This is a genomic window from Bradyrhizobium sp. WSM2793 (assembly GCF_000379585.1).
Taxonomy (GTDB): Bacteria; Pseudomonadota; Alphaproteobacteria; order Rhizobiales; family Xanthobacteraceae; genus Bradyrhizobium.
Genome location: NZ_KB902790.1, coordinates 1 through 115,343 on the forward strand (window position 1 = coordinate 1; position 115,343 = coordinate 115,343).

The following is a 115,343-nucleotide window of genomic DNA, read 5'->3' on the forward strand; positions in this document are numbered from 1 at the left end:
GGTGGAGACGTAATAACTGTTGATATTGACCGAGACCACATAGGTCGTACCGGCCGCGATGGTGAGCGGCGTGGCGAGCGCCTGCTGCTGCCAGCCCGATGCGCCTTCGTTGGTGAACGTGACCGTCGCCAGCTCCTGGCCCGTTGCCGACCAGATGTGGCCGACATGGGTGCCGGTCTCGTTCGAGGCCTTGTAGTACCGGATCGCCTGAATCACGCCGGAATTATCGGCGGTGAAGCGCATCCCCAGCTCATAGTCCGCCCCTGTCCCGTCGGTGGCATTGGTATTGGACGGCGTCTGGGTGGTGAACAGGGTGGTGGTGGCACTCGCAGCTGCAACCGTCGCCGTGGCCGCGCTGGTTGCGTTCTCGCCGGCGCCGAGCAGATCGGTGTAGGTGGCATTCACCCGGATCCGCTTGCCGACGAGGCTGCTGTCGAGGGTGAGACTCGAGGTCGTGGCGGACAGATTCGTCCAGGTGGTGCCGTCGGGGCTGCTCTGCCAGCGATAGGTGATGCTCGCCGGGACGCCGTCGGGATCCGTGACGCTGGCCGTCAGGGTCTGGTTCTGGGTCGCCGTGCCGCTGATCGTGACAACGCCGACGTCGTTGACATTGGCCACCTTCGTNGCGGTCCCGGCGCTCACCGGGGTCTCGCTGCTGCCCAGCAGGTCCGTGTAGANGGCGGTGACACGTATGAAGCTTCCGACCTGGGCCTGCCCGAGCGTCAGCGTGCTCGCCGTCGCGCCGGCGATGTTGCTCCATGCGGTGCCGTTCGTGCTTTTCTGCCACTGATAGGTGACGGTGCCCGGCACTCCATCCGCATCGCTCACCGTCGCGGTCAAAATCTGATTTTGCGTCGGGGTTCCGCTGACGCTCACCGTACCGGGGTGATTGTTGGGTTTCTTCGAGCCCGCAGCGAACGCGACGTCGCGGAAGTAGTTTGTATTCTGATAGGTGGCGGTCGGGAAAACGCCCGCGCTGTAGTCGAAGACGCCGGCGCCGGCCGGAGCGTTCAGGCCACCATTGCTGATGCCCGAGGCGAAGCTCTGCGGGGTGGAGACGTAATAGCTGTTGATATTGACCGAGACCACGTAGGTCGTGTCGGCCGCGATGGTGAGCGGCATGGCGAGCGCCTGCTGCTGCCAGCCCGATGCGCCTTCGTTGGTGAACGTGACCGTCGCCAGCTCCTGACCCGTTGCCGACCAGATGTGGCCGATATGGGTGCCGGTCTCGTTCGAGGCCTTGTAGTACCGGATCGCCTGGATCACGCCGGACGTGCCGCTGGTGAAGCGCATCCCCAGCTCATAGTCGGCCCCTGTCCCGTCGGTGGCATTGGTGATGGACGGCGTCTGGGTGGTGAACAGAGTGGTGGTGGCCACTTTCTGTACTCCGGGCTAGTCAGCACAATGGTCTATGATTTGAAATTGCCGGCCGACTTATGTGTCGCCGGAGTAATCTGCCGCAGCGTTCGAATTTAAAACATTAAATATCACAAAATAAATTAAATCAAAACTGTTTTCGTTATCGGAAAAGCGACCCTCGTCAATTTCTCTTGAAGTTGAAAGAAGCAGGCGCGTGACCGACCCGTGCACCAGTTGCGCCCGCCATTCCGGGGGACAATCGCTGCAAATTCGGATGCAGGGGGCTGCGCACTTCCCCCGGCCTCGAACGCTCGCGACTCCAGTTCTTATGGCTCCATCCGTTTCGCGATCAGGTCGGCGAATTCACCCAGGTTCCGGGCCGCCTCGACTTCGCCAACGCGGAATCGCACGCGAAATTTCTGCTCGACAGCGATGACCAGCGAGATCTGCATGAGCGAGTCCCATTCTTCGACGTCGGCTGCCGAAAGTTCGGGCTTGGCCGCGACCTTCTCAAGGAAGATTCCGTCGAATACCTCCTGCAACTTCGTCAGTACTTCAGCTTGCTTCATAAGCCCTCCGGGTTATGCGGATCTTTGTCGAACACCTCTGATACTTCTCCACCTTGAGCTCGAACTCCTTTCGGGCGGCGGAATCTTCCGTACGCACGAAGCCAAACTCCTCGTAGATGCCGGCAACCATTCCGTTCTTGGCCGTCGGAAGATAAATGCCGCGCACCGTTGCGCAGCCGGCGGCCTCTGCAAGCCGAAAAATCTCATTCATGATCTCGTCCTCGACCTGGCGCTTGAGCACGCGGCAGCTCATCAGCCAGGTATCCAGAACGAGTACGCCGCCCTCGATCTTCGCAATGACCACAGAGATGAGCCCGGAATCACCGAAGCGATCCTCGAGCCGCATCGTGAAGCACCGGTAGTCCGGTCTTCCCAGGAGCCCCTGGATCTCGGTTTCGGATCGACGGACCGTCGTCAGGTTGAACTGGTTGCTGCGCGCGATCAGCTGGGCAATGCGAGGCAGGTCCAGCGGGTCGAATTCCTTGATCGTACCTCGCATCTCCAGCGAGGCGAGGTAGGCTGGCATGTCGGTTACGCTCGCCGCGAGCTCCGTACGTCGCCGTTCCTGCCTATACTGCGCCGTCCGTTCGAGATCCTCCTCGGTGACGTTCCGTGGCTCGAAATGACGCCCGGCCTGAAGGCGACTGATGAATTCGGCGGGATCCGCCCCGAGGAGCACGCCCTCGACCTGAGGCTGAAACTGACGCACGATCTCGATCTCCGCCGGATTGTCATCGGCGAAGACGAAGCTGTCCAGGCCGACGCGGAGTTCATCCGCGATCCGCTGCAGGTTGTCGGACTTCGGGTTCCAATTGGCTTGGAAGGCTGCAAAGTGCTCCAGCCGGAGAACCATCTCGGGATGCTTCTCGAATACCTCGCGGGCGCGCGCATCGTCGTTCTTGCTGCATACCGCAAGCAGGACGCCGCGCTCGGAAAGGGCAAGGAGGTAGTTCTGGAAAGCCTTGAAAGCTTCGCCGCGGGGAGACGTGTCGCCAAGTTCAATTCCCTCGACGCCGTCCTCCGCAATCACACCGCCCCATAGCGTGTTATCGAGATCGACCGCCAGAACCTTCTTGGGGCCTTGCTTGCGGGAGGCGATCAGGTGGCTTAGCTCTTGTGCGATGTCCACCAGGAAATCGGGTGAGCCGAGCTGCTTCGATTCGTACCACGCTCGCGAATCTTCCGCGGCCATGGTCCCTCGGCGTGCCGAGAGGAATTCGACGTCGCAGATTTGCACTCCGGCCGGGGCCCGGAGCCCGAGCTCAAGATTCACCGCCTTGCGGAAACTCCAATCGGCACCGAGCGTGCGTGAACGAAAAGAGCCGAGATCGAGGTCGCCGGGCAGCGCAAGATTGGCGAGAATCACCGCCGCGCCCGAGCGTTTGATGAAAGTCTGCGCGAGGTTGAGGAGATGCTCCGCGGCGCCGACAGCAGCTTCGCGCTGATGCTCCACGGCATCGAGCAGCGAGCCGGAAAACCGGTAGTGGCTCGCGTTCGGCAGAATGAAGGCGAGATCCGGCTTGAAGGCGTACAGTCGGCTCGAGGCGTCGAGGATTTCCGAGACGAAATTATCGTAGTCCCCGAGAAAGCGTTCGCATTCGACTCCACGAGTGACCAAGAGATGCGCAACCAGTTCGTGCAACGGATACAGGTTGTAGCCGCCGATCAAGGCGAGGCGGAGTTTCGGCTGGACACTTTCGTTCGCAGGTAGCTTGGCCTTTTTTCGAAGCGTCGACAGAAAAAACAGTTCTGAAAAGCTCGTCGCTTGCCGCGAGCGGGCGGCGAGGTGTCCCCAGAACGCCGCATCGCCGGATAGCGCCAAGGACTTGAGTTCGGCATCATCTACGTGCCGGTCGGGCAAGACGGGTACAGTAGCGAGAATGGCAAGCCTCCACCAAGGAAAGCATCATTTGATTTGCGCTCACAATAAATAATGCTATCCCTTGGGTCAATTAAATATATTTAAATGTTAAAATGGAGGTTGAATAAATACATGGCCGGCCACATTGAGTTAGAGCCGTCGGGCTCATGTACGCTTTCCGCCAAGGCTGAGAACCTCAAACGGCTCCCCGAGGGAAATAACCTGGTCCTCCGAGAGATCCAGCTGGAGGATTCCGCGCAAATCGTTGCTTGGCGGAACGATCCCGTTCTGGGCAAGTTCCTGACCCGAGAAAGGCTAACTTTGGCTCAGCAGGAAGCGTTTTTCCGAGGCTACCAGGCTAGGGCGGACGACTACTATTTCATTGCCGAATTCAAGCGCTCGAAGAAACCGGCTGGCAGCATCGCCCTCGCAAACCTGGATTTCGCGACAAAACGCGGCGATGTGGCACGGTTGATCGTCGATCCGGGTGCGCGCCTTTTTCTAGCCGAGATCTTCGATCTGCTTTTCTCGTTCGCGTTCGTGCAGCTAGGGCTCTCGGTCGTGTTTGCCAGCGTGCAAAGCAAGAACGTTGCCTCGAAGAACTTCCATATTCGCCTTGGTTTCCAAATCGAAAAGATTGCCCCGAAGGCTTGGTGGAACGGCGACGACGTCATTACATTTCGAATGACACGCGAAGATTATCCCCGGTTGAAACAGGCCTGGTCGGCGCTGCTCCTCGATGCGCGGGAAGATTGATCGTCCCCAAGTCAGGGAGAGCAGCGCATTGCGCTTCTGGAGGCGACCGATCTCACGATGAAGTTTGGGTGTTGTCTGGCGCAGGAGCCCTTCATGGCCACTCGTGGATCACGGACCCTGCGCGGCCCTCGACAGGATTCCCATCGTTGACTGTTGCCCCTGCGGTCGCATTCGACATCCGTCGCATGGTGTTTCTCGCCTAAGCTATGCTCCTGCTCATCGATCTCTATCGGTGAGGATCGGGCGTGAATTGGCGAAAGCTCGATCGGGGCTGAGCGACGATTTGCGCGACTCCGTCAGATGAAACTGGTCTACTGCGCCGCACCCACTCAGCAGCGCGGAGGCCGCCTGCCTGCAGTCTCACGATCGGTTCAGGGCCAATCTCCGACAGGAGGATGCCCATGTGCCCCGATGCCGGAGGCGCTGTTGGCCAAACGCCCAATCCATTTGCTGACAATACGGTCCGATCCATATCGCCCCAAAACTGCACGACAATGGCACCAGCGGGCACGCAAGCGGCGAGGTGCGTCGCTTCCGGCGAACCGATGCGGGGCTCAGCCGCTGGTCGCAGCGCGACGATGACTGCATCCCACTCGTCGCGATACATGGCCTGGGCGTCGTCGAAGGTGTCCACGCTCGCTCCAGAGTTCGCCAGACCAGCGCGGAGCGAGCCAACAAAATCATTGTCGCACAGCACAGCAATGCGATTCTTGTAAACGGATAAGCCGCAATCGTGGAGTTGCTTCACGCACAGCGGACCGAGAAACGAGAAGACATCGACTGACGGGTGGCGTTCGTTCACGCCGACGATGGGAATTCCGCGCCGCAAGCATGCTTCCATGTCGAGGTCCTCGGGGCGAAATTCCCAGGTCTCAAACATCAAGGCGATGACGGCGTCCCTCGGTAATTTATCAATGAGCGCAGCGGTGAGGGGCCGAAGATGGCCGCTGTTCGTTACAATATCGGTTTGCTGGAGGATATCCGGGGTGATCTGCTCCAAGACGTCGATGCGATCGGCCACGCCGACCGAATCTGCAAGCTCTAGCGTCTGTTGCCTGGCATCGGCTGCTGTGCCGTGCCGTGTAGCTTTCGTGAAGGCATAGACGTGCCTGGCTCCGGCCATGGCCGCAAGGACGGCTGTCACGGCGTAGGCCCCGGTCGCGGCCTCAGTGAGAACTGTTAGTTCAGAGAGGTCCAGGAGTGTTCCCGCAAGGGCTCGGCTCATCAGGCCACCGAGACGCGGCAATGAGAATCCTGGTCGCAAGGCCGTATCGAAGCCGGATCGCAATTGCCTGAACGCTGCTCCGGCCTCGGTTGCTGTCATGAACTGCCTTTCGCTTTGCCACCTTGGGAACAACGCGCGTAAATATATGGTCGAGTTTGGCTGAGCCCCTGCGCGCCGAACGGACTTTATGAGTGAACTTGATTGCAAGTTAAATAATATATTTATTATAATAATAAATCTATTTATTAATGTCAATAATGTGCAGCGGTGTCCTCAAGGACGCGACCGCAGCGCCTCAATCAGCACCTTAGCCATGGTAAAACGTGGTAGAGAACTCGGTAATTTGAAATTGTTGAATTAACAAATTTAATTTGCCGTAGATCCAATTTAGGTCTATTTTTGCTGACTGACGATTGCAGGATAACGCTGATGACCCACCTCGACCCCGCCAGTGAAGATCGTCGCGAGTTCTTGAAGAGCTGTGGAAAATTTGCAGCCGTCACACCTCCGACTATGACGCTGTTGCTGTCCACCTCGCTGACCTCCACCGCCATCGCCAGTTCCGGCGGTCGAATTGTGCAGGGCAACAATGGCTACGGCAACAACGGTGGCGATGGCAGTCCCAATGGGAAACCGGATGGCAACCGCTAAAGGCAAAGGAAGCCTCACCGTCCCGAGCGCACGTCCGAGAATCGGAGGCTCAGCCGCTCCGGCGGCGCCTTTGGGCCGACGAGCGGTCGATTAGGAGATCATTTAGCTTCTTACCGGCTCGAAGCTGCGCTTTCAGCCAGCGGGGCTGTTTGCCGCGACCGGACCAGGTCTCGGCCGGGTCCTTCGGGTTCTGGTATTTCGGCAACACCGGGGGGTAGGGGCGGCGCGGCCGTTCCCCGTTCGGGGACGAAACGGCGGTCCCCTCAATTTTGCGCAGCCGCTCTTCAAGCTTGGCCTTTTCCGCGGTCATCCTCCGACTGAGAACGGTCGTGACCTCATCGTAAAGCCGCCACAGCTCGGCCGTGGTCGAGTTGGCCCAGTCACTCTTCTCCATGGAAGCCGTCCCCAGCTACTTCCGAACCGAATCAAGAGCGGGCATTATCAGGACATAGCAGGGTTGGGCAAGCGCGATCCGGGCGCGTGGCGGCGCTCGTGTGCAGCGCAGTACCAGGTGCTAGCGGTTGAGACTGTATCTCCGACCGGGCGGTCGCTTCCTAAACGCCCTCCGTCCGTGGGCTCGTCGTTTGGGCGCGAGCAATCGCTCCTCTGCTTTCAATACGCGACTACGTAAGTTCTGCAATTCGGTGAATTGAACGACGAGGGCCTTATGTGTTTGACGCAAAACTGCCGAAGAATACATGTGAACACCTACTCATTGCTAACGACGCCCGTGCTAATCATTGAATTTGCTGAATTATCGAAATTTGGCTTCAAACGCAGTACTGGACTTCCAGCGGTACTACATGTGCCACGATCAACCGCGGCCTTGTTCTGTTACCAGCCATTGCTTTGATGAATAGTAATACTTTTCTCGCCTCCCTTCCCGGAGCGAGGGCGTTCACGAACGGCCTCGCTTCAATGAAACTTCGTCGAATGTTAGATTTGAATCGTGAATGTCCCTATATATCGTTCGTAATATTCGGCTCTAACTAAGTTAGTTGGATGTTGACCATAATAGCGACTCGCCCCCTTAGTACGCCGATGACATTCCTGGCGAGAATTTTCAGATTGAAACCATCAGAAATTGTAGTCGGAATGTCATTATCCTCGCAGAATTCGCGGTTTCGAATTTTGGGTCAAGCACCGCATTCTTACGGTGCTGCACGCATTCTCTGGGCGAGTTACGATAGTGTGGCCATCGAGCGTTGCCGTCAGGTGCTGTCTCCGATCTAAGACCTGCGACATTATTGACGGAGCTGGCTGGCTATAACCCGCGCGTCTCAAAAGGAGAGTGGGACTAAACGGCCGCAAGGGGGGTTGTTAGCAACAGGCAAGGGAAGCATGCGCCGCATCAGAATTGTTATCGCTGATCGACACCCGATCGTCTTGCAAGGAATTAGGAGCGTTCTTGCGGCGCAGCGTGATTTTGCGGTCGTTGCTTCCTGCGGCGATGGCGCAAGCTGTATCGAGGCAATTCGATTTCTTGCACCGGACGTGGCGCTTGTCGATGCTGCACTGCCCGACTTCAGTCGACAGCAGATCCTCGCTCGTCCAAACGCCGTCGGCGCACGCGCTCCGGTAATCTTCTTCACCGGTATCACGGGCGACAGTGAGTTAAAAAGGCTGACCTTGGACGGCGCCTGCATCGTCCTCTCGAAGGATTCGGATGTGGAGATGCTGGTCGCAACCCTGCGGAAAGCTGCCCAGGGCCAAGCTGCGGCCTCGCCGAGCACTGGGCACATCAGCGAGGACGACCTCGCCGGTGTGAAGCCCCTGACGCAACTAACGGACCGGGAGCGGCAGATCATGCGGCTCGTATCGGAGGGGCTATCGAACAAGGAGATTGGGCGTCGGTTGAATCTTGCCGACGGTACGATCAAGGTCCACCTTCATCATATCTTCCAGAAGCTGGAAATCAGCAATCGTACGGTTCTCGCAGCATTGGCGATCTCGCGAAGGGAGCTGCATGCAGCGCCAGATGAGCCGGATTCCCCTAATCTGTTGCGTCAGGATCCCGCCAGCGCGAATTGACGGGTACGTCTGGCGCGCGTTCGGGAGTTTGCGCGAGGGGCGGCCTATCGCGGTGCCAGATGCTCAATCATGTTGAGGCAGGCCCCTTCGGCCTCGGACAACGTTCGAAAGGGCGAGCCGCCAATCTTGATTGCGGCTTGGTTGATGTGGAGCGGACGCCAACTCGCCAGGTAGCCGAAGCGTCCGTGAAGCCCGGACCTCCCGGGCTTTCGAAACTGATCACGAACGAGAAGCCGTGGCTGCTCGCACTCCAGATCTCCATGTCCCGGACGGACCGATAGAATTGCAGTGGCATCGCAGTGATCCATTGTAACCGGGCCCCCGCCCGGCGGTTAATTAATTTAACTAAATTAAATGTCGGGAAGCAACTAAAATCGGTGCGTCGGGCAAGTGTGCTCGGAAAAATCGGGGGAAGCGCGGCAAATTGCCGAGTTTCGGTCCCGAGCATGCGCACGTTCAGCAACCTCTCGCCAGGTAAAGAAAATTCTTGGTTGAAAATCTATTTAATATATAATAATAATCTAAATACCGTTTTAAATCGAGGGGGCGCATCGTGACCCGGGACGGCAACGAGGATGACGACCGGCGGGAGTTTTTGAAGACCTGCGGAAGATTTGCAGCCGTGACGCCCCCTGCCATGACGCTGCTTCTGTCCACCTCCCTGACCTCAAAAGCCATTGCCCGTTCGGGCGGCCTGCACGGGCCGAGGCAAAGCGACAGCGGCCAGTCGTTCTTCGACAATGATCGGTCGTCCGCGGCCGCCCCGGGGGGCTCCAGCGGCGGATCATCAGGGGGTGGGGGAGCATCTGGTGGTAGCTCTGCTGGATCTTCTCGTGCCGGAGGGACATCCGGCGGCGGATCCGGCGGTAGCGGCGGGGCCGGTGCTGGCGGAGGCAATGCAAAAGGGCCCTTCGCAACCGGCGGCGGCTCTGGAATTCCAAGTGCAGATGGTGGGGTCGATTGCGCAGAAGAAGACGAGGAAAAGCGCAAGGCCGATTGCCCCGCAGCTAGTACTCAAATTTCCAGCGCAACCCAATCCAGCCGGTAAGACCTTCTCATCCCATGAATGAGCTCGACGGGCTGCCGTGCGGCCAAGCCGGGCCGGGGCCTTGTGCTCCGACAGGTCAAACGCGAGGCCGAAAGCATATCTGGCCAGCCGAGCGGCCTCCCGGGAGACTCGGTCAGGAGGCGTGTCATGAATACCCGCATTCGAGCGCAGAATCCTGCGGCCCTTCTTCGAGAGCGTCTCGAAGCGCTTGTCGCTCAGCTCGCAGAACTCGAGAAGCTCAGAGACCGGGTAGGTCGAGAAGAGAATCGTCAGCGCAAGCTGCGCAAGGGGGACAGTCCCCCATGTCGAGCTCGGACCGCGGGCAGTCGTTCCAGCTTCGCACAGGCGAAGCTCATGCCCGTGCTGCTTGGTTTCAATAAATCGCGGTGTTGTAGCGAGCGTCCCAAAGCAAATGGATGACCGAAGCGGTGCGTGCGGATGGCTCGGGAAAGCGAACCGGCCTACGAGCCTGTCCCGGCTATTCGGCTACCAGGTGAGCGGGGGTGCCGCGCTGGAGCCCCAGGGATGAGCCCGACCGCGCCGTGCGAGACTATCCGATCGATTCTGCGGCTCATGACCTTGTAGCACTCGCATGCCACGGCTTCGAGCCGCGGCCGATCAATCTCGAGCTGGCCGCGCCGACTGGATTTCAGCGCTCTTGACGCGCGCATTGTGCACACGACATGCGTGACGGTGGTGCGGCGAACGCCGAGCAACTCCGACAATGTTTCTTGCGTCAGCGGGAGCAGGTCACCTTCATTCGCACGATCGTGGATGTGGAGAAGCCAGCGCGCTAAGCGCGCTTCGACGGAATGCAGCGCATTGCAGGCCGCCACGTGCTGGAGCTGCGTCAACAACGACATCGTGAAGACCTGCACCATGGATGCGATTGCGGGGCTGCGATGCTGGGCTGCCAGGAATTGCGCAGGCGAGATCTGCAGCGCGGCCCCGGATAGGCGGACGACCGCAGTCGCGGGTGCGGCGGATGCGCCAAATGCTGACGTCAAACCCACAGCGCCCTCATGCCCGATTATCGCCGTGGCAACTGTCTGCCCGTTCGGCAGCTCCGTGATCGCGGCGATCGCGCCGCTGAGGGGGAAGAGAAGATGTTCGATCCGATCGCCCGATCGGATGAGCACGGAATTGCGTTCGATCACGACTTTCCGCAGATGAGGCGCTAGCAAAGCAAAATCCGCTGGCGGCAACGCTGCTAACAAACGATTACCAATTCTAGTCGCATGGTCCATCATGGGATTGGCTCCCGACGGATACTCGGCACTAGAACTCATGCCGATGTGTTGAGCCGCTCTGCGGAGTGCAGCTCAACAGCAAGCCAACCGACCACCACAGATATGGTTCCCATGATCGATGGCGCGCGCGGGCGGCCCGACAATCGCATGCCGCGACGTAGGAATATGGCCCACTGATATCCGCGTTGAAGACGCTGAAGGCGTATCTTCCTTCGACATGCCATCGCTAAGGAGTGGCACGCAACGGGCTCCCAACGACGCGTTCGTACGGGAACGCCGGCTTTGCACTGCAAGGCCAACACGTGACCCAACGCGGGCTTGGATCGCGCCGCGGGTCTAGTGGCTGGGACTGCAGTCCAGCTCCTTGATCCTCCCGGTAACGTCAAACGAGAAGAGCGCACTCATGACACCACTCTTGGTGACGTACGAGATAATGGTCCCGTCGTGCGAGGGATTGAGATCGTTCAATGTACCCGCCGGATATTCTCGGAGGCGATCAATCCAATAGGCACGAAGTGCCTCGTGGCCGGTAACGGTCTTGACGCCCCCGCAGCCGCAGCGAACCACGGCACCTTCGGCATACATTTCTAAGATCGCCTCGATGTCGCCCGCGCGGTAAGCGTCAAGCCAGTCAATCGCAATGGCCATTGGGTCAAATGATATATTTCTCACCTAAATACCATAAAAGCTTGCGATTTTGGGTCATTTTTAAGCCGTTGGGCCCTCTTTCCCTACTCTATTACCCTCTTTCCCTATTCTATTAATTGTATTTTAATAATCCCGCTTGGCCCCGGCCATATGCCGAAGTACATAGATGGCCGGGCCGAGGCAGAGTTCCAATGTTAGACGTGTCTGTGAAGCAGAGACGGATCCGGCTTCTGATCGTAGATCGACAACCGATCGTTCTACAGGGACTGAAGTCGGTATTCGGGGCACAGCAGGACTTCGACGTTGTCGCATCATGCAGCGATGGGACAAGGTGCCTCGAAGCAATTCGGAATTTGAGACCCGACGTCACGCTTGTTGCTGACAACCTGCCAGATCTGACGGTACCCGAGATCCTCGCGATTGCGAAAGCTGAGGATCTCTCCACGCGCTTGGTGTTGTTTACCGAATCCGAAGCAGATCACGATCTGGCCGCAGCTATTGCTGCTGGCGCCTCCAGCGCAATCTCGAAGCATGCTTCCTCGGCCACTATGCTGCGATTACTGCGGCTGATGACAGAGCGCAGCGTGTCGCCCGAGCAATCCGATCTCTTTCCAGCCGGCGAGGGAACTGACGGCGGCGGCAAAATTGAAACGATGCTGGAGCTGTTGACGCACCGGGAACGTCAAATTGTACAGCTAGTCTCAGAAGGAATGTCGAATAAGGAGATCGCGCGCCAGCTAAACGTTTCCCCAGGGACAGTCAAAGTACACCTGTACAACATATTTCAGAAGCTTGAAATTTCCAACAGAACTGTGCTCGCTACCCTCGCGTTGTTGCAGCGCCCGTCCGGTTTCGGCCTGCCTGCGCTGGCGTTTCTGGCGTTCGCAATTGCGGACGAACTCAAGGCGTCGGAAGCGAACGATGTGGATCCGGATGACGATAGCGCCGGTCGCGCTGGAGAGCATGTCGAATATGAGCCCTGGAAAAGAGCTATTCTCCGACACCTCGTGCTCTGGGACTCCGGCGAGACGCCCACCGAGAGGGACCTCTTCGCCAAGGCGAGCCTGGTCACGAACCCGACGGCGGCAATGGAAGGGCTGCGCCCGGCTGAGCAATCCGTAGGCTCCAAACCATGGAAGGATTACGGCCCAGTTGGATCGAGCACGCCCAATCTTCCTACGCCATTACTGCGGGGAGCCAGCGACACACAGATCGTTGGTGACCCGACTGCGGAACATCAATTCCCGCGGCTTGCGTCAACGCCGACGTTGACTCACGGAGGGTATGGCACCTTCGCCACTCTGACCGGTGCGTTGATCTACGCACTGAACGACCCCCATCTTGCCGTGCAATCGCATGACCCGGGCAAGGCGCCGATCGACAGCTTCGTGGTGGTCACCGGCGAGAATGCGAACACAAAACTGGCCGCAATAACCGATGCTGATACCAATGATGGAGACGGCTCGCCTCCGGCTTTCCCTTTGCACGATTTGCGCCTGCCTGCCGCGCTTGTGACCACCGGCGACGAACGCGTCGCTGGAGAAGGCACTTCGAGCCAAATGAGCCATGGCGCTGCGGATGACAACCTGCAGGAACCTCTTGGCTCACTGGGCTCTGGTCGCGATGCCGGTATTGGCGGAGATGGCCGCGATCAACTGATGGGCGGCAACGTTGGCGAAAACGTTGTTTTTCGCTCCCCGATCGATTCCCATTCGACCTCTTCCCACTCCGGCTTCGATTTCGCATCTGGATCGAGCAGGATCAATCTTGCCGCTTTCGGAGCGCTTGCCTGGCTCCATATGACAGCAGCAAGCAAGTCTATACCGCCGCATACCCTCGCTTGGATCTACAATCCCGCAACCAACGAAACGATCGTCTACGTGAATCCGACCGATCGGACTCTTGATGTCGGGGACCGGGGCCTGCTGGAAATCCATCTGCAGGGGATCGTCTCCATTGCAGAGGCGGATTTCGCCGGCCAGCCGGAAGGCACGTTTGTCGCGATCACCTTGGAGCAGCTCGAAGAAGCGCTGACATCGGCGACCGCAACCGAAGCTGTTCTGGATGCGGACAGTACCCACATAATTATCGGGACGAGCGAGAGCACACTCGGAGCCGCTGCAGTCTGGAACACTCTTGCCGATGACGGCCTGAGGTTCGAATTCGGGCAGGCTCGGACCGGCTTAGGGGGAGCGACCAGGTTCAGAACCTTCACTAGCGATTCCGTGAATACAACGGATGAGAACGATGATGGGTCCGCCCCGTCGGCTCATGTATCACCGATCGTGCTTGCTCATAGCGCGACGGTGACGGCAGTTGAAAATCTCACATCGAAGAATGAGCCGATCAACGGGGGCTCTAGCACCGAAGCGGGCGGTAGTTCACAGCACGCTTCGGAGCCAAGGTCTGCAAAGGCGGCAGCGGAGTTGTCTGAAGCTGGCATCATACGGGGAAATGGCGTCGGCAATGACAACGAACATCATCCCCCCGCTTCGGACGCTTCGCGAGGGTCAGCGAAGACGGCAGAAGCCGATGGTGTGGAGCACGGCAATTCGGGGCAGTCAGCCTCTGCAAAGCCACCGGAAGCAGCCGACCCTGGTGAGCCAGGCCTTGCTAGCCCGGGCCGCGGCAATTCCCAGCACGCTTCGAAGCCACCGGAGTTGACTGAAGCTGGCTTCATACGGGGAAATGGCGTCGGCAATGACAAACAGCATCATCCCCCCGCTTCGGACGCTTCGCGAGGGGCAGCGAAGACGGCAGAAGCAGATGGTGTGGAGCACGGCAATTCGGGGCACTCAAGCTCTGCAAACGCGCCGGAAGCAGCCGACCCTGGTGAGCCAGGCCTTGGTAGCCCGGGCCGCGGTAACTCCCAGCACGCTTCGAAGCTACCGGAGTTGACTGAAGCTGGCTTCATACGGGGAAATGGCGTCGGCAATGACAACGAGCATCATCCCCCCGCTTCGGACGCTTCGCGAGGGGCAGCGAAGACGGCAGAAGCAGATGGCGTGGAGCACGGCAATTCGGGGCAGTCAGCCTCTGCAAAACCACCGGAAGCAGCCGACCCTGGTGAGCCAGGCCTTGGTAGCCCGGGCCGCGGTAACTCCCAGCACGCTTCGAAGCCAGCGGAGTTGACGGAAGCTGGCTTCATACGGGGAAATGGCGTCGGCAATGACAACGAGCATCATCCCCCCGCTTCGGACGCTTCGCGAGGGTCAGCGAAGACGGCAGAAGCAGATGGTGTGGAGCACGGCAATTCGGGGCAGTCAGCCTCTGCAAACGCGCCGGAAGCAGCCGACCCCGATGAGCCAGGCCCCGGTAGCCTGGGCCGCGGTAACTCACAGCACAATTCGGAGCCAGGGTCTGCAAAGGCGGCAGTCACGGAGTTAGCCGAAGCTGGTTCTATGCCAGGGCACAATTTCGGCAACGACAACGAGCGTCATTTCCCGGCTTCGGAAGCTTCACCAGGTTCAGCGAAGACGGCTGAAGCAGATGGCGTGGAACGCGGCAATTCAAGGCACTCAAATTTTTCAGACGCACCTGAAGCAGCCGAGATGGTCGAACCAAGCGTCGCAAATGGCAGTAACGCCGGAAACTGGCCGCAGGCTGCGCAACCTGCTGCAACCGCGTTGGAACCCGTACAGCCGGCTAAAGTTGCCTCCGAGATTGGCGGCGCGGAATTGGCGTTTCGCTTCGATAGCTATGCGACTCCTCCCACATTCGGCGCGGTAGTCGAGCTTGGTGGCTCGCTCGGTCCGCACGTTTCGCCCGGTCAGGAAGAGGACCTCCACGTCATCGGCAAATCGATTCCTAACGCAATGGACGAACACGCGGTCGCCCACGTTCATAACGTTCCGCATCACGCCGCGCCTCATGACTTCCTGATTTGAAGCGCTCCATCGTTATTGATCGATGCAATCTTCGTGATTCACGCAACCGACCTTCTTTGAAAGCTCAGACCATTGCTCGAGAGCGGGCGCCGCCCCGTTGCGTGCTTCCGGCTCGGAAAGTGATCAGTGACATATCCTTGTCAAGAAACGTTCGTATATTGAGAACTTCTTGTGGCATCCAGGCAAGGGTTCGGGACGATCGTCATTCGCCTCTCGCGGTGCTGATGGCTTGCCGGAGCAATTGATCGGTGTCACGTCGCGTGCCGTATCTGGCTGTGTGTTTGATGTTTGCGGCCGTTGCAGCCGAAGCGGAGCCAAACGGTGCAACAATCGGGTCGCCGCGCGCGAGCTCGGAAATGTCCGCGCCTATGTCGTTCGACATTCCGGCCCAGCAGCTTGCCTCCGCACTCGAGCGATACGGCGATGCGACCGGTCGCGAAGTCCTCTACAGTCCGGCGCTTGCGCAGGGCCGCACCTCAGAAGCCGTCAAGGGCAGCTTTGAACCGGAGACGGCGCTGCAGCTGCTGCTTGCGGGCACCGGCCTTGCCGCCCGCTTCCTGAAAGACGGCTCGTTCGTTCTAGCCCCGGCGCCCGAAGCCGCCGGACCGCCGGAAGGCAGTGCTGCTGCTCTCGCGCGCCAATACTATGGTGTCGTTCAGGCGCGGCTGCGCGATGCTCTGTGCCGGACCAACGGGGCGCGGCCGGGAAGCTATCGCATCGCGGCCCTGGTCTGGATCGCGCCGTCAGGGGCCGTAGCCAGGTTCGAACGACTTGGATCGGCCGGCACGGCCGAGCTGGACCGCGGCATCGACAGCGCGCTTCGACAGTTCAGTGTGGGTGCCCCGGTGCCCCCCGGCTTTGCACAGCCGGTATTGATCGTGGTCCTGCCGCAGGCCTCGGGCGTCACAATGAGTTGTGGTGCGACGGTGTTGCCGCAGGCGGCCGGAGGCGTGCGGTGACTGAAGCCTCCGTGGCGATGCTGCGCCGGCTGCTGCTCGACCGATATGACGATCTCAAGCGGGGCTTGACCCGCCGCCTGGGTTCGTCCGAGATGGCGGGTGACGTCCTGCACGACACTTGGCTGCGCCTCGCCCGCACGGATACGACGATTGGCACCTTGCACAATCCGGTCAGCTATCTGCTGCGCATACTCTTCAACGTCGCACATGACCATCGTCGCGCTGAAAAGCGCCGTTTGACGAAGATCGACATCGAGCATCTGCTCGAGGTCGCCGACGAGACGCCTGGTCCCGCCGAAGTCGCGGAGGCGCGGTCGGATCTGGATGCGATGGCCGCCATACTCGCTGAGCTGCCGCCGCGCCGTCGCACCATCCTGCTCGCGGCCAGGGTGGACAACATGGCGCGGCAGGAGATCGCGGATCGGCTTGGCGTATCCTTGCGCCTTGTCTCAAAGGAGCTGCAACTCGCCCATGAGTATTGTCTGGCGCGGCAAAGGCAAATGGGTGACGCGGATTGCGCACCGGACCCGCGAAATTCGTCATTGAATCGAGACCTGTCGCCGCCGCGCGGTGATCGCGACCATGACCAGGCTGAATGACTCCATGATTCAGGGACAGACGCAAAGGCTCGACCTGCTGCAACGCGAGGCGATCGCGTGGGTCCAGCGCATCGATTCCGGCCATGCGACGTCTGCTGATGCCGAGACCTTGCAACGATGGTGTGCCGCGAGCCCGGAGCATGCGGCTGCCTTCGCTGCGGCGAGCGGTGTATGGCGCGACATCCGCCGGGCCGGCGCGAGAATTCCGCGCAACCAAATCGAGGCGTTGCCGGTCCACCAGACGCCACGTCCGGTGCTCGATCGCCGGCTTTTTCTCGGTGGCGGGCTGGCTGCCGCCGCAGCCGCCTATGTCGCTGTTACCAACCCGCCGCTGGGCCTGTGGCCGTCCCTCCGTGAACTGAATGCCGACTACAGAACGGCCGTTGGCGAGCAGCGGCAAGTCAGGCCGGCGGAGAACGTCGCGGTCCGGTTGAATACGCAGACCAGGATTGCGGTCCACCCCGCTGGCGGGGAGGGCGATCGCCTGGAGCTGCTTGCAGGGCAGGCGCTCTTCGAGTCGGTCGAGAGCGTACGTCCGCTCGTCGTGTTGGCGGCGGATGGGCGTTCGATCGGCCGCCATGCACGCTTTGACGTGCGTTGCATGAACGGCCCGGCCGGCACGGTGGTGAGCGTCGCCTGCTTCGACGGACAGGTGCGCATCGAGCGCAACGGCAGTTCTGCCGTCATCGGCCCGGCGCAGAGCTTGCGTTACGACGCCAGCGGGCTCGGTCGGGTTGCCGCGATTGACGCAGAGGCGGAATCCGCCTGGCAGCGCGGAATCGTCCTGTTCCGAGCTACCCCGCTCGCGGATGTGGTGGACGAGGTCAATCGTTATCGCGCCGGCCGAATTCTCCTTGTCAATCCAGGCCTCGCGCAGAGGCCGGTCAGTGGCCGCTTCCGCATCGATCAGATGGATGAAATCCTCGTGCGCCTCGAACAGGCCTTCGATGTCAAGGCCCGAAAGCTGCCGGGCGGCCTGGTTCTGCTGGGCTGACGCCCCGCTGACAAGAAACTTTCACACAGAAACCGTGCGCGTTCGCCTACAGGCTTCCGTCTTAGAGCTAGATCGTCATCGCTCGGAATGACGAGGCACGACCCTTCATCGGGTTTAGCCGTGCTGCCAGAAGGAATGCCGTCTTGTCCCACCGCACCGTCCGTTTTCGCTCGTCCCGGTCCGTCAGACACGCGATGTTTCTCAGCGGTGCCAGTGTGGCTGCATTGCTGGTGGGGTCGGCTGCGGCCGATGCGCGCAACCTCGGCAGCGGCAGCGCGAGCCCGGTGGCAAACGTCGCCGTGACGACCAACACGGCGGGGCAGGCGGCATCGATCGCATCAGCGCAGGCGATGAGCCGGATCAACGCGTCGCTCCGTGCGATGCGCGACGTGCAGGCGGCGGCGAGAGCCGGCGCATTGATCGGTCCGAATAATCTCGGCCTGAACAAAAATCATCCCGGAAATCTGCTTCCGAATGTGCCGAATGGTTTGGCTCCCGGAGGTCTCAATTCGACCAGCAATCCCACCGCGGTGATCGACGGCCAACCGGCCTGGACCGGCGCCGCTCAGCCGACCCAATCGACAGGCTCGAATGGGCGGGTCCAGGTTGAGGTCGTGCAGAACCAGCAGAAGGCGATCCTGACCTGGAACAAGTTCAATGTCGGACGCGAGACCGACTTATACTTCAACCAGTCCGCCGGAGGCGGTGGCGCCGCCAACTGGATCGCGCTCAACCGTGTCCTCGACCCGAGCCTCGTTCCCAGCCAGATTCTCGGCACCATCAGGAGCGAGGGGCAGGTTTATATCATCAACAGGAACGGGATCATCTTCGGTGGCTCCAGCCAGGTGGATGTCGGCACCCTCGTGGCCACATCTCTCGCCTTGTCGAACGCGCAGTTCCTGGCTGGGATCAACACCTCCATAGTGCTCACCAACGACATTCACCTGCCGACCTTCGGCGAATACAATCCGCGGCTGGCCAATTCGCAAAAGCCGGCCACCGATCCGAGCCAGCCTGCGCGCTTCACGCCGGATGGCGTGCCGGGTGACGTCACCATCCAGGCTGGAGCTCAAATCAGCGCGAAGACCGGCGGCAAGGCAATGCTGTTCGCGCCGATCGTTTCCAATGCCGGCCAAATCAGCGTCCCCGACGGCCAGATCATCATGGCTGCCGGCGAACAGGTCTATCTGAGAACCAATCCGAGCGACGTACGCGGCGTGGACGTCGCCGTGACGGCCCCGATGCCCTGGCTGTTCAACTACAACCATTTGATGGGTGCGATCGCCGGCTGGGATCTCTTCACGGAGAAACCCTGGGGCGAAAGCGTTCGCGACATCCTGCTGCCCGAGATGTACGCGCGCGCGGCATCGGTCGGCTACAAGGTCGTGAACACCGGCGTCGTGCAATCCGATCGCGGCAACATCACCGTGATGGGGCGCGAGATCTTCCAGGGCGGCGTGATGCTGGCGGCAACCGCGCTCAACAACCGCGAAGGATCGATCCGGCTGGATGCCTACAGCAACGGCATGATGGCCTCGAGCGGCAGCCTCGACGCCCAGCTCGTGTATTGGAAGACGGGTGACCTGCATCTTTCGCCGGGCAGCGTCACCGCCGTTCTGCCTGATGCCACCGACACGAGTGAGATCGAGGAGACGGCGAAGGCCACGCGCTACAAGCCGGGGCGCGTCGAATTACGCGCTAACCTGATCGATATCGGGGCGCAGGCGAACATTCTGGTTCCCGCCGGCACCATCAGCATCGTGGCCAGCACCGTGCCCGCGCCCACCGAGGAGCCCATCAACGGCGAGACGCCGGTCCGCGACGGTAGCCGGATCTATATCGGCGAGGATGCCTATGTCAGCGCCGCCGGCGTGCAGGACGTCCTGATCCCGATGTCGCGGAGATTTGTGCAGGCCGAATTGCGCATCAACGAGCTGCGTGATTCACCGCTGCTGCGGAATTCGTGGCTGCGGGGCCAGAAGATCACGGTCGATCGCAGCGCCAGCGGCGTCTTCGCCGATGGCGCTATGGCCGGCGTGAACTGGGGAGGGGCCGCGGGCGAATGGATCGGGACGCCGCTGGGCGACGTCTCGGCCTGGATCGGCAACAGCAAGACAAATCTCGCCGAGCTGTCGACCATTGGCGGCAACATCACCCTCAAATCGGCCGGCTCGATCATCACCCGTCAGGGCTCGTTGCTCGATGTCTCGGGCGGGTCGTTCCGCTATCAGGACGGAATGGTCAACTCGACGAAGTTGCTCGGCGCCGATGGAAAAATCTACGACATCGCCTCGGCGACGCCGGACAGGATCTACGTCGGTTTCGCCGGCGGGTTCAATCGCACGCACAACAATTGGGGTAAATCGGAGTCCTGGAGCACGCCCTGGTCGACGAGCCACTTCGAACGTGGCTTCACCGAGGGACGCGACGCCGGCGCCATCCAGTTCTATGCCACCGAAGGTGTTGCGCTGGAGGGCGGCTACTGGGGCGGCGTGATCGTCGGCGAGCGTCAAGCCGTAAGCGGCAAGACCGCCAAGGCTGGCTCGCTGACGTTCGGCGGCGACGGCGACGAAGATCGGCTCTGGCTGCTCGGAAAGCTCGTGATCTCCAAGGATCCCACACAGCTGCCGACGAATTTCACGGCCACGTCGCAGCTTCCGTCCACCTGGTATTCGGGCGCTCCCGGCAACCAGGACTCGTTCCGGTTGCGAACGACCTATCTCGACTCGGATGCGCTTGCAGATGCCGGACTGGGGAAGATCGAGCTCTACGTCTCCAATAACGTCACGATCGAGAAGGGCACGACGCTCGAACTGACGCCGGGCAGCACGTTTTCGATCAAGGCCAATTCCACCGTGGCATATAGCCAGGATTTCAAGATCGACGGGGTGATTCACGCACCCGGCGGCAATGTCACCCTCTTGGGCGCGGAGAACGTATCATTCGGAGCCGGTGCGGCCATCGACGTCAGCGGCCAATGGGTCAACCAGGTGAAAGGCGGCGCTGCCTCCGCTCTGCCGCCGGTCGTCAATGGCGGCAGCATCACGCTCGACCAGGCCCACTATCAGCCGGGCGTCGTGCTCGACGTATCCGGCGGTGGCTGGTACAGGCTGCGCGGCGGCAAGCCGCAAGTGAAATTCGGCGATGCCGGCAAGATTACGCTGAACACGACCGAAGTGGCGGAATTGGCGAACGCCGATATACGGGCCTATGCGGCTGGCTCCGGCGGCAGTCTGGCCATGAATCTGACTACGGAGTCGCTGCAGATCGGAGGCGGTACGCCGACGTCCCCCAACACCGTTCGCCTGTCGGAAACCCTGTTCTCGGAGCGTGGTTTCCGTTCGCTCCAGATCTCCACGGGCGGCGATATCACGATCGCCGAAGGAGCAAGCGTCACGCAGCTCCCATACAACGTTGATCTCAGGGGCATCGACGTCTCGGGCTTCAGCACGGGCACGTCGATCGGCGAGATGGGCCCGCTCGCCGTGTTGTCGCCGTCGCAGCGCCTGGCGCTCAAGCCGACGTCGCTCTCGCTCAGCGGCAGGTCCGTGACGGTCGGCGCGGGAGCGACGGTGCGGACGGACACCGGCGGCACGATCGCGCTGTCCCTGCTCGGTTCTTCGACCGGTACACTGTCTGTTGCCGGCAGGGTGGAGGCCCTGGCTGGCACGATCAATCTTGCTGCAAGCACGGGATCGATCGTTGTGGCAAATACTGGCGCGATCGTCGCGCGCGGTACGGCAGTCGGCGAAATCGACGTCAAGGGACGCCGCAGCGGCGTCGTACGCAATGGCGGCTCGGTTGCGTTTGAGGCGGCCACGGTCGCACTCGAAGCCGGCTCGCTGGTCGACGTCGCGGGTGTCAGTGGCGAATTCGACATCGAGTCGAATGACCACCAGTTCGCGCCAGTCACCCTCGCCAGCAATGGCGGTTCGATCAGTGTCAAAGCCCAGCAGGGCTTGGTGCAGGGAGCCTGGCGCGGCCAGAGCGGGGGCAGTGGCGCACGTGGCGGCAAGGTGACGTTGGCGTCTGCGCTGTCGACCGTAATCCTGTCCGAAACGGCGGCTTCCCAGTCCGGTCTGGTCGTGCGCAGCTCGAGCCTGCAGGGGGCTGGCTTCGCCGATCTCGTTCTCCCGTCGACGACACGGCTGGATGGTGTCGACCTCGCCTTCAGCGGCTCGATTTCGATCACGGGATCCCTGATCAACGGCAACGGCGCCAGCTCGCGGTTCTTTGCGCCTTACATCTCGTTGTTCAGCCTGGCGCCGAGCAATCCGGTGCGCGCAGGCACGCTGACGCTGGCCGGGTCCGTGATCGACATCGTGCAGGCAAACATCCGCGGCTTCGAACGAACGGTGCTCGAGGCGAGTGACATCCGGCTGACGCACAGTAATGTCAGCCAGTCCGCGTTCCTGGACGTCGACGGCACGCTGATCGTAAAGGCCGGTCAGATCTATCCCACCTCGCAGATCAACGCGACGATCAGGGCCAGCGACAAACTCATCGTGCAGCAGAACGGAACTCCCGGTCTGGCGCTGTCGGCCGGCGGGACACTGACGCTCGAAGCGCCGACGATCGAGCAGAACGGCACCCTGCGCGCGCCGTTCGGCCAGATCACGCTCAAGGCCAGCCAGCGCCTCACCCTCGGCGCCGGCAGCGTCACCTCGGTGACCGGCGACGGCCTCGTGCTGCCTTACGGTGCTCTCAGCAACAACGAAAACTGGACGGTGACGACCGGGCCGTTGCCGACAACCATTGCCAGCCTGCCGGAAAAGCGCGTGACGCTCGAGGCGCCGACGGTCGAGCTCGCCCCCGGATCGGTGGTGAACATCAAGGGTGGCGGCGACTTGATGGCATGGGAGCACGTGCCGGGACCGGGCGGCTCACACGACATGCTGGCGCTTCAGGGCCTGTTCGCGGTCATGCCGGCTTTCGCGGGTGCGACAGCGCCCAGCTCGGCGTCGATCCGCAGCGGAGATCGCATCTGGCTCGACGCCGGCAGCGGATTGCCGGCAGGCTGGTACACGCTGCTGCCCGCCTCCTACGCGATGCTTCCGGGCGCTTATGCGATCCAGGCAGTCGCCGGTTCGACAGGCCGGGCGACGACGTCCGCGGTAATGGCCGACGGCACGGCGGTCGTGTCCGGCTATCGCGCCAATGCGCTCGACGGCAGCCGCGACCAGCAGTCGTCCGCGTGGCGCGTGATGTCGGGCTCTGTGCTAAGGCAATACAGCGAGTACAATGAAGCCTTCGCCAACACCTTCTTCGCCTCCGATGCGTTCAAGCTGACGCAGTATCGGCTCACGGGTCAGCAGATCGTCACGCCGCGTCTGCCGGTCGACGGCGGCTCGGTTGTGTTCAAGGCGACGCAGGACCTGATCTTGAAGGGCGAGTTGCATTCTCAGGCCGCAGCGGGTGCCCGCGGCGGCCTGGTCGATATCGCCGCCAACAAGATCGCAATCCTGGGTGCCGACCAGAGCGCCGGCACTTTGCGGGCCGATGGTTATCTGGTCATCGATGCCGCTGCTCTGTCCGGCTTCGGCGCCGGCAGCCTGCTGGTCGGTGGTTTCCGCAGCGGCGACGTCGGCGGTCTGCGTGTTGATGTGCAGGCTCACGACATCGTCGTGCGCAACAGTGCAAATTCGGCGTTGACGGGACCGGAGATCATCCTGGCCGCAAGCGACACGATCGATGTCTCCGCAGGCAGCGTCATCGTCGCGCGCGGCGAGGCGCCGACCGGCGCCGGCGATCTCGTGATGGCCCCGCAGGCGTCCGATCGCGACTGGGGTGCTTTGATCCGCCTGTCCAACGGCGACGCGGTGCGGGTCCGCCGCAAGAACGTCGATACGACTGTTGGCGGCCGGGTGACGATCGGTGCCGGTGCCACCTTCGACGGCGGCAAGAGTCTTCTGATCGACGCGACGGGGAACGCGCTCGTCACCCAGGCGAGCCTGACGGGCGCAGCGCTGTCCCTGGCTTCGGGCCGGATTGGCTTCGGCGGCGGCAGCGGGCTGGTGCTCGATGCCGCGGCACTGGCCGCGCTCAACAACACCCAGCACCTGACCTTGCGCAGCTATTCAACCATCGATTTCCACAGCGCAGTGGACCTGTCGGGCCTCAAGGCCGTGACGCTCGATGCCGCAGGGCTGGTGGGCCGTGGCAACAGCGAGATCGCGGTGAACGGCAATCGGGTTGTGCTGGAAAATACGGCGAGCACGTTCAGCGAGCCGGTTGGCGCCGGTCATGGCAGTTTGAAGCTCACGGCAACCGAGCTGACCCTGGGTGAGGGCGCCAAGGCACTGCGTGGTTTCGACACCATCGTGCTGACGGGAACGACACGCATTACCGGCGAAGGCAAGGGCTCGCTCGATGTCGCCGGCGCGGCGGTGACTCTGTCAGCGCCGGTCATGACCGGCCGGGGCGGCAGCCAGCAGTCGGTCACCACGACCGGAATCCTCACGGTTGCCGCTTACGGGACGGCTAGCCCTGCGCGCGACCAGGACAGCCTCGGCTCCCGCTGGACGCTCACCGGCCGCGCCGTCGATTTCGCCGGACGCATTGACGCGCTTGGCGGAACGGTCAAGCTGAACGCCACCAATGGCAACGTCAATCTCGCGGCGGGTTCGCGGATCGACGTCGGGGGCTTCGAGAAGAAGTTCTTCGACGTGTCCGAATATGCCGATGCCGGAACCATCTCGCTGGGGGCCCGCGGCGGCTCGGTGCTGCTCGCGTCCGGCGCGACCCTCGACCTCGGCTCGGCCCGCGACTCCGAAGGACGTCCCATCGGTGGCGGTGCGGGCACGCTCGCGATCGAACAGGACAGCAGCCAGGTCACGCTGGAAGGCACGATCAATGCCAGGGCCGCCTCGGGCAAACGCGGCGGCTCCTTCTCGCTCGACATCGCCGCGTTGTCGGATTTCGGCGGGCTCAACCAGCGCCTGAATGGTGCCGGCTTCACCAAATCGCGCAGCTTCCGGATTCGTTCCGGCGACGTCACGCTCGACGGTGCGACCACGGCCGAGGAATTCGCGCTGGCTGCCGATCAGGGAACGGTGACCGTCGCAGGCTCGATCGACGCGCGTGCGACCTATGGCGGCTCGATCTCGATCTATGGCGGCCAGGGTCTCACCGTGACGAATGCGGCGCTGCTGCGGGCAGGTGCGACCGACACGGTGGACGGGCTCGGCTCCGGCCGGGTCACACTCGGAATCTCGAACGGCGTGCTGCGGGTATTGGGCGGCGTGATCGACGTGGCGGGCGGCGAAGGCGGCAAGGTCACCCTGCGTGCGCCTGTCATCGAGCAGCCAGGGGCCGACAAGGTGAATGTCAGCTTTGCCGGCACGATCAACGGCGCGCGCGAGATCGTGCTGGAGGGCTACAAACGCTTCGACCTTGCGACGCTTGCATCCGATCCGCGCTTCGTCGGCGTCACCGTCAATAGCGGCGGCCAGGCCGAACTCGATCTCACGAAGGCCGCGGCGGGCAAGTTCAATGTGCTGGCAGATTACGGCGCCGGCACGCTGGTCGAATTCGTGCGCGACTTCGACGTCAGTGCCGGCTATGCGGATCTTGGCTCACTGACGAGCCAGTCGAACTTCCACGCGCGCGCGGGCATGGAGCTCAATTTTTCCGGCGACATCGTGCTCAAGAGTAACTGGAATCTCGGCGCAGGCGTGGTCAATCAGGCCTCGGCGCTCGCGGCTGGCGTGATGGCGATCGAGCCGGTACTGGGCAAGGCCTATGTGGTTGCCGGCAAGGAAAGCGCTTTGCTCCGTGACCATACGACCATGGCTTATCGCACCGGCGGCAGCATTCTCGGAGAGCCGGGCGTCCTGACTATGCGCGCCGGGGGCAATATCGATCTGAAGGGCAGCGTGACGGACGGCTTCTTCCAGTTCGCCAACCCGCTGGATTCGACATACGTCGCCGCCAAAGGCACCATCTCGACGAACCTGAGCATGGTGTTCAACGTCGGCCGCACCAGTACCACGTCCAATCTCTCGCCCTACGACAGCGCGAGCACAACCAACCCTTCAGTCTATGCCGGTATCACCTTTGCGACGGTCGGCACGAGGAAGACCGAAACCGTGACGGCGCCGCCCACGCTGGTCGGTGTTCCCTATAGCGCAGAGGCCAACTCGCCGGGCGCAAGTGCGCCGAATGCGCTCGCTTATTCGGTCCTGTTCCCCTCCATCACCGAGCCGGACGGCTCGAGGGTGGCGGTGCCGTCCTGGAGCTTGGGGCTCGTCGCGGGCGCCACGCCGATGGGCGAAAGCGCCGACCCGACGCGCCTCGCCAGCGGCGCGACGGGCAAGATCACGCTCAGCGAGCAGGCGGGTTACACCTATGTCAGCGGCCTGAATTCCGTCGCCGCGACCGCTCTTGTCGACTCGGTTGCCAGCTTTGGCGCGGGCAGTGCGCCTGGTTCGACGACGATGAATCCCGCCGATTGGCCTGCGAGCCTGGAGTCCACCTCTGGCACCCGTCTCAACAGCAATTCCAGCGCGCAGATTTCTTTCGGTCTGCCGACGGATCCAGCCTACGGCTACGTGCTCGACCTCTGGAACAACTATGCCGCCGCGAAGGGCCTGAACACCAATCCGGCGCAACCACAGGCCGACTTCAGATGGACCAGCACGGCCGCCAGCGGCGGTAGCCGCCTCAACGTCATCACGAAGTACTCGACCTTCAAGGACTTCTACCTGACGAAGATCGTCCCCAATCTTGCGACCATCACTTCGCTCTATGCGACGACCAAGCCCGGGCCGACCACGACCACCGTCAATCCGATCACCATGGTTCGCACCGGCACCGGCGACGTCAGCATCGCGGCGCGTGGCGATCTGCAGCTCAAGGGCGGCGCCTCGATCTATACCGCCGGCCGGCGCGATCTTGCCGCGTTCAACGATTTCACCACCGCGCCGGCGAACGCGACCTACGGGGTGGGCGGCGGCCATCTCGCCGTTGCGGTCGGCGGCAATATCGACGTGGCCCTGCCGGCAGACCGCTCGCAGATGCAGCACTATTCGGAGTGGCTAAACCGGCAGGGAGCGACGGATAACGCCTACGTCTTCGGTCCCTGGGCTCATTCCGCCTACGGCCAGATGCCGGCTCAACAAAGCTCCTGGTGGATTGACTACGCCAACTTCCTGCGCGGGGTCGGCGCGCTCGGCGGCGGCAATGTCGAGGTCCGCGCCGATGGCGATCTCAACAATCTGACGGTCGCGCTGCCGACCAATGGCCGTGTGCGGGGCGGGCGCTCCACGACGGAGGCAAAGCTCCTGGAACTGCGCAACGGCGGCGCGATGACCGTTGAGGCGGGCGGCGCTGTTCGCGCCGGCTATTACTACATCGGGCGCGGAGCCGGAACGATTACCGCTGGCGAATTTGCGGTCGGGCGCGATGTCAAGGCGCTGGTAGGGACGCAAATCGTCACCTATCCGATCGCCCCGATCCTGTCGCTCGGTGACGCAACCCTGGACGTGCGAACCGCAGGCGACCTGCGGCTGCAAACGGTCCTCGATCCACTTCTGGTCGGCAAGGGGATGTCCCACGAACTGACGTTCATGAGCAGTCAAAGCGAGCGCACCGCGCTCAACCTGACATCGACGGGCGGAGACGTGATCCTGGTCGGGCAGTCGACATATCTGTCCAAGGACATAACGACGCCGGCCTTGCAGGTGTTTGCGAATGTGAACTCGTTGGCCGCAAATATCTATCCGTCGAAAACGCGCGTCACGGCGCTGAACGGCTCCGTGCTGAACAGCACGCTGTACACGATGCCGAGCAGAAATCCGGAGCTGCGGCTTCTCGCCGCAAACGACGTCCTCGTCGGCGAAATCGTCATGTCCCGCGCTGCGCTTGAGATGATTCCGTCACCGTTCGAGCCTGTGGGAGGCACCGTTTCCTCTCCGGTCAACCTCGGCGGTTCCTCGCCGGACACCCTGAGCGGGCTCCACAACGTCCTGGTCAATCCCTTCTCCGCGCCGGCCAGCAATATCGCCGGCCACACGCTGCATCTGTACAACCTTCGCAATCCCGACCATCTGCCGAACGAGGCAGACTACGAGCCGAGCCGTGTCTATGCCTTGAACGGATCGATCGTTGGAACGCTAATAACCCAGAGCGGCTCGATCCTCACGGCCGGCGTCATGGCCAACGAGCAGACCTGGTTCCGTGCCGGCACGGATATCCGCAACATCAACTACTCACTGCGCAACGTTCATCCGACCGACGTGTCGTTACTCGAGGCCGGCAACGACATCATCGGCGGCCCGGTGCGAGGCTCGATCTTTGTCCAGGGACCGGGCGCAATGCAGGTGAGCGCGGGCCGTGACGTATACGCGCCGGAATTGGCGATCTTCAGCACAGGCAATCAGGAATATGATTCCAACAACCGGCCAAAGGATTTCACGCAGATCCTCGGCCTGCCTCAGCAGAGCGCGGCGATCACCGTGATGGCGGGCCTCAAGGGCAAGCAACCATCCTATGATGCGTTCCTGGCGGTCTATCTCGATCCGGCAAACATCGGGAAGATGCCCGATTATCTCAAGACCACGTTGGCGGACGGCACGGTGGTACCGCTCTATCTGACCGACGCATTCGAGCAACGTTCCTCCGGGCCGCACAGGACCCGCACCGGCATCGTCTCCTTCGTGGAGGACGTGACCGGCGAGAAGCTGTCTCCGCTTGATGCCTGGACCAAATTCCAGACCCTGCCGATGCTGGTGCGCGAACGCTTCGTTCGGCAGGTCTACATGCAGGAGCTACGGGCCGCAGGCGATGACCAGAACACACCCGACACGAGCGGTAAGCCACGCAATGGCGGTTATAATCGCGGTTATGCCGCGATCGAGACGCTGTTCCCGGGCAGCGACTGGGCGGGCGACGTCAGGACCGGAAATGCCAAGTTCCGCACCATGTCGGGCGGCAGCATCGAGGTCTTGACCCCCGGTGGCGGCCTGCAAGTTGCTGCGCTCGGCAAGCCGGCGCCGGTGGAGTTCGGCCTCGTCACACTGGGACCGGGCGACATCGACCTCTTTGCGCGCGACAGCGTCACCGTGAACCGCTCGCGTATCCTGACCTTTGCCGGCGGCAACGAGATCATCTGGTCGACGCAGGGCGACATCGACGCCGGCCGCGGCGCCAAGACCGCACGCGTGCCGTCGGCACCGGAGATCCAGACCGATCTCGATGCCGTCACGCGCGTGCTCGAGAAGGCCGATATCTCCGGAAGCGGCATCGGAACGATCATCGGCTTCACCGGGGTGACGGAAGGTGACGTCAACCTGATCGCTCCCCAGGGTACCGTGAATGCCGGCGACGCCGGCATCCGCGTCAGCGGCGACATCCTCATTGCGGCGCGCTTCGTCGTCAACGTGGACAACATCCAGGTGTCGGGCCAGAGCAAAGGAGTGCCGAAGGCGGAGGTCAAAACTGCGCCGATCGCGATCGATACCAAGGACAAGGCTGCAAATGACGCCGTGAAGGACGTGACCAAGCAGGGATCTTCGGATCGGCCGTCGGTGATCATCGTCGAAGTTCTCGGGTACGGTGGTGGCGGCGGCGGTCAGTCTCCTCAGCCCGACGCCGGCGACGATGAGAAGCGGCGGGCGCCCGACAAGCAGAGCTACGATCCGAACGGCATGTTCCGCGTGCTCGGCAATGGCGAGTTCACGGCCGAGCAGTTGAAGAACCTGACGGAGGACGAGCGAGCCGTGCTGTTGCAGCGGCTGGGGCGCAAGGAGTCGCTCTAAGGCAGGGCCCGGGCAGGCATCCGGGTCCGACGTCCGGTCGTGCCGGTTCGTATCGATCGGCCGGGTGGGGCCCCACCCGGCCGGATGCACCGGTTAGATCACTGTCATGCAAACGATATAGAGGAGGCATCGCCCGCGCTTCAACGATCCAAACAGCCGAAGTGCGGTTTCTGGTCGACGAGAGCAGCACGATGAAAGCAGTTACATTGCATGGCGTCGCGGCGTCGGATGCCGACGGTCCTCGAGGCGGTCGCCGCGCCGCGTTCCGCTTGCTGGTGCTATTGCCCGCCTGGCTGATGACGGTCATCCTCGGCGCCAATGCCGCGGAAGAAGACCGGGTGGCGCGTGCGGAAAGGCCGATCGCATTCCGCATTCCGGCACAGTCCCTGGCTGGCGCGCTGCAAGCCTATGGACAGATCACCGGCATTCAAGTGCTCTATGAAAGCAACTCCGCGGTCGGTCGAACGTCGGTCGCGGTTGAAGGAACGTATGCCGCCGATGAAGCGCTGAACCTGCTGCTCGCGGGCACGGAGCTGAAGGTGCGCTATATTCGTCCCGACGCCATCACGCTTGCTCTTCCCAGCGCAGAAGGTGTCGGCTATGCACCTCCGGCGGCTCCGCTCGCAACATCGGACCTGTTCCTGGGAAGATTGCGCGTGCGTCAGACCGGCGATGCCGACGACGCCGCCAGATTGCAGGATTATAGCCAAAGAGTGCAGATGGACATTCAGAATGCACTTCGAAAGAACGCAAGGACGCGCGATGGCAATTATCGCGCGGTGCTGGATATCTGGATCGATCCCGCGCGCACGATCGAACGCACCGAGTTATTCCGCTCGACCGGGGACCATGAACGGGATCTTGCGGTGTCGGCGGCGCTTCGGGGCCTGACGATCAGCAGGCCGGCGCCAGCGAATACGCCACAGCCGGTCCGCGTCGTCATCATGGTGAAGTCCCTGCAATGAGCGACAGCGATGTCCGCCCCGGAAACGAGAAGGGACGAGCGGCGGTCTTTGGATCCTATCGAGACGACGACCTGGATGCCGCCTCGCCATCGGGAGAGTTCTATCGCCTGCTGGGTATTCCCGCCCTGGCGGCCGTTCTTTTCGTGGGCGGCGTTTACTGGATCAGGATGCAAGTGCCAGCCGGCTCTCCGGGACAACAGTCGGCTGCGATCGTGCAGGTTCAGCTGCTTCCGCGGCCCGATGCCGTTCCGATAGCAGTCGCTTCGGATTCTCAACCGGAAACGGCAAATGTCGCCAGCAGCGCCGATACGCCATTGAAGGATCCAAATCCGACGCCATCCGACGATCCCGTTCCGGTCCCGAAAGCGAGAAGCTTCACGCCCGGAGACGCTCCGCCCTCAAATGTCATGTCGACGCCGTCGGCCGTGAGCGGACCTGCCAGCAGCGCCGCCATCAAATTTCAGCAGTCGCTGCTTCGGCACGTTTCGCGCTATCAGCGCTATCCCAACGCGGCGCGCGCGATGCACCTTGAAGGAACGGTCGTCACGCAGTTCGCCATGGCCAGGGATGGTACGCTACTCGGCGTCTGGGTTCGGACGAGCTCGGGTCAATTGCTGCTCGACAAGGAGGCGATCGAGACCATCCGGCGAGCCCAGCCGCTGCCGCCGATTCCGCCCGAGCTGCCGGATCGGCTCAATATTCATCTGGAGCTCGAGTTTTGACCCGTCATGAAGTCCGTGCTTGGGCGATGGACAGGCATTCGTGCAGTGGCGGGCCGGACGCGATGTCGTCGCTCGCGCCTTGTGTCATAAATGTGTAGCCCGGCAACGCTACGACCTTCCGAACCTTTTGCAGTAGTTGCGTAGGCAATGTTTGCGCCGGAAATACCAGAGTATGTTGGGCACGTGAAACGTGGCTGATAGCAATCGAATACGGCTGCGGGGGCAGTTGGTCGAGAACTATGAAGGCCTGATCCGGAAGCTTACGCGCCGGTTAGGATCGGCCGATTTCGCCCACGAAGCCTTGCACGAAACGTTTCTGCGTCTCGACCGAGTCACGGATGCCGAGCCCGTACGCAGTCCTGCCGATTACATCTTTCGTACCGCCATCAATATCGCGAAGGATCGCCAGAAAGCGCAGAACTATCGTGTCAGCGCGTCGGAGATAGATGCGCTTCTCGATATACGTGATGACGAACCCGATCCGGCCAGAGTGGTCGAGGCGCGTTCGGAAATCGAGGCATTCAAGCGCGCGCTTGCCGAGTTGCCGCCACGGCCCCGCGAGGTTCTTCGGAGTATTTCGATCGAGGGGCAACCAGCGCACCAGGTCGCAGCACGCCTCAATGTCAGCATCCGGACCGTCGAGAGCGATCTGAAGCTGGCGCTTGGCCATTGTGCCGACAGCCTCGAACATACATTGCGACGCCGTCTCGGCGGCCCGCGTCCGCGATCCTGAGCGCGTCGATATTGCAACCCGGCGCATCGGAGGGCTTTTTTCGCCTGGCGCAGGCAGAAGGTTTGATCGATAGGCTATCCTTGCACGGTTTTTCTTCGGGATAGCCGGGCGCCATTCGTCTATCGAATAGATGCACCGGCAGGCGTCTCAGGCCGCGAGCTAAACAGAGGACTTCCGGGGGGGAATGACGCAGGTGACGGCAGTGACAGCGATTGCAAGGTGGGCTAAGCCGGCAGTCGCGGCCGCTCGCTTCCCCGACCGCGGATGTGTCTTGCAGTTGATTGCCGGGGCGTTGCGGCCGATGTCCCGGTCCGGAGGGTGCTGTTCGAAATTGAGGGGAATCGATAACATATCGCCTCTGACCGTCTTTGGCCCGGTGTGGGTACCGGTCTGGCGAGTGCGATAGATGGGCTAGGGATCTTGACCGCGACCAACGAAACAACTGAGCCGGATGCGCTTCTGCACGAAGCCCTGGACTTCGTCGTTCGCCTCAAGACGGGTGAACCGACCAGGGCAGACGTCGAGGCGCTGCAAGCGTGGCGTCAGCAAAGCGGCGCGCACGAAGCCGCCTTCAGGAACGCGGCTCGGGTCTTTCGTCATGCGGGCGTCGCTGCGCAGGAGTTGGCGGATCGGCCGGGGACAGGAGACGTCGCACGGCTGACACGAAGACCGGTGTCCCGGCCCATTGGACGGCGCGCCTTTCTGGGAGGTGCGGGCGCCGCGGCAGCGGCCGCGGTGGGGTACGCAATCGTTCGTCCGCCGCTTGGCCTTTGGCCGTCGCTCGGAGAACTCTCCGCCGATTACCGGACCGGAAAGGGCGAGTTGCGCAAAATCGCGGTCGCGCCGAACGTGTCTCTGGAGCTGAATACGCAGACCAGCATCGCGCTGCGTTCGGCGTCAAACGAAACCCGGATTGAACTGATATCGGGCGAAGCCTCTGTAGCGGCGACGTCCGCCGCCACCCCCTTTGTGCTGCTGGCGGCGAATGGTCAGATCTCCGCGGTGGAAGCGGATTTCAACGCGCGTTGCCTCGATGGCGCCGTGTCGGTGACCTGCCTGAGCGGCAGCGTTGATGTTGCGCAAGGCGAGAGAACGGTGCGACTTGGCAGGGCACAGCAGGTGTCCTATGCGCCGGGCGGCATCGAAGCCTCGGTGCAGGTCGACACGGGGCAGGTGACAGCCTGGCAATCAGGGCTCCTGATCTTCCGCGATCGGCCGCTTGCGGACGTCGTGGAAGAGGTCAATCGTTATCGTTCCGGCAAGATCATCATCACCAATGCGGATCTCAAACGCCGCATGGTCAACGGCACGTTTCAGATCGACAAGCTCGGGGATTTCGTGCCCCAGGTTCAGCAGCTGTTCGGAGCCCAGGCGCGGTCGCTGCCGGGCGGAGTTGTGCTGCTCGGTTGAGCCTCATCCGGCCGGGTTCGAATATGCGCAGACTCGTTGCCGCGCCCATTCTCGTTACTGCGCGCGAATCGATGCCGGCACGTCACGCCAGATTCTGCTCCTAAAATAATCGCTAACGTTTCCCGATCTTGCAAAAAAGTTTTGCGGGTTGGGCGCGGCCCAATCGTCTTTAGAGCGAGGGGACGTGATCACGGTGTCCGGCCGTGACCTCGTTTAGCTGGTTCGGGAGTCGGGCGGGGCATCTGTGAAAAGTGGAATTGATTGCGAGCACCGCCGGCATGCGTCGGCGGGCACGGCGTTGCTTTGTCTGACGGCGGGCATGTTGGCCGGCGGCCTCGTTGCCGCGCTTCCGGCCCATGCGGCCAAGGTCTCCGCAGCCGGAGCGCCGAAGACTAACAACCCGTCCGCTCCCCCGGCAAGTGAAGCTGCTGCCGCGCAAAAGCCGGCCGCCGCCGTGCAGCGGTTCGACATCGACGATTTCGCGATCCAGGGCGCCGAGACGCTCCCGCAGATCGACATCGAAGAGGCGGTGTATCCATATCTCGGGCCGAACAAGAGTGCCGACGACGTCGAAAAGGCGCGAACGGCACTCGAGAAGGCATATCACGACAGGGGTTATCAGACCGTCAGCGTCTCCGTTCCGCAGCAGAATGCGCAGGCCAGGATGATCACCCTCAAGGTGACGGAGCTGAAGGTCGGCCGTCTGCGGGTCAAGAACGCGCGCTATTTCCGGCTCGACAAGATCGCCGAGGGCGCGGGCTCTCTCAAGGAGGGGACGGTCCCGAACTTCAACGAAGTTACCAAGGATATCGTCGCGCTCAACCAATGGCCCGATCGACGCGTAACTCCCGCCCTGCGCGCCGGTGTGACGCCGGGCACGGTCGACGTCGACCTGAATGTCGAGGACAAGGTCCCGATACATGCCAACGTCGAAGTGAATAACCGCAAGTCCCCCAATACGACGGCGCTGCGCGTCAGCAGCACGGTGCACTACGACAATCTCTGGCAGCTCGGCCACTCCGTCAATTTCAGCTATCAGGTCGCGCCGGAGCGTCCGGGCGACGCGGAAGTGTTTTCCGGCTCCTATCTGGCGCGGGTGCAGAACGTCGATTGGCTGAGCGTCCTGTTCTACGGCGTGAAATCGAGTAGCGATGTCGCGACCGTGGGCGGCACGAACGTGATCGGGCCCGGAGAGATCATCGGCAGTCGCGCGGTGATGACGCTGCCGACGCGGGAAAACCTGTTCCATACGCTTTCGGCCGGGGTCGACTACAAGCATTTCGATCAGACCGTAAAGCTCGGCGGTGTCGGCTTCTCATCTCCGGTCACCTATTATCCGTTTGTCGCAAGTTATGGCGCGACATTCCAGGACGAGGGGTTCACGACCCAGTTCAATGCTGCCGTCACCTACAATCTGCGGCCGCTGGGCGATGGCGTGGTGCCGTTCGACAACAAGCGCTACGCGGCTTCCCCCAGTTTCACCCATTTCAACGTCGATGTCGCGCATACCCAGGAATTGCCGGAAGGCTTCCAGCTCTACGGCAAGGTGCAGGGACAGGTCGCGGACGGACCGCTGGTCTCGAGCGAGCAGTTCAGCGTCGGCGGCCTCGACACCGTGCGCGGCTATCTCGAGTCGGAGACGCTCGGCGACAACGGCGTTGTCGGCAATCTCGAGCTGCGCAGCCCCAATGTGGGCGAGATGCTGCAAAGCCGGATGAAGGACGAGACCGGGCAGGGCAAGGCGCGCTTCACGATCTTCAACGAATGGCGGGCGTTCGCATTTGCGGACGCCGGCATGGCGACCATGCTGAACGCACTTCCCGACCAGCAATCGCAATTCAATCTGTGGAGTTACGGCGTCGGCAGCCGTTTCAAGATGTTCGACTACCTGAACGGCACGCTGGTTTATTCGGTGCCGATGGTCAGTCAGACCTACTCGAGCGCGAGGAGTCCGCGCGTCAATTTCCGAATCTGGGGTGAATTCTGATGACTGCGGGATGGGATCATATGGCTGGCGTGTGCCGATCGGCGCTTCGGCGAGCTCTGACAGGACTGGTGCCGGCGTTGGTTGCGGCCGCAATGTTGTGTCCGTCGCCTGCCAGGGCGTGGTGGAACGACGAGTGGCAGCTCCGCAAGAAGATCACGATCGACGCCAGCGCATCGGGTGCCGGCATTACCGATCCGATCGGTACTGCGCCGGTCCTGGTTCGGCTGCATGTCGGAAATTTCCGCTTTGCATCCGCCAAGGATGACGGCAGCGACCTGCGCTTCGTGGCCGGCGACGACAAGACACCGCTGAAGCACCACATCGAGAAGTACGACTCGCTGCTCGGCGAGGCGCTGCTCTGGGTGGCCGTGCCCAACCTTCAGCCCGGCGCCAAGACCGACATCTGGCTCTATTCGGGCAACAAGAAGGCGGTCGCGACCAGCGATCCGAAGGGGACTTACGATCCGGATACGCTACTGGTCTATCACTTCAACGAACGGGGCACGCCGGCGCTGGACGCGTCGGTCTGGGCCAACAATGCGCAAAGCGTCGGCCAGCCCGCAGACGGCTCGCTGATCGGCACCGGCTTGCGCCTCGACGGTCGCGGCGTGCTGACTCTGCCGGCTGCATCGTCGCTCGCCTTGAGCGACAACGCTGCATTCACATGGTCTGCCTGGATCAAGCCAGGAGCGATGCAGCCCAACGCAGCCCTGTATAGCCGCCGCGACGGCGCCAACGGTCTCGTTATCGGGCTGGATAATGGCGTGCCGTTCGTGGAGGTCACGAACGCGGGGTCCGCGCAACGCAGCGGCGCCGCTGCGCCGCTGGCGCCGAATGGCTGGCATCATGTCGCCGTCGTCGCGAACGGCGGCCAGGTCGTGCTCTATCTTGATGGTTCACCCTATGCGTCGCTCGCGGCAACGCTGCCGGCGCTTAGCACGAATGCCACGGTCGGGGGCGATGCAGCGCCTGCGTCACCCGTGGCCAGTGCCGCGGCGGCACAGCCATCGTCTGCAGCGGACGGTGCGGCAGCTCCGGATGCGTCAGCCCCGGCACCGGAGGCCGCAACTGTTGCCGCCGCGGCCATGGCCGGCTTCGTCGGCGACATCGACGAACTGCAGTTCGCAAAGGTTGCGCGGTCGCCGGGTTTCATCAAGTTCGTCGCCACCGGGCAGGGACCGAACCAGGCCAAGCTCGTGACTTTCAGCGTCGACGAGGAGACCGCGAGCTGGCTGTCGGGTTACTTCGCAGTGATCCTGAAATCGGTGACGCTCGACGGCTGGATCGTGATCGGCATCCTGTTGATCCTCGCGGTCGTCAGCTGGGTCGTGATGTACGACAGGGCTTCCTACCTGAACAAGCAAGCCAAGGCCAACGCGCGCTTCATGAAGAGCTTCCGCGAGCTCGCGGCTGATCTCACCATGCTCGATCGCGGCGACGCCGACGAGATCTGGACCCTGGGTGGCCGTATCGACGAAGTCGATGCAAAGATGATGCAGGCGTCGTCGCTCTATCGCATCTACCATATCGGGGCCTCGGAGATCCGCCATCGCTTCGCCGGGAAGGGCGAGCGTATGCCGGTGCTCTCGGCCGCGTCGATTGCCGCCATCCGCGCCGCGCTGGACGGCGGCTCGGTGAAGGAGACGCAACGGCTTAACCGGCTCATGGTGGTGCTGACCATCGCGATCTCGGGCGGACCGTTCCTCGGCCTGCTCGGCACCGTGGTGGGCGTCATGATCACCTTCGCCGCCATCGCAGCCAGCGGAGACGTCAACGTCAATGCGATCGCCCCGGGCATCGCCGCCGCGTTGGTCGCGACGGTCGCCGGCCTGGGCGTCGCGATCCCGGCGCTGTTCGGCTACAACTACCTGATCTCCCGCATCAAGGATCTGACCACCGACATCCAGGTCTTCGTCGACGAGTTCGTGACGAAAATGGCGGAGTTCTACTCCGCCGACCAGATCGAACGCAGCATCGCCGCGGAGTAACGACGATGCAGGTCCAGAACGACTCCAAGCCGTATGACGACATCAACATCACGCCGATGCTGGATCTCGCCTACGTGCTGCTGGTGATTTTCATCATCATGACGACGGCGACTGTGCAGGGCCAGAAGGTCAATCTGCCGAAAGCGTCAGCTGCGCCGAGCCTCGCTACCCAGACCACCAAGGCGATCACGGTCGCCAACGACGGCAAGATCTTTCTCGATACGATCCCGGTGACGCTGCCGGAGCTCGAGCAGCGCCTGGTGCAGCAGAAGGCTTTGACGCCGGAATTCCCCGTGGTGCTGCGCGGCGATGCGCAAGCCCAATATCAGAGCGTGATGGACGTGCTCGACCTGCTTGGCCGTGTCGGCCTGACGCAGGTCGGGCTCGCGACCAAGCCGCTTGTGAAGTGACGGAACGAATGGGCACCTCCATGGTTATGCGCGCCGATCCGCGAAGGGGAGCCAGGGCCTTGTGGGCATGGCTTCGCGGGATATCGTCCGGTGCGGACCGGGCCGCCGTCGAGGTGCCATCGACCCTCGTAAGCGCGCATTCGCTCGAGCCGCGGGCACCGACTGCTGGAATGCGGGAGGTCGAGCAAGCCGGCGTCGGACGAAGCGCGCCCGATATCGGCACGGTGCTTCATTTCCCGATCCGCGGTGAAGCCCTGCTGGTCAAGCTTGCGGACCTGCTGCGCAAGCAAGTCGCGAGCCGCGCCCCCGAACGCGATCCGTTGCTGCTGACGATGTCGCGCTGCCCAGGCTCGCGCCTGTCGATCGATCGCGTTGCCTATGTCGACTTCCTGGCCGATCAGTCCACCTATCACGTCGTCATCGAGGCGGCTCCCGATGCCACGATCACGCTGGATACGACCGACTTCGATACGGTCGTGAATTTCGTCGTGCAGTACGTCACCGGCAGGAATTCCGAACCGGTAGCGCTCGAGGCGGTGTCATGACGACAGCGAATGAGCAGGGCGGTCCGCGGCCGCCAACCTTGCCGCGAGCGAAATCATGGCTGCGTTACGGTGCTGCCCTGGCCGTCATTGGCGTCATGATATTCCTGCTCGTCGGCCACGACGATATGCCGCCGCCGCGCCAGGTGCGCGAGCTGACCGTCGTCACGATCACGCCGCCGCCGCCTCCGCCGCCACCTCCACCGCCGCCCGAGCAGAAGATGGTCGAGCAGCCGAAGATGGCGGAGCCCGAATTCAAGGAAGACAAGCCGGTCGAGAAGCCGAAGGACGAGCCGATCAAGGACGCCAAGAACGAAGAGCCGCCGGGGCCGCTGGCGCTCGATGCCAAGGCCGTCGGGCCCGGCGACCTGTTCAATCTCGGCAGCAAGGTGGGCGGCAGCCCCTATGGCGGCGGAGGAGGCGGCGGCAGTCGTTGGGGCTGGTATGCCTCCATCGTGCAGTCGCAGATCGAGGCGGCGCTGCGCGCCAACGGCAAGACGCGCAATGCGACGATGCAGGTGCAAATCCGGCTGTGGGCCGATGCGACCGGCCGCGTCAGTCGCATTCAGCTCGTCTCGTCGACCGGCGACGCCGAGCTCGACGCCGCTATCCGCAACGACGTGCTTGGCAGTCTCGTGTTGCGGGAGCCGCCACCCAGGGACATGCCGATGCCGATGGTGACGCGCGTCACGGCGCGCCGGCCAAGCTGATCCGCCGCAACCAATTCGTTCGAGTCGAGTGACTAGCAGAGGACTGGGGACTTATGTTCAAGAAGAAACGCGACGTACGCCGCCTGACGTCGTCGACCGCCATATCGCTGTGTGCGCTTGCCGTCGCGGCGCCCGCTTTTGGCCAGGCCGCACCGGATCAGAGCCCGATGGCGGCGAAGAAGTCCGAACCCAAGCGTCCCACCGTGTCCGACGCAAAGCCGCTGTCGTCGAACACGACGATCAACCTGGTCAACTTGCTGGTGAAGCAAGGCGTGATCAAGGAGGAGCAGGCCCAGGCGCTGATCAAGCAGGCCGACGACGAAGCCTACGTGTCGCGCCAGGCCACGAAGGACGTTGCCGCCAAGGCCGATGAAGCGGCAAAGGCCGCAACCGCAGCAACTGCGGCTGCCTCGCCGCCCGGCACCCGGCACGTCACGTACGTGCCGGAGGTGGTCAAACGGCAGCTGCGCGAGGAGATCAAGAAGGAAGTGATGGCCAAGGCGCAAAAGGAAAACTGGGCTTCGCCCGGCGCCTATCCGGAGTGGGCGCAGCGGATCCGATTCACGGGCGATATACGCTCGCGCTATCAAGGCAGCTTCTTTCCGGAGGGCAACGATCAGCTTCACGCTTATAACTTCAACGCGATCAACACGGGCTCCCCGTACGATCTCAATAGCAACAGCTTCGCGCCGACCTACAACGCCACGCAGGACCGGCACCAGGCCCGGCTTCGCGCCCGCCTGGGCATGGAGGCCGACATCTTCAATGGGTTTACCGCGGGCATACGCATCGCGACGGGAGAGAACAGTTCGCCCGTCTCCACCAATCAGTCGCTTGGCGCGAACGGCGGCAACTTCTCGAAATACGCGCTGTGGCTCGATCGGGGCTATCTCAAGCATCAATCCTGGGATGGAAACCTGTCGGTGTCCGTCGGCCGCTTCGACAATCCGTTCTGGTCGCCGACCGATCTCGTCTGGCACAAGGATCTCGGCTTCGACGGCCTCGCCGTGCAAGGAAAGTATGAGATCGCCAAGGACGTCACGCCGTTCGCGGTAGCCGGTGCGTTCCCGATCTACAATACCGACTTCAACCTCGGTACCAATTTCGATGCGAACACCGGCGGGGTCACGAAGTTCGCCAGCCATGACAAATGGCTGTTCGGCGGCCAGGCGGGCGTGGCGGCGCGCCTCAGCTCCGAAACGTCGATGCGCGTCGCCGCCGCCTATTACGATTTCTCCAATGTCCAGGGACACTTCTCCAGCCCCTGTCTGGTGCAGTCATCGTCGGATCTGTGCGACAGCGATGTGACCCGGCCCTCGTTCGCCCAGAAGGGCAACACCTATACGACGCTGCGCAATATCGTCTCCGACCCGGCGGTGGCCGTGCCGCCGCTCTTTCAATATTTTGGTCTGGTCGGGCAGTATCGGCCTGTCGTCGGCAGCGTGCAGTTCGATCTCGGCCATTTCCACCCGGTGCATATCGTGCTCGACGGCGAGTACGTCTGGAACAGCGCGTTCGACCGCAATCTGATGAATCGATATGCCGTCAACAACCGCGGGCCCGATGTCGCGGCCGGTGTGCCAGGTGCCTTCAACGGCGGAAATCAGGGATGGCTCGGCCGCGTCACCGTCGGCCATAGGCAGATCAAGCATCTCTGGGATTGGAACGTGCATGCGGGTTACAAATATCTGCAATCCGACGCGACCATCGACGCGTTCGTCGATTCCGATTTCGGGCTCGGCGGCACCAATCTCAAGGGCTACTTCGTCGGTGGCAATGTCGGACTCAGCGATGACGTGTGGGCCAGCGTCCGCTGGCTGAGCGCGAACAACATCGCGGGCGTGCCTTACGCCGTCGATGTCCTGCAAGTCGATCTGAACGCGAGGTTCTGATCATGCTTTCCCGGATTCCTGGTCTCGTGGCGGCCGCAATCGCGACCGCGATGTTCTGTGGCGAGGTTCATGCCGAAAGCGAGACCGACCGCTTGCGCGAGGCTCTGCGCAGCGCCATCGCACAGGCGCGGCAGATGGAGGACCAGCGCACGGCGCTGCAGGCGAAGATCGCGGACGCTGACCGCGAGAAGGCGGCCTTGAAGGCGCAGATCGATGCGGCCAAGGCGGAAGCGAAGCAGCTTCAGAAGCAGCATCGCGAAGCAGTCGATGAATTCAATCAGCGTCTGGAGGAGCGCAACCAGACGCTGGAGAAGTGGAAGGTCGCTTACGAGGAGGCCGCCACCGTCGCCCGCACCAAGGACGCAGAGCGTGCCAAGTTCGAAGGCGAGGCGGCGGCCTTCAAGGCCAGCACCAAGAGCTGCCAGGCCAAGAACGTGCAACTCGTCAATGTCGGCCGCGACATTCTCAATCGATATCGCAGCCTGACACTGGGCGACGCCGCAGTCGCAAGCGAGCCGCTGACGGGTCTAGGCCGCGTCGGCGCGCAGAATTTCGTCCAGGAAAGTGTCGACAAGCTGCTTGACCAGAAGGCAACACCATGAACCGTCCCAACGTTATCCGATCGTCGAGATCGACCCTTGTTGTCGGAGCTGCCGTGGCGATCTTGGGCCTGTCGGTGGAGACGGCATTTGCCCAGACCGCGCCGGCGCCTCAACGTCCGGCTCAACCCGCGGTGAAGCCGAAGCCGGCGGCTCCTGCCGCAACAGCGCCGACGTCGGCGACCCCCGCACCGTCGACCCAGGGGCTTGCTTCCGCCAGGACGACCGGCGGCGATGATGTCATCGCCCGGGTCGGCGAGGCCAATATTTCGGCGGAGGAGCTCCGCGCTTATGTCGGCGCGCTGGGACCGCGCGAGCAGGCGGCGCTCGCAAAAGACCCGGCGCTGCTGAGTCAGGCGGTTCGCATGCTGCTCGCCAACCGGCTGGTCTTGCAGGAGGTGATCGCCAAGAAGTGGGATCAGCAGCCCAAAGTCGCGGCGCAGCTCGATCGCGTGCGCGAGAACGCCGTGGTCGAGATCTATCTGCAATCGGTCTCGACGCCTCCAGAGAGCTTCCCGAGCGAGGACGAGGTCCAAAAGGTCTACGACGCCAACCGCGGCGCCTTGCTGGTGCCTCGTCAGTTCCACCTCGCGCAGATTTTCGTCGCAGCGGCCGAGGGCGACAAGGCAGCTGACGACAAAGCGAAGAAGGCGATCGAGGCAATCCAGGCGAAGCTGAAGGCGCCAGGCGCCGATTTCGGCACGATTGCACAGGCGGATAGCGATTCAAAAGGCGGCGGCGATCTCGGCTGGGTGGCCGAAAACCAGATACGGCCGGAGATCAAGGCGCAGGTGCAGGGACTGGCCAGGAATACGATCTCGGAGCCCGTCCGGCTCGACGATGGCTGGCACATCATCAAGCTGATCGACACGAAGGCGGCGTACACCCGGACCTTGCCCGAAGTGCGCGATCAGCTGGTGCAGCAGATGCGCAGCGAGCGGGCCACCGCGCTGCGGCGGGCCTATCTCGCTGAATTGCTCAAGCAGAACCCGCCCATTCTCAACGAGCTTGCCCTTTCGGGTTTGCTCGACAATTCCCGGAAATGAGTCGCAGTGGAGTTAGCAATGTCCAATACAATTATCGTCAAGCTCACGCTCAATGATCTGCGTTCAGCACTGCAACAGGTCGGCTACCGCGTGGAGGAACTCACCGATCCCGTGGTCAATCTGACCTATCTCCGCTCGGCAACTGGCGGTCTGACCTTCGACATTCGTCCGGGGAATTGGCTCGCGGACGCGGAGAGTTTGGTCGATGCAGCCCTTACTGCGGTGCTCCAGGTTCAGGGCGAGCTTCCACTCGATCTGGTCAATCGCTGGAACGCGACGCGCCGGTTTGCGCGTCTTCAACTCAGCCAGCAGTTCCTCGTGCTTTCCCTGGATGTCTCGGTCGCGGGCGGCGTGACCGCGGACCATCTGCGCGCGCAGATCGACATCTGGGATCGCCTGGTCCAGGAGCTGATCGTTTATTTGCGCGATGAACTCCGCGAGCTGTCGGCGAGGAAGGGAACGACTGCGCCGGTCGAACAGGCAGCCGGATACGAGAACGCCGACGTCAGCGGCCAGGCGGCCGCTCTTCAGTAGCTCGTTGCGATGTCCCCGAGGCTTCGGAAAGAGTTCGCGCGCAAGTCCAGCGAGACATGTTGACGATGGCCGACCGTGAATCCCGCGCAACGTGGTGGAATAGAATCGCCGGCTCGCTGGCTGCGGCGGCCGGTTTGCTTGCCGCCGGAGCTGGCGTCGACGCATCGCCCGTTGCCGCGGACAGGAGCGACTACCGTGCGGCCGATGCAGCTCCGCCGGCTTGGCAGGCTTTCGCAGGGCGATTGAAGGAGAAGATCGAGCAGCGACTGGCGTCCGACGACGTAAGGGCACGACATTTCCAGGAGTACCTGGACCGCCGCGTCGCAGGCGGCGATGCGGCGCCTGTGACATTCGTTCTGCGAGCTTGGGTATCGTCGGACGGTCGGCTGCATCGCGTCGGGTTTGACGGACTCGATGACCCCAAGGCTTCCGTCGAGCTTCGGGCCTTGCTGACCGGAGGAAATGTTGGTGTGCCACCGCCCGAGATGCTGCAACCGCTGCACTTGCGGTTCTCGCTGCGGGCGACGGATCGATTGCAGCAGGAGAAATAGAAAATGTCGGCCCGCAACGGGAGCGCTGGCTTGGCGCGGTCAATGATGTCGTTGCCGTCGACGGCTTTGGTCCCGGGATTGCTTCTGCTCGCCCAATTGTTGCCGGCAGGCGCTCGCGCCGAGACGACCTCGGCACCGAAAACGGTCGACGCTCGTCACGCTGCGGTCGAAGCGCTGCCACCGCGAGCCCCCGATGCGGGTTCGCGTTATCGCGCCCTGATTGAAAAGGAGGCCGCGCAGGCCGGTCTCGCGCCCGAGATCGCCGAGGCAGTGATGGCTGTGGAGAGCGGGTATAATCCCCGGGCCGTCGGCGGGGTCGGCGAAGTCGGCTTGATGCAAATCCTGCCCTCGACGGCACGCATGCTCGGTTTCTCCGGCACGCTGGCCGATCTGGCCGTGCCCGAGATCAACATCCATTACGGTGTCGTCTATCTTGCGAAGGCCTGGCGCCTCGCCGGTGGCGACCTCTGTACCGCCGCGATGAAATATCGCGCCGGCCATGGCGAAACGCGCTTCTCATTCCTTTCGGTGAACTACTGCATGGCGGTGCGTTCCAAGCTCACCGCTCGCGGCTTTCGCGTGACTGGCAGTGTTCCCGTGCCGACGTTTGGCGAGCCGGCTCCATCGGGCCGCGGCTGCGGGCGGAAATGTCTGGGCCTGTCGCGAACGGGCACGGTGAATATTGTTGCGCTCAACACCCAGCTCAGCGCGCTCGTTGCGCAGGCGCGGGCAGGGCGATAGGGGCCGTGCGCACGAACGGATTGTCCGGGGTGAGCCAGTTCGCGCCCACTCTTTGGAAGAGGAGATCGCGATGCGGCTGGTAGCGCCTTCGTTCGTTCTGACAGCCTGTCTCCTGTCACAAGCCGTGGCCGAAGAGCAGGTCAACGTTCTTCCGCCGATCGTAATCGGAAACAGCGCCCCCAAAATCGCTCCTGATGGCCGCATGTCGGCCTCGCCCACCGGCAGCCGCGCGCCGGCCTTGCCCGACAGATGCGTAGAGGTGGAAATCGGTTCCAGCCGATCGATGGACTGTCTCAACCAGAAGCTCAGGAGGGAGGTCGATCGAGTCAATCCGAGCATCAATCTGCCGCCCATCGATGCCAGATCGCCTGATCCCAAGCTCGGGGTCGTCAACATCCCCGGTGTTCAGCAGCAATATGGCCGGAACTTCGGAGTTTCCGTCACTCCCTACCGGCCGCCGCCGCCGGTGTTCTCCTCGCCGATCGGGCATCGATGAAGGGATCCAAGGCCTGTTAGCGGAATCGTGCTCCGAGAGCGTCTCAGCTCTCGCGACGGTTTGCTGACGAAGCAATCAGATTCCCACGGCGGAGCTGCTTTGGATGCTTCGCGAAGCTGTCACCGGGGCCCGGCGCAGTCATGAAATCTGCTATTCCCGGGGTGGACTTGAACGACTATAGGGTCCGCATGTTATCTCACCGCTTTTCCGTGGCCCCCATGATGCGATCCACCATTGACGTGGATCAATCGCGACGCTTGCCGGCGGCGCCCAGCTACGCATGGCCGAGCAGCTGACCTGATGCAGCTGTGGCGACGCAGTCGTTTCGGAACTCGGTGATCGAAGACCAGGACCAGCCAGTTGCAATGCGGTGGGCGCTATGATGCTTCAGTTTCTCGTCGGCACGCTTGTTAGCCTGGTCGGTATCGGGCTGCACGCACTGGTGACCGTCGTCGCGGTCGGTATAGCCCGCAGCGCAGGTTTGCGTCACACGACGCGGCCGGGATCGCACTTGATGGGCGTGATGATGGCCACCGCCGTGGTGCTGATGGTCGCGCACACACTCGAAGTCCTCGTGTGGGCTGCGACTTACGGCATTGTCGGCGCGGCAAGTGTCGAAAACGGACTGCTCTATTTTGCCTTCGTCAATTATACAACTCTCGGCTACGGTGATGTCACGCCCGTTCGCGAGTGGCGGCTCATTGGCCCACTGACAGCTATGAACGGGGTGCTGCTGTTTGGATGGTCGGCGGCCGTGCTGTTCGAGGTCCTGCGCAAGACGCTCGACCATCTCGAAGCCGTCAAGGCATCTGGACCGGTTCGGGGGTAATCCGAGCGCCGCAACGGAGCGGCGTGGATGATGTGACGGGATCGGGACTCATCGCCGATTTCCTGTTCGGCTTGGGCGATCTGTTCGTGATCATCAACCCGTACGGGCTCGCTTTCATGGCGCGGCTGTTCGGCGAGGAAGCACCGGTGACGAAACTGTCAGCATTCCTGCTGCTTTGCATGGGCGTTCAAATCATCGTCACCGGCGTATTGGAGGTCGCGCGATCTCTATCGACGACGCGTCACGCGCCGTCTAGTAGACGCTGATCCGGGTGCAAGTCGAACCAAGATCAAGGCTGCAGATCGAGGCTGGCGAGCTGGTTCCGGTCGAGCAACACGATCTGCCGTTGGGTGTTGCCGATGAAGCCGAGGATGCCGAGTTCGTGCAGGCGCGACAGAGCGCGTGAGACGGTCTCCAGCGTCAGGCCGAGATAATCGGCAATATCGCGTCGCGACATCGGGAGCGCGATGACGCCCGCGGCCGTCAGCCGCTTGTCCATTTCGAGCAGGAACGCCGCGACCCGCTCCAGCGAGGTCTTGCGGCCGAGCAACAGCATGTGGTCTTCCGCATGCTGGAGGTTGTTCGTGGTCATGCTGAGCAGGTTTCTGGCTACCATGGCATCGCTCTCGGCCACCGTTTCAAGACTTTGCCGCTTGATCAGGCGCACCGTGGTGTCGATGACCGCTTCCGTCGTGAATCGATGCTCCCCACCGTTCTCGAGCCCAAAGATGTCGCCGATGAGGTGGAATGCGCCGATCTGGCGGCGACCATCGGACAACAGCTTGTAGCTTCGCACCGCGCCTGCCTTGACCTGATAGACATATTCGGCGGGCTCTTTCTCACCGTAAATCTCGGTGCCTTTTCTGTACGAAAATTCGCTTAAACTGACGAGCGCATTTGAATCGCTGGTCATGCCGAGGTCACGGAGGGAATTGGGACGCAGTGCGGAATCGGTTGTGATGCGAACAAACATAGGCCAAGTCCTCAGCTCATCGCCGAATTTGGTCCGTTCGACGAGAATTTTCGCTGCTGGGAATGCGCCGCGCTGTCCCGCTCCCGCCGGGTTGATTTACGCCCAAGGCAGTATTTCAATCCATTGTCCCTAGGTTCATTGTACCAAGGGACAGCTTCTGGCGCTTGGTGCGCAGAATGAGAAAGCGCTGCCGCTGCGGGGATTTGGCTCATTGCAAGCAGATATTTCGGTTCTCAAACTGTTGAAGCTGACTTTGTCGAGCGAGAGGACGTCAATGGTCCTCGCTGGAACTGGGCGAGAGGTTGAAGGTGCCGGGTCTCGTTCACGTGGTTGATGACGACGAGTCCTTTCGGACCGCGATCGCACGGCGTCTGAAGCTCGCGGGCTATGAGGTCGCGACCTATGCGTCGGCGCTGGAGTTGGAGGAGTCTGCGCTGGATCCCGAGCAGGCCGGATGCATTCTGCTCGACGTGCGCATACCAGGATTGAGCGGCCCCGATTTGCAGGCGCGATTGATCGCGTCCGGCTCGACGCTGCCGATCATCTTCCTGACGGGGCATGCAGACACGCCGACTACCGTGCGGGCGATCAAGGCAGGTGCGGAAGACTTTCTGACCAAGCCGATATCCTCCGAGCAGTTGATCGATGCGATCGAGCGCGCTCTGGCGGGCCAGCGGACGGCGCGCGCCCAGCGCAGCAAGCTGGAGACGTTTCGGACTCATCTGGCCACGCTGACGCAACGCGAGGGACAGGTGTTCAATCTGATCGTGCGCGGCCGGATCAACAAGCAGATTGCGCATGAACTCGGGACGACCGAACGCACCGTGAAAGCTCACCGCCATCAGGTGATGGAGAAGATGCAGGTTCATTCGCTTGCGGAACTCGTTTCGATCGCGGAACGGCTCGGAATGCTCGGTACGAACGAGCATTAGCTGCTTCGTCACCGCAAGCCCGGTTCCCACGGTGTGATTGCCCTAAAGGACAATATCGAGGCGTGTTGACAGTGCACGGCGAGGCGTGCGCAATGATGCACAGGCGCCGGGTCGGCAACGCAAAGCAAGCGTGTGCAGTATCCCACCGCCGTCACAGCGCTCGCAGTTCGTTCATCTCCCGAAAGGCAGATCGCCTTGCCGCTATGCCCGTCCGTTTTTGTCGTCGATGACGATCAGTCCATGCGGACCAGCCTGAGCAGGTTGCTGCGTGGGCACGGTTTCGACGCCACGCTGTTCGACTCCGCGAGGGCCTTGCTCCAGCACGGCAAATTCTACACCGCGATCTGCATCGTCCTCGACATCAATCTTGGTGGAAAATCCGGCATCGACGTACGGCGAAGACTGGCTGGAGCAGGGCGTCGCCGCACCGGTTATCTACATTACCGGCAACGACAGCCCCGCGAACCGCGCTGCGGCGCTTGGGTCCGGCTGCATCGCCTATCTGATCAAGCCCTTTACGGGCGAGTCACTGATCGAGTCCGTCGAACGCGCCGGCATCTCGTAAGATCGACACCGGCCGCTATTCGTCGATATGCTGCTCGAGCGTCCTGGCTGGCGTTCCCCTGTGAGCGGAGGCGAATTGCGCCAGCGGAATGGAAGTCGTCATGGCCAGGAGGTTCGAATCGACGAGTTCGAGCGTCAGGGTTTTGCCGGACTCCATCTCCCTGATGATCTTCGGCGCCGCCACATCGGCAGCGATGCACAGATTGGTGAGACACCAGGTATAGGGCAGGCGGAAGGGCGCGCCCTGGTCGACGCTCAACCTCGGTGAGTGTTGCAGGTACATGCCGACAGGCACGAACAGTTGCAGCCGGGCCGTGGCGGCGTCTTCGCGTTCGATCAGATCGACGCGCACGGCCGTCTGTCCGGTCGCGAATTGGCCGGTGATCGAGGTCCGGCACAGCGTGGGCGCGCCGCCGGCCTTGAAGCAGAGCTTCTGCCAACCGCCGTAGCTGATGTCCTTTGCTTCACGCTGACCACGTGTGGCGACTTCGGCCGCCGGCTTCTCGCCCTGGGCGCCCTTCGGTGCGGCATGGCCGGGCGCTGCCGTGGCGCCGGCGATGGTGATAAGCAGAAGAATGGCAAGGCAGTCGCGGGCATTGGGCATGATTTCACCTACGGATCTGGCATCTATTTCAGCGCGTCGAGGAACGTCGTTACCAGTGGCGACCAGAGCGGGATGGCATCCCTCGAGCCGATGAAGAAATGGCCCTCATTGCCGAACGGCGGCATCAGGTGATACTCGGCCCGGCCGCCGGCGGCGGTGAAAGCCGTATGCATGCGCTTCGACAGTTCGGGGCCGAAGAAAGTGTCGTTCTCGATATAGATCCACAGCATCGGCACACGCGATGTGCGGCCGAAATCCGCGGTGGCCTCAACCAGCCTGTCGGGGCCGCAGTTGTTGTTCGGCTTGCCGCCGACGCGTCCACCACGACCCGCAGCGAAGGTGATGATGGCTTTCACCTGCGGCGGGTTCATGCTCGACAAGGCGATCGAGGCCCAGCCACCGGCGGACTGCCCGATCACGATCACGTCCTTGGGGATGATGCGCTTCTCGGCGGCCAGATAGTCGATGATATCGAGGTCGACCTTGGCGACCGCGAGCCCGGCGTCATGGAAATTGGGATTGCTGCACTTGCCGATCTTGGAGAAGAACGGTCCGTAGATCGCGCGCTCCGGAATGTCGATGGCGGCTGCGCCATAGCCGGAGCCGACCGGCGCCACCACGAGGTAGCCACGCCGTGCGAACCATTGGGCGGCGTCGCGGAATTCGACCAGCGGAAAGAAGCTGCGGTCGGTCGGGTTGAGCGAGACGCCGTGATTCATGATCACGAGCGGGAAGGGGCCGTCGCCGACAGGACGCACCAGATAGGCGAACATCGGAAGCGGTAGTGGCAGCGCCCATATCTCTTCCTGGATGCGGACGTCATCCGCCGCGCGCGCGGCCGCGGCGAAGGCGACCCACGCGAACAATACGGTCGCGAAACATCCCAGCACCGATCTGGCCGGTCGCCGCATCACGGATCTCCGTCATCCGCTGTAGGTTGCCGCTACGATGATCGGCCCGAGCACCGTGAGCACCACGTTTCCGACCGCATAGGGCACGGCGACGCCGAGGACCGGGGTCTGGCTTTCGGCCACCTCGCACGCGCCGGTCACCGCGGCATCGACGGTCATGGCGCCCGCCAGTGCGCCGCAGGTCACGACCGGGTTCATGCGCAGCACATAGAATGCAAACAGCGTCGCGACGATCAGCGGCACGAGCGTGATGACGAGACCCATGCCGACCAGAAGCAGCCCGTGGGCCTGGATCGCGGCCCAGGCCGCAGCGCCATTGCCGAGCCCGATCGCCGCGATGAAGCCGCCGAGTCCGAGATCGCTCAGGGTCTGTTGCGCCGCCGGCGGCAATGCGCCCATGGTCGGCTTGCGCGACCGTAGCCAGCCGCAGACGAGGCCCGCGATCAGCGCGCCGCCGCCACCGCCAAGCGTGAGCGCGACGCCGCCGATCCTGAAGCTGACGAGCCCCGCGAGCAGGCCGGCGGCGATGCCGGCGGCAAGAAAGGCGATGTCGGCGCGATCACCCGACCGCAGGATCTGGCCGATGGCCTTTGCTGCACGTTCGATATTGCGCGTGCTGCCGACCAGCGTCATGACGTCGCCGACATAGATCCGAGTGTCCGCGCTCAAGGGAACCTCGCGGCCCATACGGGTGAGGGCGCGTAGAAAAACGCCCCGGGCGTCGGTGCCGACACGCGCCGCGATCTCCTGGATCGAGCGGCCGTGGAGATGGCGATTGTCCACGAGCACCTCCAGCACGTTGCCCGGGACGGCCTTCAAGATTTCGTCGGCGTCGATCTCGGTGCCGATGATCGGCTTGGCGGCGACGATGACCGCGGTCCGGCCGGCGATGACGATGTCGTCGCCGGCCTCGAGCACGGTCTCCAAACGTGGCTCGATGTCCGCGCCTTGGCGGACGATGCGCTCGACGACCGTGCGGCTGCCAAGTTCCTCCTCGATCGACTTGACGGTGCGCCCGGCGCCCGCGGTCACGCGATAGGCGCGGGCCTGGAACTTGCGATAAGAGAGATTTTCGGTTTTCGGCGGTTCGCCGCCGGCAAGCTCCGCCTCGAGCTTCTTTGCCTCAGCCTTCAGGTCGATCCGCATCAATTTCGGCGCGACGAAGGGGACGAACAGCAGCGTCAGGATATAGCCGAGCACGTAGGTCACGGCGTAGCCCGCCGCGATGTTCGCCTCCTGCTGGCTCAGCACATCCTTGGGCAGGCCGAGCTGGGCCAATGCGCCTGAGGCGGTGCCGATGACCGACGATTGCGTCAAGGCTCCGGCCGCGATCCCGGAGGCGGTGCCGGGATCGAGCCGGAAGCCGTGGGCAAACAACAGGACGACGACCAGTCCGGTGCCGCCCAGCACCAGCGCCATGGCGACCTGCGCGAGCGTGCGGACGCTCAAGGAGGCGAAGAACTCGGGCCCGGACCGGTAGCCGATGGTGAACACGAACAGGCTGAACAGGATGACGCGGAGCAGCGGCGGGAACGCAAAACTGCCGAGCTGTCCGAGCAGCACGGAAACGATCAGGATGCAGGCTGTGGTCCCGACGGCAAAGCCGCGGATCCGGACTCGGCCGAGGATCGTGCCGATGGCGACGGCCAGCAGCAGAAAGATTTCGGGAGCGGTGGAGATGATCCACCTGACGGTATCCATGTCGCATCTCCCCCGGCGCTTTGCCGAGATCTCAGTCGGGAAATCGCGGGCATTGCTTGATCCAGATCAAGCCCTGCGAGCGGCAAGGCACCGCCTATCGGATGATGCGGAATTCGCGACAGCCGGCATCATCAACATGAGCGCTCTCGACCTCGCGGCCGGCGCCATCCGCCGCGACGAAACCGTGGAGATCGTCCTGCTGCTCGCCTTCGTCGGCGGCTATATCGACGCCTATACCTGGATCGTCCACGGCGTCATGGCGAATGCCCAGACGGCTAACCTGATCTTCCTCTGGGTTTATGCGACGGCCGGCGACTGGACGAAGGCGTTTCACTTCGTGCCGCCGCTTCTCGCCTTTGCCGCCGGTATCGCGATTGCCGCATGGCTGCGCCGCGCTGCGGGCGAGCGGGCCAGCGCAATCAGCACCCTGCTCGAGATATTGCTGCTGATCGCGATCAGCATCCTGCACAACAGGCTGCCGGATCTGGCTGGAACGCTCGGCATCTCGTTCGTCGCCGCGATGCAGACCGCGATCTTCACCAGGGTCGAGGGCGTTGTTTGCAGCACGGTGATGATCACGGGCAACATGCGCCAGGCGATCGAGGCTGTCTTTTTGGCCGCCGCCGGAGGCGCGCCGCTGGGGACGCTGCGTCGGTCGGGCATCTTCTTCGCCTTGTGCGCCGTGTTCGGCTTGGGCGCCGCGCTGGGCGCCTTCGCCACCAAGGCTATTCCGGACCTCGCGCTCGGCATTCCCGTGGTCGCGCTGTTGGTCGTCTTGCTGCGCTGCGAAGCGTCGCATCAGAGGGCGGTCCAATGAGTGCGCCGTCCGAACCTGGATGGATACGGTTCTTCCCGCCGGCCGGCTGGCTTGGCGCCTACCGGCGAGAGTGGTTTTCCTCCGACGCCGTCGCTGGTGTCACGCTGGCTGCTTACGCCATCCCGGTCTCGCTCGCCTATGCCGCGCTGGCCGGCCTGCCGCCTCAGATCGGCGTCTACGGCTATATGCTCGGCGGCCTCGGCTACGCGCTGTTGGGGGCGTCGCGGCAACTTGCGATCGGGCCGACCTCGGCGATCTCCCTGATGATCGCGGGCACCGCCGGCGCGCTGGCCGGAGGCGATGCGATCCGCTATGCGCAGATCGCGAGCCTTACGGCCTTTGCAGTGGCGGTGCTGTGCTTCATCGCGTGGTTGTTCAAGCTGAGCGTGCTGGTCCGCCTCGTCAGCGACAGCATCCTGGTCGGCTTCAAGGCCGGTGCCGGGCTCACGATCATCATGAGTCAGCTGCCGAGCCTGCTCGGCGTTGCCGGCGGCGGCCACAATTTCTTCGATCGGGCCATCAAGCTGGTCGGGCAGCTCGGGACCGTCAACCTGCTCGTGCTCGCGGTTGGCGCTGTCGCGCTCTTGCTGCTCCTGTTTGGCGAGCGGCTCCTTCCGGGAAAGCCGGTCGGCATCACCATCGTCGCGCTCGCGATCGGGACGGCGACGCTGATCGGCCTGCCGGCGCTCGGCGTGCCCGTCACCGGGAAGATACCGGAAGGGCTGCCGGCCCTCGGCGTTCCGACGCTCGGCCTGCTGGACTTCGACGATCTCTTCCCGCTCGCCGCAGGGTGTATCCTGCTGGCCTATATCGAGGGCGTTTCGGCCGCGCGCAGCTTCGCCGCCAAGCACGGCTATTCCCTCGATGTTCGGCAGGAGTTCCTGGGGCTGGGCGCCGCGAACCTCGTCGTCGCCTTCGGCCATGGCTATCCGGTTGCCGGCGGGCTGTCGCAATCAGCCGTCAATGACAGCGCCGGCGCACAGACGCCGCTCGCTTTGGTGATCTGCTCGGTGACGCTCGGGCTGTGCCTTCTGTTCTTCACGGCACTGTTGACCAACCTGCCCAAGGCCGTGCTTGCAGCCATCGTCTTTGCCGCCGTCTACAAGCTCGTCGACGTTCGCGCGCTGGTGCGGATGTGGCAGGTCAGCCGGATCGACTTCTACGCCGCAACAATTGCGCTGGTCTCCGTGCTATTGCTCGGAATCCTGCAAGGCGTGCTGCTGGCGTCGATCGCTTCGATCCTTTTGCTGCTGGCCCGTGCCTCGCGGCCAAACGTCGCGTTTCTCGGCCGCTTGCCCGGCAGCGGCCGTTATTCGGACAGTTCAAGGCACGCGGACGTCGAGCCCTTGATCGGCGTCATCGCGTTCCGGCCCGAAGCCTCGCTGCTCTACATCAACGCCGAGACGATCCTCGAAACCGTCCTGATCGCGCTTCGGCGCTCGCCCGAGATCCGGCTGGTGGTCTGCGACCTCTCGGCCTCGCCCTATATCGACCTCGCCGGCGCGGGCATGCTGCACGACCTCTACGACGAGCTCGCCGCGCGAAAGGTCATTTTCTCCATCGTCGGCGCGCACGCGCAGCTCCGCGACCTCTTGCGGGCGGAAGGGCTGGCGGAGAGGACGAATAGCACCCAGTGGCTACGATCGCTCGACAGCGTTCTCGGCGACGAGCAGGCCGTGACGGCGCAGCGGACGGCCTGAGCGGGCGTGTTGCAATGCGAATGACCGCTGCGGCCGACGGTCTCGCCAGAATGCGTCCGACCGTTGACTTGGATCAATGGAGCCAGCGGCGCCGAACTCACGATCACGCTCAGCTTCGCCCCAACTGGCATCAAATGACCATCGAGTGACCATCAAGGCACCGCCGAGGATCGGGAGAGACACATGTCCAAGGACACCAAGCCGGCGCAAAAGCGGATCGATCAGTTCTTTTCCGGGCCCGGCGCGCGGGCCGATGACTGGCGCGACCTCGTGGAGGCCGCGAAGGCGTGGGCTCGCGTCGGCAATCGGGCGGTCTACGATGCGGCACTGGCCGATCTCTCGGTGACGGAGGAGTTCTACGGCTATCCCGGGCTGCAGCTGATGGCGGCACTGCGGGAAGCGGCCTCCGCAGGCGATGGGGCAACGACGCTCGCCCTTGCGACGCGGATTACCCAGGCCCTGACGACACGATCCTTCCGCCAGCATGCCGGCGACTGGAGCGCGAAGGATGATGGTAATGGCGACGCGCCCGAGCTGGTGCCACCGACGTTCGGTGCGCATACGGCACGCCGGCCCTATTTCGAAACCCTGATCGTGACTGGCGTATCATCAAGTCAGTGGCCGGCGCTCGCCGCCGAATGGCGCAAGTTGCGGCGCCCAATCGATGGCTTCATCTATGAGCCTGTCATCGTCGGCAGCCTGGAAGATGCATTCTGCGCGACCATGCTCAATCCCAATATCGCGGCCGTCATCATCAACGAAGGCTTCGGGCTGCGCTCGCGCCACAATGCACCCGTGCTGCGCTCGATCACGGCTTCGGCCGGCCTCAACGACGAGTCCGACGCCTCTGCGCTCCGGCTCGCCCAGATCATCAAGCGCGTCCGTCCCGAGCTCGACCTCTACATGATCTCGAACCGCGACGTCGAGGAGTTGGCTGGAAACCCTGAAGCCAACGTCGTTCGTCGCATCTTCTACTCCGTCGAGGAGCTTCTCGAGCTGCATCTGTCCATCCTCGAAGGCATTCAGGATCGCTACGACACCCCGTTCTTCGACAATCTGAAGAAATATGCGCAGCGTCCGATCGGCACGTTCCATGCGTTGCCGATCGCCCGCGGAAAGTCGATCTTCAAGTCCGACTGGATCCGCGACATGGGCGAATTCTACGGGCCGAACCTGTTCCTGGCCGAGAGCAGCGCCACCACGGGCGGCCTCGACAGCATGCTGGAGCCGACCGGCAACATCAAGAAGGCGCAGGAGAAAGCGGCGAGGGCGCTCGGCGCTGACCGCGTCTTCTTCGTCACCAACGGCACGTCGACATCGAACAAGATGGCGGTGCAGGCGCTGCTCGCGCCGGGCGACATCGCGATCGTCGATCGCAACTGCCACAAGTCGCACCACTATGGAATGGTTCTGGCGGGTGCGCAGCCGCTCTATGTCGAAGCCTTCCCGATGACGGAATACTCGATGTACGGCGCCGTGCCGTTGAAGACGATCAAACAGGCGCTGCTCGGCGCCAGGGCCGACGGCCGGCTCGACCGCGTCAAGATGATCGACCTCACCAACTGCACCTTCGACGGCCACATCTACAACACCCGCCGGGTGATGGAGGAATGTCTCGCTATCAAGCCGGACCTGATCTTCCTCTGGGACGAGGCCTGGTTCGGCTTCGCGCGTTTCTCGCCGTTCCTGCGCCGCCGCACCGCCATGGGGGCGGCCAACGAGATCGAGGCGTGGATGCACGACCCGAAGTCGGTCGCGGCCTATGAGAAGCAGCAGGCCGAGCTCGGCAAGAACCCGTCGGACGAGATGCTGCTCAAGACCCGGCTGATTCCCGATCCCAGGCAGATCCGCCTGCGCGTCTACCAGACCAACTCGACCCACAAGTCGATGTCGGCGATCCGGCAGGGCTCCATGCTCTCGGTCAAGGACGTCGAATTCCACACGGTCGAGCAGCAGTTCAAGGAGGCCGTGTTCACCCACGCTTCCACCAGCCCGAACCAGCAACTCATCGCCAGCCTCGATATCTCCAGGCGGCAGATGGAGCTGGAAGGTTACGGCCTCGTGGCCAATGCGATGGAGATCGCGCTTGCCATTCGCCAGGCGGTCAACAACAACCCGCTGATCTCGAAATATTTCCGCATCCTCGGCGCCGACGCCATGGTGCCAGCCCAGTATCGCCAGAGCGGCTTTACCGATTATCTCGCCGCGGGCGTGAATTGGGTCAACACCCTCAACAGCCTGGATGAGGACGAGTTCTGCCTCGATCCGACCCGTATGACATTGGTGTGCGGCATGGCCGGTTATGACGGCACCCAGTTCAAGGGTATCCTCGCCAATGAGTATAACATCCAGGTCAACAAGACCTCGCGCAACTCGGTCCTGGTCCAGTCCAACATCAACAACACCCGCAGCGACGTCGCGCATCTCATCCGCGTCCTCGCCGAGATCGCGGGCGAGGTCGATCGCGGGTTGGCGCAGGGCGGCGTCAATGCGAAGAAGACCTTCGAGGCACGGGTCAAGAGCCTGATGACCGACGTACCTGATCTGCCCAACTTCTCGCATTTCCACCCGAGCTTCCGCGGCGATGCCGGCAGCAAGACCAATGAAGGCGACATTCGCAGCGGCTTTTACGCGGCCTACGACGTGGCGGGTTGCGAGCACATCCGCCTCAACGATCCCGAGATCGATCGCCGGCTCAAGTCGGGACCAGAGCTCGTCTCGGCCAATTTCGTGATCCCGTATCCGCCGGGCTTCCCGATCATGGTGCCCGGTCAGGTCATCACGCAGGAGACCATCGACTTCATGCGCAAGCTCGATGTGAAGGAGATCCACGGCTACGACGCCAAGGAAGGGCTGAAGCTCGTGCGCTCCGAAGCCTTGGCGAAGATCGGCAAGCCCAGGCCCGCCGCGACGCCGAAGTTGAAAGCGGCATCTTAGAGGGGATCGAACATGCAGGGCTTTTTCACGTTCCTGCAGCAGAATCCGTACCTGCTGCTGTTCTTCGTCGTCGGCCTCGCCGTCTATATCGGCCGGGCCAGCATCAAGGGGTATGGCCTCGGCATGGTTGCCGGCGCCATCGTGGTCGGCGCCGGCGTTTCGGTGTGGTCGTCGACCTACGGCGTGAAGCTCGAGCTGAACAATTTCGCCAAGAGCCTGTTCTACTATCTCTTCATGTATGGCGTCGGCTTGCGTGTCGGGCCGTCCTTCATCAACAGCCTGAAGGGCGACGGCTTGAAGTTCTGCATCCTGGCCGTGGTATCGAGCGTGATCGGATTGGCGCTGGTGGTGATCGGCGCAAAACTGTTCTCGCTTCCGCCAGGCGCAGCCGGTGGCATGCTGGCGGGATCGCAAACCATGTCGGCGGCGATCGGCTCGGCCGAGCAGGCCGTCACGTCGGGCGTCGTCAAGCTGTCCGAGGGAATGAAGCCTGAGGATGCCTCAGGCATGATCGCGCTGTCCTACGGTATCACCTACATCTGGGGCACCGTCGGCATCATCCTGATCTGCAAATACCTGCCGCGCTGGTGGGGCGTCGACGCCAGGGCCGCCGCGAAGCAGTACGAGCGGGAATTCGGCGTCAAGGATCTCGAAGGCGGCGGCCTGACCGGCTATCGTCAGTTCGGTCTGCGGGCCTACCGGCTGGAGAACCCGGCGACGGTCGGCATGAGCATCGCAAAGTTCCGCGCGATAAATCCGGAATACCGGATCGTCAATGTCGGGCGGAACGGCGAGCCGCAAGGCGCGGATGCCGACCTCGTGCTGCAGAAGGGCGACATCGTCGCCCTCGGCGGCTCGACCGAGCACCTCACCGAGAAGATGGGCCTCATCGGTCCGGAGGTCTCGGATGCCAAGACGCTCGGCATTCCCATGGACCAGGCGGACATCCTCATCACCAACAAGGAGATGGTGGGGCGCACCTTCGAGTCCTTCCGTGACACCGCGATCGCCGGCCAGCTGCAGGTCACCAAGGTCGAACGCGGCGGTGTGCAGATTCCGGCCGGTCTCAAGACCAAGCTGGAGCGGATGGACATCGTTTCCGTGGTCGGCTTGAAGTCTGCCGTCAACGAGCTCGGCGAGATGTGGGGCCGCATCGCCAGGTCCAACACCTCGACCGATCTGCTGACGCTGGCTGTCGGCATGATCATCGGCTTCCTGATCGGCAAGATCGAATTCCCGGCATTCGGCGCCAAGGTCGGCCTCGGCAACGCCGGCGGTCTGCTGCTATCGGGTGTGATCGTATCGTCGATCGTGTCGCGTCTGCGATTCTTCGGCAATACGCCGAACGCGGCGCGCAACGTGCTGGAGGATCTCGGCCTCGTGGTCTTCGTGGCCATCGTCGGCGTCAATGCCGGCGCGGGACTGCTGTCGCAGCTCACGGGTGCAGTCGCCTTGAAGATATTCCTGGTCGGCTTCATTGCGTGCACGATCCCGCCGTTCATCGTCTGGGCGATCGGCTACCACGTCTTCAAGATCAACCCGGCCGTGCTGATGGGCGGCGTTGCCGGCGCGCGGTCGCACTCCGGCCCCGCCCGCGAGGCTGCGGTCGAGATCCAGAGCTCCGTGCCCTGGATCGGCTTCCCGGTCGGTTATGCCGTCTCGGGCATCCTGCTCACCGTGTTCGGCTACTTCGCAATGATCCTTGCGCAATGATCAAGAGGGGGAAGAAAGTCATGAAGAAACTTGCCGTTGGCGTCGCCCTGGTTGCCTCGATTGCGGCCCTGACCGGTCTCAGCACGCCGTCGCGTGCCGAGACCGGCGAGGTCGCCGTCGTCTTCACCAAGGGCGGCTTCATCGTCGGTGTCGGGGGCGGCGAGGGCGTTCTGCTCCTCAGGGGCAAGAAATATCCCTTCACCGTCTCCGGCATGAGCGTCGGCCTCACCGTCGGGGCCTCGACCACGAAGTTCGTCGGTCGGGCGCTCAATCTGAAGGGGCCAGCATCCATCGAAGGCTCCTATGCGGTGGGAGGAGCGGGCGGAGCCGTGGCCGCAGGCGCTGGCGCCGTTCAGCTGCAGAACGCCAATGGCGTGATCCTTCAGCTCAGCGGTCCGAGGGTTGGCGCGGAAGTGTCGGCTGCCGTCGGCGGTGTCACGATCCGCCTGAAGTGATCCTGAGGGCAATCAGGGCAATCGGGCTGCCTCACCGACAGCCCTTTTCGCGTCTCAATACCGCTCGGCAACGAAGTTCATCCCCTTCAGGCCGGCCTGGTCGTTGTAGCGGCCCTTCTCGGAGCGCTTCGGCAGCTTGATTTTGTCCTTCTTGATGCGCTTGTAGGGAATTGCGCCAAGGAGATGTGCGATGCAGTTCAGCCGCGCCTTGCGCTTGTCATCGGAGCGGATGATGTACCACGGCGCTTCCTTCGTACTGGTCTGCTTGAGCATCAGATCGCGCGCTCGCGAATAGTCGTACCAGCGCCGGTAGGACTCCAGGTCCATCGGGCTTAGCTTCCATTGCCGCACGGGATCATCGATCCGGGCGTGGAAGCGACGCTCCTGCTCGTCCATTCCGACCTCGAGCCAGATCTTGATCAGGATGATACCGCCGTCGATGACGTATCTCTCCATCTGCGGGCAGAGGGAGAGGAAGCGCTGGTGCTCGGCGGGCGTAGCAAAGCCCATGACATATTCGACGCCGGCGCGGTTGTACCAGCTCCGGTCGAAGATCACGATCTCGCCGCCCGCCGGAAACTGCTCCATGTAGCGCTGGAAGAAGAGCTGTGTCTTTTCGCGGTCCGACGGCGCCGGCAGCGCCACGACGCGGAACACGCGCGGGCTGACCTTCTCGGTGATCGCCTTGATCGTGCCGCCTTTGCCGGCAGCGTCACGGCCTTCGAACACGATGATCACCCGGAGCTTGTTCGCCCGCACGTAGTCCTGGAGGTGACAGAGCTCGACCTGGAGCTTTTCCAGCTCCTTCTCATAGTCCTTCCGCTTCATTCGCTCCGCGGGCGCATCCTTGGCCATGCCGGTCCTCTCGCTGCTGAGCTTGTCAATCGCCCCAGAACTAATCGTCCCAGGAGATGGTCACGCCGATATCGCCGGGCACGCCGCCCGGGAATTCGATGATCTGGTAGGCGATGCGATAGCCGCGCGGTTTCAGATAATCGGTCCAGAGCTGGAAGATCTCCTTGGGGATGCCGGTCAGCGTGGTCTCCCAACCCTTTTCCATCTGGTTGATGGCGCGCCCCCTGTCGGTGCAAAGCGAGTTGGGGAAGCGATAGACCAGCACCTCCGTCAGGCCGTTTCGCACCGCACGCTGGATGATAGTCGAGGCGAGTTTGATCTTCTCCTCTTCGCTCTTGCCGGAGGGTTTGCTGAGCCGCTCGATCAGCGCGCGCTTCTCGGCTTCGACCGCGGCGGCGAGGCGGACATACTCCTCGGCTTTCTCGGCCTCCTTGAGGGCGGCTTCCTTCCGAATCTGGGCGGCGTTGGGGATGAGATCGTCGAGGCCGGGCATGGCTTGCGGCTCCTGATGGTTATCCAATCAGCATCCAGGAAACGCTAGGGTCGGGCGGAGGGTGTTCCCTTGATTCAAATCAAGCAAACCGCGGCCTGCCGAACACAATATCGCACATGCGCATTTGATCGGGAGAGACGCTTTGAGCGACCAGCTTCATCCGATGGCTCCGCACCATTTGCCGTTTTATCTGGCGCCGGGGAGCGGGACCGATACGCTGATGGTTGTGATGGGGCTGTTCCTGATCGGCACCGTGCTCTGGGTCGGTACGCTCTATTGGAAGCTGCACAGCCTGCCCGAGCGGATGGCGCACAAATCACAAAAATTGCAGTTCGAGCTCGTCGCGGTGCTCGGCCTGATCTCGTTGTTCACGCACATGCATATTTTCTGGGTCGCCGGCCTCCTGCTCGCGTTGATCGATCTTCCCGATTTCGGCACCCCGCTGCGTAGCATCGCCGGGTCGGTCGAGAAGATTGCAGAGGCAGCGCCTGCCGCCGGTGGCGAAGAGATCCGGACGGAGGCCGCGACGCCTCCCGCACAGAAGCCGGAAGCCGCAAAGAAGGAGCACAGCCATGTTTGAGCTGATGTTCTGCTCGCTGCTGACGATCCTGCCGGACTATCTCTATCGCCGCTACGCCCAGGGCAAGCGTTTCGGCAAGGAGATCACCTTCTTCTCGGTCTGGTACGAGCTGCGCTGGGGCATCACCGGCTGCCTGATGCTTACGGTGTCGCTGATCACCATGATCTTCTACTTCCATCCTTCGACGTCATCGGCGACGCTCTATTTTCGCACCGTGCCGATCCTGCCCGAAGGCTCCGGCCGCGTTGCCGAGGTCAAGGTTGGCTTCAGCGAGCCGGTGAAGAAGGGCGACGTGCTGTTCACGCTCGACGCCTCGAAGCAGCAGGCCGCGCTCGAAACCGCCAGGCGGAAGGTCGCGGAGGTCGATGCCGCCATGCAGACGGCGCAGGCCGACGTGGTCAAGGCCGAGGCGCAGATCGGGGAGGCGAAGGCGAACTATCAGCAGGCCAAGGACGAGCTCGAGGTCAAGACCGAGCTCCAGCGCCGCAATCCCGGCATCGTTCCGCAGCGTGATATCGACAAGCTCCAGGTTTTGGTCGATCAACGTCAGTCCGGGATCGATGCCGCGAATGCGGCGAAGCAATCCGTATCGATGCAGGTCTCCATCCTGCTGCCGGCGCAGAAGGCCAGCGCGGAGGCCGCGCTCGACCAGGCCCAGGTGGATATCGACAAAACCTTGGTCCGCGCCGGTGTCGATGGGCGCGTCGAGCAATTCCTGATCCGTCCCGGCGACGTCGTCAATCAACTCATGCGGCCCGCAGGCGTTCTCATCCCGGAGGGGGCCGGCCGCAAGATGCTGCAGGCCGGGTTCGGCCAGATCGAGGCACAGGTGATGAAAGAGGGCATGGTGGCGGAAGCGACCTGCATCTCGAGGCCATGGGTGATCATCCCCATGGTGATCACGACAGTCCAGGACTACATCGCGGCCGGACAATTCCGATCCGGGGAGCAATTGGTCGATCCGCAGAACGCCGTCCGCCCCGGCACCATCCTGGTGTTCCTGGAGCCGCTTTACAAGGGTGGCCTCGAAGGCGTGACGCCGGGCAGCAGCTGCGTCGTCAATGCCTATACCAGCAACCACGAGGAGATCTCGGCCAAGGGGACTTCGACCAGCCGCAAGATCGCCTTGCACGTGGTCGACGGTGTCGGCCTGGTGCACGCGCTGCTGCTGCGCATCCAGGCGCTGCTGCTGCCGATCCAGACGCTGGTGCTGAGCGGGCATTGAGCTGTGAAGCCGCCCCCGGGGCCTGTCGCAGCGGTGCAATTCCCGCTAGAATTTCCGCGACAGCAGTTGCTGGAGCTGCAAGGATGGAGCATGAGCGGGCGCACGTCCATCTCCAAGGTCAGGCCAGGGGCCGTGACGGCGCTATACTGTCTCGCGCTGCTTTTCGCCGTGTGCCTGTCCGCCGGGCGAGTTGGTGCAGTCGAGCGGAGTCTCCGCGGCGAGCTGAAGCGCGTCCTGGTATTGCATTCATTCGGCCGTGATTTTCGGCCGTGGAGCGAGTATGCGCGCGACATCAAGGCCAAGCTCGAACGGCAATCGCCCTGGCCACTCGATATACAGGAGCACGCGCTGCTCACCGCGCGCTTCAACAATCCCGGTCCTGAGGCACCTTTCGTCGACTATCTGCAATCGCTGTACCAGGGAGCGATGCCCGACATCGTATTGAGCATCGGCGCGCCTGCGGCCCGGTTTGCGCAGAAATACCGCGGAAGATTATTCCCTGATGTGCCATTGATTCTCTCCGCGGTCGAGCATCGGCTGATCAATCGCGCCGATCTCAGCGACAACGACGTCGTCGTGGCGATCCGCAACGATTTCATGGCGGCGTTCCGCAACGTTCTCCAGATTTTGCCTGACACAAAGTCGATTGTGGTCGTGATCGGTGCCTCGCCGCTCGAGAAGTTCTGGGTGGAGGAGGTCAAGCGGGAACTGCAACCCTTGGGCGAGGAGGTCGAGCTGGTCTGGTACTCGGACTTGTCATTCGACGAAATCCTGAAGCGCGCTTCAAAGCTGCCGCCGCACACCGCGCTGTTCTGGGGGCTGATGTCGGTCGATGCGGCTGGGGTCGTCCACGAGAGCGACATCGCCTTACGCAGCCTGTACGCGGCCGCGAATGCCCCGATCTTCTCCTACCAGGAGCCGTTCTTCGGTGACGGCACTGTCGGGGGACCGATGCATATGATCGCGGAAACGAGTTCCAGGACCGTCAGTGCGGCGATTGGCATTCTCGGCGGCGCGAAACCAGCGAGCATCAGTTACGAGCCGATCGGATTCGCCGCGCCGAGATATGATTGGCGCCAATTGCAGCATTGGGGCATCAGCGAGAGCCGTTTGCCTCCCGGCAGCGAAATCATGTTTCGCGAACAGAGCATCTGGGAGCGCTATCGTTGGCAGATGCTGCTGATCGCGTCCGTCATTCTGGTGCAGGCCGGCCTGATCAGCGGGATGCTGCATGAGCGCCGTCGGCGCCAGATCGCCGAAGTCGAGTCACGCCAGCGTCTGGCCGAGCTCGCTCACGCCAACCGCTATTCGGCCGTTGGCGAGTTGACCACGTCGATCGCCCATGAACTGAACCAGCCGCTCGGCTCCATCCTGACCAACGCCGAGACTGCGGAGCTGATGCTGAAGGCCGCTTCGCCCGACATCGACGAGATCCGGCAGATCCTCGCGGACATCAGGCGCGACGATCAGCGGGCCAGCGAAGTCATTCGCAGGCTACGCAGTATTCTGAAAAAGACGCCGTTCGAGGTCAAGGACATCGAGCTCAACGATATGGTCCGCGAAGCGATCGGCCTTGTGCGGGCCGTCGCCGATGGACGCCGGATCACATTGATCTACACGCCTGTCCTGGCCGACCTGCATGTCAGAGGCGATCCGATCCAGCTTCAGCAGGTCGTTCTCAACCTGATCATCAATGCGATGGATGCGATCTTCGACGCAGATCCCGGAAAACGCCAGGTCAGCGTCTCGACCCTGCGCGTCGGCAACGAAGCGGAGATCCGGGTCTCCGATACTGGTCCCGGGATTGCCGCTTCCGACCTTGCGAACGTGTTCAATCCGTTCTTCACGACCAAGCCCCAGGGTATGGGCATGGGGCTCGCGATCGCCAAAACCATCATCGAGGCCCATCACGGCACGATCTCTGCCGAAAACCAGGCCGCGGGCGGCGCGCTCTTCACGATCCGTCTTCCGATCCTTCACTGATCGCCGGTGTCTTGATTTTGATCAAGCTCACGGGATCGGCGAAGCCGTTTCCTTCTCGCAATTGCGCGATGACCGGGATGGGTGCGCATGTGGGGAGTGTCGGTGGCCATGAGACGCCGTGAGTTCATGTCGCTGGTTGGTGCCGCGGCGGCGTTCCCGGTCTTGGTCCGGGCCCAGGACAGAGCGCCGTTCGTCGGCGTGCTGACCGGCAATGTCGCCGGCGATCCCGGCGCGCAGATGCGTGTCGATGCCTTTCAGCAGGGGCTCACCGATCGTGGCTGGATCGCCAACCAGAACTATCGCCTCGAGGTGCGCTGGCCGGGTCCCAGTCCGGCACGCCAGCAATTGGAGGCGCTCGAGCTCATTGCCGCCGGGCCGGACGTACTGCTTTCGACCAGCACGGGCACGACCCGGACGCTGCGCGATGCCACGCAGCGAATTCCGATCGTCTTCGTCGGGCTCTCCGATCCCGTCGGGACCGGCCTCGTCGCCAATCTGGCGCGGCCGACCGGCAATCTCACCGGCTTCTCGCTCTATGAGCACTCGATGAGCGGGAAATGGCTCGGTCTGCTGAAGGATATGGTGCCGGGGATGAGCCACGCGGCGCTGCTGTTCAATCCGGAATCGTCGCCCTATGCGCCGTTCTATCTTCAGGCGGCGCACCAGATGGAAAACCGGCTCGGTCTCAAGGTCACCGGTGCCAGTGTCCGGAGTGGGGCCGAGATCGCGGCGGCCATCGAGACCGCGACACGCGACGGCGGCGGCCTCGTCGTGCTCCCTGATGGCGGCTTCTTCGGGACCCAGAGCGCGATGACGATCGCACTGCTGGCGCAGCGCCGCGTGCCCGCGATCTTCGCGGTCCGCTTCTACGCGGTGAACGGTGGGCTGATGTCCTATGGCGCCGATCTCACCCAGCAATTTCGCGACGGCGCCGGCTACGTCGATCGCGTCCTGCGCGGCGCCGAGATTCGGTCGCTTCCGGTGCAGTTCGCCACCAGGTTCGAGCTCGTCATCAACATGAAGACGGCCGATGCCCTCGGCCTGACGGTGCCGGGCCGGCTTCTGATGGACGCCGAACTGATCGAATGACGCATGGCTCTCGCGCTGCAGCAGCCACGAGGGCCTCGTTTCGTTGATCTCGATCAACAAACGTCTGCGTCCCGGCCCGATCGTCCCACCCTGGAAGTGCAAGGGAGGATGCAATGTTTCGCTGCGGCAAGACCCTGATGGTGCTTGCGGTCGTCATGGCGACATCGTTCGCCGCAACGGCGCAAACCAACACGACGCCTGCGGCCCCGACTCCGCAAGCGCAGCCGGCTCCTCCGCCTGCGCCGACGGCCGAGCTTCTGAAGCCGGAGCAGCTCGAGGCCTTGGTGGCGCCGATCGCACTGTATCCAGACGAGCTCCTTGCCAATGTGCTTGCCGCCTCAACCTATCCGTTGGAGGTGGTGCAGGCCGACCGCTGGCTAAAGGAGCGCAAGACCCTGAAGGGCGATGCGCTGAAGACGGAGGTCGAGAAGCAGGCCTGGGACGACAGCATCAAGGCGCTGGCCAGCACTGCCGATGTCCTGACCATGATGAGCGATCAGCTCGACTGGACCAAGAAGCTCGGCGATGCCTTTCTCGCCCAGCAGCCTGACGTGATGGATGCGATCCAGCGCTTGCGCAACAAGGCCTATGACAACAAGAAGCTGGTCACGACCAAGCAGCAGAAGGTCAGTGTCCAGTCGCAGGAAGGCAAGCAGGTCGTTGTGATCCAGCAGGCCAATCCCGCGGAGATGTACGTGCCGTATTACGATCCGGCGACGGTCTATGGCAGCTGGCCCTATGCGGAGTATCCGCCGTATTATTGGGGCTACCCGTCCTACATCGGCGCCGGCGTGGTTGCGGCGGGCCTCGCTTTCGGCACGGCTTGGGCGATCGGGCGCTGGGGCAATTACTGGGGCGGCGGCTGCAATTGGGGCAACCGCAATGTCTACGTCAATCATCGCACCACCAACATCGGTAACGGCTGGCAGCATAATCCGGCGCATCGCGGTGGCGTGCGCTACAACAACAGCAACGTTCAGCAGCGTTTCGGCAACAACAACCTGAAGGCCGGCGTGTCGGACCGGATGGATTTCCGCGGCCGTGACGGCAACCAGGTGCTGCGTCCCAACCAAGGTGCTGGAGACCGGGCCGGCGATCGCGCCGGTGACCGTGCTGGTGATCGTGGTGGTCCCGGTGATCGGGCGGGAGATCGTGCGGGTGATCGTGCCGGCAACCGCGGCGATCGGCCCGGCGGTGGCGATCGCGCTGGAGCTGCCGATCGTGCCAAGGGCGGCGGCGACCGTGCCAAGGCCGCCAACCGCGCCGGCGGCGGCGCGGCAGCCAACCGTGGTGGCGGCAATCGCGGCGGTGCGATGAACGTCTCCTCCGGCCGCTCGGCCGCGGCGGCGTCCGCGCGCGGACGATCCAGCATGGCAAGCATGCCGCGCGGTGGCGGCGGCGGACCGAGCATGGCCGGCCGCGGCGGCGGTGGCGGAATGGCAATGCGGGGCGGTGGCGGTGGCGGATTCCGCGGAGGCGGCGGTGGCGGCTTCCGTGGCGGTGGCGGCGGTGGCCGGCGCTCCGATATCGCGTTGAAGCATGACATCGTCCTGCTCGGTCATCTCGCGAACGGCCTCGGCTATTATCGCTTCAGCTACATCGGCGGCGACAAGGCCTATGTCGGCGTCATGGCGCAGGAGGTCGAGCAGGTGATGCCTGCCGCCGTGACCCGCGGCAGCGATGGATATCTGCGGGTTCGCTACGAAAAACTCGGACTGACATTCCGCAGCTATGGCGACTGGCTCGCCGGCGGCGCGAAGATCCCTGCGGAGGTGACGCCATGACCGGCTCGAAATCATTCCGTCGCGCGATGTTGCCGGGACTCGTGGCGCTGGCGCTGCTCGGCTCAGCATCGCAGGCGCAGCAATCCTTCAAGACGCCGGAAGATGCAGCGGCCGCGCTTGCCGCCGCGGTCAAGATCGGACCAGACGATATCCTGAAAGTGCTGGGCCGCGCCGCAGACGACATCGTCTCGTCCGGCGACGAGATCGCCGACAACGACATCCGCCAGCGCTTCACGTCGATGTATGACGCCAAGCACGGCATCAAGGCGGAGGGCAACAAGACGGCGACCCTGATGCTGGGGCCCGATGACTTCCCGTTCCCGATTCCGCTGGTCAATACCAAGGCCGGCTGGGAGTTCGACACCGACGAGGGACGCATCGAGGTGCTGCGCCGTCGCATCGGCCGTAACGAGCTCGACGCGATCCAGACCGCGCTCGCCTTTGTCGACGCGCAGAACGAATACGCCGACAGGGACCGCGGTGAGGGCGCCGGCGTCTATGCGCAGCGCATCGTCTCATCGCCCGGCAAGAAGGACGGCTTGTTCTGGCGCGACGACAGCGACCCGAGCCCGCTTGGCGCGCTGGCGGCCGAGGCCTCGAAGGAGGGCTATCGCGCGGGCGACGTCGGACCTGCGCCCTATCACGGCTACTATTTCCGCATCCTCAAGGGGCAGGGCCGCGATGCGCCCGGCGGCGCGCTCGACTATGTGGTCAAGGGCAAGATGATTGGTGGTTTCGCCCTGATCGCGTGGCCCGCGGAGTACGGCAATTCGGGCATCATGACCTTCCTGGTCAATCACGCTGGCACCGTCTACCAGAAGGATCTTGGCAAGCGCACGGCGTTTGTCGCCGAGCGCACCACGCTGTTCGATCCCGATGAGACTTGGAAGAAGGTCGATGCCGCAAAACCCTGAATGGCGCATGTCCATGCGCCGGCGCCGGCTCGGCCTGATAGCGTTCCTCCTGTTGGCAATCGGACTGACCATGCCGGCGACCCCGGCCTTGGCGCAGGCGTCCGGTCACGTCAGGGCCAAGATCGTCAAGGCCGGCCTTCTGGTCGGCGGCGGCGCCGGGAATGGCGTGCTGACCTATCGTGGCAAGTCCTATCCGTTCAGGATCAGCGGCCTGAGTTTCGGCATCACGGTCGGCGCGACAGTCGGCCGGCTCGATGGCTGGGCCTCCGGGATCCGCGAGGTCGGCGACTTTGCCGGCACCTACAGTTCGGTCGGCGGCGGCTTTGCTCTGGTCGGCGGCGTCAGCGGCGCCCACCTCCGCAACGAAAAGGGCGTGACGATCGTGCTGCAAGGCCCCAAGGCGGGACTCGAACTGGCGGCCAATATCAGTCAGATCACGATCTCTCTGCGATAGGACGACAATCGAGGAAACCGGTCCTGCCGCAGCAACATCGTGGTAGCGGCAGCTCACAATCTGTTGAGAATGGGACCATGTTCTCTGATGCTTGATCGTCCTTGGTCTTCCTCGATGACCAGTGACCGGGCGCACGTTGTGGCGCCAGGTGGCAGCTCTACGGCGCAGGTGGCGCCTGTGCTTAGATATGAATCGCATGTCCTAGCGACTTCAGCGCAGCTTCGTGAAAGGCTTCGCTTTGGGTTGGATGCGCATGGATGGTCATGGCGATATCCTCCAGCCGCGCGCCCATCTCCAGCGCAAGAGTGAAGGCTGCCGAAAGCTCGGCGATGCCGGCGCCGACGCCCTGGATACCCAACAGGAGGTGATTGTCGGCTCGCACGACCGTCCGGATGAAGCCGTCTTCCCGATCCAGCGTCAATGCGCGGCCGTTGGCCTTGAACGGGAAGAGGTCCGTCTTGATATCGAATCCCCTGCTGCTCGCCTCGTTGGGTGACAGGCCGACCGTGACGAGCTCGGGGTCAGTGAAGCAGATCGCCGGGATCGAAACCCGGTCCCAGGCGCGACGGCGGCCGGCAACGATCTCGGCTACCATCTCGCCTTGCGCCATGGCGCGATGCGCCAGCATCGGCTCTCCCGTGACGTCTCCGATCGCGCAGATGCCGTGCATCGAGGTGCGACATCGGTCGTCAATTCGAATGAAAGGTCCGTCCATATCGAGATCGAGCTGCTCGAGGCCAAAGCCGCTCGTCACGGGTCTGCGGCCGACCGTAACAAGGATATTGTCGACTGCGAGCGAAGCCTGCTCACCATTGGCGGTCTCGATCGCCAGCGCCGTGCCATTGGCTTCGAGTGCTTTCACCCTTGCGTCGGTCAGAACCGTGACCCCGAGCGCGGTTAACCGTTTTACGACGGGCTCACTCAAATCGCGATCATATTGCGGGAGAATGCGTGGCGCGGCCTCGACGACCGTGACGGCCGTGCCGATTTTCGCGAATGCAGTACCGAGCTCGAGACCGATGTACCCGCCGCCGACCACGACAAGCTCCTTCGGGATTTCGGTGAGCGCTAATGCCTCGGTCGAAGAGATCACCCGCCCGCCGAAGGGGAGAAACGGCAGGGCGACCGGCTCGGAGCCTGTCGCAATCACCACCGTTTCGGCATGGATCACCTGCCGGCCGGATTGCGTTTCGACCTCGAAGGTCTTGCCGTCGCGGAAGCGAGCGTAGCCGGCCACGAGCCTGACACCGGCCCTTCTCAAGAGACCAGCCACACCGCCGTTCAGACGTCGGACGATATTGTCCTTCCAGGCGATGGTCTTGGCGAAGTCGAGAGACGGCTTCGCCGTGGTGATGCCCAGTGCGCTCTCGCCCGCCGCGGCGCGCGCAATGGTTTCATACTCACCGGCCGCATGGATTAAGGCCTTGGAAGGAATGCAGCCGACATTGAGGCAGGTTCCACCCGGCTTCTCGGCCTCGACGATGATCGTATCGATGCCGAGCTGGCCGGCACGGATCGCGCAGGTGTAGCCGCCAGGGCCCGCGCCGATGACAAGGAGCTTGCACGTGATTTCGGTCATCATCCTACCCGTCAATGAAGATCATGGCGGGTGTCTCCAACTGTGTCTTGATCCGCTGCACGAACTGGGCTGCATCGAACCCATCGATGACCCGGTGGTCGAAGCTGGACGACAGGTTCATCATCTGACGCGGCACGAAGGCGGCGCCATCCCAATGCGGACGGATCGCGATGCGGTTGACGCCGACGATCGCGACCTCCGGATGATTGATGATGGGCGTCGTCGCGAGCCCGCCCAGCGCGCCGAGCGATGTGATGGTGATGGTCGAGCCGGTGAGCTCGTCGCGGGTGGCGCTGCCGTTCCGAGCCGCTTCCGCGAGCCGTGCCACCTCGGCGGCGCAACTCCAGAGGTCGCGCGCTTCCGCATGCCGGACGACGGGGACCACGAGGCCGGGCGGCGTTTGCGTGGCGATCCCGATATGAACGCCTGCGTGCTGGTGTACGATCCCGGCCTCGTCGTCGAAATGGGCATTGAGATGCTGCTGCTCGGCGATCGCGCGCACCATGGCGCGCATCAGGAACGGCAACATTGTCAGTTTGGGTCTACCCGGCTGCTTCTGGCTGTTGAGCTTCGCGCGCAAATCCTCGAGCGCGGTGACGTCGACCTCTTCGACATAAGTGATGTGCGGAATGCGCGAGCTCGCAACGGACATCTTCTCGGCGATCTTGCGTCGCAAGCCGACGATCTTGATGTCGGTGACCGCGGTTTGCGTTGGATACGGCGTCGCCGTCGTTCCGGTGCGGCCGCGCGCGAGATGGGCGTCGAGATCATCATGGGTGATCCGCCCGGCGGGACCCGTGCCGCGGATCTGACGCAAGTCGACGCCTGCCTCCCGCGCGCGGAGCCGAACCGCGGGGGCGGCGAGAGGCCGATCGCCTGCGTGGTGGGGTGGCGCCGCAGAGGGCTGCGACTTCAGCATGTTGGGCGGCTCGCGCGCCATGCGCGGGGCGCTTGCGGCAACGTCAGGCTTTTTGGCCAAAGTGCTTGCCGTGGACGAGGCCGACTTCACTGCCTCCGCCGCTGGCGCGCTTTTGCCGTCTACCTCAAGCCGAACAAAGTCCGAGCCGATGGCGAGAACGTCGCCCACACTGCCGGCGAGCCAGATGACCCGTCCGTCCGTCGGCGAGGGAATTTCCACCGTCGCCTTGTCGGTCATGACGGCACCGAGCACGGCGTCTTCGCGCACGACATCGCCGACCTTCACGTGCCATTCTACGAGCTCTGCTTCCGCAATGCCTTCGCCGACGTCGGGCAGCCTGACCACGCGCTCGGCCATCTCAAGCCTCCAGCGTTTCGATCAATGCGCGGCCGACACGCGCAGGGCCCGGAAAGTAGTCCCATTCCTGCGCATGCGGGTAGGGCGTGTCCCATCCGGCGACACGCACGATCGGGGCTTCCAGATGATAGAAGCATCGTGTCTGGACCAATGCGCAGAGTTCAGCACCGAAGCCAGAGGTCAGCGTCGCCTCGTGCACGATGACGCAGCGTCCGGTCTTCTTGACCGAGGCTTCGATGGTGTCGAGATCGAGAGGCAGCAGCGAGCGAAGATCGATGATCTCGGCATCAATGCCGGATTCGGTCGCGGCGGTCTCGGCGACGTGCACCATCGTCCCGTAGGCGAGGATGGTGACGGCCTCACCCGGCCTGCGAATAGCGGCGCTGCCGAGCGGAATTGCAAAATGTCCGTCGTCGACTTCGCCGAGATCATGCTTCGACCACGGCGTTACCGGCCGGTCGTGATGACCGTCGAATGGACCGTTATAGAGCCGCTTCGGTTCGAGGAAGATCACGGGATCGGGATCCTCGATCGCAGAGATCAACAGGCCCTTGGCGTCCCGTGGATTCGACGGCACGACCGTCTTGATACCGCAGACATGCGTGAACAGAGCTTCCGGGCTCTGGCTGTGTGTCTGGCCGCCAAAAATGCCGCCGCCGGTCGGCATGCGCACCACGAGCGGGCAGGTGAATTGACCGTTGGAGCGATAGCGCAACCGCGCGGCCTCGGAGACGATCTGGTCGTAAGCCGGATACATGTAGTCGGCGAACTGTATTTCGACACAGGGTTTCAGGCCGTAAGCCGCCATGCCCACTGCGATGCCGACGATACCGAGCTCGCTGATCGGGGTATCGAAGCAACGGCTCGTTCCGTATTTCGCTTGCAGGCCCTGGCTGGCGCGAAACACGCCCCCGAAATAGCCGACGTCCTCGCCGAACACGACGACGTCGTCATCGCGCGACATCATCACATCCATGGCCTCGCGAATCGCCTCGATCATGGTTTTGCGCGGCATCGCTCAGACTCCCGCTTCCTGGCGTTGCCGTCGCAGGTGCGGCGGCATCTCCGAGAACACGCCTTCGAACATGTCACGCGCCGAGGCATGCTGAGGTGAATGCAGCGTGCCGTAGCCCTCGGCCTCCTTCTGCGCCGCGATCACTGTGTCCATGATCTCCGCCTCGGCCTGCTTGTGCCGTTCCTCCGACCAGGCGCCGCGCACGATTAAATGATTCTTCAGCCTGATCACGGGATCTCCGAGGGGCCACGCTTCGGACTCCGTCTTCGGCCGATAGCCCGCGGGATCGTCCGAGGTGGAGTGCGCGCCGACGCGATAGGTCACGTGCTCGATCAGGGTGGGGCCAAGATTGCGGCGTGCACGCTCGCACGCCCATTTCGCGACGGCGTGGACGGCGAGGTAGTCGTTGCCGTCGACGCGTAGGGCCGGAATGCCGAAGCCGAGGCCGCGCGCCGCGAACGTGCCGGAGCCACCTCGCGCGATGCCCTGGAAGGTCGAGATGGCCCATTGATTGTTGACGATGTTGAGTACGACCGGCGCGCGATAGGTCGAAGCGAACACGAGGGCCGCGTGGAAGTCGGATTCAGCGGTTGCGCCATCGCCGATCCAGGCGACCGCGATCTTCGTGTCGTTCTTGATTGCCGAGGCCATCGCCCAGCCGACCGCCTGAATGTATTGGGTGGCAAGATTTCCCGAGATCGTGAAGAAGCCGTGCTCCCTTGAGGAATACATCACGGGCAGCTGGCGCCCCTTCAGGGGATCGTTTGTGTTGGAATAGATCTGGCAGGCCATCTCGACCAGGGAGTAGCCGCCGGCGATCAAAAGTCCGGCCTGGCGATAGGTTGGAAAATTCATGTCTCCCGGATTGAGCGCCTTGCGGAAGGCGCAGCTCACGGCCTCTTCGCCCATGTGCTGCATATAGAACGAGGTCTTGCCCTGACGCTGCGCCATCTGCATGCGCGCATCGAACGCACGCAGCGTCATCATGTGACGCAGGCCCTCAAGCAGTTCGTTGTCGGAGAGCGCACCTGCCCAGGGACCGACGGCCTCGCCGTCGCGATTGAGCACGCGGATAACCGAGAAGGCGAGATCACGAATCGTCTCGGCATCCACGTCGACGTCGGGACGATTGACCTGGCCTGCGCGCGGAATGCGGATGTTGGAGAAATCGGGCGTGCCACCCGGGCGAACCGCGGGCTCCGGCACGTGCAGCCTCAGTGGCGGATGCTCGGCGGATGGAGCCGCCCCGTCTTGCGGGATCATGTCACGGATGAGGTTGGGGTCGGGCATTGGCTTTCACCTCTCACCTCGATTGCATCGACGCAGAATAACGCACCAACGCGCCGAACGAGCCGGTCGATGACGTCGCGGTCATTGATGTCTATGGAAGCCGAGATGCGGCAGGCATCCGCATCCGCCCGCGCACTGAGAGCAGCAAGCGGCAGCCCTGCGACACGCGTCTGGTCGAGCAGGCGGCCGAGTGCGGCGTGCATATTGCTGGTCTGCAGTTCGAGAACAAACACCGCATGCGTCTCATTTTGGTAAGCACATCGTACTGGCAAAAGCCAGGATTGTCGTTCCTTTGATCTGGGTGTAGTCTAAAAATGCGGTAAGAATTTTCCAAATATGGATAGCAAAGCGAGAATAGGATTCTTGGTATGGCATCGACCGGACGTGCCAGAGGGCCTGTCAAAGCTCCGCGCAAGGATGCACTTCGGCTCGACGAGATCGATCGCAAGATCCTGCGTGCCTTGCAGCAGGATGCGCGCCTGACGACGGCGCAACTCGCCGACAGAATCGGGCTCTCCACCACGCCATGCTGGAACAGGCTGAAGCGTTTGGAGACGCAGGGCTATATCGATGGCTACGTCGCGCTGCTCAATCAGGACAAGCTTGGCCTGCCCGAAACGGTCATCATAGAGCTGACGCTCGACCGCCACGACGAGGAGATGCTCGAGCGCTTTGGCCAATTGCTTACGAATTTGCCGGAGGTGATCGAGGCCTATCTCACCACCGGCGATTACGATTACATCGTGAAGGTCGCGGTCGAAAGCACCGCCGGCTATGAACGCTTCCTGCGCGAAAAGCTCTATCGCATCCCTGGCATCCGCCACAGCCGGTCGTCGTTTGCGCTGCGCTGCCTGAAGAAGCTGACCTCGGTCCAGGTCTAGTAAGGGATCAGGCACTCCGTCGCGCCTAATCGCTTCTGACGCTGAGTCCCCCCATACCCCAAGGTCGAGGTTTGCCCTGTCGCTTCCTTGACCCAGCCGATCAGATAAGGACCGCCAAAGCCGGCGAGATTGCCGATCGAGTTGATCAGCGCGATCGCGCCGGCCGCCGCCGTTCCCGAAAGCCAGGCTGTCGGCAGGGTCCAGAACACTCCAAAGCAGCAGAATACGCCGACAGCAGCCACCGTCAGCGCCACCATCGTCATGGTGGGATCGGTGAGATAGGAGGAAACGGCGAGCGCAATTGCGGTCAGGATCAGCGGCGCGCCGACATGCATCACGCGCTCACGGGTGGCATCCGAATGCTGCGCCCACAGGATCATCGCAATGGTGCCGAACAGATACGGGATCGCGGTGACGAAGCCGGTCTGGGCGTTGGTCAACCCGAACGCCTTGACGATCTGCGGCAGCCAGAACTGCATGCCGTAGAGAGCGCCGACGAAGCCGAAATAGATCGCGCTCAGCGCGATAGCCTTTCTGCGTTGCAGCGCGGACGTCACTGTTCATCCATGATGAAACAACCGCGCAGCAAAGTCCACCCGCGGCTCGGACAAGGGCTGTTGGCGCCGCGACATAAATCTACTGGCACAAAAAATGCTGAGGCTCGAATGACCCGACGGCGCACCGAAGTTCGCCGGGGGCACGGAGGAGAAAATGAGAGCCCAAGTATTGAGAGCCTACGACGAGAAACTTTCCAACGACCTTTGGGTCGGGGAAGAGAAGGTGCCTGATCCGAAGCTGACAAAATCAACGGACGTCATCGTCCGCATCGGTGGTGCGGGCGTATGCCGAACCGACCTTCACATCGTCGAAGGCGTGTGGAAGCCGCACATGGATCCGAGCGGTGACAAGCTGCTTCCCCTCATTATGGGGCACGAAAATGCAGGCTGGATCGAAGAGGTTGGCAAGGAAGTCGAGGGACTAAAGAAGGGCGATCCTGTCATCGTCCATCCGAAGATCAGCGGCGGGACGTGTCTCGCCTGTCGCCGAGGATTCGACATGCACGGTCCTGGAACGTTCCCAGGCCTCGATTGCAACGGCGGCTATGCAGAGTTCCTTTGCACCTCAGAACGCAACATCGTCCCGCTGCCACGGACTTTGGCGCCAAAGGATGTCGCGCCATACGCTGATGCAGGCCTCACCGCCTATCGCGCTGTCAAGAAGGCCACGCGTCACCTTTTGCCAGGCGAATCTTGCGTTGTTATCGGTGCGGGAGGGTTGGGCCACATCGGAATCCAGTGCCTCAAAGCGATGTGTGCGGCCGACATTATTGTCGTCGACAAGTCCGAAGCATCGCTACAACTGGCCGAAAAATCAGGCGCCGATCATCTCGTGAAAGCTGACGGCAACGAAGTGGAAGCCGTTCTCGGCCTGACCGGTGGAAACGGTGCGGAAGCAGTGATCGACTTCGTCGGCGAGAAGGGCACGACGTCGAAGGGCCTGGCAATGACCCGTCCGATGGGCAGCTACTACGTCGTCGGTTACGGCGAGGACATTCGGGTGCCGACAGTTGACATGGTGATAACCGAGAAAAACATTATCGGCAATCTGGTCGGCACATGGGCCGAACTAACCGAGCTGATGGCCCTTGCGGACCGAGGTCTGGTTGAGCTTGCCACGGCCGAGTATCGCCTTGCGGACGCCAATAAGGCCTTGCACGATCTCAATGCCGGCAAAATTCATGGACGGGCCGTGTTGATCCCTTGAAGGATAGCTGCATCATCCATCGCGAGCATGCATTTCCTCGCGATGGATCGAGCGAGCGGCCATCGTCATGCTCGCGTGGTGTCGTCTGACGCCGTCACCGGAGCCCCGGCCGCGTCACGCGCTGCAGCAGTCCAATCAGATCGGGCTCACACAAGCTCATATCGCAGTGCAAACACCGCAAAGGTGGACAGTGGTCTGATCTCCGGAGTCTCATTGTGCGCCATCGTCTCAATCTGCATCGTTGTCAATCTCATATCGATATGATCGCTTAGGAACGCCGTATGAGGTTCGTCCTCGTCAATGGCAGAACACCGTGGCTGAAGACGTTCTGCATGTCTTGCTCAGAGCCCATTCACGCTCACTATCTGAGAGAATTCAGCACCGGGCTCCCTTTCTGCGATCATGATTGCTACGCCCAGTATACGGAACGCTGGATCGAGAAGGTCCGGCAATCAAACCAGGCGGCCGGTTTCGAGGGCTATCGCTAGTCCGAGTGGGCGGGCAACGAGCCGGTCTAGGCAATGCGCGGCCTTCAACGCGAAAGAGTCTGTCGCATCGAGGAGCAGTGTTCAATTCCCAAAGCGCCCAAACGTGTTGCTCGGGGAAATTCTGGCGCTGCTGCAGCGCAAACATTGCGCCGCGAAGTGGCGGTCTCCGCGTTGCTCCGATTCTCATTTTGCAACTCTTGTCGCAGTTTGCATTTCCGCGGCGCGCCAACCGGGAGGCGCGACGTCTCCGTCAGTGCTGATCCTCACCTCCGGCAGTCAGAAATCGATTTGGCGGGGCAAGAGAGCGCTGGCACGCCCATTGCAAAGCTGTTTGGCACAACAACGCTGACTGCTCCGCCCGGGGCGAGCCGCGAAAAGAACGAGGGAAGGGGATGTCAAGCTGAGGGCGAACCTCGCGCGGGCTGACTCAATTGCGATCGGAAGACGGCTGGGTCCGAAGATCGCTCCTGATCATCCCTGAGGCGTTCCACAGTCATCCTGAGACCCTTGCCGATATCAAACGTCCGGCCGTGCAAACGGTCGCGAGGTGGCCCGTAACGCACGGGTAAGCACTGCTCGGTCCGCGAAGGTCCAGGCAGGCGGAATATCGATGTGGTTTCTGACCCGATCAGGAGGAAAGACGAAATGTCTGGAACGCTAACACTCAACAAGATCACCGCCCAGCGCGGCATTTCTGTCGGTGAGGCTGCAAAGAAGATTGCAGATCTCGGATGGAATCCGTCCTACGTCCAGGAAGCGATGACCTTCCCCACCGACTACAAGATCACGAAGGCGCCGAAGGATCCGATGAAGCAGGTCCTTCGCTCCTATTTCCCGATGCAGGAGGAAAAGGACAACCGCGTCTACGGCGCCCTCGATGCCGCGCTTCGCGGCGACATGTTCCGCAACGTCGAGCCACGTTGGGTCGAGTGGATGAAGCTGTTCCTGGCGATCATCCCGTTCCCGGAAATCTCCGCCGCGCGGTCCATGGCCATGGTCGGACGCCTTGCACCCGGCGAAGATCTCCGTACTGGCTTCACCATGCAGATGGTCGACGAATTCCGTCACTCGACCATCCAGATGAACCTGAAGAAATGGTACATGGAGAATTACATCGACCCGGCCGGCTTCGATATCACGGAGGAGGCGTTCGGCAAGTGCTACGCCACCACGATCGGTCGCCAGTTCGGCGAGGGCTTCATCACCGGTGACGCCATCACGTCGGCGAACGTCTACCTGACCGTCGTCGCCGAGACGGCGTTCACCAACACGCTGTTCGTCGCCATGCCGTCGGAGGCGGCGCGCAACGGCGACTATGCGCTGCCAACCGTGTTCCTTTCGGTTCAGTCGGACGAGAGCCGCCATATCGGCAACGGCCACTCGATGTTGATGTCCATGCTGAAGGAGCCGGAGAACCACCTGCTGCTCGAACGCGACATGCGGTATGCCTTCTGGCAGAACCATGCCATCGTCGACGCGGCGATCGGGACGTTCATCGAATACGGCACCACGAACCGCGACAAGAACAAGGAGTCCTACGCGGAGATGTGGCACCGCTGGATCTTCGAGGACTATTACCGGACCTATATGCTGCCCCTCGAGAAGTACGGCATCAAGATCCATCATGACGACGTGCAGACCGCCTGGAAGCGGCTGACCGAGAAGCACTACGTCCACAAGGTCGCTCAGTTCTTTGCGGTCGGCTGGTCGGCGAACTTCTGGCGTATCGAAGCCCAGACCGACAAGGACTTCGAGTGGTTCGAGCACAAATATCCGGGCTGGTACGCGCAGTTCGGCGAGTTCTGGAAATGGTACGAGAAGCTGTCGCATCGCGGCCAGACCAACATCCTGTTCAACAGCGATGTCGGTTACGTCTATCCGCATCGTTGCTGGTCGTGCCTCGTTCCGTGCCTGATCCGTGAGGACATCGTCACCGACGAGATCGACGGCAAGCTGCACACCTTCGCCCATGAGCTCGATCGCTGGACGGCCGTCGAAGCCTTCGCCGGCCAGTACCAGGGTCGTCCGACCCCGGCGATGGGGCGGTTCAGCGGCCGTCGCGAGTGGGAGAGCGTCTACCACAACGTGGATATCGCCGACGCCATCAAGGATCTCGGCTTCGTGCGCACAGACGGCAAGACATTGGTCGCCCAGCCGCATCTGCGGTTCGACCAGAAGGAAATGTGGACGCTCGACGATGTCCGCGGCCACATCCTCAAGAGCCCGCTGCAGACGCTGCGGGAGATGAGCCCGGCCGACCGCGAGACTCATCTTGCCGAGTATCGCAAGGGATTCACGATCAATCCCTGCACCTAAGTGAGACGGAAGGGGCCGGCTGCGGCCGGCTCCTTCCAGATCGCTCCCCGGAAGAAATGAAAGCGTTCGTTTGAGGAGGCCCCTATGGGCGCGCCCGCTAATGTCGTTCGCCTGCAACCGGTAGGCATAGAGTTCGAGGTCGAGGAGAACGAAACGGTTCTCGACGCTGCGTTTCGTCAAGGGATCGCGCTGCCGCATGGTTGCAAGGAGGGGCAGTGCTCGGCGTGCAAGTGCGTTCTTACTGGTGGGGACGTGGAGCTGAAGAAATACTCGACGTTTGCCCTGAACGAGATGGAGCGTGGCCAGGACTACATTTTGCTCTGTCGGACCTTGGCGTACTCGGATCTGGAGGTGGAGCTCCTCAACTATGACGAGGAAGTGCTGTCGAAGTCGATTCCCGTCAAGGATTTCACGGGCACCGTTACGAACGTCTCTGCGCTGACCCATGACATCCGCCGCCTCGAAATCACACTGGAGCAACCTCTGAAGTTCTGGGCGGGTCAATATGTCGACATCACGCTCCCGGGACCAGAGACGATTACGCGCTCGTTTTCCATGGCAAATTCGCCGGGCGAAAGCCAAAAACTCGCGTTCATCATCAAGAAGTATCCCAACGGGCGCTTCTCCTCACGACTTGACGGAGATCTCGCCGTCGGAACCGAAGTCGGAATCAAAGGACCCTACGGGACCTGCTTCCGACGAGAAAACAAAACGGGAGCCATGATCCTGGTCGGCGGTGGATCCGGGATGTCGCCGCTGTGGTCCATCCTGCATGATCACATCAGCTCGGGAGAAATGCGCCCGGTGTACTTCTTCTACGGAGCTCGAACGCGGGGCGACCTTTTCTATCTCGATCGCTTCGCCGAGCTCGCAGCCAACCATCCGGAGTTCACCTTCGTCCCCGTTCTTTCCCATGCAGCGGACGATACGGCCTGGAGGGGAGCGAAGGGCTTCGTGCACGAAGCGGTCGGATCGCACCTTCGCAGCGCCGGATATGGCGAAGACGTCGACGTTTACGCTTGCGGACCATCGCCGATGATCGAGGCGTTGACGCCGGTACTGCAGATGAACGACGTCGAGTCAGACCGAACCTTCTTCGACAAGTTTACGCCAGCCAACAACTAGGGCGGCTTTGACCGCCGAGCGACCCATCTTAAGGCCCGACAACAGGAGGAGGAAGACGACCATGACTGCCGTTCAAACTGAATCAGCCAAATCCGGTGCAGCAGGTTCTGCGGTGTTCCCGGACTCGGATAGCCGAAAATATCGGTATTTCGAGCCGCGCAGCAAGCGAGCCACGCACTACGAGGACGTGACGGTCGACGTCCAACCCGATCCGGAACGCTACCTGTTGCAGGACTGGATCATCGCCTTTCCGAACGGTAAGGGTGCCTACACCAAGGACAACACGGCGGCGCTCAGCTCGAACTGGCACGCCTTCCGTGCCCCCGACCAGGAGTGGGAGCGCACTCACTACCAGCGGCAGTCCAGGATCGAGGCGATGGTCCAGGCGGTGATCGCCAACGGCCGCAAGTCCGGCGCACCGAAGAGCTTCGACAAGGCCTGGATCAAGATCCTGCAAAACCATCTGGGCGCCTGGAAGCATGCCGAGTTCGGTCTCGGCACGTCGCTGATGCAGGCTCAGCGCTACGGCTACACCCAGATGATCAACAACGCGACGCTGACCAACTCGTCGTACAAGCTCCGCCTTTCCCAGGACATCACGCTCTATCTGGCCGAGATCGGAATGGACGTTCCGGGCTTCGACGACGCGGCAGGCAAGCGCGCCTGGCTCGAAGACAAGGGCTGGCAAGGTACCCGGGAAGCGATCGAATCGATCATGGGCTCGCCCGACTATCTCGAGCAGTACTTCGCCACGAACATCGTGTTCGAGCCACTCGTCGGCGAATTGTTCCGCAGCGGTTTCCTGATGCAGGTGGCCTCGTCGAACGGCGATTTCATCACGCCGCCGGTGATTTCGTCTGCGGAGGCGGATTACGAGCGCAATCTCGCCAACACGATCGATCTGATGCACCTCCTGGTGACCGACAATCAGCATGCCGCCCACAACAAGAAGCTGTTCCAGGGCTGGGTGAACAAGCATGTGGCGCTGGCGAACAAGGCGGCGGCCGGCCTTCAGCCGATCTGGTCGCAACCGCACTCGAAGCCGGTGCAATACGCCGATGCCCGTGCGCAGTCGGTCGAACGCATCAAGAAGATTCTCGGCGAGCTCGGCCTCACCCTTCCCAAGGAGTAAATTGCAATGTCCGTCGTCTCCAGGTCTGCGACCAACCAGAATATCTTCCAGAAGATGGGAGATCTTCGTTTCGAGCAAACGATTTCCCATCAGTGCGGCGTCACCATGAACGACAGCGTCGAGGCGCGAGCCATTGCCGAGTTCATGGGAAAGAAGCCGAACGTCACCGTGACCTACCAGCCCGCGCTGATCCGCATCGACGGCGAGGGCAAGCTGATCTTCAAGATGGACGAGATCAGCGAAATCCTAGGGAAGGAAATGACGGCCGAGATCTTCGAGGTGAATACCTCGACCCACTACGGCCGGATGGTGCGCATCGACGACAATACGGTGACGCTGTTCGGCAACATGGACGAGGTCTTCGAATACATCGAGTGAGCTCCATTCTCCCTGACCGGGTGGGGCCGCTTCGTGGCCCCACCTCTTCTCGAACCGTTCCAGCGCGACGACTGCGCATCGATTGATCGAATAGAGCTAACCAAGGATTCCTGGAGATCACCATGTTTATCACTCCCAGCGGCGAGGAAGTTTTCGTTATCGACGGCCACACCCATTTCTGGGACGGTAGTCCGGCAAACCAGCTCAACATCCACGGCAAGCAGTTCATCGACTGCTTCTACGCGTATCACACCTCGCTCAGTCCGAAGGACAAGCTCTGGCCGAAGGAGCAGTTCGAGAAATACAGTGCCGATCAGATGTACCACGATCTGTTCGTCGATGGTCCGGACGACATGGCCGTCGTTCAGTCGACCTACCTGACCGAGTTCTACAAGAACGGGTTCAACACCATCGATCGCAATGCCGAGATGGCGAAGAGGTACAAGGACCGCTTCATCGTCAACGGCGCCTTCGACCCGCGGGATGGCGAGAAGGCTCTCGAGTACATCCACTACATGAAGGAGACGTTCGGCATCAAGGGCGTCAAGCTCTATACGGCCGAGTGGAAGGGCGACTCGCGCGGGTGGAAGCTTACGGATCCCAACGCCTATCGCTGCTTCGAGCTTTGCCAGAAGCTGGGGATCACCAACATCCACGTCCACAAGGGGCCGACGATCATCCCGTTGGACAAGGATGCCTTCGATGTTCACGACGTCGACCATGCCGCGACCGATTTCCAGGGGCTGAATTTCATCATCGAGCATTGCGGCCTGCCGCGACTCGACGATTTCTGCTGGATCGCCGTGCAGGAGACCAACGTCTATGGTGGCCTGGCGGTGGTACTGCCGTTCATCCACGGACGTCCGCGCTACTTTGCCGAGGTGATCAGCGAATTGCTGTTCTGGGTCGGTGAGGACAAGATTCTCTTCGGCAGCGACTACGCGATCTGGACGCCTCGCTGGCTGGTCGAGAAGTTCTGGAACTTCGAGCTGCCGGAAGACCTGAAGCAGGAGCACGGCGTCGACCTCACTCCCCAGGCGAAGCGGAAGATTCTGGGCCTCAATGCAGCGCGCCTCTATGGCGTCGACGTCGAGGCACAGAAGGCGAAGCTTGCGCAGCAGGTTCATGCGACTGCGGCGGAGTAGACATCATGAGCGCGCTCCAACATCAGCATGATCGTAAGACCGGCGAGGTGTGGGAGCGCCTTGCGATGGTGACGGATCCCGAGCTGGACGAGTCGGTTACCGAGCTCGGATTTGTCGAGCAAGTCTCCGTCGATCATGACGACGGCGTCGAGATCGTCTTTCGTCTGCCGACCTATTGGTGTTCGGCGAACTTCGCCTTCCTGATGGCCGATGACATGCGCCGGGCGGTATCCTCGCTGCCGTGGGTTCGCGAGGCCCGTCCGCAGCTTCGGGATCACATGGTCGCCGAGGAGATCAACAAGGGTGTCCGCGAGGGCATGTCGTTTGGTGATGCGCTCAAGGACTTCGCGGCCGGCGGGTCGCTTGACGAGCTGCGGGAGAAATTTCGCCGCAAGGCATTCGAGCGGCGCCAGGAGACCATGATACTGGCATTGCGAGGGCTGGGTTATGAGGATCCGGCGATCTGCCGGATGGATCTGAGCACCTTTGACGCGATCAACTTCGACTCGGAGGAAATTGCCCGCCAGAAGCCGCGTTATCGAGAGCTTCTGGTCGAGCGGAACCTCGCCAATCTCGCCGGCGATCGCGCCTTTGTCACCTACGATGGATGCACCATCAAGCGACACGAAATGGTCCCGTATCTGCAGCGGTTGCGAGGCGTGCGTATCAACATGGAGTTCAACAGCTCCTTGTGCAGAGGACTTCTTGCGGTCCGCTATCGCGAGGTCGATGGGGAGCGGTCGAGCCAGACGCCCGGGCCATGCGGCGGCTGCGGCAGTGGTTGTGCCGCACAGTCAGTCGGGCCGGCGGTCACAAAGACACATTCTGCCGCGCTTGTGTGAGGCTGGGCCGCTACACGAAGCGCCTGCGAGCGCCAATAGACGGAGCGGACAGCAATCCCGCCCGAGCTGATAACCAAGAGACGACCACGTGGGAGTGAAGCGCAATGCCAAAAGTTCTGCTGCATGACATCGAAGCTCGCCGTGCTCTCGCGCGCGGGGTCCAGAAGCTCGCCGCCGCGGTCGAATCGACGCTCGGTCCGAAGGGCATGAACGCGATGGTGGACAGGCCGATCGGCACGCCCATCGTATCGCGAGACGGCGTGACCATCGCCTCCGAGATCGAACTGCCGGACCGGTTCGAGAACATGGGGGCACAGGTGGTGCGCGAGGTCTCGATGCAGACCAACGAAGTCGCCGGCGACGGTACGACGACGGCGATGGTGCTCGCGAACGGCCTCATTCAAGGCGGCGTTGTGGCCCTGGAGCGAGGCGCCAAGGCCGTCGATCTCTGCAAGGGGATCGACCGGGCCGTCGAGGTCGTGGTCGAGACCCTGAAGGGTGCGGCGGTCGCCGTAACGGATCGCAAGACCCTGCAGGCGGTGGCGACGATCGCATCGACCGACGCTCACCTGGGCGGTCTGATCGCCGAGGCGGTCGAGCGCGTTGGCAAGGACGGCATCATCAGTTCCGAATACGGGCTGACGACGAGCACGACGCTCGAGGTCGTCGAAGGCATGTCGTTCGACCGCGGTTACATTTCCCACCATATGGTGACGGACGTCGAGAAGATGGAAGTGGTGCTGGATCAGCCCTACATTCTCCTGACCGATCTGAAGATCAGGACGCCGGGCGAACTGTCACCGGTCCGCGCGATGGTGGCCGCGGCCGGACGGCCGCTCGTCATCGTCGCTGAGGAGATCGCGCCGGAGGTCGTCGTCACGCTGCTGGGTGATGGCAACCGCGGCAAGGTGCTCGTGGTCAATCCACCAGACTACGGCCACTGGCGCAAGGCGATGATGGACGACCTCGCCATCATCACCGGCGGGCGGGTCATTGCCCGCGAGCTCGGCGGCAGGCTAGAGGAGATCGGCATCGGCGATCTCGGCACCGCGCGGCAGGTGCGGGCGAGTGCGCGTGAAACGGTCATCATACGCGGCGGTGGCGACGATGCGGCGATTGCGGCGCGGCGCCAGCAAGTGGCCAAGCAGCACGATCTGGCACCGCCCAACATCGAGCAGGACAAGCTCAAGGAGCGCCTCGCCAAATTGTCGGGCGGAACCGCGGTTATCTTTGCGGGGGGCGTCACGCCGGTCGAGCAGAAGCGCACGATCCAGCTGATCGACGATGCGTTGAGCGCGGCGCGGGCCGCGGCCGAGGAGGGCATCGTGCCCGGTGGTGGCACGGCATTGGCGCAGTGCGCGCCGGTGGTGGCGCGCACGCTCGGCAACATCAATGGCGATCTGGGTGAAGGCATCAGGCTGGTACGTGAGACCTTGTCGCGTCCTGCCGCCTTCATCGCGCGGAATGCGGGGCATGATGCGCAGAAAGTCGTGGCCGAGCTGCAAAGCTCGCGGACGGGTGTCGGATTCGACGCCGCAAGCGGCGTTTTCATCGACATGGTTTCGGCCGGCATCGTCGACCCCGTCAGGGTGACGTATACCGCGCTTCGAAACGCAGCCTCCGTCGCCACGCTGGTTCTGACTACCAACACGCTGGTTGCGGACGTGCCGCAATACACCGATCCGACGCAGGGACCGGCGCTCGGCGGCGGAGCAGAGAAGCTTGGCCGCGCATGAGGCGTGTGCACGCACCTCGTGTTCCGCCGCACCGCTTCAGGCTCGAGCGGTCGGGATATCTTAGGTGACAACGATCCGGAACGCGGTACAATCTTGGAAGCTCCGGCATGGGCCGAAGGAGGCGTGTAACAAGCCTCCACGGACATCCGACTAGCCGGGCAGGAGGAAGCGGGACATGGCCTACATCATCTCCAAACGCGACGGTCCGCACCGCGAAGAGGTGGCGGCGAAGGACTTCCTTCAGAAGAACCGCACCACCATCAACTCGCTCGCCAATCATCTGACGCTCGGGCGTTGGCAGGAGTTGCGCAATCCGAAGCCTCCTTCACAGCCTGAGCCATCCGGCAAGCTCTGGTCCACGTCTCCGGCGCGGCCAAAAGAGCTCGAGCCCTATGTGCGGATCAGCTTTAATGGCCGCGTCGTGATCGCCGATCTCGCTTCGGGCCGGCAACTCCATTTTGTCGGCGAGCTGCGCGGCAGCGGCCGATCGCGCCGCTTCGCGCTGGCGACGCGCGAGAACGGGATCTTCGATCCGCTGGACGACGAGTTGTACAAGGTCCTGGTCGACCTGGAAGGCGTGAGCGTCCCTGATGAGACGTCGGAGGCGCAGCTGGAGCAGGTCATCTCAAATCGTCTCGGCTTGGACGCGATCGCCAGAAGCATCGAATAGTCTTCACGACCTGGACCTTGCGGGATATCGATCTCGATCGGGTCCGGCTCATGTCGTTTCTGCCGATCAAGCTGCTGTTTGCCCATTCAGATTTGGTGCCCCAATGCTGACGGAAACGTTCATGGCTAAGCCGCCGTTTTCCCTGGAAGGCTACAAAGTTCCGGACGCGACTGATGCGGAGCAGGGGCGGCCCTACGATGAACGAGAGACCAACAGGGCGTGGGAAAACTTCCTGACGTTCGGGGACGCGAAGCGCGAGAACGCGCTGGTGCGAGGCGTCATCGAGGAGTCGTGGCAGCGCAGCATCCAATCGGGCGTCGATGCCCGTTGCAAGGGTAGCGGTCTCATCGCCTCGCCGGACGATCTCTATGAGCTGCGTCTGAAGAACGACGACCTGCTCGGCTCCAGCGCTCAGACCTTTCGCCGGGTGGCGGATGTCCTCGGCGATGCGGCCACGATGTTGGTCATCACCGACAGGAACGGCGTCGTGCTCGATGTCGGGGGCGACCAGCGGACCATCGATGCGGGACACGATATTCGCCTCGAAGTCGGCGCCGACTGGGGAGAGACGGTGACCGGCACCAACGGCATTGGCACGGCGCTCGTCACGGGCAAGCCGGTCCATGTCCACGCGGCGGAGCACTTCTCCGAAGGCATCAAGGCCTGGACCTGCGTCGGCAGTCCCATTCGCAGCCCGATCGACGGCAGCATCATCGGCATCATCGATTTTTCCGGACCCCAGGCGATCTTTCACCGACACAACGTCGCATTGGCGGTGATCGCGGCCAACCATATCGAGCTTGCCCTTTCGGAAAAGATCCGGCTCGAGAGAATACTGCTCCTCGAGGCGAGCATCTCTCGAATGCCGGGGATGGGCAGTGCCGACGGCGTGGTGATCCTGGATCGCTTTGGTCGGGTCGTCCATCACAACGACATGGCGTCGGCTCGCTGGCGTCGGCTCGCGCAGTCTCGTGAGTTGAGCATTGGGTCACAGATTCTTCCAAGTCGCGAAGGCCTGTTGGGAAAAGACCTGGCCGAGGGGTTGCCCGAGGAGCTGCGTGAGCAGCGGATCGAGCCACTAATCGTCGACGGGGTCGTGAAGGGCGCAATGCTCGTGCTTGCTTCGAAGCCGCGGACAAATCCTGCTGCAGCCGAGATGTCGCCGACAACCCGCGCCGCCCTGATATCGGCAAAGGAAGCAATCGTCGGATGTAGCGAGGCATTGCTTGAGGTGGTGCAGAAAATTGAGCGGGCGGCGCTTGGCCGGACAGCAATCCTGCTCGAGGGCGAGACGGGCGTCGGCAAGGAACTCTTCGCCCGCTTGGTTCATGCCGCCAGTCAGAAGACCGGCAAGGAGCCTTTCGTTGCCTTCAATTGCGGTGCGGTTTCGAAAGAGTTGCTCGGCGGCGAATTGTTCGGGCATGCGCCGGGCGCTTATACCGGCGCTACGCGCGAGGGAAGGCCCGGGCGATTCGAATTTGCCAATGGCGGCGTGCTCAGCTTGGACGAGATCGGCGAGATGCCGATGGACCTACAACCTTACCTGCTCCGTGTGCTGGAAGAGCGCGCGGTGTACAGACTGGGTGACAGCAAGGCGCGCCCGGTGGACGTCAGGCTGGTGGCGTCGACCAATCGGAACCTGAAGCAGGAAGTGGCCGAGGGACGTTTCCGGAAAGATCTGTACTTCCGGATTGGTGTCGTCAAGTTCACCATTCCGCCGCTCCGCGACCGGTTGGGCGATGTCGAGATCCTGATCGATCACTTCAACAGGCAATTCGCTACGATCTACAGCACCCAGCCGCTGCGCTTCGAGGCGGCCACGATGGAGTTGCTGCGCCGCTATTCCTGGCCGGGAAACGTTCGCGAGCTGCGCAATCTGATTGAGAACCTGGTGCTGATGACGATAACGGGCATCGTCACGCCCAGGGACCTGCCAGAGGATTTCGTGGAGGTCACGCCGGCTCAACCTCCCTCGATGTCGGTGCAGTCGGAGAACGGCGCGACGGGATCGGAGGGCGACGAGATCGCGCGCTTTGACGAGATGGAGCGGCGCGCCATCGAGAGGGCCGTCGCAAACGCCGGCGGCAATATTGCGGCTGCCGCGGAAAAGCTGGGGCTCTCGCGCGCTACACTGTACCGCAAATTGCACCAATACCGTTCCCGGACCTAGCGATCGGAGAGCCTTTCATGGCGGCTGTCTGGGATGAGCAAAAGGGCGGGAAAGGTCCGGCCCCCGCGGCGACGCTGGCCTCGCAGATCCTTGCGCGCGCCGACCGCGACGTCACTTTCGTGGTGCACCTGGTTGGCGAAAGCCAGAGTTTGCTGGTGCGGCATTTCATCTTGTTCATCGAGACCGAGCTCGCAAAGCGCGGCATGAGCTACGGCGTACATCCGCTGCTGCGGCCGTTCGTCGAAACGCATGCACGTGAGCTATCGGATTTCGTATTGCAGGGGATCGGCTTGCGGCATCAGTTCGGTCTTCAGGCCATCGAGACGATGACGGGCGATCCGGCGCGGTTGCTGAGGGTCGATCTGTGGGACTCGCTCCAATCTTACGTCAATGACGCGCAGCAACACTTCGTATCCGATGCCCGGGGTCTCCAGCGGATCCTTGATCAAATCGAGCCGAGCGCATGAGTGTCGATCCGGAGGTTCTTGTCGAGATGTTGAAGGAGCGGTTGCTCGTCGTTCAGCAGATGTCGGCCGCTCAATCGTGGAATCTTCTGAACCGTCAGCTTGCCGGTGGAGCAGAATTCGAGATTCAGAGGATTGAGCAGGAGATCGCGGCGACGGGCGATTCGCATGCATTCGGCCACGTTATCGAGGAAGCGCACGAGCGCTTGAAGGAAGCAAGGGCCGGAATGGCAACATGCGACGCCCAATGCGCCGCGCTGGAACGACGCCTTGAAGAACTCGACAGGTGTATTGCGACCGGCAGGTGAGACGACCGATGGACACGATGGAAGCTGAGACGGCTACGCTCTATGACTTGCTTGGTCGGCATTGGACTATGGGGGCGCCGGTTACGAACGCGGCGTTCGACGCTGCGGGACAGGCAGTGGCGTTCGCGCTTGCCGATGGCTCTCTGGCCATCGCTCCGCTGGCCGACAGCGAACCGCCGAAAGACCGTTATCGTATGGCCTTGGACGGCGGCCGATCGACGATCTCACCGCGGCGGAATCCGGTCCCGCCATTGACGAAAGTCGTCATCAGCGATGCTTCACTTCATCTCGCCTCGATCGAGCCGGAGGGCTTCATCGCAAGCGATGGCAGTCAGTTGCTGCACGTGTCGGCATCCGGCGTCACGCGACAGGCCGCAAAATTAGCGGCCCCGATCGATCTCGTTGCCCCGGTGCATGCCGGCGGTATTCTGGCGGCTTCCGACGGGTCGGTCATATACTGCGCTTCCAACGGCGACGTCGGATGGCTTCAGGAGCGTGCGGGAGGGCGTTCATCCGCGATCGCCGTCTCGCCAGACGGTCGGAGCTTCGCGATAGGAGCTGACGGTTGTCTGCTTGTGCGTGCCTTCGGACCCCGACCTGAGCCCACCGCTACAATGGCTTTCGGCTTCATCTCCAGCTTGGCATGGAGTCCCGATGGAAGCTGGCTGGCAATGTCCGTCGCAGAAGGAGGTATCGCATTGCTGCGCCTTTCCGATGCGCGCGCCGTTCGGATTCCGAGCTATCCTGCAAGCGTCCGGTCTCTTTCGTGGAGTGCAGACTCCCGCGTTCTTGTGACGAGCGGAGCCTACCGCATGATCGCATGGGACGTTTCCAGTCTCGACGACGGTGGCGAACAGCCGAAGAGCGTTGGCACCGGCCGCGGTGGCTTCGTCCTTGTCGAGGCAGTGGACATGCATCCGGGACGTCCGTTGGTTGCGGCAGGATACAGCGACGGCAGGGTCGTCGTTGCCAGGATCGGCGAACCCGACGAACTGGTCGTCAAACCGTCGGGCCGGAGCCCGGTCCAAACCGTCTGCTGGTCCGACGACGGCCAGCATCTTGCCATCGGGACATATGGCGGCGAGGCGGCGATCGTGACGTTTCCGCCGCAAATCTTCAAGTAACGGCGAGCTGGGCGACGAGCCTTGCCGCGAGCTCCAGGAGCAAGTTCATGACGGCCACCGATGCGCGAAGCGAAGCCACAAGCAAGGATCACTTCTTCAAGGAACTGGCGGAGCTCTCCGAGCGCATGATTGCCGCGCACGGAAAGGAGTTTTCGATGGGGGCCTTGGTGTTGGCGGCGAGGTTCATCGCCGAAAACAAGCCCTTCGAGAGTAGCGCAACAACGCAGTGACAGGTCATCTAACTGCACGCGAAATCTAATCGAAGGGTCAAGGGGGCAGCATGTTGAAGGGGCTTATTCGGGACAACGAACTCGTCCACAAGGCCGAGTGGCTCGAGACGCTGTCGCTGCATTGTGGCATCGGATCGTGGGATGCGATCCTATATGAGGGGGATGCGATGCACGCCAAGGCGCGGTGGACCTGGTCGAGCGAATTCCGGCGCTTGTGCGGGTACAAGACGGAAGCCGAATTTCCCAACGTCGCGGACAGCTTCGCACGCGCCTCGCGGCTATACTATTCTCACGGAAATAGTATAACGGGAATGGACCGCAAGAGGACCAGGTAACAGATTGAAATCGCAAGACTATCGCTTTTCCGTCGCCCCCATGATGGATTGGAGCGACCGGCACTGCCGGGTGTTCCACCGCCACCTGACGCGGCGGGCGCTGCTCTATACGGAAATGGTGACGACCGGCGCTGTGATTCATGGCGACCGTGAGCGGCTGCTCGGGTTCGATGCGGTCGAGCATCCGGTGGCGCTTCAGCTTGGCGGCTCGGATCCGCGCGAACTGGCGCAAGCTGCACGGATCGGCGAGACGTTCGGCTATGACGAGATCAACCTCAATGTCGGCTGCCCGTCGGACCGCGTGAAGGATGGCCGCTTCGGCGCCTGCCTCATGGCGGAGCCGGAACTCGTGGCGAGGTGCGTCGAGGCGATGAAACGCGCTGTCGCGGTTCCCGTCACGGTGAAGTGCCGCATCGGCATCGACGACCAGGATCCGGAAGTCGCCCTTGATGCGCTTGCGCGCGCGGTGGTCGCCTCCGGCTGCGACGCACTGATCGTGCATGCCCGCAAGGCCTGGCTCAACGGGTTGTCTCCGAAGGAGAACCGCGACATCCCGCCGCTCGACTATGAGCGCGTCTATCGGCTCAAGCGCGCAATGCCTGACGTGCCTGTCGTCATCAACGGCGGCATTCGAGGCCTCGAGGAAGCGAGAGCGCATCTCGAACATGTCGATGGCGTGATGCTCGGCCGCGCCGCCTATCAGGACCCGTGGCGGCTGCTCGGCGTCGATCACGAAATCTTCGGCGAGGCGACGTCGCACGCGACCATGCAGGACGCGCTCGAGGCGATGATGCCCTATATCGAGCAGCAGCTCGCGCGCGGCTCGCGGCTGCATGCGATCACACGGCATTTCGTCGGCGCATTCCACGCCGTGCCCGGCGCGCGGGCCTTCCGCCGCCATCTGGCCGAGCAGGGGGTGAAAGCAGGCGCCGGTCCCGAGGTGCTGCGCGATGCGATCGCGCGCGTCGATGCGCGCGCTCCTGCGGAGGAAGCCGCGGCCTAGCCGCATTCCTGCGGGCCGATGCGATGTTTCAGAGGCCGATGAGTTGACGCGCCACCGCTTGACGGACGGCCGGACCGACTCTGGCGGATTGCGCGATGTTGCCCTTCTGCCGGTGTTTTGCCCGACGAGTCACCAATATCTTGCCCCGACGCATCCAATAACTCCGGAGAGGCGCCAATCGTTGTCCCTCGTAAGTCTTTGTTCGGACAAGCATCGGCTACTGTGCATGGGGTTGTTTTCGCGTTTACTGTTCGCCGCACCAACCGGCATGCGCGCACCGCGCAGGGATTAAGTCACGGCCCGTGTGAAGCGAAGGTCGTTGGCGCCTGCGACGGTTCTTGCGGATGGTCTAGTCGAGCGCCGTACGCGAGCGGCGATGGCTGCTCTGAAGCTCGGGATAGCCGGTCAGCATCAGCTTGTCGGCGCGAACCCCCCAGCTCTCCAGGCGGTCGAGGAAGCTCATGCCGAGCAAATTGGTCTTCATCTGCCCGCGCTGGACGACGAGGGCCGGCACCGATTTTTCGACGAGATGGCCGACGGAGAGACGGTCGAGCGTGAGGCGGGCTGCCTTGGTATGGCCGCCCGCGGTTTCGAGGTCGACATCGTATTCGAGCATCTCGAGCGGCAGCCCGATGGCTTTCGCGGTCTCCCAGGTCAGCACCACCGACGTCGCGCCGGTATCGATCACCATTGGCGCCGCGACACCGTTGATCTTCGCACGCAGCGCGAATTCGCCGCCCTGGCCGCGCGGGATCTGCACGGCAGGAGCGGGCGTTGCCGTCTGCGCGCGAAAGATGTGCGAGACCTTGTGGCTGGCGCGCGCGATCTGATCGGGATCGCCATAGGCGACGACCGCGCCTGCCGTGCCGGCAAGCATGACGAGAACAAGCAGGAAGCGGATCATCGCGCGCCTCCGCAGGCGGGCAGGCCGGTCAGGTGCGTTTCGGCGATGCCGCGATCGGCGCCAGTCCGGCTTCCGTCATGCGTGCGGGCAACAGCGCCATGACCGCGAGCCGGTCCGCGCTTTCCATGGCGTGCCAGCGCGCGATCTCGGGCAAGGTCCGGCCGCAGCCGAAGCACAGCTTGGTCCTGGGATCGATCATGCAGACGGCGACGCACGGCGTTTCTTTGCTCATTTGGACATAGTGGGGGATTGTCGGGCATGTCTGCAAGCATCTGGTTTAAGAGCCTGTGCCTGCGCTCATGATCGGCTTGTGGCGCGGCCGGCGCTTCTCCTCGGGCAGTACGGAACTCTCGGGCTGGAGCGGCGGGGAATCATCCGACAGCGGCGCCAGCGCGCTCATCACGCGCTCCGGCGGGAAGGTGACGATCACCTCGGTGCCGATGCGCAACTTCGATTTCAGCGTGAACGTGCCGCCATGGAGGTCGATTAGATTCTTGGCGATCGGCAGGCCGAGACCGGCGCCCTGTTCGGCGGACTTGATCGAGTTGGAGCCCTGGCCGAACGAGGCGAGCACGACCGGGATCTCGTCCTCAGGGATTCCGGAGCCGGAATCCCGCACCGAGAGATATTGTCCGCCCGAGGCGGTCCATCCCGCCTTGAGCCAGATCTCGCCGCCTTGCGGGGTGAACTTGATCGAGTTGGAGAGCAGGTTGAGCACGACCTGGCGGATCGCGCGCTCGTCGGCCCACAGCCGCGGCATGGCCTGCTCGAACACCTCGTGGATGGTGATGCCACGGCTGGAGGCGCGCAGCTTCATCAGGTGATGGCAGTCGGCGACGATGCCGACCAGCGACACCGCTTCCTCGTTGAGCTCGTAGCGGCCGGCCTCGATCCGCGACAAGTCGAGGATCTCGTTGATGAGGTTGAGCAGGTGCACGCCGGAATTATGGATGTCGGCGGAATATTCCTTGTAGACCGGCACGGCATGCGCGCCAAAAATCTCGCTCTTCATCACCTCGGAGAAGCCGAGGATGGCGTTCAGCGGCGTGCGCAGCTCGTGGCTCATCTGCGCAAGGAAGCGCGACTTGGCGACGTTGGCGGATTCGGCGCGGTGGCGCGCCTCGTCCGAGATCGCCTTGGCCTGTTCGAGCTCGCCGATCAACGCGTCCTTCTCCGCGCGCGCTTCCAGCGTGGCGAAGGTGGAGGAGTGCAAGCGGTGCGCCAGCAGCACAAAATAGCCTTCGGCGGCGAGCGCAAGCGCGGCCAGAATGTAATTGTCCAGCGAGCCGGTCATCACGAAGCTCAGCGCCATGGCGACCGCGACCGGCGCGGTGGCGGCGAGGGCTGCGATCGGCAGATTGGCGGCGAGCATGCTCGACACTGCGATCACCAGCAGCATCAGGAACATCATCAGCGTTTCCGTGACCATGTCGAGCACGGGATGGATCAGGATCGCCATCCAGCACAGGCCATAGAGCAGGTCGAGCACGACGAAGCGCGTCCGCCAAGCGCGCGTCGCCGCGGGCGAGGCGGGCTCGGTCAGGAAGCGCCGGCAACTGCGGGTCATGGCGCTGTGGATGCACAGCATGCCGGCGGTCCAGGCCGCGGCCGGGATCGGCTGCATCCACAGGCCGAACAGCACGCCGGTCGCGACCACCAGCAGCATCACGACATAGGAAGCCGACAGCCGCGTCTGAGCGTATTGACGCAGCATCTCGGCGTCGAAGGCCGGCCGGGTTCCGCTGGTCGACGTTAACTTGTCCCGCGCCTCGCGCACCCGCTGCGCCGCAGCCCTTCGGCTGCTCGCCGATGGAGCGCTCACCGGCTCGGCCGGAAGCTGCACAACCTCAGGCTTTTCAGCGGGGTTACTCATCAAGCAACAACGATTCCTGCCCACGCCGGACGCGGGCCTTCTGCATTGTCTATCTCTGGCAAGAAATCCTTAAGAGGTGACTTAAGGAGCTAAAGAATTACGTTAACCCGGCGTTAATTTTGGATCTCGCCTGCGCCGTCAATGCAGCGCCGCGTACTGCGCGATGTAGACCATCGCGCCCGCCAGATAACCCACCAGCGCGGGCCCTGCGATGCGGCGGGCGTACCAGAAGAATTCGATCTTCTCGAGTCCCATGGCGGCAACGCCCGCGGCCGAACCGATGATCAGGATCGAGCCGCCGGTGCCGGCGCAATAGGCGATGAACTCCCAGAGGAAGCTGTCGGGCGGATGTTGCACCAGACTGTACATGCCCATCGTGGCCGCGACGAGCGGCACGTTGTCGATGATGGCGCTCAAGAGGCCGAGCAGGATGACGATGATGTCGAGACGACCAACCGTGGCGTCGAGCCATTTGGCGAGCAGCTCGAGGACGCGGGCGTGCTCCAGGCACGCGACGGCCATGAGGATACCGACGAAGAACACAATGGAACTCATGTCGATGCGCGCCAGCGCGTGGACGAGGGTGAGGGGACGGCGCGCATCCTCGTCCTTGTGGCGGTGAACGATCTCGCCGACCAGCCAGAGGATGCCCAGCCCGAAAAGAATACCCATGAAAGGCGCAAGGTGCGTCACGGCCTTGAAAACCGGAACGGCAACCAGGGTGCCGAGGCCGAGGTAGAACATCAAGTTGCGCTCGAACACCTCGACCCTGAGGACCTGTGCTTGGCCTTGCAGCGGAGGGACGATCTCCTTTCCCTTGAGCGAGTAGCCGATGATGAGCAGCGGTATCAGCAGGTTGAGCAGCGACGGCAGGAACACCGACTTCATGATGTTGACGGGAGAGATCTGCCCTCCGATCCAGAGCATCGTCGTCGTGACGTCGCCGATCACCGTCCAGGCGCCGCCGGCATTGGCCGCGATGACGATGATGGAGGCGAACAGCAGGCGATCGCTCTTGTTGCCGATCAGCTTCTGGATCAGCGAGATCATCACGATGGTGGTGGTGAGATTGTCGAGGATCGCGCTCAGGAAGAATGTCACGAAGCCTATGATCCACATCAGCGTGGTCTGCTTCGTGGTGCGGATGACCGAGGTGATGACTTCGAAGCCGTTATGGGCGTCGATCACCTCGACGATCGTCATGGCACCGATCAGGAAGAAGACGATCTGCGCGGTCGAGGCGACGGATTCGTCGAGCTGGTGGTTGACGAGCGAGGGGTCGCCGACGGACAGCGCGTAGATGGTCCAGAGCAGGCCGGCTCCCAGGAGAGCCGAAGCGCTTTTGTTGACGCCGAGCGGGTGTTCGAGCGCGATGGCAGCATACGCAACGATGAAAACGGCGGCTATCACGCTCAGCAAGTCAATTCCCCCCGGAATCCGTTCTTCGGCTCAATGCGAGCCTCGTCGCGACGGGCGCCGCGTCGAGACCCGCGAGGGCCGCAGCTGCCCCGGCTGCGGCCGTCAATGCGTTCCTCAGCGTTGTAGGCGCGCGAGCAGGCTCGACGTATCCCAGCGCTTGCCGCCCATCTTCTCGACCTCGGAATAGAACTGATCGACCAGCGCGGTGACCGGCAGGTTGGCGCCGTTGCGGCGGGCTTCAGCCAGCGAGATCGAGAGGTCCTTGCGCATCCATTCGACCGCGAAGCCGAAATCGTACTTGTCCTCGTTCATGGTCTTGTAGCGATTTTCCATCTGCCAGGACTGGGCCGCGCCCTTGGAGATGGTCTCGATCACTGCGGCGACGTCGAGGCCGCTCTTCTTGGCGAAGTGGATCCCCTCGGAGAGACCCTGCACCAGACTGGCGATGCAGATCTGGTTGACCATCTTCGTCAGCTGGCCGCTGCCGGCGGGCCCGAGCAGCTTGCACATCCGCGCATAGGCGCCTGTGATGATCGGCTCGGCGCCGGAATAGGCGTCCTGCGCGCCGCCGCACATCACCGTCAGAACGCCGTTCTCGGCGCCGGCTTGGCCGCCGGAGACAGGGGCGTCGATGAACTTGAAGCCGGCCTTGGTCGCGGCCGCATCCAGCTCACGTGCGACTTCGGCGGAGGCGGTGGTGTGGTCGACGAAGGTCGCACCCTTCTTCATGCCGGCGAAGGCGCCATCGGGGCCGATCGTGACCGCGCGCAGATCATTGTCGTTGCCAACGCAGCACATCACGAAATCCTGACCTTCGGCGGCCGCCTTCGGGGTCGGTGCGGTCTTGCCGCCGAACTTGTCCGCCCATTCCTTCGCCTTGGCCGCGGTGCGGTTATAGACGGTGACCTCATGGCCCCCTTTTTTCACGAGGTGGCCGGCCATGGGGTAGCCCATGACGCCGAGACCGAGGAAAGCGACTTTAGCCATGTGTGGTACCTTGTCCGTAGTTGAGTTTTACGGTTGCAGCCGGGCGAGGGCGCCAGGGCGGCGTCCTCGAAGTTCCGCCGCGAGGGCGGATCGGAGGCGCACCATAAACCGTTAAGGGCGGAGGGCAACGGCTTCGTTTGGCGGCCCCCTGTGCTAGGATGGCGGACCTAAGGACTTCAAAAAAGGGAGCGAAAGCATGGGCGGCGTGAGCGTTGGCGTCCTCGATCATTTCAACATCCGGACCCGGAATCTGGCCGAGACCGTCCGCTTCTACGAGGATGTGCTGGGCCTGGAAAAAGGTGCCCGGCCGAATTTCGCCTTCCCTGGCGCCTGGATGTACAGCGAGGGCAAGGCGGTGGTGCACCTCGTCGATATTTCTGCGACGGCCGAGCCACAAAAGCCGGATTCCGGCGTTGTCCATCATGTCGCCTTCGCCAGTCGCGGCTTCGCCGGCATGAAGCAGCGGCTGGCATCCAAGGACATGAAGTTCGAGTCCCGCCAGGTGCCCGGCGGCGACCTCTGGCAGATCTTCGTCAACGACCCCAACGGGGTCATGATCGAGCTGAATTACGAGGCGGCCAGGGAGCAGGGGGCAGCGCCCGCCGAGAAGGCTGACGATATCGGCAGGCAGTAGCCTTTTGGGCGTTTCCGCTCTAATGGGGCATCCTAAAGTCTCGAGCATGACCTTGCCGGAAAGCCGCGCCTCGCTTGGCGCTGGTGCCGTCCTCCAGGTCCGGATCATGCTCCGTTCAGGAGATGCGCTTTGAGCGTGACGCAGCAACAGGTTCTCGACAGCCTCGCCCGGATCAAATCCCCCCGCGGGGTCGCGCTCACCAATGCCAATGTGCTGAGCGCGATCAGCGCGTCCGACGGCAAGGTGTTCTTCTCGATCAATGTCGATGCCGCCGAGGCGAGGGCCTGGGAGTCCATCCGGGCCGAAGCAGAGGCCGCTGTGCGCACCATTCCCGGCGTCACCACCGTCATGGTGGCGCTGACCGCCGAGCGCAAGCCGGGCTCCGCGCCGCCGCCACCCCCGCAGCCCAGCCGCGGCGCGCCGGGCGTGCAGCCCGTCCATGCCCACAAGCCGCCGCCGCAGGGTGGCGCCCAATCGCCGATGGCGCGGCAGTCGGAAATCCCCGGCGTCGCCGCCGTGATCGCGGTCGCCTCCGGCAAGGGCGGCGTCGGCAAGTCGACCACCGCGCTGAACCTGGCGCTGGGCCTGCGCGACCTCGGCCTCAGGGTCGGGCTGCTCGATGCCGACATCTACGGCCCCTCGGTGCCGCGGCTGACCGGCCTGCACGACAAGCCGGAGCTGAACGACGAGCGAAAAATGATTCCGCTTCGGCGCTTCGGTCTCGCCATCATGTCGATCGGCTTCCTGGTCGAGGAAGAGACCGCGATGATCTGGCGCGGTCCCATGGTGATGTCGGCGGTGACGCAGATGCTGCGTGACGTCGAATGGGGCAAGCTCGACGTGCTGGTCGTCGACATGCCGCCGGGCACCGGCGATGCCCAGCTCACGCTGGCGCAGAACGTGCCGCTGAAGGGCGCCGTGATCGTCTCGACCCCGCAGGATCTGTCCCTGATCGACGCGCGGCGGGGGCTTGCCATGTTCAAGAAGGTCAACGTGCCCGTGCTCGGCATCGTCGAGAACATGAGCTACTTCCAGTGCCCGCATTGCGGCACGCGGTCGGACATTTTCGGCCATGGCGGGGCGCGGCACGAGGCCGAGAAGCTCAAGGTACCCTTCCTCGGCGAGATCCCGCTGCACATGGCGATTCGCGCCAGCTCGGATGCCGGCAATCCCGTCGTCGACAGCGAGCCGGACGGTCCTCATGCGGCGATCTACCGCGCCATTGCAGGGCAGGTGCGCGACCAGCTCAAGGGCGTCATCGCAGCCGCCTGAGCCGGCCGCCCGCGGCCCGCCTTCCTCGTCCTTTTGGGGGACATGCGACTTTCGTAGAGCCCCGTCATGCCATTGTCGCGTTCCGCAAGCGGGGCTTCCGTGGTAAAGGCCCACGGCAGTCAAGCCCCTTCGGTTCGACGCGGCCCTAACGCGTCGCCGGAATGAGCGGCGGCAAGAAGAGAAGTTAAGGGGAAACGCCCCAGCAAGGAGAGACCTGAAGATGAAGCGTCGTGATTTTCTGAAAGTGTCGGCAGCAGGCGCGGCGGCAACCGCGGTGGCCTCGCCGGCGATCGCGCAGTCCTCGCCCGAGGTGAAGTGGCGCTTGACTTCGAGCTTCCCGAAGTCGCTCGATACCATCTATGGCGGTGCCGAGCAGTTGGCGAAGTACGTCGCCGAGATGACCGACAACAAATTCCAGATCCAGGTGTTCGCCGCCGGTGAACTCGTTCCCGGCCTGCAGGCGCTCGATGCGACCTCCAGCGGCACCGTCGAGATGTGCCACACGGTGTCCTATTACTACGTCGGCAAGGATCCGACCTTCGCGATCTTCGCCTCGGTGCCGTTCGGCCTCAATGCGCGCCAGCAGAATTCGTGGCTCTATCAGGGCGGCGGCAACGAGCTCGCCAACGAGTTCTTCAAGAAGTCGAACGTCGTCGGCTTCCCGTGCGGCAATACCGGCACCCAGATGGGCGGCTGGTTCCGCAAGGAGATCAAGACCGTTGCCGACCTCTCCGGCCTCAAGATGCGCATCGGCGGCATTGCCGGCCAGGTGCTCCAGAAAGTCGGCGTGGTGCCGCAGCAGCTCGCCGGCGGCGACATCTATCCGGCGCTGGAGAAGGGCACCATCGACGCCGCCGAGTGGGTCGGGCCTTACGATGACGAGAAGCTCGGCTTCGCAAAGGTCGCCAAGTACTATTATTACCCCGGCTTCTGGGAAGGTGGTCCGACCGTCCACGCCTTCACCAACCTGGATAAGTGGAATTCGCTGCCGAAAAACTATCAGGCGATCCTCACCAACGCGACGGCCAACGCCAACGCCTGGATGGCCGCACGCTACGACATGCAGAACCCGGCGGCGCTGAAGCGCCTGGTTGCCGGCGGCACCCAGCTTCGTCCCTTCACCAACGAGGTGCTGGAAGCCTGCCTCAAGGCGACCAACGAGCTCTGGGCGGAGATCTCGGCCAAGAACCCCGACTTCAAGAAGTCGATCGACGCGATGCAGGCCTACCGCTCCGACGAATATCTGTGGTGGCAGGTTGCCGAATATACCTACGACAGCTTCATGATCCGCTCGCGCACGCGCGGCTGATCGCCTAGGCCTAAAGTCGCAAGACCGGAAAGCCCGGCCTCCAGTGGAGGCCGGGCTTTTTCTTTGCCGCAGTGCGATCGGGATGGAATTAGACGGCGGCTTGCGTCATGGTGGTGCCAAGCCTCGGCAAGAAGGCCCACAATCACTGGTACATCAGGGCAGGAAATCATGAAGAGAAGAGACTTCATCAAGGTCACAGGACTTGGCGCGGCCGGCGCCGCCACGCTCGCGGCTCCCGCGATCGCGCAGTCGATGCCGGAAATCAAATGGCGCATGCCGACGAGCTGGCCGAAGTCGCTCGACACGCTGTTTGGCGGCGCCGAGATGATGTGCAAGATGGTCGCCGAGGCGACCGACAACAAATTCCAGATCCAGATCTTCGCGGCCGGCGAGATCGTGCCGGGCCTCCAGGTGCTCGACGCCGTCCAGAACGGCACCTGCGAAATCGGTCATACCGCGTCCTACTATTATTTCGGCAAGGATCCGACCTTCACCTTCGGTTCGGCCGTGCCGTTCGGCCCCAACATGCGCATCAACCAGGCCTGGTACATGCAGGGCGGCGGGCGCGATGTCCTCAACGAGTTCTACAAGAGCTACAACGTCACCTCGCTGCTCGCGGGCAACACCGGCTGCCAGATGGGCGGCTGGTTCAGGAAGGAGGTCAACACGCCCGACGATCTCAAGGGCATGAAATTCCGCATCGGCGGCTTCACCGGCCGCGTGCTCCAGAAGCTCGGCGTGGTGCCGCAGCAGCTCGCCGGCGGCGACATCTATCCCGCGCTGGAGAAGGGCACCATCGATGCGGCCGAATGGGTCGGCCCCTATGACGACGAGAAGCTCGGCTTCTACAAGATCGCGCCGCACTACTACTATCCCGGCTGGTGGGAGGGCGGGCCGATGCTGCTGGCCTTCGTCAACCTCGACAAGTGGAACGCGCTGCCGAAATATTACCAGAGCGTGCTGGAGCAGGCCGGCCACTACGCCAACAACTACATGATGGCGCGCTACGACACCGCCAATCCGCTGGCGCTGAAGAAGCTGCTCGCGGGCGGCACCAAGCTGCACGCCTTCTCGCCGTCGATCATGGATGCCTGCTACAAGGCCGCCAAGGAGCTGCATGCCGAAGTCGGCGCGACCAACGCCAATTTCAAGAAGGTGCACGACTCCCTCGCCAAGTTCACGAGCGACGGCTACGCCTGGTTCCAGGTCGCAGAGGTCGGCTACGACATCTTCATGGCGCGGCGCTCGCAGAGCTGAGCTCAACACCGTTGGATGCAGCGCCCCGGAGCGAAAGCTCCGGGGCGTTTTCTTGTGCGTCCTGGCCGGCGCCGGACGCAAAATTTGAAAAACAACCCCATGCACAGTAGCCAGCGGCTTGAAGCAGTGGCAAAATGTAAAAATCGAATAAACCGAAATATAGTCGGCAGCCATTGGACGTGACGATGAGTTTCGATCCCGAGCCCGTTCAAAGCGCGCTGTTCAAGGCGTGGTCGCGGTCGACCGCGAGCCAATGGACGGCTGACAATCCGGCCGCAGGACAATGCAACGTCACGTCGCTGCTCGTTCATGAACTCTTCGGCGGCGACCTGCTGAAGACGCCACTGCCGGCCGGCGATCATTTTTACAATCGGATCGAAGGCAAGAGGTACGACTTCACGGCGAGCCAGTTCGACCAGCCGATCGCTTATGCGGACTTGCCTGCAGATGGGGCCGACGCGTTGCTGGGAGTAACGAGCGATCAATTAACCGAACTCAGGGCAGCATTTCAGCAGAGCCATACCAAGTCAGGCTAGCGCCACCAGGTGGAAGACGAATGCGAGTCTGACAACGTGCATGCGTTGCTTTCCGTTGAGATTTGCCGGAGGTAACTGTTCGGAGCGTTCAATCCATAAGGCGGTTCTTCGCTGCGCTCTCTCCATCCTTCACGCTGAAGCGCGATTGCTTACACGAACCTGACAAGCGCGCCCTTCTCTGATGCTTGCTCACCAGCGGTGCGCCGGGAGAGACCATCGCGTTCGGACGCGAGAGATTTCGTGTCATTCAACGCCCACGCGCTGCGTAGTTTTTCGGTGTTCCTTTTACGGAACGGTCGAGTTATCGGAATCCGGCAATCGGGCTGAAGTCGCGGCGTGTCATCACGCCGGTCGCGCTTCACGGTACGGTATACCGGACTCAACCAGTCCCGACGGGAATGCAGCATTTACCGAATACGGCGGTTCTCGATCGTTGATCGAGATGCAAGGGCGGCCGTTTCCCGTGGGACTTCTCAAATGAAACTGGCAATTGAAATTCTACAGCTCCTGGTCCAGTCGGCCGACAGCTGGCTTTTTGAAGGGAGCCTTGCGGGGCTGAGCGATCGGGAATGGATGGCCTTGCGCTTTCTCGCCCGCGCTAACAGGTTCTCGCGGACGCCCACGGCTCTTGCCAGCTTTCTGGGCACGACCCGCAGCGTCGCATCGCAGATCGCCGCCGTGCTCGAGAGCAAGGGGTTGATGGTTCGCAAGCCATCTGCAGAAGACAAGCGCTCGATTGCACTCTGCATCACGGGCGAAGGCGAGAAGTTCCTCGAGCGCGATCCAATTAACGTCCTTCGAGATCAGCTCGTGACACTTGAGCTCCCCGATCGATCTCAGCTGCGCGATACGCTTCGCCGCGTTCTCGATGGGCTCGATGTTGCCAAGCGCCGTCACAACGCCGACGTCTGCGGCAGATGCATGTTCCTGATCGAGAGCGGAGAGGGGAAGGATCGTCACTTCAAGTGCCGCCTGTTCCGGAAATCCTTAGCTCCAAAGGATACGACCCTGCTTTGCGCCTATTTCGAGGGACGAGGCTAGGATAGCTGCTACGAACGTCCGCAGGCCCCTGCCTTTGGGTCACCTTTGGGGGCACACCTGGTCGGCTTACACAAACCTGACAAACGACTGGTTCGGCCGGACGCTTTTTCGCTGGCCGAGGCGTCCGGAATGATGGAAGACAGCGAAGATGCCGCGCGAGGCGTGCGGTGACCTGAGTATCCGGCGGATATGCGATGCGTCTTCTGATCGTCGAGGACAATGCCGAGCTGTCGCGCCTCGTCGCTGGCGGGCTGGCGGCGGCCGGCTACCAGAGCGACATCGTGGGCAGCGCGGCCGAGGCGCGCGAGGCGGTGAGCAGCGTCAGCTATGCCGCGATGATCCTCGATCTCGGGCTGCCCGACGGCGACGGCCTGTCGGTGCTGCGCGAGTTGCGCATCAAGATGGAACCGCTCCCCGTGCTGGTGCTGACCGCCCGCGGCGGCCTGCAGGACCGCGTCAGCGGCCTGCGCAGCGGCGCCGACGACTATCTCGCCAAGCCGTTCGCGATGGAGGAACTGGTGGCACGGCTGGAGGCGATCCTGCGCCGGCCGGGCCAGCTGCTCGGCCGCTCGCTCAGTCTCGCCAACCTCGTCTACGACACCGAGAGCCGCCAGATCTTCGTCGACGACCAGCCGCGGATCATCTCCGCGCGCGAGACCTCGGTGCTGGAGATTTTGCTGCGCCGGCAGGGGCGGGTGGTGCCGAAGAAGAACGTCGAGGACCACATCTTCGGGCTGGACGGCGAGGTCGCCTCCAACGCGGTCGAGGTCTATGTCTCGCGGCTGCGCAAGCAGCTCGCCGAACACGGCGCCAAGGTCGTGATCCATACCATCCGCGGCGTCGGCTATCTCATGGACGTGGAGAAATAGCGTGGCCCAGCCCGGATCCAACGTCGGATCCTATGCCGGGTCCTATGGCAGGTCTCCGACGTTCAAATCGCTGATCTGGCGCATCGTGTTCCTGCACATCCTGGCGGTCGCGGTGGTCGCGATCTTCCTGCCGCTGGTGCTGTTCTGGCTGCTCAATTCCGAGATCGACCAGCTGCATCGCGATGCCATGCGCGCCCAGGCCGAGGTGCTGGCGGAGCGCATCGTTGTCCAGCCGGGCGGCCTGCTGACGTTCAACCTGCCGGACAGTCTCAAGGGCCTCTATTCTGAAGCGTATGGCCGCTATCAGTACGACATTCGCGATGCCGAGGGCCGGCTGCTGTTCTCCTCGCATCGGCGCTCTGCCGCCACCGCGGCACCGCGCTCGTCGGAGAGCATTTCCGGCGCCGCCGTCACCCGCGACCTCGACGGCAAGACGGTGCGCATCCAGGTCGCCGAGGACCTCGCACACCGTGACGTCATCATCGACGACATCGTGTCGAATTTCTTCCGGCGCGTGGGATGGATCACCATCCCGATTCTGCTGGTCCTGCTCGCCACCGACATCATCATCTTCCGCCGCGCGATCGCGCCGCTGTGGAAGGCCTCCGAGGAGGCCAGCAATATCGGTCCGGCGCGCACCGACATCCGCCTGCCGACGGAGCAGATCCCGCGCGAGATCTTGCCGCTCGTCACCGCCGTCAACCAGGCGCTCGACCGCCTCGAAGGCGGCTTTCGGGTGCAGCGGCAGTTCACGGCGGATGCCGCGCATCAATTGCGCACGCCGCTCGCGATCCTGCGCACGCGGATCGAGACGCTCGACGATCGCGCGGCACGGCAGGCGCTGCATGCCGACATCGAAACCATGAGCCGCCTCGTCGCGCAATTGCTGGAGATCGCCGAGCTCGATACCCTGGTGCTCGATCCCGGCGAGACTGCGGATTTGCGCGCCGTCTGCGCCGAAGTGGTCGCCTCGATTGCCCCGTTCGCGATCGCGCAGCACAAGGACATCGCGCTCCGGGGTACCGACACGCCTGTCAGGATCCACGGCAATTCGGAGATGCTGCAGCGCGCTGTCTTCAACCTCGCGGAAAATGCCATCAAATTCACGGCAAAGGACACCACCGTCGACGTCGAGGTACGCGAGGACGGTTCGGTGCGCGTGCGCGATAGCGGCCCGGGGATCGCGGAGGCCGAGCGCGAGCTGATCTTCCAGCGCTTCTGGCGCGCCGACCGCTGCCGCAGCGACGGCGCGGGACTGGGGCTTTCCATCGTGCGCGCGGTGGCGGACGACCACGCCGCCACGGTCGCGGTGGAGAATCTTCCGGGGGGCGGGGCCGAGTTCACGCTGAGGTTTCGGCTGGCGCAGGAGGCTGCTTCTTTCCCCTCTCCCCTTGTGGGAGAGGGTGGCTCGCCGCGATAAGCGGCGAGACGGGTGAGGGGTTCTCTCCACGAGTCCCACTCTCAATCGAGCGCATGGAGAGAACCCCTCATCCGGCACCGTAGCCGACGCTGCGCGTCGGCGTATGCTTAAGACGGCGGCCGTAGGCCGCCTATGCCACCTTATCCCACATCCGCCTTCGCCAAGGCTTCGGCGGACATGAGGGGAGAAGGAAGAAAGGCCGCCCCTATTTCAGCTTGCCGGTGGACAGATCCATGATCATGCGTGTGGCCAGATACAACCGCGGCACGATGCTGCCCACCTGCACATATTCGGCGTCGTTGGAGTGCGCACCGAAGCCCGACAGGCCCATGCCCTCCACCACGGCTCCGCTGGTCTTCAGCGCGGCAAATGCCGCGTCGGTGCCGCCGCCGGTCGCCTTCTCGTCGACCTTGAGGGACATGCCGATCTCCCCATAGATCGTCTTGCCGTAGGCCGCCACGCGGCGCGAGGCCTCATTCGCCTCTAACGGCGGGCGACGCACCTCGAACTTGAGGGCGACCTTGGAGTCCGGCAGCAGGCGATTCTTGATCTTGTCCTGCAGCGCCTTCTCCAACTCGTCGAAGTCGGACACCTTGAGCGCACGCGCATCGGCCTGGGCGGTGGCGTCGGCAGGGATCACGTTGCGGTTGGTGCCTGATTTGGAGACCGTCCAGTTCAGCTTCAGGCCCTGCTCCGGCTTGGAAAGGTCCTTCATCTGCAGAACCTGGTGCGAGAGCTCGTACAGCGCATTCACGCCGCCCTCGGGCCTTGCGCCGGCATGTGACGACTTGCCTTGCACGCTGAGATAGGCCGAGCCGATGCCGCTGGTGGCGAGGCGCAGCGTGCCATCCATTCCGCCGCCTTCGAACGAGAATACCGCGTCCTGATCCGAGGCGAATTTGGTGATGGTGCTGCGCCAGCCGGGCGAAGAGATCTCCTCGTCGCCGTTCGTGAGCACCGTGAGCGTGCCGTAATCACGGAAGCTCAGCTTTTGCAGTAGCGCCACGGTATGGAGAATGAGCGCGACGCCCTGCTTGTCGTCTGCGATGCCGAGGCCGTAGGCCTTGTCGCCGTCGATGCGGAACGGCTGATCCTTCAGCATGCCCTTCAGGTACACCGTGTCCATGTGGGCGATCAGCATGATCTTTTTGCTGCCCGTGCCCTTGAATGTGGCGTGCACGGCTGGTCCGATCTTCTCGGGCGTGTCATCGAGCCTATAGATATCGGTGGGTTGCAGGATCTCCACCGTGCCGCCGAGCTGCTTGAGCTGACCGGCAACGCGCTCGGCGATCTGGTTCAGGCCTTCGATGTCCTTGCTGCCGGATTCGATGGCGACGAGATCGCGCAGCGTGTCGAGCAGCGGCTGCTGCTCCTTTTGCGCCAGCCCATGAACATCGGCAATCGGCTCGGCCCGCACCATCGTTGCGGCACAGGTCAGCCAGAGTGAGGCGATCAACGGGCCAAGGACAGAGGGAGCAGTGTGCAATCGGGGCATGAGCGGCCATCCATAGGGCTGAGGATGGCCCGGTATGCCTCCGTTTCCGGTGCTTGTCACGCGCGCCGTCGCGCGTCATGCGCCGCTTGAGCGGAGCACGACGGCGAGGGGCGTCCGCCGCTACTTCGACGGCGGTCCGAGATCCAGCGGCGGCAGCTCGATCTGCGGCACCTCGATCTTGATCGTGCTGGGATCGATGTTGGTCTGCACGCCCTTGTAGTGCATGACCATCGACGGGAACGCGATCACCAGGCCGACCATGATCATCTGGATGACGACGAATGGCACCGCGCCCCAATAGATCTGGCCCGTGGTGACCGGTTCCATCCGCTTGCCGGTGACGCGATCGGTGTATCGCTCCTTCGGCGCGACCGAGCGGAGATAGAACAGCGCAAAGCCGAACGGCGGATGCATGAACGAGGTCTGCATGTTGACGCCGAGAATGACGCCGAACCAGATCAGGTCGATGCCGAGATGCTCGGCCGCAGGTCCGAGCAGCGGAATCACGATGAAGGCCAGCTCGAAGAAGTCGAGGAAGAAGGCCAGCACGAACACGAAGACGTTGACGAAGATCAGGAAGCCGACCTGGCCGCCGGGCAGCGACGTGAGCAGATGCTCGACCCAGACGTGGCCGTTGACGCCGTAGAAGGTGAGCGAGAACACGCGGGCGCCGACCAGGATGAACACGACGAAGGCCGACAGCTTGGCGGTCGATTCCGTGGCCTGCCGGATCAGGTCCCAGCTCAGCCGCCGCTTCGCGGCACCGAGGATGAGGGCGCCGGCGGCACCCATCGCGCCGCCTTCGGTCGGCGTCGCGATGCCGATGAAAATCGTGCCGAGCACCAGGAAGATCAGGAACAGCGGCGGCACCATGACGAAGGTGGTCTGCTGCGCCATCTTCGACAGGAAGCGGAAGCCGGTGAGCTTGTCGATGACCCAGTTCACCACGGCCACGACGAAGGCGAAGATGATGCCGCAGAACATGCTGAGCACGACGTAATCGGCACCATGCACATTCGAATTGCGCATCATGAACCAACCGAACACGCAGCTCGCGAGGAACAGCATACCGAGCGAGACCAGGCCGCGGCTGCCACTCTCCTCGCGGAAGCCGATGGCTTCCTTCGGCAGGCCCGGGGTGGCCTTCGGGAAGATCATGCTGACGAGGAATGCGTAACCGGCGTAGAGGCCGGCGAGCACGAGACCGGGGATGAAGGCGCCTTCGTACATATCGCCGACGGACTTGCCGAGCTGGTCGGCCATCACGATCAGAACGAGCGAGGGCGGAATGATCTGCGCGAGCGTGCCGGACGCGGCGATGACGCCGGCGGCCACGCGGCGGTCATAGCCGTAGCGCAGCATGATCGGCAGCGAGATCAGACCCATCGAGATCACGGAAGCGGCGACCACGCCGGTGGTCGCGGCGAGCAGCGCGCCGACGAAGATCACGGCATAGGCAAGGCCGCCGCGGATGGTCCCGAACAACTGGCCGATGGTGTCGAGCAGGTCCTCGGCCATGCCAGACCGTTCCAGCACCAACCCCATGAAGGTGAAGAAGGGAATGGCGAGCAGCGTGTCGTTGTTCATCACGCCGTAGACGCGCTCGGGAAGAGCCTGGAGGAAGTCCGGGCGGAACTCGCCGAGCTGGATGCCGACGATGGCGTAGAACAGGCCCACGGCACCGAGCGAGAAGGCCGCGGGGTAGCCAAGCAACAGCATGACGACCAGCGACGCGAACATGATGGGCGCCATATTGGCGATGATAAACGCGGTCATGATTTCCCCTAAACCGTCGCCAACGGCTACTTCTTCTCGATCGCTTCGACGAGATGCTCGACTTCCGCCTCCAGCGCCGACACCTGGGATTCATGCGGGTCCGGAATCATTCCGCGCATGACGGCAATTCGCTTGATCAGCTCGGAGATGGCTTGAACGAGCAGGAAGGCGAACCCGATCATGATCAAGGATTTGGCGGGCCATTGCGGCAGACCGCCGGCGTTGCCGGATTGCTCGTTGATATGGAATGAGCGCTGGAAGAACGGCACGCCGGTGATGATCATGACGATGCACAGCGGGATGAGGAAGAACAGGTGACCGACCACGTCGATGAGGTTGCGGACCGTCTTCGGCAGCGTGTTGTTCACGATGTCGATGCGGATATGCTCGTTGTCGAGCAGCGTCCAGGGCGAGCACAGCAGGAACACGATACTGAACAGCACCCATTGCAGCTCGAGCCACGAATTGGAGGACGTGTCGAACGTCTTGCGGATGATCGCATTGACCGCCGAGATGATGACGGCGGCCACGATCAGCCACGCCAGGCGCTTGCCCGTCCAGCGCGTGAAGGCGTCGATTCTCTGGCTCAGCTTCAGGAGCGCTTGCAACGAAAGGTCCTCCCCAATGGTGCCGCGGTCGCCTTGACTGCCCGGGCGGGGCGCGTCGGCTTGTCTGGCCGCGCAGGCATGAGGCTGCCGCACCAAAACAGCGGGCGCGCAGGCCGTCAATTGGAACTTGGTTGATAGTTCAGGGAAATAAGGCCGCAGCCGCGTGGTGTCAGCCGCCGGTGACGCTCATGTGCCTGGAGACGCTGGGACGGTCGTGGCGGCGGTCGATGATGAAATCGTGGCCCTTGGGTTTCAGGCCTATGGCGCGGTCGATCGCATCCGCAAGCAGCATGTCGTCATCTGATGCACGCAGAGGTTTACGCAGATCGGAGGCATCCTCGTGGCCGAGACAGGTGTGCAGCGTTCCCGTGCAGGTAATACGAACCCGGTTGCAGGATTCGCAGAAATTATGCGTCATCGGCGTGATGAAGCCGAGCTTGCCGCCGGTCTCGGTGACGCTGACATAGCGGGCCGGACCTCCGGTGCTCTCCGCTAAATCCGTCAGCGTGAATTGCTGGGCGAGGCGCGCGCGCACCAGCGAGAGCGGCAGATACTGGTCGATGCGGCCCGAGCCGATCTCGCCCATCGGCATGACCTCGATCAGCGTCAGGCCCATGCCCTTGCCGTGGGCCCAGCGCATCAGGTCGGGAAGCTCGTCCTCGTTGAGGTTCTTCAGCGCCACCGCGTTGATCTTCACGGCAAGTCCTGCGGCGCGCGCGGCCTCGATGCCTTCCAGCACCTTGTCGATCTCGCCCCAGCGGGTGATCTCGCGAAACTTCTTGGGATCGAGCGTATCGAGCGAGACGTTGATGCGGCGCACGCCACAATCGGCGAGCTCGCTTGCGTGTTTCGCCAGCTGGGTGCCGTTGGTGGTCAGCGTCAGCTCGTTCAGGGCGCCGCTCGACAGATGCCGCGACAGCGAGCGGACCAGCGTCATCACGTTGCGCCGGACCAGCGGCTCGCCACCGGTGAGCCGCAGCTTCTTGACGCCCTTGGCGATGAAGGCCGAGCAGAGCCGGTCGAGTTCCTCCAGCGTCAACAGGTTCGCTTTGGGCAGGAACGTCATGTCTTCCGACATGCAGTAGAAGCAGCGCAGGTCGCAGCGATCGGTGACGGAAACGCGCAAATAGCTGATGGTCCGCCCGAACGGATCGGTCATCGGGGTGGACAGCGCGGCGGATCCGTTCATGCGAGAGGCCTTGTCACTAACGGCGACGGGCGCACCTTGGCTTCAGCGGTGCTCGGCACCCAATCTAAGCATCGGACGCGACGAGGACAATCGGGTGGTATACGTAGATCAACGCCTGCCGGAGCAGCCACCACCAAGTCTTGCCGCTCCCAATAGGCTGGCTCCGGCTAGCGCAACCGCGATGACACGACGCTTGAGCCATCCACTTCGTCTGCGACAAACCGCCACATAACCCCGGGCGGACCTTAGGAGCGTCGTCTGGGGCAGGCAACCGGCGGGCTGCGCATAGATAATGGATGGTTAGGTGCGGGGTCTCGCGGAATACCGTAGAGATATCAGTATCTTGGTTTCGTCATGCCGTCATCAGGCTGCTGGCGGCGGCTGGCAGGTCACGCATGTGATGGATCAGCCGGTCCGGCTTCAGCTCGGCGATCGGCACGTCGGTATAGCCAAAACTGACGCCGATCACCGGCACCCCGGCCCGGCGGGCCACCCCGACATCGGTTCCGGCATCGCCGACCATGATGCTGGCTTTGACCGCACCGCCGGCGCGCGCCACCGTTTCACGAAAGATGGTCGGGTCGGGCTTCTGGACGCCAAAGGTGTCCGCGCCGCAGATCGCCGCGAAGCGGCGACTGAGGTCGAGCTGGTCCAGCAGCCGCTTCGACAGCCATTCCAGCTTGTTGGTGCAGACGGCGAGGCGATGGCCTTGCGCGGAAAAATGGTCCAGCGCGGCCTCGAGCCCCTCGAAGGGGCGGGATTCGACGGCGATGTGATCGGCGTAATAGGCGATGAAATCCGCGGTCATCCGGTCCATGTCGGCGGGGGTGACGGTGCGGCCTTCGGCCTCCAGCCCCCGCTCGATCAGCTTGCGGGCGCCGGCGCCGATCATGTTGCGGGCCGAGGCCATCGGCACGGGCGGCAGCCCTTCGCGGTCGAGCACGTGGTTCAGCGCGGTGATCAGGTCGGGCGCCGTATCCACAAGCGTGCCGTCGAGATCGAAGACGATGGTGTGAGGGGAGATCATGGTCCAAGCGCTACCGGCCCGGTCAGGTCAGTGCAAGGGGCGGCGCCATAAGTTCAGCTTATAGCCTGGTTCCCAGACCCTGTTCTCCGGCGGAAAACGAGGCTACATAGGCCGCCGAAAGCGGCCACGATCGGCGGCATGTTCGAGACTTCAGAGGCGGGCGCAAACGTGAATATGGACCAGTTGAAGCGACAGGCCGCGGCGCGCGCGCTCGAGGAGGTGCGGGACGGCATGCAGCTCGGGCTCGGCACCGGCTCGACCGCCAAGCATTTCGTCGAGCTGCTCGGCGAGCGCGTCGCCGCCGGGCTCAAGGTGATCGGCGTGCCGACCTCCGAGGCGACTCGCCTCGATGCTGTGCGGTGCGGCGTGCCGCTGACCACGCTCGACGAGATCGACCATCTCGACATCACCATCGACGGCGCCGACGAAATCGATCTGGCGCTCAACCTGATCAAGGGCGGCGGCGGCGCGCTGCTGCGCGAGAAGATCGTGGCCGCGGCCTCGGATCGCATGATCGTGATTGCAGATGACACCAAATGGGTGCCGACGCTCGGCCGCTTTCCGCTGCCGGTCGAGGTCATCCCGTTCGGGCTCGGCGCGACGCGCCGGGCGATCGAGAAGGCATTTGCCGAATGCGGCGTTTCCGGGCAAATGGCAGTCCGCAAGGCCAAGGAAGGCCACGTTTTCGTCACCGACGGCGGCCACTGGATCGTCGATGCCCAGCTCGGACAGATCGGGGATCCTGCCGGCCTCGCCAGCGCGTTGAGCGCGATTCCCGGCGTGGTCGAGCATGGGTTGTTCATCGGCTTGGCCAGCTCGGCTGTTCTGGCGGGCGGCGAGGGAATTCGCGTGATTGAACGGCGTAAGCCGAAAGGAGACTAGGAATGAAGAGCGTTTTGAGATTTTTGCCGGCTGCGACCCTCGCTGTGGGACTGGCCCTCGCGGTCGTCCCGGCCGCCGCGCAGCAGCCGGCGCCGAAGGCTGGCGCCGCACCCGCCCAGCCCAAGGCCTCGCCTGCGGCGATCGCGGCGGCGAGGGAGATCCTGCAGATCAAGAACGCCACCGCGATGTACGCGGGCGCCGTGCCTGGTCTGGTCGAGAAGACCAAGATCGCGCTGACCCAGCAGAACCTCAACTACCAGAAGGACCTCAACGAGGTCGCCCCGATCGTCGCCCAGCAGCTGCAAGGCCGCCAGAACGAGATCGGCGAGGGCATGGCGCAGATCTATGCCAGCGAGTTCACCGAGCAGGAGCTGAAGGATCTCGTCACCTTCTACAAGTCGCCGCTGGGCAAGAAGCTGATCGACGCCGAGCCGCGCGCCATCGGCCTGTCCATGGCCTTCATGAATTCCTGGGCCCAGAACTTCGCCGAGACCGTGATGGGAGCCTTCCGCGCCGAGATGCGCAAGCGTGGCAAGGAGATCTGACAGACACTATCTGATCAGAAATTCCTGACAGGGGTCGGAGTGGACAATGGCTGAATTCGACGTCGACCTCTTCGTCATCGGTGGCGGCTCGGGCGGCGTGCGTGCCGCCCGCATCGCGGCCGGCTACGGCGCCCGCGTGACGATCGCGGAAGAGTACCGCATGGGCGGGACCTGCGTGATCCGCGGCTGCGTGCCGAAGAAGCTGTTCGTGATCGGCTCGCATTTTCGCCACGAGCTCGAGGACGCCGCAGGTTTCGGCTGGACAGTTCCGCCTGCCAGCTTCGACTGGCCGACGCTGATCGCCAACAAGGACAAGGAGATCGCGCGGCTGGAGGCGGCCTACACCGCCAATGTCGAGAAGTCAGGCGCGCAGATCGTCAAGAGCCGCGCGGTGATCGAGGACAAGCACACCGTGCGTCTGCTCGAAAACGACCGCAAGATCACCGCAAGATACATCCTGATCGCCACCGGCGGCGCGCCCAACCACGGCGCATCGATTCCCGGCATCGAGCACGTGATCTCCTCCAACGAGGCGTTCCACCTTGCGAGGCTGCCGAAGCGGATCGTGATCCAGGGCGGCGGCTACATCGCGCTGGAATTCGCCGGCATCTTCGCCGGCTTCGGCTCCGACGTCACCGTGATCTATCGCGGCGACAACATCCTCCGCGGTTTTGACGAGGATGTCCGGACCCACGTTCGTGCCGAGATGGAGAAGCAGGGCATCACCATTCTCACCGGCTGCACGGTGAGCAAGGTCGACCGCCACGGCGATGAATTCACCACGCATCTGTCGAACGGATCGAGCATCGCATCGGAGCAGGTGATGTTCGCCATCGGCCGCCATCCGGCGGTGGCCAATCTCGGGCTCGAGAACGCCGGCGTTGCCATTAATCCTGCGAATGGCGGCATCGGGGTCGACCATTTCTCCAGGAGCTCGGTCGACAGCATCTATGCGATCGGCGACGTCACCCATCGCTTCAACCTGACGCCGGTGGCGATCCGCGAAGGCCACGCCTTCGCCGACACCGTGTTCGGCAAGCGCGAGGTGAAGGTCGACCATGCAAACATTCCGACGGCCGTGTTCTCGCAGCCGGAGGTCGGAACCGTTGGTCTCACCGAGACTGAAGCGCGCGCGCAGTTCAGTCACGTCGACATCTACAAGACCTCGTTCCGCCCGATCAAGGCGACGATGTCCGGCCGCGACACCCGCGTGCTGATGAAGCTCGTGGTCGACGGCTCGACCGATCGCGTGCTCGGCTGCCACATCGTCGGCGATGCCGCCGCCGAGATCACGCAAGCCGTCGCGATCGCGGTGAAGATGAAGGCGACCAAGGCCGATTTCGACGCAACGATCGCGCTGCATCCGACCGCAGCCGAAGAGCTCGTCACCATGCGCACCCCGACCGCGCGCCACGTGCGCCAGGCCGCGGAGTAGGGCGTCTCCTAAGCGTAGAGATATCCGACAGGCTTGCCTTCGGTGCGCAGCGGACGAATGTCTTTCTGCGTGATGATCTGGCCGGCGAGACTGTCGATCTCGTCGCGCTGCGTCGGCGTCCAGCCGCGAAGGTCGTCGATACCCTTGAGAAGGCCGAGCCGCAGCACCTGCGTGTTCTCGCCGACCGCAATGAGGCTGATCGAACTCTTGCCTGCGGTCACGACGTCGCCGGCCGCGAGCTCGAAGGTCTCGCCGGCCTTGTTCCTGAATTCGGCCGTGCCGCGAATGACGCGATAGATCACGACCTCGCCCTTGGCGAACGAGGCGGCGTCCGCGGATGCCGATGTGCTCTTCGGCAGGAGCGACCGGCCGCGTGGATCTGTTGCGATGATGTGGCCGGTGACGAGCTGGCCGCTCGGCGCCTCGATGCCGATATCGCGCACGTAAACCGGCAGCCCCGATTTGATCGAGCCGTCGCCAAGCGGCTTGAACAGTGCATCCAGCGCCAGGGGATCCTGAAGCCAGAAGCCGGCATTGGCCGGGCGATCGTGCAACGGATGGCTCCAGGCCACGCGCGGCGTTTCGGCTTCGTTGATCTGATCGGGGCCGACGATGGTGGGATTCGGAAAGGTGGTGGGATCGGTGATGAAGGCTTCGAGGAATTTGCCCGAATAGCCCATCGAGACCGGATCCGGCACCACCGTCTGCGGCGTCTTCAAATTCTCTTCGGTTGGCAGGCCCGACCAGGTGTAGAACAGCTGGCGATGCACGATCGCGCTTTGCAGCATCACCGCGCCGGGGCCGACATTGTAGAAGCGCCCGTCATAGTCGAAGGTGAAGGCGCCCGAGGTGACTAGCACGAGCTGAAAGCCGCCGGGCGGCAGATGCAGATGGAAGTCGGTGGGACCGGTGTCGGGACGGTAGATCGGCAGATTGGTCGCGACTTCGTGGAGCAGGAAGGTTTCGTTGTTGGCGTGAAAGCCTTCATTGGCGCGATTGTAGAGCGCTTGCGGGCGATACGTCGCCTCGAACTTCGCATTCCGATCGCGATCGATCGCGATGAAGTCCTGCGTGTTGAGGCGGAGCGGCGCGCCATTCGGATGGGTGAGGCCGGTCGTCTTGAGATCGCCCGCAGCATGCACGTTCATGACGTTCTCCGCTC

At 62.9% G+C, this 115,343-nt stretch carries 97 protein-coding genes and 3 pseudogenes; 70 read left to right on the plus strand and 30 right to left on the minus strand.

Annotated features, from left to right (window positions below):
- From A3AS_RS0122895 to A3AS_RS0122905, 3 genes are all read right to left on the minus strand, one after another.
- A partial coding sequence (locus A3AS_RS0122895) for a DUF4082 domain-containing protein (RefSeq protein WP_018319892.1) occupies window positions 1–1,377 on the minus strand: 1,377 nt, incomplete at its 3' end.
- A 308-nt stretch (window positions 1,378–1,685) separates the two neighbouring features.
- Window positions 1,686–1,928: an acyl carrier protein gene (locus A3AS_RS0122900; protein ID WP_018319893.1), complete on the minus strand. Its 243-nt coding sequence runs from the start codon at window positions 1,926–1,928 to the stop codon at window positions 1,686–1,688.
- A complete protein-coding gene (locus A3AS_RS0122905; protein ID WP_018319894.1) occupies window positions 1,915–3,789 on the minus strand; it encodes an HAD family hydrolase in 1,875 nt (624 codons plus the stop codon). Before A3AS_RS0122905 ends, A3AS_RS0122900 begins: the two co-directional genes overlap by 14 nt.
- A 132-nt stretch (window positions 3,790–3,921) precedes the next feature.
- On the opposite strand from A3AS_RS0122905, the gene A3AS_RS0122910 reads away from it, so the two are divergent.
- A complete protein-coding gene (locus A3AS_RS0122910; protein WP_143109202.1) occupies window positions 3,922–4,545 on the plus strand; it encodes a GNAT family N-acetyltransferase in 624 nt (207 codons plus the stop codon).
- Between the two features lie 226 nt (window positions 4,546–4,771).
- On the opposite strand, the gene A3AS_RS0122915 is transcribed toward A3AS_RS0122910, so the two are convergent.
- Window positions 4,772–5,869: a hypothetical protein gene (locus A3AS_RS0122915; RefSeq protein ID WP_198293718.1), complete on the minus strand. Its 1,098-nt coding sequence runs from the start codon at window positions 5,867–5,869 to the stop codon at window positions 4,772–4,774.
- 330 nt (window positions 5,870–6,199) lie between these two features.
- Here A3AS_RS0122915 and A3AS_RS0122920 point away from each other — a divergent pair, with 330 nt between their 5' ends.
- Entirely contained in the window at window positions 6,200–6,421 is a 222-nt protein-coding gene (locus A3AS_RS0122920) for a hypothetical protein (protein ID WP_026202269.1), read from the plus strand.
- 49 nt (window positions 6,422–6,470) lie between these two features.
- Here A3AS_RS0122920 and A3AS_RS0122925 read toward each other — a convergent pair whose 3' ends face one another.
- Window positions 6,471–6,815, minus strand: a complete 345-nt coding sequence (locus tag A3AS_RS0122925) for an H-NS family nucleoid-associated regulatory protein (protein WP_018319898.1) — start codon at window positions 6,813–6,815, stop codon at window positions 6,471–6,473.
- 947 nt (window positions 6,816–7,762) lie between these two features.
- On the opposite strand from A3AS_RS0122925, the gene A3AS_RS43720 reads away from it, so the two are divergent.
- From A3AS_RS43720 to A3AS_RS47515, 3 genes and pseudogenes are all read left to right on the plus strand, one after another.
- On the plus strand, window positions 7,763–8,452 hold the full coding sequence (locus A3AS_RS43720; RefSeq protein WP_049814957.1) for a response regulator transcription factor: 690 nt from the start codon (window positions 7,763–7,765) through the stop codon (window positions 8,450–8,452).
- 550 nt (window positions 8,453–9,002) lie between these two features.
- A pseudogene (locus A3AS_RS50100) lies at window positions 9,003–9,374 on the plus strand (hypothetical protein); the annotation flags it as partial.
- A complete protein-coding gene (locus tag A3AS_RS47515) occupies window positions 9,262–9,522 on the plus strand; it encodes a hypothetical protein (RefSeq protein WP_157644354.1) in 261 nt (86 codons plus the stop codon). The pseudogene A3AS_RS50100 and the gene A3AS_RS47515, both read left to right, overlap by 113 nt.
- Before the next feature lie 439 nt (window positions 9,523–9,961).
- On the opposite strand, the gene A3AS_RS0122935 is transcribed toward A3AS_RS47515, so the two are convergent.
- Together A3AS_RS0122935 and A3AS_RS0122940 are read right to left on the minus strand one after the other, a co-directional pair.
- Window positions 9,962–10,750, minus strand: coding sequence for a Crp/Fnr family transcriptional regulator (locus tag A3AS_RS0122935; protein WP_018319900.1), 789 nt, complete (start codon window positions 10,748–10,750; stop codon window positions 9,962–9,964).
- 336 nt (window positions 10,751–11,086) lie between these two features.
- Window positions 11,087–11,398 (minus strand): nuclear transport factor 2 family protein, encoded by a 312-nt coding sequence (locus A3AS_RS0122940; protein ID WP_018319901.1) that lies wholly within the window; start codon window positions 11,396–11,398, stop codon window positions 11,087–11,089.
- 191 nt (window positions 11,399–11,589) lie between these two features.
- Here A3AS_RS0122940 and A3AS_RS0122945 point away from each other — a divergent pair, with 191 nt between their 5' ends.
- The 23 genes from A3AS_RS0122945 (at window position 11,590) to A3AS_RS0123055 (ending at window position 46,014) form a co-directional block, all read left to right on the plus strand.
- Complete coding sequence (locus A3AS_RS0122945) at window positions 11,590–15,285, plus strand: LuxR C-terminal-related transcriptional regulator (protein WP_018319902.1); 3,696 nt, start codon at window positions 11,590–11,592, stop codon at window positions 15,283–15,285.
- Between the two features lie 356 nt (window positions 15,286–15,641).
- Window positions 15,642–16,244: a secretin and TonB N-terminal domain-containing protein gene (locus A3AS_RS43725; protein ID WP_198293719.1), complete on the plus strand. Its 603-nt coding sequence runs from the start codon at window positions 15,642–15,644 to the stop codon at window positions 16,242–16,244.
- Complete coding sequence (locus A3AS_RS0122955; protein WP_018319904.1) at window positions 16,241–16,843, plus strand: RNA polymerase sigma factor; 603 nt, start codon at window positions 16,241–16,243, stop codon at window positions 16,841–16,843. The genes A3AS_RS43725 and A3AS_RS0122955 overlap by 4 nt, the downstream gene beginning before the upstream one ends.
- Window positions 16,827–17,837 carry a DUF4880 domain-containing protein gene (locus tag A3AS_RS0122960; RefSeq protein ID WP_049814960.1) on the plus strand — a complete coding sequence of 337 codons (1,011 nt, stop codon included), beginning with the start codon at window positions 16,827–16,829 and terminating at the stop codon, window positions 17,835–17,837. Before A3AS_RS0122955 ends, A3AS_RS0122960 begins: the two co-directional genes overlap by 17 nt.
- A 194-nt stretch (window positions 17,838–18,031) precedes the next feature.
- Window positions 18,032–29,593: a filamentous haemagglutinin family protein gene (locus A3AS_RS0122965; RefSeq protein WP_018319906.1), complete on the plus strand. Its 11,562-nt coding sequence runs from the start codon at window positions 18,032–18,034 to the stop codon at window positions 29,591–29,593.
- 161 nt (window positions 29,594–29,754) lie between these two features.
- Entirely contained in the window at window positions 29,755–30,558 is an 804-nt protein-coding gene (locus A3AS_RS0122970) for an STN domain-containing protein (protein ID WP_018319907.1), read from the plus strand.
- Window positions 30,555–31,280, plus strand: a complete 726-nt coding sequence (locus tag A3AS_RS48800; protein WP_018319908.1) for an energy transducer TonB — start codon at window positions 30,555–30,557, stop codon at window positions 31,278–31,280. Before A3AS_RS0122970 ends, A3AS_RS48800 begins: the two co-directional genes overlap by 4 nt.
- 190 nt (window positions 31,281–31,470) lie before the next feature.
- Entirely contained in the window at window positions 31,471–32,013 is a 543-nt protein-coding gene (locus tag A3AS_RS45440) for an RNA polymerase sigma factor (protein WP_084674892.1), read from the plus strand.
- Window positions 32,014–32,433: 420 nt separating this feature from the next.
- On the plus strand, window positions 32,434–33,423 hold the full coding sequence (locus A3AS_RS0122985) for a FecR domain-containing protein (protein ID WP_049814958.1): 990 nt from the start codon (window positions 32,434–32,436) through the stop codon (window positions 33,421–33,423).
- A 319-nt stretch (window positions 33,424–33,742) separates the two neighbouring features.
- A complete protein-coding gene (locus A3AS_RS0122990) occupies window positions 33,743–35,410 on the plus strand; it encodes a ShlB/FhaC/HecB family hemolysin secretion/activation protein (RefSeq protein WP_020508725.1) in 1,668 nt (555 codons plus the stop codon).
- Window positions 35,410–37,398 (plus strand): DUF2341 domain-containing protein, encoded by a 1,989-nt coding sequence (locus tag A3AS_RS0122995; RefSeq protein ID WP_026202275.1) that lies wholly within the window; start codon window positions 35,410–35,412, stop codon window positions 37,396–37,398. The genes A3AS_RS0122990 and A3AS_RS0122995 overlap by 1 nt, the downstream gene beginning before the upstream one ends.
- Window positions 37,399–37,403: 5 nt before the next feature.
- Window positions 37,404–37,808 (plus strand): biopolymer transporter ExbD, encoded by a 405-nt coding sequence (locus tag A3AS_RS0123000; RefSeq protein ID WP_018319914.1) that lies wholly within the window; start codon window positions 37,404–37,406, stop codon window positions 37,806–37,808.
- A 59-nt stretch (window positions 37,809–37,867) separates the two neighbouring features.
- Entirely contained in the window at window positions 37,868–38,353 is a 486-nt protein-coding gene (locus A3AS_RS0123005) for a hypothetical protein (RefSeq protein ID WP_157644356.1), read from the plus strand.
- Complete coding sequence (locus A3AS_RS0123010) at window positions 38,350–39,060, plus strand: TonB C-terminal domain-containing protein (RefSeq protein WP_018319916.1); 711 nt, start codon at window positions 38,350–38,352, stop codon at window positions 39,058–39,060. Before A3AS_RS0123005 ends, A3AS_RS0123010 begins: the two co-directional genes overlap by 4 nt.
- A gap of 53 nt (window positions 39,061–39,113) precedes the next feature.
- Window positions 39,114–40,952, plus strand: a complete 1,839-nt coding sequence (locus A3AS_RS0123015) for a putative porin (protein WP_018319917.1) — start codon at window positions 39,114–39,116, stop codon at window positions 40,950–40,952.
- A 2-nt stretch (window positions 40,953–40,954) separates the two neighbouring features.
- Window positions 40,955–41,554, plus strand: coding sequence for a hypothetical protein (locus A3AS_RS0123020; protein WP_026202276.1), 600 nt, complete (start codon window positions 40,955–40,957; stop codon window positions 41,552–41,554).
- 53 nt (window positions 41,555–41,607) lie between these two features.
- Window positions 41,608–42,597: a peptidylprolyl isomerase gene (locus tag A3AS_RS0123025; protein ID WP_018319919.1), complete on the plus strand. Its 990-nt coding sequence runs from the start codon at window positions 41,608–41,610 to the stop codon at window positions 42,595–42,597.
- A gap of 18 nt (window positions 42,598–42,615) precedes the next feature.
- Entirely contained in the window at window positions 42,616–43,131 is a 516-nt protein-coding gene (locus A3AS_RS43730) for a YbjN domain-containing protein (RefSeq protein WP_018319920.1), read from the plus strand.
- Window positions 43,132–43,196: 65 nt separating this feature from the next.
- Window positions 43,197–43,682, plus strand: a complete 486-nt coding sequence (locus A3AS_RS43735; protein WP_157644357.1) for a hypothetical protein — start codon at window positions 43,197–43,199, stop codon at window positions 43,680–43,682.
- A gap of 45 nt (window positions 43,683–43,727) precedes the next feature.
- On the plus strand, window positions 43,728–44,423 hold the full coding sequence (locus A3AS_RS0123040) for a transglycosylase SLT domain-containing protein (RefSeq protein ID WP_084674894.1): 696 nt from the start codon (window positions 43,728–43,730) through the stop codon (window positions 44,421–44,423).
- Between the two features lie 70 nt (window positions 44,424–44,493).
- Entirely contained in the window at window positions 44,494–44,919 is a 426-nt protein-coding gene (locus A3AS_RS49175) for a hypothetical protein (protein WP_245283261.1), read from the plus strand.
- A 379-nt stretch (window positions 44,920–45,298) separates the two neighbouring features.
- Window positions 45,299–45,748 (plus strand): potassium channel family protein, encoded by a 450-nt coding sequence (locus tag A3AS_RS0123050; protein WP_018319924.1) that lies wholly within the window; start codon window positions 45,299–45,301, stop codon window positions 45,746–45,748.
- Between the two features lie 23 nt (window positions 45,749–45,771).
- Window positions 45,772–46,014, plus strand: a complete 243-nt coding sequence (locus A3AS_RS0123055) for a hypothetical protein (RefSeq protein ID WP_018319925.1) — start codon at window positions 45,772–45,774, stop codon at window positions 46,012–46,014.
- Between the two features lie 23 nt (window positions 46,015–46,037).
- Here the strand turns inward: A3AS_RS0123055 and A3AS_RS0123060 are convergent, their stop codons facing one another.
- Window positions 46,038–46,721 (minus strand): helix-turn-helix domain-containing protein, encoded by a 684-nt coding sequence (locus A3AS_RS0123060; protein WP_018319926.1) that lies wholly within the window; start codon window positions 46,719–46,721, stop codon window positions 46,038–46,040.
- Window positions 46,722–47,029: 308 nt separating this feature from the next.
- On the opposite strand from A3AS_RS0123060, the gene A3AS_RS0123065 reads away from it, so the two are divergent.
- From A3AS_RS0123065 to A3AS_RS50110, 3 genes and pseudogenes are all read left to right on the plus strand, one after another.
- Window positions 47,030–47,653 carry a response regulator transcription factor gene (locus A3AS_RS0123065; RefSeq protein ID WP_026202278.1) on the plus strand — a complete coding sequence of 208 codons (624 nt, stop codon included), beginning with the start codon at window positions 47,030–47,032 and terminating at the stop codon, window positions 47,651–47,653.
- A 240-nt stretch (window positions 47,654–47,893) separates the two neighbouring features.
- A pseudogene (locus tag A3AS_RS50105) lies at window positions 47,894–48,001 on the plus strand (response regulator); the annotation flags it as partial.
- Window positions 48,002–48,020: 19 nt separating this feature from the next.
- A complete protein-coding gene (locus A3AS_RS50110) occupies window positions 48,021–48,218 on the plus strand; it encodes a hypothetical protein (protein WP_371260708.1) in 198 nt (65 codons plus the stop codon).
- A gap of 15 nt (window positions 48,219–48,233) precedes the next feature.
- On the opposite strand, the gene A3AS_RS0123075 is transcribed toward A3AS_RS50110, so the two are convergent.
- The 3 genes from A3AS_RS0123075 to A3AS_RS0123085 are packed head-to-tail and all read right to left on the minus strand — an operon-like array spanning window position 48,234 to window position 51,433.
- Complete coding sequence (locus A3AS_RS0123075) at window positions 48,234–48,821, minus strand: invasion associated locus B family protein (protein WP_018319928.1); 588 nt, start codon at window positions 48,819–48,821, stop codon at window positions 48,234–48,236.
- A gap of 23 nt (window positions 48,822–48,844) precedes the next feature.
- Window positions 48,845–49,732: a S9 family peptidase gene (locus A3AS_RS0123080; protein ID WP_026202279.1), complete on the minus strand. Its 888-nt coding sequence runs from the start codon at window positions 49,730–49,732 to the stop codon at window positions 48,845–48,847.
- Window positions 49,733–49,744: 12 nt separating this feature from the next.
- Window positions 49,745–51,433 carry an aspartate:alanine exchanger family transporter gene (locus A3AS_RS0123085; protein WP_018319930.1) on the minus strand — a complete coding sequence of 563 codons (1,689 nt, stop codon included), beginning with the start codon at window positions 51,431–51,433 and terminating at the stop codon, window positions 49,745–49,747.
- Window positions 51,434–51,569: 136 nt separating this feature from the next.
- On the opposite strand from A3AS_RS0123085, the gene A3AS_RS0123090 reads away from it, so the two are divergent.
- The 5 genes from A3AS_RS0123090 (at window position 51,570) to A3AS_RS0123110 (ending at window position 59,055) form a co-directional block, all read left to right on the plus strand.
- A complete protein-coding gene (locus A3AS_RS0123090) occupies window positions 51,570–52,250 on the plus strand; it encodes a YoaK family protein (RefSeq protein ID WP_026202280.1) in 681 nt (226 codons plus the stop codon).
- On the plus strand, window positions 52,247–53,950 hold the full coding sequence (locus tag A3AS_RS0123095) for a SulP family inorganic anion transporter (protein ID WP_018319932.1): 1,704 nt from the start codon (window positions 52,247–52,249) through the stop codon (window positions 53,948–53,950). The genes A3AS_RS0123090 and A3AS_RS0123095 overlap by 4 nt, the downstream gene beginning before the upstream one ends.
- Before the next feature lie 183 nt (window positions 53,951–54,133).
- Complete coding sequence (locus A3AS_RS0123100) at window positions 54,134–56,887, plus strand: decarboxylase (protein WP_018319933.1); 2,754 nt, start codon at window positions 54,134–54,136, stop codon at window positions 56,885–56,887.
- A 12-nt stretch (window positions 56,888–56,899) separates the two neighbouring features.
- Window positions 56,900–58,600 (plus strand): aspartate:alanine exchanger family transporter, encoded by a 1,701-nt coding sequence (locus A3AS_RS0123105; RefSeq protein WP_018319934.1) that lies wholly within the window; start codon window positions 56,900–56,902, stop codon window positions 58,598–58,600.
- Between the two features lie 20 nt (window positions 58,601–58,620).
- Window positions 58,621–59,055, plus strand: a complete 435-nt coding sequence (locus A3AS_RS0123110; RefSeq protein WP_026202281.1) for a hypothetical protein — start codon at window positions 58,621–58,623, stop codon at window positions 59,053–59,055.
- 54 nt (window positions 59,056–59,109) lie between these two features.
- Here A3AS_RS0123110 and ppk2 read toward each other — a convergent pair whose 3' ends face one another.
- A complete protein-coding gene (gene ppk2 / locus A3AS_RS0123115) occupies window positions 59,110–59,910 on the minus strand; it encodes a polyphosphate kinase 2 (RefSeq protein WP_018319936.1) in 801 nt (266 codons plus the stop codon).
- Window positions 59,911–59,950: 40 nt separating this feature from the next.
- Window positions 59,951–60,403 carry a hypothetical protein gene (locus A3AS_RS0123120; protein WP_018319937.1) on the minus strand — a complete coding sequence of 151 codons (453 nt, stop codon included), beginning with the start codon at window positions 60,401–60,403 and terminating at the stop codon, window positions 59,951–59,953.
- A 163-nt stretch (window positions 60,404–60,566) separates the two neighbouring features.
- Between A3AS_RS0123120 and A3AS_RS0123125 the strand changes: the two genes are divergently transcribed.
- The 7 genes from A3AS_RS0123125 (at window position 60,567) to A3AS_RS0123155 (ending at window position 68,432) form a co-directional block, all read left to right on the plus strand.
- A complete protein-coding gene (locus A3AS_RS0123125) occupies window positions 60,567–60,983 on the plus strand; it encodes a hypothetical protein (RefSeq protein WP_049814962.1) in 417 nt (138 codons plus the stop codon).
- Window positions 60,976–62,208, plus strand: a complete 1,233-nt coding sequence (locus A3AS_RS0123130) for an HlyD family secretion protein (RefSeq protein ID WP_018319939.1) — start codon at window positions 60,976–60,978, stop codon at window positions 62,206–62,208. Before A3AS_RS0123125 ends, A3AS_RS0123130 begins: the two co-directional genes overlap by 8 nt.
- A 90-nt stretch (window positions 62,209–62,298) precedes the next feature.
- Complete coding sequence (locus A3AS_RS0123135; RefSeq protein ID WP_049814963.1) at window positions 62,299–64,191, plus strand: HAMP domain-containing sensor histidine kinase; 1,893 nt, start codon at window positions 62,299–62,301, stop codon at window positions 64,189–64,191.
- 108 nt (window positions 64,192–64,299) lie between these two features.
- On the plus strand, window positions 64,300–65,280 hold the full coding sequence (locus A3AS_RS0123140; RefSeq protein ID WP_026202282.1) for an ABC transporter substrate-binding protein: 981 nt from the start codon (window positions 64,300–64,302) through the stop codon (window positions 65,278–65,280).
- 113 nt (window positions 65,281–65,393) lie between these two features.
- A complete protein-coding gene (locus tag A3AS_RS0123145) occupies window positions 65,394–67,064 on the plus strand; it encodes a DUF3300 domain-containing protein (protein WP_018319942.1) in 1,671 nt (556 codons plus the stop codon).
- Entirely contained in the window at window positions 67,061–67,978 is a 918-nt protein-coding gene (locus A3AS_RS0123150) for a DUF2950 domain-containing protein (protein WP_018319943.1), read from the plus strand. Before A3AS_RS0123145 ends, A3AS_RS0123150 begins: the two co-directional genes overlap by 4 nt.
- A gap of 7 nt (window positions 67,979–67,985) precedes the next feature.
- Entirely contained in the window at window positions 67,986–68,432 is a 447-nt protein-coding gene (locus tag A3AS_RS0123155) for a hypothetical protein (RefSeq protein WP_244550579.1), read from the plus strand.
- A gap of 181 nt (window positions 68,433–68,613) precedes the next feature.
- Here the strand turns inward: A3AS_RS0123155 and lpdA are convergent, their stop codons facing one another.
- Genes lpdA through A3AS_RS47525 form a run of 5 tightly spaced genes read right to left on the minus strand, consistent with a single transcriptional unit; the run spans window position 68,614 to window position 73,825 of the window.
- Entirely contained in the window at window positions 68,614–70,011 is a 1,398-nt protein-coding gene (gene lpdA, locus A3AS_RS0123160; RefSeq protein WP_026202283.1) for a dihydrolipoyl dehydrogenase, read from the minus strand.
- Between the two features lie 4 nt (window positions 70,012–70,015).
- Window positions 70,016–71,287 (minus strand): dihydrolipoamide acetyltransferase family protein, encoded by a 1,272-nt coding sequence (locus A3AS_RS0123165; RefSeq protein ID WP_018319946.1) that lies wholly within the window; start codon window positions 71,285–71,287, stop codon window positions 70,016–70,018.
- Between the two features lies 1 nt (window position 71,288).
- The gene (locus A3AS_RS0123170) at window positions 71,289–72,302 is read right to left on the minus strand and encodes an alpha-ketoacid dehydrogenase subunit beta (protein WP_018319947.1); all 1,014 of its coding nucleotides are present in this window, start codon (window positions 72,300–72,302) and stop codon (window positions 71,289–71,291) included.
- A 3-nt stretch (window positions 72,303–72,305) separates the two neighbouring features.
- Window positions 72,306–73,565, minus strand: a complete 1,260-nt coding sequence (locus tag A3AS_RS0123175) for a 3-methyl-2-oxobutanoate dehydrogenase (2-methylpropanoyl-transferring) subunit alpha (RefSeq protein WP_049814964.1) — start codon at window positions 73,563–73,565, stop codon at window positions 72,306–72,308.
- The gene (locus A3AS_RS47525) at window positions 73,562–73,825 is read right to left on the minus strand and encodes a hypothetical protein (RefSeq protein ID WP_157644358.1); all 264 of its coding nucleotides are present in this window, start codon (window positions 73,823–73,825) and stop codon (window positions 73,562–73,564) included. The genes A3AS_RS0123175 and A3AS_RS47525 overlap by 4 nt, the downstream gene beginning before the upstream one ends.
- A 135-nt stretch (window positions 73,826–73,960) precedes the next feature.
- Here A3AS_RS47525 and A3AS_RS0123180 point away from each other — a divergent pair, with 135 nt between their 5' ends.
- Window positions 73,961–74,473 (plus strand): Lrp/AsnC family transcriptional regulator, encoded by a 513-nt coding sequence (locus A3AS_RS0123180; protein WP_018319949.1) that lies wholly within the window; start codon window positions 73,961–73,963, stop codon window positions 74,471–74,473.
- A 62-nt stretch (window positions 74,474–74,535) separates the two neighbouring features.
- On the opposite strand, the pseudogene A3AS_RS0123185 reads toward A3AS_RS0123180, so the two are convergent.
- Window positions 74,536–75,006, minus strand: a pseudogene (locus A3AS_RS0123185) (MFS transporter); the annotation flags it as partial.
- 178 nt (window positions 75,007–75,184) lie between these two features.
- Between A3AS_RS0123185 and A3AS_RS0123190 the strand changes: the two are divergent.
- The 15 genes from A3AS_RS0123190 (at window position 75,185) to dusA (ending at window position 91,703) form a co-directional block, all read left to right on the plus strand.
- A complete protein-coding gene (locus tag A3AS_RS0123190) occupies window positions 75,185–76,237 on the plus strand; it encodes an NAD(P)-dependent alcohol dehydrogenase (protein ID WP_018319951.1) in 1,053 nt (350 codons plus the stop codon).
- A gap of 1,133 nt (window positions 76,238–77,370) precedes the next feature.
- Entirely contained in the window at window positions 77,371–79,041 is a 1,671-nt protein-coding gene (locus A3AS_RS0123205; protein ID WP_018319953.1) for an aromatic/alkene/methane monooxygenase hydroxylase/oxygenase subunit alpha, read from the plus strand.
- A gap of 84 nt (window positions 79,042–79,125) precedes the next feature.
- Window positions 79,126–80,166, plus strand: a complete 1,041-nt coding sequence (locus A3AS_RS0123210) for a 2Fe-2S iron-sulfur cluster-binding protein (RefSeq protein WP_018319954.1) — start codon at window positions 79,126–79,128, stop codon at window positions 80,164–80,166.
- 61 nt (window positions 80,167–80,227) lie between these two features.
- The gene (locus A3AS_RS0123215) at window positions 80,228–81,298 is read left to right on the plus strand and encodes an aromatic/alkene monooxygenase hydroxylase subunit beta (RefSeq protein WP_018319955.1); all 1,071 of its coding nucleotides are present in this window, start codon (window positions 80,228–80,230) and stop codon (window positions 81,296–81,298) included.
- A gap of 6 nt (window positions 81,299–81,304) precedes the next feature.
- Window positions 81,305–81,676 (plus strand): MmoB/DmpM family protein, encoded by a 372-nt coding sequence (locus A3AS_RS0123220; RefSeq protein ID WP_018319956.1) that lies wholly within the window; start codon window positions 81,305–81,307, stop codon window positions 81,674–81,676.
- A gap of 122 nt (window positions 81,677–81,798) precedes the next feature.
- The gene (locus A3AS_RS0123225) at window positions 81,799–82,821 is read left to right on the plus strand and encodes an amidohydrolase family protein (RefSeq protein ID WP_018319957.1); all 1,023 of its coding nucleotides are present in this window, start codon (window positions 81,799–81,801) and stop codon (window positions 82,819–82,821) included.
- Window positions 82,822–82,826: 5 nt separating this feature from the next.
- Window positions 82,827–83,663 carry a metal-sulfur cluster assembly factor gene (locus A3AS_RS43750; RefSeq protein WP_018319958.1) on the plus strand — a complete coding sequence of 279 codons (837 nt, stop codon included), beginning with the start codon at window positions 82,827–82,829 and terminating at the stop codon, window positions 83,661–83,663.
- Window positions 83,664–83,767: 104 nt separating this feature from the next.
- The gene (locus A3AS_RS0123235) at window positions 83,768–85,399 is read left to right on the plus strand and encodes a molecular chaperone GroEL (RefSeq protein ID WP_018319959.1); all 1,632 of its coding nucleotides are present in this window, start codon (window positions 83,768–83,770) and stop codon (window positions 85,397–85,399) included.
- 175 nt (window positions 85,400–85,574) lie between these two features.
- A complete protein-coding gene (locus tag A3AS_RS0123240) occupies window positions 85,575–86,069 on the plus strand; it encodes a hypothetical protein (RefSeq protein ID WP_018319960.1) in 495 nt (164 codons plus the stop codon).
- A gap of 103 nt (window positions 86,070–86,172) precedes the next feature.
- Window positions 86,173–88,239 (plus strand): sigma-54-dependent Fis family transcriptional regulator, encoded by a 2,067-nt coding sequence (locus A3AS_RS0123250; RefSeq protein WP_018319962.1) that lies wholly within the window; start codon window positions 86,173–86,175, stop codon window positions 88,237–88,239.
- A gap of 17 nt (window positions 88,240–88,256) precedes the next feature.
- Window positions 88,257–88,706: a hypothetical protein gene (locus tag A3AS_RS0123255; RefSeq protein WP_018319963.1), complete on the plus strand. Its 450-nt coding sequence runs from the start codon at window positions 88,257–88,259 to the stop codon at window positions 88,704–88,706.
- Window positions 88,703–89,011, plus strand: coding sequence for a hypothetical protein (locus A3AS_RS48445; protein ID WP_018319964.1), 309 nt, complete (start codon window positions 88,703–88,705; stop codon window positions 89,009–89,011). The genes A3AS_RS0123255 and A3AS_RS48445 overlap by 4 nt, the downstream gene beginning before the upstream one ends.
- Window positions 89,012–89,019: 8 nt before the next feature.
- The gene (locus A3AS_RS0123265; RefSeq protein WP_198293722.1) at window positions 89,020–90,135 is read left to right on the plus strand and encodes a PD40 domain-containing protein; all 1,116 of its coding nucleotides are present in this window, start codon (window positions 89,020–89,022) and stop codon (window positions 90,133–90,135) included.
- A gap of 47 nt (window positions 90,136–90,182) precedes the next feature.
- Window positions 90,183–90,365, plus strand: coding sequence for a hypothetical protein (locus tag A3AS_RS48450; RefSeq protein WP_018319966.1), 183 nt, complete (start codon window positions 90,183–90,185; stop codon window positions 90,363–90,365).
- Window positions 90,366–90,704: 339 nt separating this feature from the next.
- On the plus strand, window positions 90,705–91,703 hold the full coding sequence (dusA, locus tag A3AS_RS0123280; protein WP_084674893.1) for a tRNA dihydrouridine(20/20a) synthase DusA: 999 nt from the start codon (window positions 90,705–90,707) through the stop codon (window positions 91,701–91,703).
- Between the two features lie 349 nt (window positions 91,704–92,052).
- On the opposite strand, the gene A3AS_RS0123285 is transcribed toward dusA, so the two are convergent.
- From A3AS_RS0123285 to A3AS_RS0123305, 5 genes are all read right to left on the minus strand, one after another.
- The gene (locus A3AS_RS0123285; RefSeq protein WP_018319969.1) at window positions 92,053–92,607 is read right to left on the minus strand and encodes a TIGR02281 family clan AA aspartic protease; all 555 of its coding nucleotides are present in this window, start codon (window positions 92,605–92,607) and stop codon (window positions 92,053–92,055) included.
- A gap of 28 nt (window positions 92,608–92,635) precedes the next feature.
- Window positions 92,636–92,839 carry a DUF1289 domain-containing protein gene (locus tag A3AS_RS0123290; RefSeq protein WP_026202286.1) on the minus strand — a complete coding sequence of 68 codons (204 nt, stop codon included), beginning with the start codon at window positions 92,837–92,839 and terminating at the stop codon, window positions 92,636–92,638.
- 45 nt (window positions 92,840–92,884) lie between these two features.
- Window positions 92,885–94,480 (minus strand): HAMP domain-containing sensor histidine kinase, encoded by a 1,596-nt coding sequence (locus A3AS_RS0123295; protein ID WP_026202287.1) that lies wholly within the window; start codon window positions 94,478–94,480, stop codon window positions 92,885–92,887.
- 138 nt (window positions 94,481–94,618) lie between these two features.
- On the minus strand, window positions 94,619–95,899 hold the full coding sequence (nhaD, locus tag A3AS_RS0123300; RefSeq protein ID WP_018319972.1) for a sodium:proton antiporter NhaD: 1,281 nt from the start codon (window positions 95,897–95,899) through the stop codon (window positions 94,619–94,621).
- 114 nt (window positions 95,900–96,013) lie between these two features.
- The gene (locus A3AS_RS0123305) at window positions 96,014–96,886 is read right to left on the minus strand and encodes an NAD(P)-dependent oxidoreductase (protein WP_018319973.1); all 873 of its coding nucleotides are present in this window, start codon (window positions 96,884–96,886) and stop codon (window positions 96,014–96,016) included.
- Window positions 96,887–97,082: 196 nt separating this feature from the next.
- On the opposite strand from A3AS_RS0123305, the gene A3AS_RS0123310 reads away from it, so the two are divergent.
- From A3AS_RS0123310 to A3AS_RS0123345, 8 genes are all read left to right on the plus strand, one after another.
- Window positions 97,083–97,520: a VOC family protein gene (locus A3AS_RS0123310; RefSeq protein WP_018319974.1), complete on the plus strand. Its 438-nt coding sequence runs from the start codon at window positions 97,083–97,085 to the stop codon at window positions 97,518–97,520.
- A gap of 129 nt (window positions 97,521–97,649) precedes the next feature.
- Window positions 97,650–98,792, plus strand: coding sequence for an Mrp/NBP35 family ATP-binding protein (locus A3AS_RS0123315; RefSeq protein ID WP_018319975.1), 1,143 nt, complete (start codon window positions 97,650–97,652; stop codon window positions 98,790–98,792).
- Between the two features lie 220 nt (window positions 98,793–99,012).
- Window positions 99,013–100,101: a TRAP transporter substrate-binding protein gene (locus A3AS_RS0123320; RefSeq protein WP_018319976.1), complete on the plus strand. Its 1,089-nt coding sequence runs from the start codon at window positions 99,013–99,015 to the stop codon at window positions 100,099–100,101.
- A 168-nt stretch (window positions 100,102–100,269) separates the two neighbouring features.
- The gene (locus A3AS_RS0123325; protein WP_018319977.1) at window positions 100,270–101,358 is read left to right on the plus strand and encodes a TRAP transporter substrate-binding protein; all 1,089 of its coding nucleotides are present in this window, start codon (window positions 100,270–100,272) and stop codon (window positions 101,356–101,358) included.
- Window positions 101,359–101,543: 185 nt separating this feature from the next.
- Window positions 101,544–101,894 carry a hypothetical protein gene (locus tag A3AS_RS0123330; RefSeq protein ID WP_049814965.1) on the plus strand — a complete coding sequence of 117 codons (351 nt, stop codon included), beginning with the start codon at window positions 101,544–101,546 and terminating at the stop codon, window positions 101,892–101,894.
- 477 nt (window positions 101,895–102,371) lie between these two features.
- Window positions 102,372–102,935 (plus strand): MarR family winged helix-turn-helix transcriptional regulator, encoded by a 564-nt coding sequence (locus A3AS_RS0123335; protein ID WP_018319979.1) that lies wholly within the window; start codon window positions 102,372–102,374, stop codon window positions 102,933–102,935.
- Window positions 102,936–103,129: 194 nt separating this feature from the next.
- Window positions 103,130–103,804 (plus strand): response regulator transcription factor, encoded by a 675-nt coding sequence (locus A3AS_RS0123340; RefSeq protein ID WP_018319980.1) that lies wholly within the window; start codon window positions 103,130–103,132, stop codon window positions 103,802–103,804.
- Between the two features lies 1 nt (window position 103,805).
- The gene (locus A3AS_RS0123345; RefSeq protein ID WP_018319981.1) at window positions 103,806–105,224 is read left to right on the plus strand and encodes an ATP-binding protein; all 1,419 of its coding nucleotides are present in this window, start codon (window positions 103,806–103,808) and stop codon (window positions 105,222–105,224) included.
- A gap of 205 nt (window positions 105,225–105,429) precedes the next feature.
- Here the strand turns inward: A3AS_RS0123345 and A3AS_RS0123350 are convergent, their stop codons facing one another.
- The 5 genes from A3AS_RS0123350 to A3AS_RS43755 form a co-directional block, all read right to left on the minus strand.
- Entirely contained in the window at window positions 105,430–106,719 is a 1,290-nt protein-coding gene (locus tag A3AS_RS0123350) for a M20/M25/M40 family metallo-hydrolase (RefSeq protein ID WP_049814959.1), read from the minus strand.
- Window positions 106,720–106,839: 120 nt separating this feature from the next.
- Window positions 106,840–108,495, minus strand: a complete 1,656-nt coding sequence (locus A3AS_RS0123355) for a TRAP transporter large permease subunit (RefSeq protein WP_018319983.1) — start codon at window positions 108,493–108,495, stop codon at window positions 106,840–106,842.
- A gap of 26 nt (window positions 108,496–108,521) precedes the next feature.
- Window positions 108,522–109,103 (minus strand): TRAP transporter small permease subunit, encoded by a 582-nt coding sequence (locus A3AS_RS0123360; RefSeq protein WP_018319984.1) that lies wholly within the window; start codon window positions 109,101–109,103, stop codon window positions 108,522–108,524.
- 169 nt (window positions 109,104–109,272) lie between these two features.
- Window positions 109,273–110,292, minus strand: a complete 1,020-nt coding sequence (moaA, locus tag A3AS_RS0123365) for a GTP 3',8-cyclase MoaA (RefSeq protein ID WP_018319985.1) — start codon at window positions 110,290–110,292, stop codon at window positions 109,273–109,275.
- A 352-nt stretch (window positions 110,293–110,644) separates the two neighbouring features.
- Window positions 110,645–111,319, minus strand: a complete 675-nt coding sequence (locus A3AS_RS43755; RefSeq protein WP_018319986.1) for an HAD family hydrolase — start codon at window positions 111,317–111,319, stop codon at window positions 110,645–110,647.
- Between the two features lie 168 nt (window positions 111,320–111,487).
- On the opposite strand from A3AS_RS43755, the gene rpiA reads away from it, so the two are divergent.
- The 3 genes from rpiA to gor are packed head-to-tail and all read left to right on the plus strand — an operon-like array spanning window position 111,488 to window position 114,181.
- Window positions 111,488–112,201 (plus strand): ribose-5-phosphate isomerase RpiA, encoded by a 714-nt coding sequence (rpiA, locus tag A3AS_RS0123380; RefSeq protein WP_026202289.1) that lies wholly within the window; start codon window positions 111,488–111,490, stop codon window positions 112,199–112,201.
- A gap of 2 nt (window positions 112,202–112,203) precedes the next feature.
- Window positions 112,204–112,746: a DUF2059 domain-containing protein gene (locus A3AS_RS0123385; protein WP_018319988.1), complete on the plus strand. Its 543-nt coding sequence runs from the start codon at window positions 112,204–112,206 to the stop codon at window positions 112,744–112,746.
- Between the two features lie 46 nt (window positions 112,747–112,792).
- The gene (gene gor / locus A3AS_RS0123390; RefSeq protein ID WP_018319989.1) at window positions 112,793–114,181 is read left to right on the plus strand and encodes a glutathione-disulfide reductase; all 1,389 of its coding nucleotides are present in this window, start codon (window positions 112,793–112,795) and stop codon (window positions 114,179–114,181) included.
- Window positions 114,182–114,189: 8 nt separating this feature from the next.
- On the opposite strand, the gene A3AS_RS0123395 is transcribed toward gor, so the two are convergent.
- Window positions 114,190–115,329: a hypothetical protein gene (locus tag A3AS_RS0123395; protein ID WP_026202290.1), complete on the minus strand. Its 1,140-nt coding sequence runs from the start codon at window positions 115,327–115,329 to the stop codon at window positions 114,190–114,192.
- Window positions 115,330–115,343: the final 14 nt, after the last annotated feature.

What these genes read in the sequence shown, in the direction of transcription:
- A3AS_RS0123020 (WP_026202276.1), top strand. Translation starts at nt 40,955, where the DNA reads ATGCTTTCCCGGATTCCTGGTCTCGTGGCGGCCGCAATCGCGACCGCG.
- A3AS_RS0123290 (WP_026202286.1), bottom strand. Translation starts at nt 92,839, where the DNA reads ATGAGCAAAGAAACGCCGTGCGTCGCCGTCTGCATGATCGATCCCAGG.
- A3AS_RS0122935 (WP_018319900.1), bottom strand. Translation starts at nt 10,750, where the DNA reads ATGATGGACCATGCGACTAGAATTGGTAATCGTTTGTTAGCAGCGTTG.
- A3AS_RS0123340 (WP_018319980.1), top strand. Translation starts at nt 103,130, where the DNA reads ATGCGTCTTCTGATCGTCGAGGACAATGCCGAGCTGTCGCGCCTCGTC.
- A3AS_RS0123320 (WP_018319976.1), top strand. Translation starts at nt 99,013, where the DNA reads ATGAAGCGTCGTGATTTTCTGAAAGTGTCGGCAGCAGGCGCGGCGGCA.
- A3AS_RS0123240 (WP_018319960.1), top strand. Translation starts at nt 85,575, where the DNA reads ATGGCCTACATCATCTCCAAACGCGACGGTCCGCACCGCGAAGAGGTG.
- A3AS_RS0123145 (WP_018319942.1), top strand. Translation starts at nt 65,394, where the DNA reads ATGTTTCGCTGCGGCAAGACCCTGATGGTGCTTGCGGTCGTCATGGCG.
- A3AS_RS0123150 (WP_018319943.1), top strand. Translation starts at nt 67,061, where the DNA reads ATGACCGGCTCGAAATCATTCCGTCGCGCGATGTTGCCGGGACTCGTG.
- A3AS_RS0123310 (WP_018319974.1), top strand. Translation starts at nt 97,083, where the DNA reads ATGGGCGGCGTGAGCGTTGGCGTCCTCGATCATTTCAACATCCGGACC.
- A3AS_RS0123050 (WP_018319924.1), top strand. Translation starts at nt 45,299, where the DNA reads ATGATGCTTCAGTTTCTCGTCGGCACGCTTGTTAGCCTGGTCGGTATC.
- A3AS_RS43720 (WP_049814957.1), top strand. Translation starts at nt 7,763, where the DNA reads ATGCGCCGCATCAGAATTGTTATCGCTGATCGACACCCGATCGTCTTG.
- A3AS_RS48450 (WP_018319966.1), top strand. Translation starts at nt 90,183, where the DNA reads ATGACGGCCACCGATGCGCGAAGCGAAGCCACAAGCAAGGATCACTTC.
- A3AS_RS43755 (WP_018319986.1), bottom strand. Translation starts at nt 111,319, where the DNA reads ATGATCTCCCCTCACACCATCGTCTTCGATCTCGACGGCACGCTTGTG.
- A3AS_RS0123235 (WP_018319959.1), top strand. Translation starts at nt 83,768, where the DNA reads ATGCCAAAAGTTCTGCTGCATGACATCGAAGCTCGCCGTGCTCTCGCG.
- gor (WP_018319989.1), top strand. Translation starts at nt 112,793, where the DNA reads ATGGCTGAATTCGACGTCGACCTCTTCGTCATCGGTGGCGGCTCGGGC.
- A3AS_RS0123095 (WP_018319932.1), top strand. Translation starts at nt 52,247, where the DNA reads ATGAGTGCGCCGTCCGAACCTGGATGGATACGGTTCTTCCCGCCGGCC.
- A3AS_RS48445 (WP_018319964.1), top strand. Translation starts at nt 88,703, where the DNA reads ATGAGTGTCGATCCGGAGGTTCTTGTCGAGATGTTGAAGGAGCGGTTG.
- moaA (WP_018319985.1), bottom strand. Translation starts at nt 110,292, where the DNA reads ATGAACGGATCCGCCGCGCTGTCCACCCCGATGACCGATCCGTTCGGG.
- A3AS_RS0123040 (WP_084674894.1), top strand. Translation starts at nt 43,728, where the DNA reads ATGTCGTTGCCGTCGACGGCTTTGGTCCCGGGATTGCTTCTGCTCGCC.
- A3AS_RS0123155 (WP_244550579.1), top strand. Translation starts at nt 67,986, where the DNA reads ATGTCCATGCGCCGGCGCCGGCTCGGCCTGATAGCGTTCCTCCTGTTG.
- A3AS_RS0123250 (WP_018319962.1), top strand. Translation starts at nt 86,173, where the DNA reads ATGCTGACGGAAACGTTCATGGCTAAGCCGCCGTTTTCCCTGGAAGGC.
- A3AS_RS0123305 (WP_018319973.1), bottom strand. Translation starts at nt 96,886, where the DNA reads ATGGCTAAAGTCGCTTTCCTCGGTCTCGGCGTCATGGGCTACCCCATG.
- A3AS_RS0123385 (WP_018319988.1), top strand. Translation starts at nt 112,204, where the DNA reads ATGAAGAGCGTTTTGAGATTTTTGCCGGCTGCGACCCTCGCTGTGGGA.
- A3AS_RS0123090 (WP_026202280.1), top strand. Translation starts at nt 51,570, where the DNA reads ATGAGCGCTCTCGACCTCGCGGCCGGCGCCATCCGCCGCGACGAAACC.
- A3AS_RS0122920 (WP_026202269.1), top strand. Translation starts at nt 6,200, where the DNA reads ATGACCCACCTCGACCCCGCCAGTGAAGATCGTCGCGAGTTCTTGAAG.
- A3AS_RS0123075 (WP_018319928.1), bottom strand. Translation starts at nt 48,821, where the DNA reads ATGCCCAATGCCCGCGACTGCCTTGCCATTCTTCTGCTTATCACCATC.
- A3AS_RS0123205 (WP_018319953.1), top strand. Translation starts at nt 77,371, where the DNA reads ATGTCTGGAACGCTAACACTCAACAAGATCACCGCCCAGCGCGGCATT.
- A3AS_RS0123355 (WP_018319983.1), bottom strand. Translation starts at nt 108,495, where the DNA reads ATGACCGCGTTTATCATCGCCAATATGGCGCCCATCATGTTCGCGTCG.
- A3AS_RS0123120 (WP_018319937.1), bottom strand. Translation starts at nt 60,403, where the DNA reads ATGCCCGGCCTCGACGATCTCATCCCCAACGCCGCCCAGATTCGGAAG.
- A3AS_RS0123215 (WP_018319955.1), top strand. Translation starts at nt 80,228, where the DNA reads ATGACTGCCGTTCAAACTGAATCAGCCAAATCCGGTGCAGCAGGTTCT.
- A3AS_RS48800 (WP_018319908.1), top strand. Translation starts at nt 30,555, where the DNA reads ATGAGCGACAGCGATGTCCGCCCCGGAAACGAGAAGGGACGAGCGGCG.
- A3AS_RS0122965 (WP_018319906.1), top strand. Translation starts at nt 18,032, where the DNA reads ATGTTTCTCAGCGGTGCCAGTGTGGCTGCATTGCTGGTGGGGTCGGCT.
- A3AS_RS0123350 (WP_049814959.1), bottom strand. Translation starts at nt 106,719, where the DNA reads ATGCCCCGATTGCACACTGCTCCCTCTGTCCTTGGCCCGTTGATCGCC.
- A3AS_RS0123010 (WP_018319916.1), top strand. Translation starts at nt 38,350, where the DNA reads ATGACGACAGCGAATGAGCAGGGCGGTCCGCGGCCGCCAACCTTGCCG.
- A3AS_RS43750 (WP_018319958.1), top strand. Translation starts at nt 82,827, where the DNA reads ATGAGCGCGCTCCAACATCAGCATGATCGTAAGACCGGCGAGGTGTGG.
- A3AS_RS0123100 (WP_018319933.1), top strand. Translation starts at nt 54,134, where the DNA reads ATGTCCAAGGACACCAAGCCGGCGCAAAAGCGGATCGATCAGTTCTTT.
- A3AS_RS43735 (WP_157644357.1), top strand. Translation starts at nt 43,197, where the DNA reads ATGGCCGACCGTGAATCCCGCGCAACGTGGTGGAATAGAATCGCCGGC.
- A3AS_RS0123060 (WP_018319926.1), bottom strand. Translation starts at nt 46,721, where the DNA reads ATGTTTGTTCGCATCACAACCGATTCCGCACTGCGTCCCAATTCCCTC.
- A3AS_RS0123135 (WP_049814963.1), top strand. Translation starts at nt 62,299, where the DNA reads ATGAGCGGGCGCACGTCCATCTCCAAGGTCAGGCCAGGGGCCGTGACG.
- A3AS_RS0122995 (WP_026202275.1), top strand. Translation starts at nt 35,410, where the DNA reads ATGACTGCGGGATGGGATCATATGGCTGGCGTGTGCCGATCGGCGCTT.
- A3AS_RS0122945 (WP_018319902.1), top strand. Translation starts at nt 11,590, where the DNA reads ATGTTAGACGTGTCTGTGAAGCAGAGACGGATCCGGCTTCTGATCGTA.
- A3AS_RS0123140 (WP_026202282.1), top strand. Translation starts at nt 64,300, where the DNA reads ATGAGACGCCGTGAGTTCATGTCGCTGGTTGGTGCCGCGGCGGCGTTC.
- A3AS_RS0122915 (WP_198293718.1), bottom strand. Translation starts at nt 5,869, where the DNA reads ATGACAGCAACCGAGGCCGGAGCAGCGTTCAGGCAATTGCGATCCGGC.
- A3AS_RS43725 (WP_198293719.1), top strand. Translation starts at nt 15,642, where the DNA reads ATGTCCGCGCCTATGTCGTTCGACATTCCGGCCCAGCAGCTTGCCTCC.
- A3AS_RS0122990 (WP_020508725.1), top strand. Translation starts at nt 33,743, where the DNA reads ATGTTGGCCGGCGGCCTCGTTGCCGCGCTTCCGGCCCATGCGGCCAAG.
- A3AS_RS0123105 (WP_018319934.1), top strand. Translation starts at nt 56,900, where the DNA reads ATGCAGGGCTTTTTCACGTTCCTGCAGCAGAATCCGTACCTGCTGCTG.
- A3AS_RS0123255 (WP_018319963.1), top strand. Translation starts at nt 88,257, where the DNA reads ATGGCGGCTGTCTGGGATGAGCAAAAGGGCGGGAAAGGTCCGGCCCCC.
- A3AS_RS0123330 (WP_049814965.1), top strand. Translation starts at nt 101,544, where the DNA reads ATGAGTTTCGATCCCGAGCCCGTTCAAAGCGCGCTGTTCAAGGCGTGG.
- A3AS_RS0123165 (WP_018319946.1), bottom strand. Translation starts at nt 71,287, where the DNA reads ATGGCCGAGCGCGTGGTCAGGCTGCCCGACGTCGGCGAAGGCATTGCG.
- A3AS_RS0123080 (WP_026202279.1), bottom strand. Translation starts at nt 49,732, where the DNA reads ATGCGGCGACCGGCCAGATCGGTGCTGGGATGTTTCGCGACCGTATTG.
- A3AS_RS0123210 (WP_018319954.1), top strand. Translation starts at nt 79,126, where the DNA reads ATGGGCGCGCCCGCTAATGTCGTTCGCCTGCAACCGGTAGGCATAGAG.
- A3AS_RS0122910 (WP_143109202.1), top strand. Translation starts at nt 3,922, where the DNA reads ATGGCCGGCCACATTGAGTTAGAGCCGTCGGGCTCATGTACGCTTTCC.
- A3AS_RS0123180 (WP_018319949.1), top strand. Translation starts at nt 73,961, where the DNA reads ATGGCATCGACCGGACGTGCCAGAGGGCCTGTCAAAGCTCCGCGCAAG.
- lpdA (WP_026202283.1), bottom strand. Translation starts at nt 70,011, where the DNA reads ATGACCGAAATCACGTGCAAGCTCCTTGTCATCGGCGCGGGCCCTGGC.
- A3AS_RS0122960 (WP_049814960.1), top strand. Translation starts at nt 16,827, where the DNA reads ATGACCAGGCTGAATGACTCCATGATTCAGGGACAGACGCAAAGGCTC.
- A3AS_RS0123190 (WP_018319951.1), top strand. Translation starts at nt 75,185, where the DNA reads ATGAGAGCCCAAGTATTGAGAGCCTACGACGAGAAACTTTCCAACGAC.
- A3AS_RS0123170 (WP_018319947.1), bottom strand. Translation starts at nt 72,302, where the DNA reads ATGCCGCGCAAAACCATGATCGAGGCGATTCGCGAGGCCATGGATGTG.
- A3AS_RS0122940 (WP_018319901.1), bottom strand. Translation starts at nt 11,398, where the DNA reads ATGGCCATTGCGATTGACTGGCTTGACGCTTACCGCGCGGGCGACATC.
- A3AS_RS0122925 (WP_018319898.1), bottom strand. Translation starts at nt 6,815, where the DNA reads ATGGAGAAGAGTGACTGGGCCAACTCGACCACGGCCGAGCTGTGGCGG.
- A3AS_RS0123335 (WP_018319979.1), top strand. Translation starts at nt 102,372, where the DNA reads ATGAAACTGGCAATTGAAATTCTACAGCTCCTGGTCCAGTCGGCCGAC.
- A3AS_RS49175 (WP_245283261.1), top strand. Translation starts at nt 44,494, where the DNA reads ATGCGGCTGGTAGCGCCTTCGTTCGTTCTGACAGCCTGTCTCCTGTCA.
- A3AS_RS0123110 (WP_026202281.1), top strand. Translation starts at nt 58,621, where the DNA reads ATGAAGAAACTTGCCGTTGGCGTCGCCCTGGTTGCCTCGATTGCGGCC.
- A3AS_RS0123000 (WP_018319914.1), top strand. Translation starts at nt 37,404, where the DNA reads ATGCAGGTCCAGAACGACTCCAAGCCGTATGACGACATCAACATCACG.
- A3AS_RS0123225 (WP_018319957.1), top strand. Translation starts at nt 81,799, where the DNA reads ATGTTTATCACTCCCAGCGGCGAGGAAGTTTTCGTTATCGACGGCCAC.
- A3AS_RS0123325 (WP_018319977.1), top strand. Translation starts at nt 100,270, where the DNA reads ATGAAGAGAAGAGACTTCATCAAGGTCACAGGACTTGGCGCGGCCGGC.
- A3AS_RS0123295 (WP_026202287.1), bottom strand. Translation starts at nt 94,480, where the DNA reads ATGAGTAACCCCGCTGAAAAGCCTGAGGTTGTGCAGCTTCCGGCCGAG.
- A3AS_RS0123015 (WP_018319917.1), top strand. Translation starts at nt 39,114, where the DNA reads ATGTTCAAGAAGAAACGCGACGTACGCCGCCTGACGTCGTCGACCGCC.
- A3AS_RS0123395 (WP_026202290.1), bottom strand. Translation starts at nt 115,329, where the DNA reads ATGAACGTGCATGCTGCGGGCGATCTCAAGACGACCGGCCTCACCCAT.
- A3AS_RS0123265 (WP_198293722.1), top strand. Translation starts at nt 89,020, where the DNA reads ATGGACACGATGGAAGCTGAGACGGCTACGCTCTATGACTTGCTTGGT.
- A3AS_RS0123085 (WP_018319930.1), bottom strand. Translation starts at nt 51,433, where the DNA reads ATGGATACCGTCAGGTGGATCATCTCCACCGCTCCCGAAATCTTTCTG.
- A3AS_RS0123175 (WP_049814964.1), bottom strand. Translation starts at nt 73,565, where the DNA reads ATGATCCCGCAAGACGGGGCGGCTCCATCCGCCGAGCATCCGCCACTG.
- ppk2 (WP_018319936.1), bottom strand. Translation starts at nt 59,910, where the DNA reads ATGGCCAAGGATGCGCCCGCGGAGCGAATGAAGCGGAAGGACTATGAG.
- A3AS_RS0123125 (WP_049814962.1), top strand. Translation starts at nt 60,567, where the DNA reads ATGGCTCCGCACCATTTGCCGTTTTATCTGGCGCCGGGGAGCGGGACC.
- A3AS_RS0123285 (WP_018319969.1), bottom strand. Translation starts at nt 92,607, where the DNA reads ATGATCCGCTTCCTGCTTGTTCTCGTCATGCTTGCCGGCACGGCAGGC.
- A3AS_RS43730 (WP_018319920.1), top strand. Translation starts at nt 42,616, where the DNA reads ATGTCCAATACAATTATCGTCAAGCTCACGCTCAATGATCTGCGTTCA.
- A3AS_RS0122900 (WP_018319893.1), bottom strand. Translation starts at nt 1,928, where the DNA reads ATGAAGCAAGCTGAAGTACTGACGAAGTTGCAGGAGGTATTCGACGGA.
- A3AS_RS0123130 (WP_018319939.1), top strand. Translation starts at nt 60,976, where the DNA reads ATGTTTGAGCTGATGTTCTGCTCGCTGCTGACGATCCTGCCGGACTAT.
- A3AS_RS0123220 (WP_018319956.1), top strand. Translation starts at nt 81,305, where the DNA reads ATGTCCGTCGTCTCCAGGTCTGCGACCAACCAGAATATCTTCCAGAAG.